A 115343-nucleotide genomic window follows, 5' to 3' on the forward strand; every position below is an offset into this window, starting at 1 on the left:
TTCCATCGTTACCATTTCCAGTTCGTATTGTTGCGGAGTCGGTTCTTGAAGCATATCGGAGTATCCATATTTCGATACCCCTATTAGATCAAAGGTCTAGCTCGAAAGCTAGACCTTTGTCAGCAGTCTGAGCAGCCATAGGCTGCTTTTTTTATGCTCTAAATTCGTCACATTGATATTGGTGATGAGTTTTTGTTGTCTCTTAATTGATACTAATTTATCCACCTATACCAAATTTTGTGAACTAAGTTTATGAAATAATTTGCTGTATTTTCAACTGTCTCCTACGTTTTTTAGAGTGAAGTAGTACAGGGACACGTAAATGCTAAGGCTAGGGGTACGCGCAAATAAAAAACAATTCTATGCGCGAAAATTTATAACAGCGTTCTTTGTCTGTTTGTTGGTCGTTGGGCTAAATCTAACTTCAACAGCTCGAGCGAGTGAGTTCAACGTTATTCCATCATCGTTACGCGGTGAACTTTCCCAAGAACAAATTCAAAATATTGCAGTTGAGTTGAAATATCTCGACGAAGTCCTGACATCCTCAATTTTAAGTTATGCCTTTTCTGGCGATTCAAAATGGCTTGATAGATACCTTGATACTGAACCGCGCTTAACAGAACTTATTAATGGGTTACTGGCCAGTCAAATCCCTAGTGATAGAGCGGTAGTCAAACAATTAGAAGCGGCACACTTTGAGTTAGTAGCGCTAGAGATGCGAGCGATTGATGCAGTGAAAGCCAATCGCCTAACTGAAGCAATGCTACAAATCAACGACGCGGAATATCATCAATATAAAGACCAATATATGGCGGCGTTACTGAGTCTGACAAAACGGATTGAGCAGCGAATCGATCAAAGAGCATCAGATAATCCGTTAAAGCTCAACTCAGCTGAGCAAGAGTGGTTAGATAGCAATGTGGTGCGAGTAGGTAACGAGCATTGGCCACCAATGCTGTATCGAGATGAGAAAGGCGATTTAACTGGGTTAGCAGGTGATATTGTAACGCAAATCGCCTTGCGGTCTGGCTTGAAAATTGAGTTGGTGGATGCCCCTTGGAACGAGTTACTTCGTCAGTTTAAACAAGGTGAGATAGATCTATTACCTCATGCTTACAAAACCGATATTCGTAAACAGTATGGTCAGTTTTCAGATCCCTATTTCTTAATCAGAGAGCTCTACTTTGTCTCTGAGCATAAACCAGAGTTTCAACGGGTATCGGATTTAGGAAATGCCACCATCGCGATATCTGCAGGTTATAGCACTATTGATAAAGTTAAGTCTCTTTATCCAAATATTCAGATTTTGGAGACCTCTGGAATAGAGCAGGCAATTGATGCTGTACTTGACGGACGAGCAGACGCGTTGCTCGATGCCGAAATTGTGGTTTCGAATTGGTTAGCTGAAAACAAAGTCACTGGATTAAGAGCGATTGATGAAGATGTGGTTTCACCATCAGCGCTTCATTTATGGTCAAACGCTCAATCACCACTGCTTCATTCAATTTTGCAAAAAGGTCTCGACATTCTCGACTTACGAGAAGTCATTCTTAGTAAAAGTGACTGGTCACAGCTAGCCACGCCAATTGTAGCGCAAAGCAGCAATCTCAATTTAATTGAGTCATTGAAATATGTGATTGCAGCTTCCGTATTACTGACGCTTGTCTTGTTACTATTGATTTCACGCGTGTTTAAAATCAACGATAAAACCTTGGCTGAAAAGCTAGGGAACAAAAGTTTTAAGCGTACGATGATTTCCGTTCAAGTTATTCTCTGTTGTGTTTTAATCGCAGCAGCACTGATTGTCACTCGTTACGCCGAGCGTAAGAGCATAGAATCAGTTAACCATAGCTTATCTTCCGTTTTGGCATCGGCTCACAAGCGCATTGGTGGTTGGGTGGAGATGGAGCTTAATAGCCTATCGCAGTTGGGCAAAGATCCTCTCTTGGTGGGTATGGTGGAGAACCTACTTGATGTAGATCGTAAGCCTAGCGCATTAATCAATGCTCCGGTGCAACAGCAACTGAGGGAGCTTATCGAATCAAGATCTGGGTTAGCGGGCTCGTTTGGTTTCTTTATTATTTCACCGGATCACATCAGTTTATCTTCTCGTCGTGATACCAACATCGGCAGTATTAATCTTATTCAATTACAGCGCCCCGATTTAATGAAACTCGCGTTAAGTGGTGAAGGTGTGTTTGTTCCACCGATTAAATCGGATGTCAGTCTACAGAGTGACTCTGATGACAATCCTCCGACGATGTTTTTTGCTGTCCCTGTGGTTAACGCGTTTGGTGAAACTATCGCGGTATTGACAAAACGGGTTGATTTTGACGGTGTGTTTTCAACCATATTGTCGGCTGGCTTTATTGGCAAAAGTGGTGAAACATACGCGATAGATCGCACGGGGTTACTGTTGTCAAATGTACGCTTTGAACAACAACTTAAGCAACTTGGCTTACTAGAACAGACTCAGCGTTCTTCTCTGAATGTCAGGATTGCTGATCCTGGTAAAGACCTTTCAACAGACCCACAAGTAGCGGATTCAGAATGGCCATTGACAGTGATGGCGTTAAGTATCAGTGAGCGCATATCTTCGCGAAACCTTAGTGGTTACAACGACTACCGAGGTGTACCTGTTGTCGGCCGGTGGATATGGGATGATGCCCTTAATATGGGCATTGCAGCAGAAATGGATGTTGATGAAGCTTATTCTTTGCTAAGTACTTTTAAAGCAACAGTGTGGTCAATGTTAACCATTACTTTAGTACTAATGCTTGGCACTAGCGTGTTTACTATGCGACTTGGCAATCGTGCAATATCGGCCTTGGCGAGAACGCAAGTTGAACTTGAACGACAAGTAAAACAGAGGACGGTCGAGTTGGAAATTCACTCAGAGCGAACTCGCAACATCATTGATAATGCTTCGGACGGTATTGTGGTTGTTAATTGCCAGGGAGTGATTGTTGAATTTAGCCCAGCCGCTGAAATCATATTCGATTATCGTGCTGATGAAATATTAACGCAGCAAGTGTCGATTGAATCGCTAATATCACCGCCATTTCATACTTCTTACCAACAGTCGGCCGTTTCTTCTACTGAGCGCAGCTCGACGAGTAAAGAGTTTACTGGCCATAAGCGAAGCGGTGGAGAGGTTGATCTAGAGATATCGGTCAGTGAATCAAAATTGGCAGGACAAGTTTTTTACACAGGGATCGTTCGTGATGCCACAAAGCGCAAAGAAGCAGAACGCGAGCTTAAGCGAGCCAAACAGAACGCAGAAGAGGCGACTCAGGCGAAAAGTGATTTTTTAGCTAATATGAGCCATGAGATTCGCACGCCAATGAACGCGATTATCGGCATGAGCTATTTGGCGATGCGAACTGATTTAACGAAGAAACAGAGAGATTACGTCAGTAAAATCCAGATTTCTGCGGAAAACCTGCTTGGCATCATTAATGATATTCTCGACTTTTCAAAGATTGAAGCTGGCAAGCTCGACCTCGAGAAAATTGATTTTAATTTGCAGGAGACAATCGACAATTTAGTTCAAGTTATCTCACATAAATGCCAAGAGAAAGGTTTAGAGCTATTGGTTGATTTAGATCCTCGTTTACCGGTCAGCTTGATTGGGGATCCATTAAGGCTAGGACAAATCCTACTTAACCTTACCAATAATGGAGTTAAGTTTACCGATAACGGTGAAATTGTCATCAAAATAGAGGCGCTTGAGTCAAATAACGAGTCAATCAAAACTAAGTTTTCCATCACAGATACTGGCATAGGTATGACTCCAGAGCAGATTGCACGTCTGTTCCAGTCTTTCAGCCAAGCTGATGCTTCGACAACGCGTAAATATGGTGGTACCGGATTAGGTCTCACCATTAGTAAAACGCTGGTTGAATTGATGGACGGTGAAATCTGGGTGGAAAGTGAGTTTGGGCAAGGCAGTACTTTCTGTTTTACTGCTGAGTTTGGTTTATCCCAGTCTAACCAAACACCAATCTTTCACGGTACAGAACGGCTGGATGACTTGGCGGTTTTAGTTGTCGATGATAGCGAAGCGGCTCGTGAAATTTTGGCCACGATTTGCCAAAGTTTAAACTTCCAAGTTGATGTCGCTAGTTCTGGTCAAGAGGCGTTGGAGAAGTTGCAGAACTCTCAAACAGGTGAGTGTCCTTTCGATGTGGTGTTGGCTGATTGGAAAATGCCAGAAATGGATGGCTTAGAACTTGGGCGTCAACTTGCCCGAGTATCAAATTTAAACAAAACTCCGCGTTTTGTGGTTGTGACTGCTTATGACAAAGATGAAATCACCGCTCATTTAAACGGACTGCGACCGGACGCATGCTTAACCAAGCCTGTAACGGCATCGACGTTACTTGATACTCTACTTGGGGTAATGACGGCCAATCACACTCATATCCAAACCGTAGCAAATAATCATATCGACCCGTCAATTGCACAAGGCATTGCTGGCGCAAGAGTATTGTTGGTTGAGGACAATGCGATTAACCAGCAAATTGCACTTGAGCTACTGAATATGGTCGGCGTTGACGTGACGACCGCTAGTGATGGGCAAGAGGCGGTCGACAAAGTGCTCTCAGAGTCATTCGGTATTGTGCTAATGGATATTCAGATGCCCGTTATGGATGGCTATCAGGCGACCGAAATGATCCGCCAAACCGGACAATATGATCAATTGCCAATTATAGCCATGACCGCCAACGCTATGTCCGGGGATAGAGAGAAGTGCTTAGCCGTAGGCATGAATGACCATTTAGCTAAGCCAATCAATCCAAATCAAGTATTCAAAACGTTAGCTGACTGGGTCGAACCAACTGGACGATCTTTTAACGATCTAAATCGTGCCGAGACTTCGAAAGGGCAGGAGCAGGGGCTTGTTATTGATGGACTTGATACTGCAACTGCAATTGCGCGTATGGGGGGCAATGTACAGGCATATAGAAAGACACTGGCTAATGTTGTTCGCTCAGAGGCGGATGTTGCGGAAAGGGTTAGTGATTCAATTGCGCAAGGAGACATTGGCACAGCAGTAATCGCAGCCCACTCACTCAAAGGCATCGCAGGCAATATTGGTGCGGATTACCTGATTGAGCCAACCCAGCGGCTAGAACATGCCTTAGCTGAGCAGAGAGATGAGGGCCGCTGTGAGTTTGGGGAACAAGAGCAAAAGATGCTTAGGGAAGTGGGCGGATTAGTCGAGAAGATGGTAGCTGCCATTAACGCGGCTCTCAAAGATGGAGAGACTGCAAATCACTCACAAGAGTTTGATGCAGAGAAATTCCAGCTACTCGCTGAGCAGCTTTATGCGCAACTGGATGATTTTGATAGTGCGGCGGTCGATACATTTGATGAGATGCTGCTTAGTGCCGGAGCAAGTTTAGATGTCGCTTTAGTTGAGCAAGTTTCCCAAGCAATAGCTAACTACGATTTTGAATCCGCCATACCTTTATTAGAGCAGGTGACCTTAAGCATTGACTCTTCAGATAAAGAACCGGTTTAAAATGGGGGAAAGGGTATGACATTAGAATATCGAACCACAATACTCGCAATCGACGATACGCCAGCCATTCTAGACAGTGTCAAATCGGTATTGTCTGACGAATATCGAGTTCAAGCTGCACCTAATGCGGCCGTCGCTTATAAAATTTTGGCCAAAGGGAAACCGGATCTAATTTTGCTCGATGTGATGATGCCGGATGTCAATGGTTATCAAATATGTGAGCAACTAAAAGGGGATCCTGATACCCGCGATATTCCGGTGATTTTTCTCACCGCGAAATCGAGTGAGGTCAATGAAACTACCGGCCTTGCTTTGGGCGCGGTTGATTATATTGCTAAGCCCATTTGTCCGACGATTTTAAAACAACGGATTAAAAATCATCTATTGCTTAAAGCATCACTTGATCAATTAGCGGAGCATAATCATTGCCTGGAAAAAAAGGTTCAGGAACGAACTCGGCAGCTCAATGATTTGCAAGATGTTGCGCTGGTGGCAATGGGGGCATTGGCAGAGTCTCGCGATCCAGAGACTGGTAATCATATACGCCGTACGCAAGGATACGTTGAATCAATGGCGAAGCAACTCGCTAAACTTGAGCAATTTCGTGACTATTTAAAGCCTGAAGTGATAACCGCAATGGCAAAATCAGCCCCTTTGCATGACATTGGTAAAGTAGGGGTGGTTGATAGCATTCTGCTCAAACCTGGTCCGCTGACGGCGGCGGAGTTTGAGGAGATGAAAAAGCACACCGAATATGGCTATCAAGCGATTTGCGCAGCAGAAGGCTCACTTGGGTATGCGGATAATTTCTTGTTGTTTGCTAAGGAAATTGCCTATTGCCACCACGAAAAGTGGGATGGTTCCGGTTACCCGCAAGGCTTATCTGGCGAAGATATTCCTCTTTCAGCACGCATTATGGCAATTGCTGATGTCTACGACGCACTCATTTCTCAGCGAGTATATAAACCTGCCTTTAGCCATGAAAAAGCATTAAGGATTATCAGTGAAGGGCGAGGCAGCCACTTTCAACCCATGTTAGTCGATGTGTTTCTCGCCAATGCAGATGAGTTTCGAGATATTGCCGCAGCATACCGAGACAACGATACCGAAGATCAACAATCCATGCCTGCCGCAGTAGAATAGGAGAAGAATAAATGGATAGTAGCTTTAAACGGATTAATTACGACTCTCCTTATAAAGGTATGGCCGTATTGATTGTCGATGACTTCGAGGCCATCACGCGCGCTTTAAGCAGTGCGTGCGAGCAGTTAGGGTTTAAAACCATTCATCAAGCCCGCGATGGTCTGGAGGCGACGCAATATTTGCAGCATAACCAAGTGGACATCATTATATCTGATTGGAAAATGCCTAAAATGGATGGCTTGGAGCTGCTAAAACATGTCCGTCAGTCCAAATTGCATACCAATGTGCCATTTGTCATGCTGACAGGCAATTTGCATCAGAGCGATGTGGTGCAGGCTATCGAAGCGGGTGTTTCTGAGTATTTAATTAAGCCATTTTCACGCGTGACTTTAGCCGAGAGGGTACACAAAGCATTTGTTTCTCCGATAAAAAGTCATTCAGTTCAGAGAGCCGAAAAGGAAACAGATTCCCAGCAACCAAGTAAACGTACCATCCTTGTTGTAGATGATGAGCCTTCAAATCTGCAGGTTTTGGGGGAGGTACTGAAAGAGACATACAAAATCAAAGCGTGTCGCAGTGGGCAGCAGGCATTAGATATTTGTGCGAAAGCAGAAAAACCGGATTTGGTACTGCTTGACATTATGATGCCGGAAATGGACGGTTTAGCGGTATGTAAAGCGTTGAAGCAAAACCCCGAAACTGAGTTCATTCCGATTATCTTTGTATCGGCTCTTTCACAGACCGATGATGTGGTTAAGGGACTTAAGCTGGGAGCGGTTGACTACATTCAAAAACCGGTGATACCAGAAATCGTATTGGCCCGCGTAGAAACGCATATTAACTCAGTGATCCAACGAGAGAAGCTCTCTGAGCAAATCGATAGTTTGATCGATGCTTCGCGACATCATGATGAAGCCTTGCAAATTTTCTTTCATGACTTCCGGAACCCACTCACCGCTCTGCACGGTACTTTGATGGCACAAGTGAGTGATAGTGACGAGACGAGATTACTTAAAGATAGCTCGAGCAAGTTGATAGAGATGGTTGATAACTACAGTATTTTGCTTGAACTTGAACGAGGGGAGTATAAACCAAACCTCAATACAGTAGGTCTAGACGGTGCGTTGCGGCAAGTGATAGCGAGCTACCAGGCAAGCGCGAAAGATAAACAGATAGAATTTCAGGTAGATATCGACCCTGCCCATAAATATCAAGGTGATGAACTACTTAGCTACACCATGTTAAGTAATTTGCTTATTAATGCAATCGAAGCTGCGCCTGTTCAATCGACCATCGTGGTGAGTTCATGTCTTGAGGATAAGCAATTAGTCGTTAAACTGACTAATCAAGGGACGGTGCCGGAAACGATTCGAGATCACTTCTTTGATAAGTTCAGTACCGCTGGAAAAAGCTCAGGAAAAGGGTTGGGTTGTTATTCTGCCAAGTTGTGTGTAGAGGCCCAGCTTGGTCAGATATCAATCACTGCCGAGCCCCAATTTACGACAGTGGTCATTACCTTAAATGCAGCGGATTAGCGGTTAAAAAATCAAACGCAGCTTTTATGGCTGCGTTTCCTATCATGCTCTTAATGCCTTGCAAACTAAATCGTTACTTGATTACGCCCATTTTCTTTAGACGCATAAAGTGCCTTATCGGCAATACGGTAGGCTTGAGCAAAGGTGCCTTTTTCCAAGTGTACGCCACCAATTGAGATAGTGACGTTAAGGTCAGCGATTTTTTGTTCAACCACACAGCGACGAATGGCTTCAGCCTTTTCTTTTAATACCGTTTCATCCATATGCTTGAATAAGATAATAAATTCTTCACCGCCCCAGCGAATCGCAACATCGCTGGCACGAATCTGTTTTGCAATACGGCGAGTGACTTCGGTAATTACATCATCGCCCATTTTGTGACCGAAGGTATCATTGATTGATTTAAAGAAATCGATATCAATAATTAGCATAGAGAATTTTTGTAGTTTCTTTAGTCTTGGTTCATAAAAGTCACGACGATAGAAGCCCGTCATTCTGTCAGTATATAAACGCTGTTTATTGTGTAGATAGATGACCCTTAACATGTGCCCCAACAACGCAATAAGGATTGATGGGAAGAAGATCCTCTCAAAGATCTCTTGCGCACCAAAGCCAACGTAAACAGTGTTAGCATCAGTACAAGAAATTTCAACTGGAATACGGAATGAAAACCAGTGTTCCATGGTGTCTGCCGTGGTAAAAAATTCTCGGTTGAACTGAGCAATCTTGTAATCAATAAAGCTATTTTTAATATCGACAGCGAGCAGTGCGTCCAATTTACGTTCATTGTAAACAGGATAATAAACAGTGCGAACTAGCTCATCAGTACCTGGCTCGGGATAGGGCTCAGATAGTTTTATATTACAGCCATAAAATTGGTCAAAGGTGTTTTCTAAACGCTCAGTATCAACGATCCGTGTCATTACATCGTTGGCTTTATACTGGCTATATCTTTCAGCATAAGGTTGGCGTAACGGATCGAAGTGTCCATAAGTGGCTGGATGCTCAAAAATCGCCACAGTCCAAACGTGATCAGGTGCGATGGTTTCAAGCTGTGCGCGCAGTTTATTGATCCCCGTCGAGAGTACTTTCACGTCAGTATCTTTGGAGACCATAATACTTACGCCGTTGCGGACATGAGTACCTTTGGTCAGAAAGGTCGTATCGGTGTTGTTGTAATATTGTGCGAAGCGGCGGCTAATGGAGTAAATCTGATTAAAGTCACTCACAATACCTTTAGACAATTGCTTTAATAAAAAAGCATTATAAAGCGCATACGAAAAAGCCACGATAATCATGGTTACCGTTAGCAGCTTAATTAATGGCAAAAAATGCAGTGTATAGGTACGCTTTAAGCTATTGCTCATATGTATTCATATTGTTTTAGTGAAACACAAGTTTAGAGCTTGATCACAATTTATCAATTGAATAAATCAATCGTTTCGATAGTGGTTTTTTATTGCTGGTTTGACCAGTGGCTAAAACAGCGTATTTCAAAGGTGCTTGTAATACGAATAATTCTTGCGTCATCATCGAAATCTAAAAATAAAGGATATTTCCTTACTTTATCAATGACAGAATTTGTTTGAACTCGGGCGCGCGACAATCTTTTACCAGTTCATACAAACACATCTCGAGACCTGTTACTTTAACATTCTCTTTGGAGAATTTAGTTAAAGCGAGTTCTTTGTTAAGAACATCTCTAGATGAGACACAATCACCCACCACATGGATATCGAAGTGTAGGTTGGCAAGATGGGTCGCGGTTTGGTAAACGCAGATATGTGTTTCAATGCCACAAATAAGCCACGAATGTTTTTGTGCTTCGTTCAACGCGTGTTTGAATTCAACCTCGCTGCAGCCATCAAAGGTGAATTTGCTGATTGGTGTCAGTTCACCCATCAGTTCAGCGAGACTATCAACGGTTGGTCCAAGCTTATCTGGGTTTTGCTCCAGCCAGATAATGGGCAGTCCCAAGGCCTGTGCACCTTGAATGAGTTTACCGCAGTTTTCAATAAGTACCTCGCTGTCATCGACCAAGCTTGCCAATTTACCTTGAATGTCGACGACGATTAAACCCGTGTCTTCCTTATTAAGCATAGTGATTCCTTTTTGCTTTAATGCATAGGGTTAACCTATGGTCATTGCCATTGGTACATCAACCATTCCTTTGTGATTACGCACTCCGTCAATGCGTTTAAAACCGAAACGAGCCTGAATTGCCGTTTGTTAATGCTATCGACATCAGTTGTCGCCATAGCTGGCTCGATAAACCTTGCCCTTGATGATCCTCTTTAACAAACAAGTGATAGAGATGGGCAAAATCACGAATGCCACCAACACCTATGACTTGCTGATTTTGATCTTCGGCCACTAAATAATAGTAGTTGCTAGCAATATACTCGGCGATTTTCTCTGCAGACATAGAGTTCAGCACGATATGATGAACGCTTTCATCCCATGTAGGACAAACAAATTTTTGGGTTAAAGGGACAATTAATTGGCTAATCTGTTCTGCGTCATTACGAGTTGCTTCTCGAATGGTGATGTTCATTATTTTTCCTTGTTTATCAGTTGAGCGTAACTGTTTGATGATTTTACGCATATCCATTTGCGCATTTTGATAGCCTAAAAAATCGTCATTATCTCTACTAAGGTATCAAGATGATCGACTGAGTCAATATATCAGTAATTAAAAAAGCCAGCTTGAATAAGCTGGCTTGAAACGGGAATTTAGAGTGTGCTTACGCGTTTTCTAGCTGCGCCATGATATCGCGAGCAACGGCTTCCGCGACTTTAATACCATCAATACCAGCAGATAGGATACCACCTGCGTAACCCGCACCTTCACCTGCTGGGAAGAAGCCTTTTAAGTTTACGCTTTGGAAATCTTTACCACGTTTGATGCACACTGGTGAAGAGGTACGCGTCTCTACGCCAGTCAATAGACCATCTTCACTTGCAAAACCTTTGATCTTGCGATCAAACGCAGGAATCGCTTCACGGATTGCTTCAATAGCAAATGGTGGTAGTGCTTTTGATAGATCCGTTAGCTTGATTCCTGGAGTAAATGAAGGCTCAACGTCACCAATTGCACTAGGATCGCGACCTTTTAGGAAGTCACCGATTTTCTGTGCTGGTGCGTCATAGTTTTCGCCGCCCAGTAGGTAAGCATTTGATTCAAGTTCACGTTGGAAACGAATACCAGCTAGTGGATCGCCAGGGTAATCCACTTCTGGAGAAATACCCACCACGATAGCGCTGTTTGCGTTACGTTCAGCACGAGAGTATTGGCTCATACCGTTTGTTACTACACGACCTTCTTCTGACGTCGCTGCAACCACAGTACCACCCGGACACATACAGAAGCTGTATACCGTGCGACCATTTTTACAGTGGTGCACAAGTTTGTAGTCTGCCGCGCCTAGAAGAGGGTGACCAGCATTAGGACCGAAGCGAGCTTCATCGATCATAGATTGTTTGTGTTCAATACGGAAACCAACCGAGAAAGGTTTCGCTTCCATATAAACGCCACGGTCGTTCAGCATTTCAAAGGTGTCACGTGCGCTGTGACCAACTGCGAGCACAACATGACGAGATTTGATTTCTTCGCCGTTCGATAGTGTCACGCCAGTAATTTGCTCGCCATCCATATGGATGTCGTCAACGCGCGTGCTAAAACGAATTTCGCCGCCAAGTTCTAGGATTTTCGCGCGCATTTTTTCAATCATGGTTACCAGTTTAAAGGTACCGATGTGCGGCTTACTTACGTAAAGGATCTCTTCTGGTGCGCCAGCGGCAACAAACTCAGTGATTACCTTACGACCGTAGAAGTTTGGATCTTTAACTTGGCTGTAGAGCTTACCGTCAGAGAAAGTACCAGCGCCACCTTCACCAAATTGTACGTTTGATTCAGGGTTAAGCGTGCGTTTACGCCAGAAGCCGAAGGTATCTTTAGTACGCTCACGTACTTCTTTACCACGTTCAACGATAATTGGGTTAAAGCCCATTTGTGCAAGTACAAGACCCGCGAATAGACCACAAGGACCAAAACCAATCACAACAGGGCGTTCAGTTAGATTCTCAGGTGCTTTCGCGACAAACTTGTATTCCATATCTGGAGTTTGGCGTACATGTGGGTCTTTGGTGAATTTCTCTAGTAGGGCATTTTCATCGCCCTCAACAATCACATCAAGCGTATAGATAAGGTGAATGTTAGTTTTCTTACGAGCATCGTAGCCACGTTTAAATACATTGAAAGAGATAACTTGTTCAGCAGGAATGCTCAGCTTGGCAGAAATAGCGTCAAGTAACGCATCTTCCTCATGATCAAGAGGAAGCTTGATTTCATTTAAACGTATCATGTTGATGTCTCGTTGTTTATGGTGTCTTAGCGCAAAAGACGAGGTGCCTTGCGCTCACAATGGCGCGCATTTTACGAGAAATTCTTTTGTCTGTCATACTAAAAAATCCCCGTCCTACTTGAATCCACAGCGTTGTTGGCTGGCACTCTCAAACCTCATCACATAGTTGGTCTATGCTCAGAGGCTTTCTATGTTTAGGGGGAGGCTTGCTTAGTCACATAATTCGATGGTTTGGGTGTAAACTAAAAAGGACTCAAGCGATTAGGTTTGATTGCTAGTCTCTTGAAGTCACGGGGGTATATAAGTATTATTCCCGCCTTATTTTTTGACGAATTAAGAGTTGATTGTCATGGCGTTTGTCGTAACGGATAACTGTATCCAATGTAAATACACTGACTGTGTCGCGGTATGCCCAGCAGATGCCTTCCATGAGGGCCCAAACTTTATGGTAATCAACCCAATTGAATGTATCGACTGCGGTTTGTGTGTTGATGAATGTGCAGCGCAGGCGATCTTTCAAGAAGATGAATTACCTGAAGGTCAAGAAATCTACAAAGAGCTAAATGCTGAACTTGCTGAGATTTGGCCTGTGCAAACAGAAGTAAAACCAGCAATGGATGAAGCTGAAAAGTGGAATGGTGTAGCCGATAAGTTGGATATGCTAGAGCGATAAGCGTTTACTTGTCGATAGAAAAAAGCGTAACGGCTGTATTTCAGCGTTACGCTTTTTTTGCTTTTGCGCGTCCTATTTGCATCTACAGCGTTGTTGACGTGTGCTCGCAAACCTCATCACATAGTAGCCTATGCTCAGAGGCTTTTCTCACTTGTCGCCTAGCTGTAGTCGCAAATAGTTAGCGCAAAGGAAGCTAGGTGATTCGAACTGTGATAACAAGATGAACCTAGTCGAGCGCCTTTGCAATTGCAGCGTTGTTGACGTGTGCTCGTACAACAACCGATGATGGCGTTAGCTGTGTTGACGACGAATATTGTCGAGGATAATGCCTGTTGCCATCGCTACATTGAGCGACTCTGCGCCACCAAATGCCGGAATAGTGATTTTGTCTGTGACAAATTTCGCCGCTTCCGCGCGAATACCGTGAGATTCACTGCCCATTAGTAGAATGCCTTCTGCGGCAAATTCAGTTTGATGTACGCTAACACCTTCTAAGAATGCACCATAAACAGGTAGGTTTGCCTCAGCCAAGTAGTTTGGTAAATCAACTTGGTGTACTTGCACGCGACCAAAACTGCCCATGGTGGAACTGATGGTTTTTGGATTGTATGGGTCGGCGCAATCGCTACTTGCGATGATGTGTTTGATGCCATACCAATCTGCAACACGAATAATGGTTCCCAAGTTACCTGGGTCTTGCACGCCATCTAGCGCAATCATTAAGCCTTGTGCTTGCGGCTGAGCGTAACGAGGGATCTCTACCACTGCGATTGCTGCGTTATTGCTGACCAAAGTACTCGCTTTGGTTAAATCATCCAGCGATGCTTCAATACATTCAAAACGGCTCAGTGTTGATTGGTTTTCAGCTAAAAATTCTGCTGTGCCGAAAACGTGTTTAACCACGAGATCACTTGTTGCAAGTTCAAGTACGTTTTTCTCACCTTGAACAAGGAATAAGCCGTGCGCCTTGCGCTGCTTCTTTTGCCCTAAAGCACGTAGCAATTTGAGTTGGTTCTTTGAAATCATTTTATTGTCCCAGATGAAAACGCGGGGATTATATACCCAAGTTACCTTTAGATTCTATGATTGCACCGAAATGCTAGTGAGTTTAGCTCGTTTAGTGACCCAGTTGGCGTAAAAATTATCCGAGTCTCACTGGTTGAGAATATGTCCTGAGCGGTTAATTGTTGAGTGATGTGAATGAGCGCATATTGTCAATGGGGATAGCTCAAGCTTTATTGCTTTAGTTTAATGATAAATTCCCAAAACGTGATGGAGTCACGTGTTTATAGACATGGAAGAATTGCCGGGGTAAGTAGATTGAACAGAGAAAACATCATTCCATTGACGCATGCTACGCTCAAGCATGCCAAAGCGCTGGATAGCGAGCTGTTTTCATTAGTAAACGGAATCGAGATATTAAGTGCGGTTAGCCCAACTAACTACAATCAACAAAAAGCGGACTTTTTTAAGCGCCACTTTTCAACCGAGCCGCAATTTACTTATAAACCTAGTGGCATTAATGCATTTCAGCTTAAGCGGCAGCTATTCAACCTAGCGATTGAAAAAGTAGAAGATGCAGATCTACAGCGCATCTATGAAGATGTGATCATCTCTTACGTTGATAAGATCGATCAAATTGAGACGTTAGGTAGCCAAGACTTTCTATACAACTCGCTGCGTTATTTTGGCGAACCCACAGAGAAAGATATTCGCAACGCCAGCTTTATTCTCCATTTACCAGATTCAGACGACGATGAACAATTGGTGGACGCGAGTGGCATTCAAGCGATTATGGAGCAGTTCGCTCAACAGCAAGGCTACCAATATGACTTGCTGGTGGATGATAATATGATCGCCAATGCTCTAGTAAATAAAACCACGGTCAAGATTAACAGTGCAGCGAAAGTGCCGCGGATTGAAGCGCATGCGCTGGCTCACCATGAACTCGGTGTCCACCTCGTCACCACGCTGAATGCGCAAAATCAGCCATTTAAAGTGCTGCAACTGGGCTGCCCGGTGAATACGATGACCCAAGAAGGTATGGCTATTTTAAGTGAGTATTTGGCTGGGCATTTAACCATTAAGCGACTGAAAATTCTTGCGCTGCGCGTGCTGGCAGTCGAATCCATGATTAAAGACAAATCGTTCCGCACCACATTTATGATGCTTAAAGAGCAATTGGGGGTAGAGAAGAACTTAGCCTTTACCATCACTTCTCGCGTTTATCGAGGTGGTGGCTTTACCAAAGACTATCTCTATTTACGCGGATTTCATGAGGTATTGCACGCCTATGAGGAGCAAGAAGGTTTTCTTAATTTGCTGTGTGGTAAGACGGCATTGATGCACTTACCGCAAATTAACCGTTTGGTTGAGAAGGGCATCTTTAATCCACCACAAAACATCACTCCGTCGTTTGTTAAGCCAACGGATAACGATGAGGTGAGACGTTTTATTACGCATGCGATTAAGTAGTCTTTATTTATCGGAAAAGCAGCCAGTGGCTGCTTTTTTTGTGTATTTATTAAAAGCTTAGACGCAGAAATAGATAGCTTTTTGTCATGCTCTCATGATATCTAACAGATAATTATTACCATTAACCTTAAAAAGAACGATAGTTAATCTTATGCCATTCAAAACGGTTAGAACTTCATGACGCTCAAAGACATTCTCCAAGTTCGTAATGTGCGCTACTTCCTTATGTTTAGGAGTAGTTACTTTGCGCGTTTTTATTACCCTATATTTACCTTACTTTATTTAGACTACGGTTTGACGCTATCTCAGTTCGCGATGCTTAACGTGGTTTGGGCGGCGACAATTGTATTGGCTGAAGTACCATCGGGAGCTTTTGCAGATACATTAGGTCGTAAAAAACTGGTCGTACTCTCATCACTGGTTATGTTTGTTGAGATTGCGATGATCGCGTTTGTACCTACTGGCAATCCAACGTTGGTATTTTGGGTCTTTTTGGTCAACCGTATTTTAAGTGGTTTAGCCATGGCGTTGGCGAGTGGTGCAGATGAAGCATTAGCGTACGATACGCTTAAAGATCAAGGCAAGGAAGAGGCGTGGCCAAGAGTATTGCAAGTCCAACTTCGCATATCGTCGAGTGTTGGTATCTTTGTCACGCTCGTTGGTGCCGCGATGTACGACGTGAATTTTATGGCTGCTCTCTACGCATTAATAGGCTTAGATACACCGCAAACCACTCAGGACATCATGCGAATTCCGGTATTCGCCACTTTATTCGTTGCGATGATTGCGATCTATGCTGCGCTTAGCATGCGAGAAGCAAAAAAGGTTCTTCCTTGTGATAGCACAAAATGGTCGACTACTGTGGCGAGTTTGAAATTAACCCTTAACACTGGTAAATGGGTACTGGCGACGCCATATGTGTTTTTTATTTTGCTTTACTACAGTTTGTTTGAACACACATCGCGTATGTTTTTGACCATGAGTAGCCAATACTACCGTGCCATCGATATTCCTATTATCTATTTTGGTTTTATCGGTGCAGGGGTGAGTGTGCTCAAAATTATTTTTGCGGGGCAAAGCCGCCGACTAGCAGAGAGTATTGAACCGAAAACTTTCCTAATGGTAATGGGCATCGCAACAGTGGCCACCTATTACTGGATCAGTTTAGGCTGGTCAATTTATGGCGTGATACCAGCGCTCATCTTAGTGTTCATTATTATGACAATGAATATATTCATCAGCTATCACTTGAATAAAAAGACCGAATCGCATAATAGAGCGACAGTCTTAAGCTTTAAAGGGCTGATGTTTAATCTAGGCTATGGACTTATTGGGGTGCTATACGCTTACCATTATAAATTGGTATCGCAAAACTACTCCGAAGCGGAGATTGCGCAGCACGTTGATTTTATCGCTTCGCTTTCGTCATTCTTTTATTATTTTGCCTTACTGTTTACTTTGATTAGTGCGGCATTCTATTTCTCTAATAAGAAGGTGAAAATATTCTAGTTATCCCCGTCCTACTTGAAGTTGCAGCGCTTTATTGGTTTAAAAAGATACTGGCACTCACAAACCTCATCACATAGACCATCTATGCTCAGAGGCTTTGTTCCTTTGTCGCCTACCTGTATCTCCAAGTTGTTTGGGTATATTGAAATGTCAAAGCAGCCGATGGCTGCTTTGATACAAGTTGTGAATGTCATACTCACGAATTTTTTAGCCAGACATCACCATGCGTAGCTTGTTTCTTTTTGCGCTTTTTCTTACCCGTACCCGCCGGCTTCGCCATTGGTTTAGTCGCTGCAAGCATCGCTTCTGTGACGGTTTCATCTACTTCGAAACCCGGAACCTGCTCTCGTTCAAGACGGATTTTGTTCTTTTTCTCGATGACTTTGAAGTGATGGTAATCTTCGAAATCAATCAAAGAAAGTGCCAGACCGACTTCACCAGCACGACCACTGCGGCCGATGCGATGCATATAGTCGGAAGGGCTGCGTGGTAAATCATAGTTAATGACTACTGGCAGCTTTTCAACATCTAGGCCACGAGCCGCAATGTCTGTTGCGATCAAAACATCAAGTTGGCCAGCCTTAAAGTCTTCCAGCACTCGCGTGCGTGCCGCTTGGCTTTGATCACCATGGAATACTTCTACCGAAATGCCGCGTTTATATAGCTTGTCTGCTAGGTGCTCGCAGCCATTTTTTGAATTGACAAAAATTAATGCTTGGCGCCAATCATTTTCTTTGACTAAATGCGCTAGCAGCGCAGTTTTTTTACCTTTATCTACGGTAAACACACGTTGCACCAAAGTGCTTGCTTCACTGCTTTGTAGTTGTACTTCTAAAGGGTTGCTGAGCAGTTCCTGAGTCAAAGCTTGGACTTCTTCAGGGAAGGTCGCAGAAAACAGTAAAGTCTGCTTTTGCTTTGGCATTAGTGCGAGCAGTTGAGAAAGCTCTTCTGTAAAGCCAAGGCTCATCATGCGGTCGGCTTCATCAAGCACTAAGGTTTTTACTCTGTCGAGTTTAACAGCATTACTTGAAATGAGATCCAGTAAACGACCTGGCGTCGCTACAAGGATATCTGTGCCACCACGTAGCGCGAGCATTTGGCTGTTTACGGACACGCCACCAAAGACACAAACCGTTTTCAATGCGCCATTAAAGTGCGCAGAGTAAGACTTAATGTTGTCAGCGACTTGTTGAGCAAGTTCGCGAGTAGGTACCAAGATTAAACCCGTTACCGAGTTATTTTTACGATAGATAGTCGGGTGTTGGTGAATGAAAATGTTCTGCAACATTGGCAGGGCAAATGCAGCCGTTTTGCCTGAACCGGTATTTGCCCCTGCAATTAAGTCACGACCTGCTAACACACTTGGAATCACTTGCGCTTGAATTGGCGTCGGTTGTTGATATTCAAGCTCCGTTAGTCGCGCTTGCAAGGGTTGAATAAGGTTCAGTTCAGCAAAGTTGGTTGGTGTTGTTGCAGTAGTCATTTATAGAAAAGGCTCAAAGCTAAGTTAGTGGCGGGCATTCTAGCCTATTTAGTGCGCTTTGCATAAGGACTCTGCCATCTTGACGTTAAAGCATCATGCTTTACCCTAAGTTTTAATCCACTTTCCGCTTAAAATTGTACTGACTAATGTCCACATCAACCAATTGCTCCGAAGTTAAATATCTTTGTCCATATTTTAGATAGACGCCACTTTCAATAAACAGTTGGAACACCTCTTTGTCCAAATGTTCATCCAGCACCATGTAATACATGATGTCGAGTGCCTGCTTTAGGTTTTTGGCCGGTTTATACGGTCTGTCCGCTGCAGTGAGAGCTTCAAAAACATCGGACACCGCCAGAATACGTTCGGGTATGGATAAATCATCTGCTTTTAGTTTACGTGGGTATCCGGTTCCTTTCAGCGTCTCATGGTGAGTGGAAGCGTATTGGGGGACTCGTTTAAGCTCTTCGGGAAATGGAATATTGTCGAGCATTTTAATTCCGCTAATCATGTGCTCATTGATTTTAAAGCGTTCTTCGAAGGTGAGTGTACCGCGTCGAATCGACAGGTTGTAAAGTTCACCGTAGTTATAGAGATAATCAGGGACATCCATGTTGATTCCGAATTTGGGATCAAGACGATAAGGGATATCACGATGGATAATGTGTTGCGGCTTATTACTTAATAAAGGCTCTTCAGAAGGTAATGTCTGCTTTGTATTGTTGTAACGTTGGCGCTCAAAGGGCGATAGGCCTTTGGTCTCGTCGAAATGTCGTAGCCAAGTTTGTTTGCCAATTTCGGTAATCTTAGCAATGTCCTCATCTGCCATAAATTCGCTACCAATATTCGAGGAAGCGACAAAATCGAACTGTTGCAGTAATTCACTTTGTCTAGCACTTAGTTTTGCGTCGATTTGTTGTTGCTCATGAGGATTTTTATTGATGGCTTTTAATGCGTCAATTTCAGCGTCGCGCCACAGAACTTCAAAGCGGGTACGAATTTCGTGAATACGATTGTAGTTAGTTTCGAGTTTGGTTCCTTTATCAACCACATACTCTGGCGTAGTGATTTTTCCACAATCATGGAGCCAAGCTGAGATGCGAAACTCACGCCACTCATCTTCGTTCTTGAAATGGAAATTCGCAAAATGCCCTACGCCAATTTTATGCGCTTCTTCTGCCAACATCAGTCCTATTTCCGGCACTCTCAAACAGTGCGCACCGGTATAATGTGATTTGTCATCAATGGCGTCGGCAACCAATTTTATAAAGGAGTCGATGAAATTACGTTGCTCTTGTTCATAGCGTTGTAATGATTTTGACATGGTGATGAATGCCTTTGAGAGTTGGGCAACCTCATCAATATTACTGTGGACTTTTTTCACCTCATGATAGTGGCGCTTTGAGATGAGATTAGCTTGCTGCTCGAGTGCTTTTATGGGTTTAACTATAGGACGGGCGATAAGCCAGGCGACGAGGACTAGAATCGAGAGTATTGCGAGTGAAGAGACCAAGATATAAATGCTTCTTTGCGTAATAGCAGCCATGACCTCGTCTTTAGGCATCAAAACCGTCATGGTTTGAATGGGTTGGGTATTGAGTTTATCGATGTATAGGTAGTAATCCGTGTCACCTTTGACAAACTCATGCAGCTGTCCATGAAGCTGGCTTTGACTAGCCAAGTTGAGTAACTCACTATGAGGGACATGAGTATAAAGTATTTTTTCACCCCCCCATTTTGCTTTCAGGTAATCTCGCGCATTTTGACCGATATGATTTAACGCTAATTGAAGAACCTGCTGTAAAGGTTGATTGTTGGGATCGGTTAAGAGGTAGTACTGGTCATCTATGAGTGTGGGTGAAATAGAATTGATTTCCATACCTTGTATATTTGCAGTTTGGATCTTTCTTTTTAAAACAACCTCGCTGTTTAAAATGCCATCAATTTGTCCATTTTCAAGCTGGTCAAGCAGACGATTGAGGTCGGGTTCTAATATAAGTTCGCTGTGGTCGAGTGCTTTTTGAAACACTTCGTAATTAGTCCAACCTTGATTGACCCCAATCTTCAGTGGCGCTAACTGTATGCTATCAATAATATAAGGTGATTTGTGTAATTGTGCGATTGCGTATGGAGAACGATAAAATTCTAAACCGTAACTATCAGGGATAGTTTGATGATATTGTGCGGCTACTGAATGGAGTATATCTAAATCACCTAATTTGAACTGCTCAATCAACTCCTCCCATGATTGCCCGTTGACATAATCAAATTCCAATCCGGTTAAGTCTGCTATGAGTTCAAGCAAATCGATCGCATAGCCGTGCGGTTGGCCAGAAATGGCAAAGTCAAAGGGCTCCCAATCAATGGAACTAGAAACTTTAAGTTTTGGTGCGGTGGTTACCCATGTTTTTAGCTCATTAGGAAGTGCCAATGGTGGCAAAACGGGTAAATCGTTGATGATTTTCGCCTGCTGGTTGGTCGCAACCAAGCGTCCATCGGATAAAAATAGGTACGCTTCATAAGAGGAGCGAAGAGCCTGGTTACCATAGTCATTGTGCAGCAGAGATTGTACCGTAATGAGGCTTAAATCAGCCCCAAGTACTAACTCACTATTATCGATTTTTGTGGCATAACTGATGCCGTTTATTTTTACATGGTGAAATAGATACGGGTCGGTACGATGAACGCTATTGTAGTGCGCATTCTTAAACCATTTACGCTGAGATGGCTTGAAGTTGCTAGGTTCAACGACGGTTCTTACTGGGGTTAGTTGTTTGTCGAGATAAGTGGATTCGGAGATGCGCTCACTACCAAGGCCGCTATGTTCGACGGTTAACCAGCGCTCATGTTTTGACGCAGCAAGTTTCTCGCGTATCGACGGGGAGTTGAGGTTAACCATTTGAAACGCGTGATCGTCAGCCGAGACAAGGTACAAGCTATAAAGGTTCGGTTCGTGTTTAAGAATGGTCGAGAAAAGGCTAGTTAGTGCGACAGTGTCACTTTGTAACTTGGCAAGATTAATTGCTTCACTAGTCTTAAGTACGACCCCACGAGCTGTGTTGTCCAAGTAGAGTAGTTCCTGCTTTATTTGCTGCGAGATGTTTTGATATTGGTTGAGGGTGTTATTTAACTCTGCTTGTTTGGAAAATTGATACTGCAGACCTACTGAGATCAGAATGGTGATGGTAGTTATTGTTACTAACAGTAAGCCTAAAGCTGCACGAATTGAAATATTGTAACCTGACGTCGTCATCTCATGCTCCATTATTATGGGCTACCGCAGCCGAGATTTATGTGGAGTGGAGGAAAAAGTAACCCAATAGGGCACCTTGTTATAATTAACTATAGCAGCGAAGTATGCAGTGGATATTCTTTTAGGCAGTTATCTAAAGGCTGTACGAGGTTACACACCTTCATTTTGATAAAATATCGGTCACTCGCTAGTTACAATTTACTCAAATTTACATATCGCATCATAGTTCTTTACATTGCGTTGGTGGATAATTGCACTATAACCATGACAAAAACAAGGAATTATAATGCTCAACAAACACTCTCTTTCTATACCGACGATTGCGCTGCACTGGATAACGGGACTCGCTTTTATTGGCGTGTTTGCCCTTGGCTTGTATATGGGCGAACTGACACCTGAAACTGGCAAGTTTCAAATAATGGGCATCCATAAATCTTTAGGCGCACTGATTTTGATCGTCGCCTTGATTCGAATTGTTTGGCGCTTAAAAGAAGGTTCAATCCCACCAGCTTCTCCAGTGGCAGTTTGGCAAGATAAACTCGCGAAAGCCATCCACGGAATTTTGATGCTTGCAACAATTGCTATGCCGATTTCTGGCTTAGCGATGAGTGTCGGTGGTGGGCGTGGTGCTGATATTTTTGGTTGGCAGTTTATTGCGGAAGGCGACAAAATTGTCTGGCTACAAGAGCTTGGTGGCTCTATTCATGGACTATCAGTAAACATCATCATTGCTGCATTGGTGCTTCATATAGCCGGTGCAATTAAGCATCAGTTGGTCGAGAAAGATGGCACGATTTCGCGTATGCTAGGCCGTGCTAGCTGACAAAATAGTGATAGAATATTCTTAAAGCGGAGTCTATGTATTCCGTTTTTTGTTATTGGATGAGCGAGCGACTATACGCGTATTCAACAAAATGAGATTAGAAGATGGATGAGGTTTATTTCGCTGGTGGCTGCCTTTGGGGTGTCCAAGAATTTATGCGCCACCTTCCGGGTGTTATTAAGACTGAAGCCGGACGTGCGAATGGCACCAGTGATAGCATCGATACACCTTACGATGGTTATGTGGAATGTGTTCGAACAGAGTTTGATCCCGATGTGGTAACCATTGAGAAGTTAGTGACTTATCTGTTTGAAATAATTGACCCTTACAGCCTTAACCAGCAAGGGGAAGACGTAGGGCCCAAATATCGCTCGGGTGTATATAGTCGTAACCCGCGACATTTAGAAGAAGCAAAACGCTACATTGCTTATCGTGAAGACTATGCGCGAATTGTTGTTGAGGTAATGCCTTTAACTAACTATGTAAAGAGTGCACTTGAACATCAAGACCGCTTAACTTTACACCCGAACGATTACTGCCATATACCTTTAGATCTCCTACATAAATATCGTCAATAGAACAATGTATTGCATACGAACTTAACGGAAAGTTAAGCCGTGAATGAGGCGAAACTGCTATTCACTGTGTAGGTACAGCTTCGCCTTTCGTATGCTGGTCATTGGGGAAGGTTAGTACTGAACGTACTCGATATCTTTGTATTCGACGCGGACCTCATTGTAGAGTCGCCAAGTTGTCGGTTTGTAAATACCGAATTTTAAGTAAGGTTGATACCAGTCATTAAAAGTATTCGGCCCACACTCATATGCGATTTCGGCATCATCAAGGCGCACGGTAAGGCAAACATCGCTGTCATCTTCCCAAGCGAGTTCTCCTTCAATTTCAAATTTGTACCAACGGTTAGCTTCGTATGGTATATCACGAAACATAACGCGGCTCTGGATTGAGTTACCAGCATTCGCACAGGTGCCATTGACGGTGGTCGAAATTTGTTGTGAGTCCCAACGATTAAACATGCGTAACGTGCCATTATAAGATTCAAGCGCAAGAATAGGGCACCGCCAAGCTTCATTTTTATTAGGTTTGTTATGGAACTGCATTAGTGCAAACCATTTGGGATCAACAAGCTCTGAATACCGATTATCGTTTACTTTAAAATGATAACTTAACTTGAATTCTTTGTTGCGTCTAAGTGCGCCATGTACGACTATCTCACAACGCTTTTTTTGATAACCACTTTCTGCATAAGGTAGCATCAACTCGACAGAATCTCCGTAGTAATTGGTTTTTAGAGCCAGGTTGTGTTTGCTACATTCATCAACTTTCAAAATTGGAATTTGAGGATGTTTTTTGTGATTGGTTTCTAAGTTTCCCGTTATTTTGACTTGCTGTCCTAGCAGTAACTCAGACAAATCGACAGCATCTTCTTCGACATTAGCGAACGCCATATTGGCAATGAACGCTGTTCCTAATCCCATATACGACATGGCTTTGAAATATCTTTTCATAATATTCACCACTCTAACTCTCTGGATGGTTAACTCATACGAAAGTTTATTCATATAAATCAACCTAAATGTAGTACTGGTGGGGGGTTGTGGCAATGAAGGTTTTTTGTTTTAAATGATTTTATAAAATAAATTTCAACTAAATTATTAGTTTAAGTCGTTAAAAAACTCGAAGTTCGTCACGTTAAAATGCAACTAACTGCGAGTTTTTGATTTATTTGTGTGCGATTGATTGTATCAGAGCTACGCAATGACAGCTCTGATAGGTAACATTAGGAAAGCTTAAAGGGCTTAGTATTGAATGTATTCGATATTTTTGTATTCCACTCGGATCTCTTTGTCCAAGCGCCACGTAGTCGGTTTGTACACACCGAATTTTAAGAAGGGTTGGTACCAGTCATTAAACGTATTGGGGCCACACTCTTCAGCCACAACCGCATCGTCAATCGAAACGGTTAAGCAGGCTTCGGTGTCATCTTGCCATGATAGTTGACCCGCAATCTCGATTTTGTACCAACGATCAGATTCATAGGGAATATCCCGAAACATGGTTCGGCTCTGAATGGAGTTTCCATCGTCCGCACAAGTGCCATTAACGGTTGTAGAGACTTGCTGAGAATCCCAGCGATTGAACATTCTTAACGTTCCGTCATGAGATTCCAGCGCAAGTATTGGGCAACGCCATGCTTCATTTTTGTTTGGTTTAGAATGGAATTGCATTAACGCAAACCAAGTCGGATCGACTTCATCTGAGTAGCGGTTGTCATTAATCTTAAAGTTGTAGCTGAGCTTAAATTCTTTCTCACGTCTTAACGCCCCATGCACAACGAGTTCGCAGCGCTTCTTTTGGTATCCAGACTTAGCGCGAGCCAAAACTACTTCTATAGATTCACCATAGTGGTTGGTTTTAACGGAAAGGTTGTTTTTACTACACTCATCGGCTTTTATAATCGGAATTTGCGGGTGTTTTCGATCCTTTGTGTCTAAGTTTCCTGAAATACTAATTTTCTGATCAAGCAATAAATCGGACATATTAATTGTTTGATTGTCAGTATTTGCAAACGCATTGCTTCCGTTGGTGATAGTTGCGATGAGCGCGGTTTTCGATAATGTCTTTATAGTTTCGTTCATGCTAAGAATCTCCTTTTCGATGCGATATAAAAACAATACTAAAGTGCATTATCGGTATTCAACCAAAAGTTTATTTAATATTGATTTCGAATAATTCTTTTGAAGTATGATCATATAAATATGATCGACGACAGGCGACAATTTACATAAACACAAGATGGAATTTGCACTGGATCGCAATTAATAATTGTTGTTATAAGTTGGATTGCTAGTCTAATGGAGTTTTTATGGAGGAGATAAATGCATCAAAAAATAAAACCTGCCACTTGAATAGTTAATCATAATGGCAGGGAGTGTATGTATTACAATTTTCTATTAATACTGAACATACTCAATGTCTTTATATTCAACACGAATGTCATTCTGTAATCGCCAAGAGGTTGGCTTATATACGCCTAATTTTAAATAAGGCTGCTTAGAGTCATAGAAAGTATTTGGCCCACAGGATTTTCCAATAATCGCATCATCAATAGACGCGGTTAGACAAATGTTTTTATTATTTGTGTAGGAAAGTGTTCCTTCGAGTTCAAATTTATACCATTGATTGGAGTCGTACGGTATATAACGAAAAATGGTACGACTTCGAATAGAATTCTCGTGGCTAGCACAGGTACCGTTTGGTGTTTTTGATTTTTTCTTTTGATCCCAGCGATTAAACATTCTTAGCGTGCCATTATTCGATTCTAACGCTAAGATCGGGCAACGCCATACCTCGCCGCTATCAGGGAAGGAATGAAATTGCATCAGAGAAAACCAGGTCGGGTCGACTAAGGACGAATATCGATTGTCGTTGACCTTAAAACGATAACTAAGCTTAAATTCTTTATCTCTTTGTAGAACATCGTGAATGACAACTTCACATCGCACATTTTGTTTACCTGAACTTGAGTACGGCACTTCTACTTCAATAGAGTTTCCATAGTGATTAGTTTTAATTGATAGGTTATTTTTGCTACATTCATCAATTCTTACTTTTGCATATTGAGGATGTCTTGGACTCTCATTATCGAGAACGTCATTTATTTTGATGTGATTTTCTAGCAACAAAGTGGACATGTCTATAGTATTTTTTTCGTTTGCTATCGCCAATGGGCTTACAGCTAACAATATTACAGCGCTAATACACTTCATAGATTTGTTACTTCTCTCCATAGTACCTAACCAATTTCCTTTTTATTTATTAAGTTAATGCTCTAACAGGGTATATTGATTTATTGACAAATAAATCAATAATCGAAAGAAAAGATGGTTTTGTTACTATATATGCGGTAATACTTGGATTTCGTATGAAAGTGATATGTAACTAAAGTAACTGTATAGGTGATTCTGGTTCACGAGTTTCATTGATGTGTATCTGCACTAAGCGACGTATTTTGATTTTGGTTAAGGTGAGGTTAATTGAGTTTGTGTTGAGTTAATAAAAAGGGATTACATAAACATTAACAATTATGCCGTAAAGTTATGTAATCCACTTGAAATATAGTTTGTTTGGTTGGTTTTTTGTGTCAAAAAGAGTTTGTTATCGTGCGTGCCACTGCTTACTGGTGACCAGTGAGTCCATCACTTTATTGATGGCAAGATGGGCTTTATCCACCATTAAGTCGATGTCATCGCGAGTTGCCACTAACGGGGGGGCAAAGCCGAGAATATCACCATGAGGCATCGCTCGGGCGATTAACCCACTCTCTAAGCAGGCGGCGGCAATTTGTGGACCGACTTTTAGGTTTGGATCAAACAAGCTGCGATGTTGTTTATCGGCTGAAAACTCTAATGCGTGCAACATACCAACCCCACGAGTATCCCCGACAATGGGATGATCAGCGAACGTTTCTCGCATTTTATCTTGAAGGTATTGCCCCATATCAGCTGCGTACTGCACTAAGTTTTCTCGTTCGATAATATCCAGATTGCAATTGGCTGCGGCTGCACCAAGAGGGTGACCTGAATAGGTGTAGCCGTGACCAAATGGTCCCCACGCGTCGGTGCCGTTTTCCAGTGCTTGCCATACTTTTTCGCCAACAATGACGCCAGATAATGGTTGATACGCTGAGGTTAGCCCTTTGGCGACGGTTATTAAGTCTGGGCGCATATCGTAGTAGATTGAACCGAAAGGTGCACCAATACGACCAAATCCACACACTACTTCGTCGGCAATAAGCAGCACATCATACTTATCTAAGACATGGCGAATCGCACGCCAATAGCCTTCTGGCGGCGGCACAATACCACCGGTACCAAGCACAGGTTCTGCGATCATAGCGGCTACGGTTTCTGGACCTTCTGCAAGGATCATTGCTTCAAGTTGCTCGGCGCAATAGCGACTAAATTCTAACTCGCTCATCTCACTGTCTTGGCGATGATAATAATAGGGAGCGATAGTATGTTTGATTCTTTCAAGTGGTAGATCAAAATGAGCATGAAACAGGGGTAAGCCCGTCATGGAACCGGACGCAATGCTCGAACCATGATAGCCACGATCCCGTGAGATGATTTTTTTCTTCTCTGGGCGGTTAAGCAGATTGTTGTAGTACCACACTAATTTGAGTTGGGTTTCGTTGGCGTCACTGCCCGACATGCCATAATAGACCTTGCTCATTCCTTGTGGAGCCATCTTGATGATCCGATCCGAGAGCTCAATCAGCGCTTCATTAGTATGGCCAACGTAGGTGTGATAGTAAGCCAGTTTTTTCGCTTGTTCATAAATGGCTTCTGCCATCTCCTCTCGTCCATAACCAATATTGACGCAATACAGACCAGCAAAGCCATCAAGGAGTTCATTGCCAAGTGAGTCTTGAATACGTACCCCCTTGGCTTGGGTAATGATCCGTCCTGCGACTTCACCATGTGCATACTGTTTTAAATGAGTCGAGGCGTGGAATACGCGTTGACGGTCGATTTCTAAGAGTTGTTGGGTGTGTTTATCCATAAATCCTCCAAATTGCTCGAACCCTAGCTGCCGCTTACAGTTGGTAAAGCGCCTAAGCAGCAGTACTTAATTTCACTGAACTCATCAAAACCATGTCTGCTGCCTTCTCGCCCAAGGCCAGATTGTTTCATGCCCCCAAATGGGATTGGGTGCCCAGTCATCTTGACTGAGTTGACACTTACCATGCCAAATTCCAAGCCGCGCAAGCATTGCCATATTTGATGAATATCATGCCCGTAAACGTAGGCGGCCAGTCCATATTCAGTATCGTTACTCATTTCAATGACTTGTTCGAGAGAGGAATAGGGCAGAATGGCGGCGAGCGGGCAAAAGTTTTCTTCACGATAGACCGCCATGTCAGGTGTGATATTGGTTAACAGTGTTGGCGTGAAGTAGCTACCGTTAGCTTGTGCCGCTGCCGGCAAATCGGCTTGCGCGGCGATGACCGCCCCTTTGATGAGCGCATCATTGAGTAGCTGTTGTGCTTTCTCCACCGCTTTGTGATTGATAAGTGGGCCAACATTGGTGCTGGAGTGCATGCCATTACCGACCTTGAGCTTGCTAATCAGCGTGGCGAAGTGGTCAATAAACTGGGAGAAATGCTGCTGCGGGACAAAAATACGATTCGCTGCGAGGCAATCTTGCCCTGAGGTTTGAAACTTGGCATCAAGGGCGGCTTGCGCCGCCTGGGCCAAATCCATATCGGGCAGAACAATAAACGGCGCGTTACCACCTAGTTCCATACTGCATTTTTTTACCGTGTTAGCCGCATCAGCTAATAGCATTTTGCCGACCGGTGTTGAACCGGTAAAAGAAAGTGCTTTGACCTTGTCTGATTGGCAAAGTACATGTGACACGGTATCAGCTTGACCGGTAACAATATTGAACACTCCGTCGGGGATACCGGCGCGATCGGCCAGCTCAGCCAGCGCCAACGCAGAAAATGGGGTTTCACTGGCGGGTTTTATCACTACTGTGCAGCCAATCGCCATGGCGGCCGCTGCTTTACGGGTGATCATGGCACTAGGAAAGTTCCAAGGTGTGATAAGTCCGGCAACGCCAATGGGTTCTCGAATAGTCGATAGCTGGGCATTCGCGATATGACTGGGGATGGTTTCGCCGTAACTGCGCCTTGCTTCTTCCGCAAACCAACGAATAAACGAAGCACCATATTCAATTTCCCCAATCGCTTCGGCTAGGGTTTTACCTTGCTCGATTACCATTAAGCGGCCAAGGTCTTGCTTAGCATCGAGGATCAGTTGATACCATGTCAGCAGAAACTCCGCTCTTTGATCGGCTTGTAATTTGCGCCATGCCTCAAAGGCACTCTCTGCTGCTTCAACCGCATAGGTGATCTGATTTTGAGAAAGCAGTGTGAAATAACCAATGATTTCATCATTGGCGGGGTTGAGTACCGGTTTAAACTGTTCACCACAGACCCACTTGCCGTTGACGTAAGCGAGGTTACGCAGCAATTTGACATCATCTAATGCTGACATTATTTCGTGGTTGGCTTTTGAATCATCAATATCGAATTGTCGTTCGCTATTCATCGTTTCCCTCCCAAGCTGACTGGTTTACGCCGATATAGGCAAAGATAGGTCAACTTTGGTCAGGATTTTTTCTTATATCCAATCACTCACAGACGCTTTTTTCTGGAGTTTCCATTAGAGACAGAAACTTTTTCGATTCAATTGTTCGCTGCTGTCAGGTTGATGCTGCTTGACGATTTTTGTCACTATGTAGGTGTAGTAACGCTCGATGCCCACATCTGCATCCAACCATTGGTCGATACAGCGTTGGTATTGGTCGATGTCTTCGCATTGAAACTTGATTAAGTAGTCAACGCCGCCGCCTGTCGCATAACACTCACTTACCAAAGGTGTTGCGGTGACTAACTTTTCAAAGCGTCGAAACGCTTCTGCGTTATGCTGTTTCAGTGATACTTCGACCATTACTAGGGTGGGGTTAAAGTGCTGGGTTAGGTTAAGTTTGGCACCGTAGCCTTCGATGATCCCAGCTTGTTCGAGTTTTTTCACGCGCTCCCAACAAGGGCTAACGGAAAGGTTGATTTGCTCTGCAAGTTGCGATTTAGTAATTCGCCCATGCTGCTGGAGGATTTGTAGAATCTTTATATCGTAACGATCGAGCTTCATTGGCGTTTTCCTATCGGTGCTGCACTAATGTTTGATAAACAGACGGCGAGGAAAATCGCACAGGGTTTTCCCTCCATGACGAGTGATGATGATACTTTCTGTGGTTTCTAGCCCCCAATCCTCAAACCACAAGCCGGGCATAAGATGAAACGTCATCCCTTCTTTTAATATCGTGTGGTCGCTATCTCGCAGGCTCATGGTTCTCTCGCCCCAATCTGGTGGATAACTGAGCCCAATGGGGTAGCCACATCGCGCACCTTGGCGTGAAAAGCCGGCTCGGTCGAGAATTCCGTTGATGATGTTAGCGACTTCAGCGCAAGTATTACCTGGTCGCGCGGCATTGAGCCCAGCATCGAGCGCCTTAGTTAGAGCTTCATCCGCGCGTTTAAATTTGTCATTTGGTTCACCAAGGAAAATGGTACGTGATAGCGGACAGTGGTAGCGTCGGTGCGCGCCTGCTATCTCAAAGAAGGTGCCTTCGCCTTTTTTAAATGGTCGGTCGTCCCAAGTAAGGTGAGGCGCAGAGGCATCCGCACCTGAGGGTAACATAGGCACGATGGCAGCATAATCGCCAAAGTGGTCTTCATGACCAAGAATAGCTTGGCGGTTTAACTCCGCGACTAAATAGTGCTTAGGTAGACCCGGCTCTATCATGTCGTAGGCTAAGCGGTGCATGTTTTCAACGATTCTGGCTGCACGGCACATATAAGCGAGCTCTTGAGCGGATTTTACTGCTCGGCACCAATTGACAAGGCCTGTGGCATCAACCAGTGATGCGCAAGGCAGGTTGGTTTGCAGTGCTTCATAAGCGGTTGCACTGAAGTAGTAATTGTCTTTCTCTACCCCGATTTTTCCACGATCCCAAAGTTTAGGTTCAAGCACGCTTTCTACTAGAAACTCCATCGGGTGGAGAGGAGGATTCATCACATAGTGGTCGGGGTAAAAGGATATGTTTTCCGCACTCATGTAGGTTGTGCGATACGCGCCGTTGGCATCTTGTATCCGCCCAAACCAAATAGGTTCGCCGCTGTGCCCGACCACAACGCACTGCGGCACATAAAACGACCAACCATCGTACCCCGTGAGCCATGACATGTTCGATGGGTCATGGATAATTAACAGGTCAATTTCCTGTTCCTGCATTGATTGACGAACCTTGTGCAAGCGCAGTTGGTATTCGTCGAGATCAAATTGCAACGCAGCGCTTGCCATGTGCAATCTCCTCTAAAGTAGTAAGCCGGAAACTGACGATCCCAAAGTTGTGGTGACCAAATGATCGTTACGTAATTTAGTACCTAAAGTGACAAAGCAATAATTTCAGCTTGTGCCAAAAATAGACATTTCACAAGCTAGCAGGGCAAATTCATTGCAAAGGTTGATTGAAACAAAAAGGCCGTGAGAATTTCTCACGGCCTTGGTAATACTAAATAATGCTGACTAGAGCGTTTGATTGAGTTGGTAGTAACGACCTTGTTGCTCGATAAGTTCATGGTGAGAACCGTGCTCAACAATTTGACCGTTCTCAATCAAGCATACTGCGTCCATCTTATCGAGGTTTACCAAACGGTGGGTGATGAATAACACCGTTTTACCTTCAAAATGCTTCTCAAACAGGGTCATTATTTGCTGTTCTGTCTGCTTATCTAAACCTTCAGTTGGTTCGTCTAGCAATAGAATCGGTGCATTATGGAGTAAGGCTCGCGCAATACCGATACGGCGCTTTTCACCACCAGACAGCTGGCGACCACCGTCACCAAGCCAAGCATCTAAGCCGCTCTTGTCTGCCGTTTCGCCCTCAAGTAATTTACTTAAGCCAACTTTGTGCAGTGCGAGGCTGATTTCGTCATCGTCAGCATCAGGTTTGGCTAAGATTAGGTTATCGCGAAGCGTGCCATTCAACACGTCAACTCGCTGGCTCACTACGGTGATCGCTTGGCGAAGCTGTGTCTCACTCCACTCTTGGATAGGCTTGCCAGCAATCAGCAGTTCACCTTGGTTGACATCCCAGTAGCGAGTCAGCAGCTGCAGCAAGGTGGATTTACCTGAACCAGTTTGACCTACAATTGCAACGCGTTGCTGTCCAGCAATCGATAGATTGATTTGTTCAAGCGCAGGGTTGTTTCCATCAGGGTAGGTAAAGCCAACATTGCGATATTCAACGCTGAACTCACCAGAATGGTCAACATTTTGCTCTGGGAATTGCACGTCAGGCTCTGCAAGGATTACTTCGTTCAATCGACGCGCAGAAGTCAACGTTTTTCCAAGGTGCTGGAATGCTCCAGCTATTGGCATCAAGAGTTCGACACTTGCCATCGTCGCAAAAGCAAATAGAGCGATCATAGGGTCAGGCTTAGCGCCTGCAACGCCATCAGCGGCTAGCCAAAGCATCAGCACTAATGTCCAACCATTTGCTAGCATAAGTAGAGCTTGAGCAAGCCCTGAAAAATGCGCATCGAAGAACTGATTCTTTAGCAGCTTTTCTTGCGCAGAATAAATCGCATTGCGGTAACGCTCTTCTGCGCCAAACAAAGTGAGTTCGCTGTAACCTTGCAGCCAATCTAGCGTTGTAATACGTAATTCAGCTTTGTTTTGTGTTAGCTCACTACCATTTCGCTTGCCCAATTTGTAGAACAGAATTGGCCATAGGATCAGCAGTGTCAGTAAGATGCCACCAAGCGTTAAGCCCAGAGCTTGGTCAAACCAACACAGAACAGCGGTTAATGCCGCAATCCCGAGTAGGCCAACCACCATAGGGCTAATAAGACGCAGATAAACATGATCCATTGCGTCGATATCAGCAATTAGACGGTTGAGTAGGTCCGCATCGCGCAGGTTAGCGACTTTACCCGGAACCAGTGGTGCCAGCTTCTTAAAGAAGAAAATACGCAAATCAGTCAGTAGCTTAAAGGTGGCGTTGTGGCTAACCACGCGCTCACCCCAACGACCCGCGGTTCGACCCATGGCGAAGCCTCGAACAAATGCACCGGGTAGCATGTAGTTAAAGGTTTCACGAGCGATAGTTAAACCTGCCACTGCCGCTGCAGAGAGGAACCATCCTGAAAGAGTTAACAGGCCGATAGAAGCGAATAGAGTTAGGAACGCGAGCAACATGCCAAGCGATAGACCAAACCAGTGTTTCTTATACAGTTTTAGATAAGGGATTAAATCACGCATCTAGGCTACCCTCATTTTGTTGCTGTAGTGCTTGGTTGGCGCTGAGCATTTGTTTAAATAAACCTTCACTATTGGCCAGTAAGTCAAACTCACCAGCTTGTACGATTTGACCATCTTGCATAACCAAAATTTGATTAACGCTTTGCAGCGGCGCAAGTTGGTGGGTAACGATGAGCGCACTCTTATCTTGAATCTGATGATTTAGACCTTGTGTCACCAAACGCTCGCTACGCGCATCCAAACTTGCAGTTGGCTCATCAAGGAGCCAGAACTGACCGTTTTGCAGCATTGCTCGCGCCAGTGCTAGGCGCTGCGCTTGCCCAACCGAGAGACCGCCAGAACGATCGGAGATTGGGTAATCTAAGCCGTGTTGATTAACAAATTCAGCGGCAAAAGAGTCTTCAAGCACCGCGGCAATCGCTTGTTCAGAGACATCGTGTTTACCAAGGGTGATGTTTTCACGGATGGTGCCATGCAAAAGCAATGGGTTTTGCCCAACCCAACTGATGTTTTTACGCCAGTCAGCTAAGTCCAAATTAGAACGTTCAATACCGTTAATGGTGAGTGAACCCTGATAAGGTAAGAAGCCGAGTAGCGCATTGACGAGGCTAGTTTTACCCGCGCCACTAGGACCGACCAATGCGGTGGTTTGATGGGCGTTAATCTCAAAGCTAACTGGACCAAGCAGCTTTTTGCCTTCAAGGCTGAAAACTTCTAAATCGCTGGCTTTGATGGTAATTGTGCTGTTATCTGCCAGAGGGGTCGTGCCAGATTTCACTGCCGTCACGTCAGTTTCGAGAAATTCGACGATGCTTTCTGCCGCACCGACTGCTTGCTGTTTGGCGTGATAGAAAGTACCAAGATCGCGCAGCGGTTGGTAAAACTCTGGCGCGAGGATCAAAACAAACATACCCGCAAATAAAGTGACGCCTACGCCGTAGTCACCAAAGTTGAGTTCACCGATAAAGGCAAAACCAAAGTAGACGGCGGTGAGTGCAATCGATATTGAAGTGAAAAATTCGAGCACTGCTGATGAAAGAAAGGCGATGCGCAGTACTTCCATTGTGCGAGAGCGGAATACCTCTGATGCGCCTTGCATCAATTCAGTTTCTGCTTTAGTTCGGTCAAACAGACGAATGGTGGTCATCGACTGTAAGCGGTCATAAAAGTGACCCGATAGTCTTTGCAGGGCCTTGAAGTTTTTCTGACCTGCGTCAGCCGCTTTAATGCCGACAAGTGCCATGAATAGTGGCACGAGCGGAGCGGTGATCAGGAAGATTAAACCTGCCGCCCAGTTCACAGGGAATACCACTACGAGAATAATGAACGGCACCAACACTGCCAGTGACATTTGCGGTAAATAACGCGCAAAGAAGTCATGCATCTCTTCCACTTGCTCAAGCAGCAGCGTTGCCCAAGTACCAGCTGGCTTGCCTTTAATATAGGCAGGGCCAAGTTCGCGCAGCTTATCGAGGATAAGTTGGCGAATATAGAGTCGGATTTGTTCACCGCAGCGGTAACCCGCAATTTCACGTCCCCATGAGCATAGAGCGCGAATTGCAACAATGGCCGCGAGACCCAAGAAGTGTCCAACCAGAGTAGATTTGTCGACTTGTTCAATAATTAATTGATGCAGGATCGAAGCGAGCAAAGCTGCCTGCCCCAAAAGCAAAACGCTTGAAAACACACCAAGGCCTACCGCAACAAGCAACCAGCGTTTCGCCAGTTTACTTTGTTCACGTAGCCACTTGTTCAAGCTGCGTTGTTTCTTTTTATCCATTATGAAGGCTTACTGCTGTTTTTTTATTTTTGAACTGGTGATTATACAAAAGAAAGCCCCGCGGTAATACCGCAGGGCTTTAGGGATTTAGTGAAAAAATGTGAGTGGACCCGATAGAGCGCTAGATTAAGCCTTATCAGCTAAGCTATCTAGGTAGCGCTCAGCATCCAGTGCCGCCATACAACCGGTACCCGCAGAAGTGATTGCTTGGCGGTAGTTATGGTCCATCACATCACCAGCGGCAAAAATGCCTTCGACGCTGGTTTGCGTTGCATTGCCATCTAAACCTGATTTAACAATGATATAGCCATCTTTCATTTCAAGCTGACCATCAAAAATAGCGGTATTCGGTTGGTGACCGATGGCGATGAATGCACCCATCACTTCCAATTCTTCAATCGCGTCAGATTGCGTGTGTTTCAAACGAACGCCGGTTACACCCATGTCGTCGCCCACGACTTCTTCTAATGTGCGGTCGGTATGCAAAATAATATTACCGTTTTCGACTTTATCCATTAGGCGTTTTACTAGGATCTTTTCAGCACGGAAACTATCACGGCGGTGAATTAGATGCACTTCAGAGGCAATGTTCGATAGATACAAGGCTTCTTCAACCGCAGTATTACCACCACCAACAACCGCGACTTTTTGATTACGATAGAAGAAACCGTCACAAGTTGCACAAGCAGAAACACCGCGACCTTTAAACGCTTCTTCAGACTCTAAGCCTAAGTATTTCGCCGACGCACCGGTAGAGATAATCAACGCATCACAAGTGTATTCACCACTATCACCAAATAAGCGGAAAGGACGCTGACTAAAATCAACTTGGTTGATGTGGTCAAACAGCATTTCAGTTTCAAAACGCTCTGCGTGCTCTTTCATGCGATCCATGAGTGCAGGACCGGTTAGACCTTCAGGGTCACCTGGCCAGTTTTCAACTTCAGTCGTGGTGGTGAGTTGTCCACCTTGCTGCATGCCAGTTACGAGTACTGGTTTGAGGTTGGCACGTGCTGCATAAACAGCCGCAGTATAGCCAGCTGGGCCAGAACCAAGGATTAGTAGGTTGCAGTGTTTTACGTTGCTCATTAGCGCTCCATTAAGCATTTACCCGAGCCACGCCGTTGGCGATGTGGGAATCACTCTAAAAAATATTACTTTCGATTGTATTAGAAATAATGGGGTTAGGAAAAGGACATTCAAGCCAATAAATTTAAATATATCGCAATAAGTTATACCAATATGGTGTTACAGATTTGGCGTTGTTTAGTTTGCACACGCTGTGACGATATAAAATAGTGCTAATTCTTGGCACAGATGCCTTGAAATTAGTAGAAAATCATCAGCAGTTATATAGTTAAGTGTTTGTAATAGAAGAAAATAAATTCATGGGGCAGTGAACTGTGCTACTTTTTCTCAGTAGCAAAAGTCAAAATCAACATCTTTCACTAATAAATTTTTTACTGATGAAATTATGTTTCAAATTTGTGAAAATGATGGTGTTAAATACTATTAACTATTGATCTGGCGGGATGATTGCGCAAAAGTGTATGTAAATGGAATGTTAATTCAACTAGAGCGTTTGTATAGTCATTAAGGAGTCGATGATGTTACATAGTCACGAGAACACGTTACAGATTACCAGTCTCAGCGGTGATGCGATCAATCAATTATCGCCATCGTTTGAATCGTTACCGAAAACGGATCATGCAGATGGTCAGTATCGATTGAGACGTTATTCGGTGATTAAGTTTGTCGATAATCAAGTTGTCGTGACAGGCAAGAATGATTTTGTTCAGTCTGATCAAATCAATCGCTTCCAAGGTAACATCGTTCGTCAGTTTGAACCTTTGCTTGAATCTACTTTGCTTGGCGAGGGAATGCGCGAATTGTGCCAACTGTTCGTCAATAAGAACGCTTTACCTAATGGACAAGAAATCGAAATTCATCAGATTCGTATCGCCACCGTTTACGATGAAACTCAAGTAGCGCCAGAAGGCGTGCATCAAGATGGTTTTGATCATATCGCTTTGATTGGTATTGGTCGTCGCAATATTGTCGGTGGTGAGATCATGCTCTATAGCGACAGTAATGAAGCGCCTTTCTTTCGCAAAGTGTTGCAAAATGGCGAAGTTGCCATGCTCGCTGACAGAGAATTATGGCACAACGCGTGCCCGATACGCGCAGTGGAAAATGGCAAAGAAGGTTATATGGACCTATTCGTACTCACTGCTAAGGAAGGCGTTAATGAACTTCACTCCTGAGTTTTCAGTTGATAAGGTGCGGGCTCAATTCAACGCTTTGCATCAGACTCACAATGACTTACCGGTTACTTTTTTCGACGGTCCGGGTGGTTCACAAGTACCGGAGTCGGTGTTAGAGGCGATGGTGAGTTACCTAAATCATTTTAATTCTAATCTTGGCGCACCATATTTTTCTAGCCAAGTGACGACGGAACTAATGCTGCAAGCACGTCAGTCTTGTCAGGCACTGCTTAATGCTCAAAGCAGTGATTCCATCATTTTTGGTGCCAACATGACATCGTTAACCTTCTCGCTAAGCCGAGCGATTAGTCGCAATTGGCAAGTTGGTGATGAGGTGATTGTGACGGGGTTGGATCACTATGCCAACGTCAGTAGTTGGCAGCAGGCGGCGGAAGATAAGCAGGTGACCGTTAAAGTTGCGCAAGTGAATCCGCATGATGGTAGTTTGGATGTCTCCCATTTGCTTTCAATGATCACGCCTAAGACACGCCTTATTGCGCTGACCTTAGCGTCGAATACGACTGGGTCGATCGTGGATGTTGCTCCTGTGGTCAAGGCAGCTAAACAAGTGGGCGCTCAAGTGTATGTTGATGCGGTGCATTATGCGCCACATCACCTTATTGACGTACAAGCGCTTGGCTGTGACTTTTTAGTTTGTTCGGCCTATAAGTTTTTTGGTCCTCATGTCGGCATCGCCTATATGGCGCCTAAATGGCTTCAGTCGCTACAACCGTACAAAGTTGAACCTGCACCCGATTTAGGACCTGCTCGGTTTGAGACGGGGACTCAGAGTTTTGAGGCGCTCGCTGGGTTAGTTGCAACCATCGAGTATCTTGCTCAGTGGGGTGATGGTGGTGAGAGCTTACGTACTCGACTGGACCAAAGTTACGCGATTTATAATCGATATGAGACTGAATTAAGCGGTTACTTTTTACAAAGGTTGAGCGCAATGCCTGGAGTCACTTTACTCGGGCGAGGGAGTGTCGATAGCCAAACAAGAACGCCTACTTTTGCTTTAACGTTTGATAATTACTCACCAAGCCAAATTGCGTCAGCGATGGGCGAGCTAAATATTTGCTTAGGTGCGGGGCATTTTTATGCGCTAGGACTGGTCAGGCAGTTGCAACTTGAAGAGGGCATAGTGCGCATAGGCATGATGCACTACAACACCAAGCAAGAGATTGACCGATTGTTTGATGCACTAGATGTGTTACAGAGTATCTAGTTAGGTAGTGACCATCTACACATCGTCAAGCATCAAACAAATAGAGCCACCTAATTGTGGCTCTGTTGTATTTAGAGCGGTGAATTACTCGTCACTCACCGTCACTTCGTAAGAGGTGAATTTACGAATATTGATCACGCCTGTGTCGAAAATTAGGTATTGCCCTTTGATGCCTTGCAATAGACCCGTTACCACCGGATTTTTATCAAAGTTGTGCGAGGTGATCTTTTTCGGGTGCTCCAGTACAGGGTAGGCGATAGGAGTAATTGATTCGCTCAGTATCTCGATCGCATCGTCCCCATATTGCTGCTTGATCTCAGCAATTTTTTCCGTCACTAATGGCAACAGTTCAGCGAACTTTTCTTCAAGCGCGATAGGTTGGCCATCTTCTTTAAGCAGAGTACGCCAATTGGTCTTATCAGCAATATGCTTCGCCAATTCAATTTCGATTAGCCCGGAAATATGACGAGTCTTGACTTTAAAAATAGGTAAACCTTGTGTCGCACCTTGATCAATCCAACGTGTAGGAATCTGCGTGTGACGAGTGATGCCCACTTTTAGGCTTGAGGTGTTTGATAGGTAAACAAAGTGGTCAACCATGCAGTTTTCTTCGCCCCATTGTGGCTCACGACAGGTGCCTTGTTCGTAGTGGCAAGTCTCAGGTTTCATGATGCACATGTCACAGCTCGCAAGCTTCTTCATACACACAAAACAGTGGCCTTGTGAATAGCTCTTCTTGGTTTTCTTACCGCATGATTGGCAGAAGATATTACCTGTATGGGTTAGCGTGATTGATTGCCCGATATAAGGTTTTAAATCAACCAGTTCCTCACCAACAGGTAATCGGTAATGGACTTGGTCATCGAGGGTTGAGCGCATTTTGCTCAATGTGCCTGTGATGTTTAATGACATGACTTTGCTCTTATGGTTTTGCTTTGTATTGTATTTATTTTTTTGTTCGCACGCTGTATTTACAGCCAATTTACCGACGATTTCGGCTGGGGTGATAGAACCGCTTACCGGCGTAAAATGCGAAGGACTCGGACTTTAATATACCTGTCCTACTTGAAGTTGCAGCGGTGTTGACTGGCACTCAGAAACTTGCCTACCTACACCTTCAAGTTGTTTGGGTATAGAAGTCTATAATGACTAGCTTATCAAAATTTTTGTCGACTTGCGCTTTGAGTACATTTTCTTTACAGCGCTAATCGCATCTTTTTTTGTTGTGATTATGAAGTCGCTCAGAAATATTACCTGATGCTAATGTGAAAACTGTAAAATAAGTGCAAATGGGCGTACATTCGGTATCTGAAGAAATTCGACGAGGTTTGCGTGTGTCAATGAGTGCCCAAGCCATATTCGCCGGAGTTTTATCAGTCTAATAATTACAAAATATCAATAGTCGGTTGTATTAAGTGAGTGCATTGTGAATACGATTCATAAGCTAATTTTTATCTTATTTTTTATCACAGTGGTGTTGATTACACTACATTGGCAGTTTGGCGAAAAGAAAACATATCGAATTAGTCCAGAAGAATTTGTGTTTTTACCGACTAATGATCAGGTACAAAAAGGGGCTTCGACAAGTAGTCTTTTTCCTTTAAAAGACGGCGGAGTTCAACTCAATTGTACCTTGAGCAATAGTCCAGACTATAAATGGCCATACTGCGGTGTTTCGATTCAAATCGACTCTCAAGACCCAACTCATGGTATAGATTTTTCCGACTTTCACACGGTTCGCTTAGATGTGGATTTTGTTCGTCTGGATACTAACACTAGCCCAACTCTACGTTTTTACTTACGTAACTATAACCCTGCTTACTCCCTTCCCGATGACGAATACACGCATAAGTACAACGGCTTGGATTATCGTCAGGCGGACTATAGTCAACCGTTACAAATACCGTTGAAAAATCTACAAGTGCTTACTTGGTGGCTGGTGGATAATCAGATACCCATTGAGCACTCAGGACCTGAATTTAATAATATTAATCGAATTGAGTTAGCAACAGGCTCCGGTGCAGAAGAGGGGCTCTATCAACTGCGGATTAAGAAAATAGAGTTTGTCGGATACTATATCCATACTGAAACCTTGATGTTTGCTCTGTTAATTATGTGGGTTAGTTTTGCGATTGCATTTAGCTTTCTAGAAATTCGTAATAGCCGTAATAGAGCGATGGAAGCGGAAAAGCGTCGAGCGCACTTAAGCTCGCTTAATCGCAGGTTGCGCCAGCAGAATATCCAGTTTGCGGAACAAGCCAATCGTGATGCGCTGACCGGGGCGATGAATCGGCATGCCGTTAGAGGATGGCTGGAAGAGCAATTCAGTCGCTATGTTAAACCGACGGAACAGCTTTCAATAATTTACATTGATATCGATAATTTTAAACGCGTCAATGATGACTTTAGTCACCAAATGGGCGATGACATTTTACGCGAGTTTACCATGGTTCTTATGGAAGAGTTGCGAGTCACCGACCGTTTGGTTCGATGGGGAGGAGAGGAGTTCGTTGTATTCTGTTCTTCAACGACACTGAAACAAGCTTACATGCTTGCTGAGCGACTACGTCAGAAGTGCGAGCAATATCGATGGATGCACGGACAAGTCTTAACTGCAAGTTTTGGTGTGGTGCAAATGGGGGATGAAACCCCTCAGGAAATGATTGCTAGAGCAGACGAGCTGCTCTATCAAGCTAAGCGTTGCGGTAGAAACCGAGTCGAAGTGGCTGGCGCTGAGATAAGAATACTCACTTAGGAGAGTGGTTCTCTAGAGCTTTGTTTTTCGGGCTCTACAATTGGCTCTTTTGGTCCGAGGAATTTAGGTTTTGCTTGGGTAATATATAAGTCTAGAACGGCTTTAGCGCGGGCAAAGACTTCTCTTAGTCTCACCTTGTAACCAGAGTGCTTAGTTGGGCCAGCGACCGCTAAGCACTTGGCTTGTATATCGTGAAAGTTTGCAATAAACAGTGCTCGTTCGCAGTGGAACTGCTGCGAAATAATCAAAAAGTTATCAGTATCAAAAATTTCTTTGGCTCGAATCACTGAATCTAGAGTTCGAAAGCCCGCATAATCGAGGAAAATGCGCTCTTCTGGTACTTCAGCGCGCAGCAAGTCCCGCTTCATTGTCCACGGTTCGTTGTAGGAGCGGTGGGCATTGTCGCCACTGAGCAAAAAGTTGGCGATTTTATCTTGTTTATAAAGATCGATCGCCGCGTCAATTCGATGTAAGTAATATTCATTGAGCACTTTGCCTAAATACTTACTGGTACCAAGCACGACAGCGACATTATGTGGCTGTACTTCATCGATAGAAAAGTAAAGTTGATCTTGAGTTTGGATGCTCACCCAACGATCTATCGCAATCAAAGTTACGACCGCTAGAAGAACGACGGCTAGGGCGTACTTGAATGCCTTAGTCGCAAACTTGAAGTATTGATTTGATGAATGGTGTTGAAAAATATTACGCACTAAATCTGTCTATTCCTTTGAGCCCACAAACCAATGGCTATAAAACAGCTGGTCACAATCACAAACATCATGCCATAGGGCAATTGGTTAAGTGTCCGAGTGAGGTAAGGGGTTGCTTTCACTATGATTAAGCCGTATCCAAACGCATTAATCAATATGAATACGAAAGTTCTAACAACAAAGTTTTGTGATTTTAGTAATCTTCTAAGGCTAGCATTGATCTCACCACCTAACATGACTAAAGAACAAGCAACTAATGCGGTAGATATCTCGTTTAGATAACTGGCAATGTAACGTCCGGCAGGTTCAAAAAATTCCCACATAACTCCTCCAATGAAAAAGCCCCAAATTACTCGGGGCTTAGTGAAGTGTTTTTTAGTTTAGAACGCAGTGCGTTTGTAGCGGCGGTATACTGGTTGCCAGAAGTATGCTTCGATTGCCTCTTCTAAAGCTTCATCAGTAATTTCTTGCGCTACACCTTGCTCAATGGCTTTTTTGCTCACTGCAAAGGCGATTTTTTTAGAAACAGTATGGATGGCTTCTAAAGGTGGCAGTAGCGCACCTTGTCCGTTAATGGCCAATGGAGAGCAAGTCGCTAAAGCGCGGCTTGACTCTTGTAGCATTTCATCCGTTACGCGACGGGCAGATACCGCCAACACACCTAAACCAATACCCGGGAAGATGTAGCTGTTGTTACATTGCGCGATTGGGTAAGTTTTACCATCGTGTACTACCGGATCAAATGGGCTGCCAGTGGCCACTAATGCTTCACCGTTAGTCCAACGAATGATGTCGTTTGGTGTCGCTTCAACACGGCTGGTAGGGTTAGAAAGTGGGAAGATGATCGGACGCGGGCAGTGCTTGTGCATCTCCTTAATCACTTCCTTACTAAACAGGCCTGGTGCGCCAGATACACCAATAAGTACGGTTGGTTTAGCATTCGCCATTACGTCAAGCAGTGAGAAACCATTACCTTCGTTTGGCCATTCCGCAGTGTGATCCGCTTTTTGTACCAGCTTTTGCTGGAAGTCTAATAGGTTCGGCATACCTTCTTGCAGCAGACCCCAGCGGTCAACCATGTAAACCTGCGAGCGCGCTTGCTCATCAGAGATACCTTCAGAGACCATTTGTGCGATGATCGCTTCAGCGATACCACAACCGGCAGAACCTGCACCTAGGAATGTCACCCGTTGCTCTGAAAGCTTGCTTCCCGCCGCTTGACAAGCGGCTAGCAGCGAACCTACGGTTACTGCGGCAGTGCCTTGAATATCGTCGTTAAAGCAGCAGATGCGATCTTTGTAGCGCTCCAGCAGTGGCATTGCGTTTTTCTGCGCAAAGTCTTCGAACTGAATCAGTGCATCAGGCCAGCGACGTTGTACTGATTGAATGAACTCTTCCACAAACGCATCATAGTCTTGACCTGTGATACGTGGATGACGCCAGCCCATGTACATTGGATCAGCAAGACGTTGTGGGTTGTTGGTGCCCACATCTAAGACGATTGGCAATGTGTATGCAGGGCTAATACCACCACAAGCGGTGTATAGCGCCAGTTTACCAATTGGAATACCCATGCCACCGATACCTTGGTCACCCAGACCCAAAATACGCTCACCATCCGTTACTACGATAACTTTTACGTTATGGTTTGAAGCATTGTTTAAGATGTCATCCATGCGTTCGCGATTGGCGTACGACACAAACAGACCGCGTCCACGACGGTAGATGTTTGAGAAGTTTTCACATGCAGCACCGACAGTCGGGGTGTAGATGATTGGCATCATTTCAGAAATATGATTCTGAACTAAACGATAAAACAGTGTCTCGTTGGTATCTTGGATATTACGCAGATAGATATGCTTATCCATATCATTTTCGAAGCTACGATATTGTTGATAAGCACGCTCAACTTGCTCTTGAATCGTTTCAGTTGTTTCTGGTAGCAAGCCTTCAAGGTTAAATGAAATACGCTCTTCAGCAGAGAAGGCACTGCCTTTGTTCAGTAGCGGTGTACTTAAAAGAGCAGGACCTGCGAAAGGGATATAGAGTGGACGTTTATCGTTGTACATTGAGAACCTATAGTCGAGAACGAAACATGGTGACCGTTAGTTTCTAGCTTTATCGGCTTTTTGCCAAATTGAGCTAGATATATAACTGCATATTGTAAACTGGGAATCGATGAGTAACAAGGAACGTAACTCAGAGTGAGAAGTTAACAGGGTTACTGTTATAATCTCCATTAAATTCATAAAAACCACATAATAATGACAGTGTTACCGATCGATTCACTTAAACCAACTTTTGTTGAAAAGCTAAAACATAGCCACTTAGTTGTCGAGGCTGAAACTGGCTCGGGGAAATCAACCCGATTGCCACTTTGGGCGAGTGAACAAGGACGCGTTTTGGTGGTTGAGCCGCGCAGAATTGCCTGTACTTCTTTGGCGGAGTATTTAGCCGAGTTGAGAGGTGAGATGGTCGGTGAATCGATAGGTTACGCAATCAAGCTTGAGACCAGATTTAGTGACGACAGCCAAGTGGTGTTTGTTACGCCGGGTGTGGCACTGCGTTGGTATGCCGAAGACCGCCTCAGTGCGTTTGATATCGTTATTGTTGACGAATTTCATGAACGCCGCTGGGATAGTGATTTACTGGTGGCGTTATTCAAGCGACATCAACAACATCGTATTGTGTTAACGTCTGCGACCATCGAAGGCGAAAAGTTGGCTCGCTATCTAGGCGCAGAGCGACTGCAAGCCGAGGGGCGAACCTACCAAGTGTCTATCTCACATCAGGCTATGGATTCGCGTCAGTTGCCCGATATTCGTCACCTTGAGCAGCGCATCAAAGTTGAAGTGTTGCGTGAGCTAGAATCGGCAAGTGGCGATATTCTAGTCTTCTTGCCTGGGCGCAAAGAGATAAGCCAATGCGCGCAAATGTTAGCGGGTATTGAGGGGGTTGTGATTGCGCCGCTTCATGCGTCAGTGAATGATAAACAGCGTGAAATTGCCCTTAATCCTCAACCACAAGTCAAAGTGGTGTTAGCAACTAATGTTGCAGAAACTTCTTTGACTATTCCAAATATTGCGGTGGTGGTTGATTCTGGTTTGGAGCGCCGTACAGAGCAGCGTAACGGAAGAACGACGCTCAGTCTTAAACACATCTCACAAGCGAGCGCTAAACAGCGTGCTGGTCGTGCTGGCCGTGTGATGGATGGCCACTGTATTCGCCTGTATGGTGAGCATGCTGCCTTGATAAGCGTGACGCCGCCAGAGATGTTTCGTGAGTCTTTGACGGAGGCGATGCTTGCTTCTGCTAGTTGCCACGAGCCGTTACAACAGTTGGACTTTCTTGAACCATTACCTGAGAAGTCCTTGGTTCAAGCCCAGCAGTTGCTGTTGGGAATGCAAGCGATAGATAGCGATGGTCGAGCAACGGAACATGGTCGTGTTATTTCCCCTTTACCGATAGATGCATTACTCGCGGACTTGGTTACTCGAATGCCGAATCGTGCTTTGCAAGAAGCGATGATTGATTATACCGCTGTGCTAGCCACGCCAGCTAAGTTATACCGACTTAGTGGTGACGAAGAACAATTAGAGTTACTGGCTAAAGAGGAAAGTAGAGGGTGTGATGGGCAGTTATCAGTGGCAATTTTGCGCGGTAAAGTGTTTCCAGCTGTCTCAGTCGATCAAGACGCATTAGAGGAAGCTAGAGGGCTATCGGAACAAATGCGTGAGATCTTCGAATTACCTATGCTGGAAGTGGCTTCGCGTTATGAGCATCGTCAATGGGTGGCGGCGATTGCGCGTTTACATCCAGAGCTGGTTTTTGTTCGCCGTAATAAGCGTAAAGAGGCAATGGGTAACGGCGAGATGGAAGTGATGATAGGCCGAGATAGTCGCTTATCCACCTCTATTGAGGCCGCGTTGGTGCTCGGTACGCACAGCCTTCCGGGACGGGGTGTTAAGCAGACGTTGACGCTGGCAACAGAGATAATGCCACTTGATTTTCAATTGCTCCAATCGTTATCAATTGGTGATTGGCAACAAGGCGAGACGATTATCGAACAAGAAGGTACCTTTGTTGAAATGCAGCTTGTTTATGCTGGGCGTATCATTGCAACGGTTAAGCAGATCGCGCAGGGGGAATTGGCACTACAACCTATACTTGAGGCGGTCAAAGCTGAGACGAAATTAGTCGGTTTGTATCCGCAGCGCAAAGCTGAGATTGACCACTGGCGTATTTATGTAGAGATGGGTTTAGCAGATTGCAATGATCATCATGATATTACGTTTGATAAATGGTTTCGTGATCAATTGGAACTATTAGAGCTACAAGACCTTGATGAACTAGAACTGTTCAGTGCTGATGACTTTGTGTTTAAAGGCATTCCGTATTGGCAATATGCCGACTTTGCCGAGCAACATCCATTTCAGTTGCAACTGGGCGACCTTAATTTAGACGTCGAATATTACCCAAAGAGAAAGCTTATTTATGTCGTGTATCGAGATGGTTTACGTAAAGGAGACCCGAAACGTTGGGAGTTACCGAGGTGGCAAGGTTGGAAGATTCAATACAAAAAAGCCAGTCGAGTTATCGATATAAAGTGATTTCTATTGAGATCATTAATAATATTAATGATTTATTTTGGTGATACAAATATTACGCAACTGGTTTTCTATATCGATAAATTGTATTTTGATTGTTACTTTCTTGGTTTTTATATGCCTTTTTGAATGATAAAAAAGGCATAAAAGACCGATGTTCTATATCCTATTGATCTATTACGCATCTTGACAGATATTTAACGTACTTGTTGCCTGATCTACGGGAGATGATATGGAACATCAAGGCAAGGCAAGTGTGGTTTTTGACTATACCTCATTTTTAGGTGAGGCTTACAGCAAGAAATGGACGTTTCTTGAAGCGATAAGCACGATTTCACCTGTTTTCAGTATTGCTTGGAAAGACACGGTTCAACAGTCGTGGACACCAGAAGAGCGGTTAAAAAATCAAGCGATGAAATCTCTTTCTGCAAGTCGCAGCGATGAGTCAAATATCCACACACTTCTCGAGCTCGCAAAGTCAGAAGGTATCCATGAATTGCGTTTGGTTATGCCCTATGAGCTAGATCAAGAGCAATTAGAACGAATCCAACAACGATTAGAAGTGGATATCCAGAGTTTGGAGCAGGATGAATTAATGGTGACGCTATAGTGGTTTAAGTTTGTTTATACCAACCTTAAAGTATTGTGGTTTCATTGATTCTTTATCCAAAAGAAAAGCCAGCTGAAAAGCTGGCTTTTTCTTATCTATAGACTGCAATATTACAGTACAGCTGCAATACCTTGGCAAAGCGGTAACATGTTTGCTTTAGTCATGCCTGCAACACTGATACGACCCGAGCCAACAATGTAAATACCAAACTCATCTTTTAGACGAGTTACTTGCTCTTTGCTTAGACCTGAGAATGAGAACATACCGTTTTGGCGCTCGATAAAGCTAAAGTCTGCATCAACACCTTGCTCTTTCAGCGTTGCAACAAACAGTTCACGCATTTCTTGAATACGGTCGCGCATCTCTTTTACTTCTGCTTCCCATTCTGCACGTAGGTCCGCATCGTTAAGAATATAGTTAACGACTGCAGCGCCGTGTGCTGGTGGATTTGAGTAGATAGAGCGAATGATTGCTTTTACTTGTGAAAATGCTGTCGCAGCTACATCTGCAGACTCACCTACGAGTGTAAACGCACCCACACGCTCATTGTACAGACCGAAGTTCTTCGAAAATGAACTCGCAACTAAAATTTCTTTATTGTACTTAGCAAAAGTACGCAGACCTGCAGCATCTTCTTCTACACCAGAACCGAAACCTTGGTATGCAAAGTCGAATAACGGAAGTAATTTTTTCTCTGCGACAAGTTTCGCCAGCACTTCCCATTCTTCAGCTGTTGGATCAATACCTGTTGGGTTATGGCAGCAGCCGTGCAGTAGTACGATATCGCCAGCGTCCGCTTTTTCTAAGTCAGCAACCATCGCTGCGAAATCTTTATCCTTAGTTTCCGCGTTGTAGTAGCTGTATTGCGCAGTTTCAAGACCTGCAGCAGTAAATACACCGATGTGGTTCGCCCAAGTAGGGTTACTGATCCAGATTTTAACGTCGCCTAATTGGCGTTTAATGAATTCGCCTGCTACGCGAAGGGCACCAGTACCACCCGGAGCTTGCGCTGTTTTTGCTCGCTTTTCCGCAACGATTTCAGCATCGTTACCAAATAGTAGTTTTTGTACAGCCAGACCGTATTCTGCCGTACCTTCGATTGTTAGGTAAGACTTGGTCTTCTCAGTTTCGACAAGAGCGGCTTCAGCTTTCTTAACTGTCGCTAGAACTGGCGTTTCGCCTTGTTCATTTTTATAAATACCGACGCCAAGGTTAATTTTTTCAGCGCGCGGGTCCTTTTTAAACTCTTCCGTAAGACCGAGGATAGGGTCAGCTGGTGCAGCAACTACTTTTTCAAACATAATCGTCATCCATGTTAATCGAAGGGGGATAATGTGTAACTTGAATATTTATACCTGTATGCTGCACAAGAGACAACACTAAATGGGTAGAAACTAGAAATTTTATTCACTATTAGTCAAAGTGAAGTCAATTCAATAGGTTTCATTAAGCAATCGTTTGGTTAATTTGCCGCTTTAGCACAAGATAAACAGAAAGTAGTGCTCTATGTTTGTCTTGAAATAAAAATTCAGAAGTAAGCGAAAACCCTTATATACAAAAGCAACGATGTTAAGCAAGTAATGGAAGAAAGTAACAGCGTGCCGGATAAGTGCTGTTTTTAGAGAGGTTTTATAAAAATTTAAACTGGAGGGGAGTTTGATTAAGTAAAACGACCGAAACCAAGCGGGTTTCGATCGTTACAACATTACTTTTTCAGGTCTATTTGGGATTCATGTGCTTGGGTTTCAAAGTCAGGATTATTTGACATCGCTTTGGTGGCCCAGTTGTTTAGATCCGCCAGAATGGCATTCAGTGCATGCTTCTTGGTCACGGTTTCGTTGTGGGGTACTTCGATCTCTGCTTTTGGATGGTGACCAGTCGCCTCTTGTGCGATATGAAGCCAGTCAGGATGCCAGTAGTAAGGTTGTCCTGAAGGGGTTGTCCATGTGTGGACGCCGTTTGATTCACCTTTGTATTGAATATCGTCTTCGTTGTATTTTTTCATTATTTTGTCGCTTATTACATTATTAGATAAAGTTCACTCTTGCAGTGTAAATTTAGCATATACCGACAAAAATAATGTGATGCCAACCGTTTGGGTGGCATCGAATTGAGAATTAGTTACCGTTCATTGAGATGGTCGACAATGGCTTGCTTAGCATGCTCTTCGGTTGCAGTTTCGCCATCAGGAACGTTGAGTTGTTTTTTAGGATGGAGCCCCATGGCATCTTCAGCGATATGCAGCCATTCAGGATGCCAATAGTAGGGATTGCTTCCATCTGGGTGGTTCCAGCTATGTACCCCTTGATGTGCGCCATTATATGACAAGTCATCCATAGTAAATTGTTTCATCATAGCCTCCGGAATAATGTGCGAGAATCTCTTAACCAAGTATGGAATATAAATTGCAACTTTGCGCTTCATGTCTGCAAACCTAGGTATTCTTGTTGAACCTAGCACCTTGAGGTTACTTGGATATATAACCAATTGCGGCAATTTACTTTTCATTATTGTTCGCAAGGTGAACAGGATTGAAAAGAATTCATGGATAATCGTGAAAAATGGGCAAGATAATTGTTGATAGATAGGCTTTATTCGCAATTTAGTGGCGAAAGAGATGAAAAAGAGTGTTTATCAGCTATTTTTTGCTTAAAAAAAGACCTCCACTTGGGAGGTCTTAATATATGTTCTGACTTGCTAATCAGTGATTAGAAGTTTGCAGAGCGTGGTGTACGTGGGAATGGGATTACGTCACGAACGTTGCCCATACCTGTTACGTAAGATACTAGGCGCTCGAAACCTAAGCCAAAACCAGCGTGTGGTACTGTGCCGTATTTACGAAGATCGCGGTACCAGCTCATGTGTTCTGGGTCGATGCCTACTTCACGCATACGTGCATCTAGGATCTCTAGACGTTCTTCACGTTGAGAACCACCGATGATTTCGCCGATGCCTGGTGCTAGAACGTCCATTGCCGCTACAGTCTTACCGTCATCGTTCGCACGCATGTAGAATGCTTTGATGTCTTTCGGGTAGTTCTTAACGATTACTGGTGCTTTGAAGTGTTCTTCTGCTAGGTAACGCTCGTGCTCAGAAGACATATCGATACCCCATTCAACAGGGAACTCGAACTCACGACCTGAATCAAGAAGGATCTGGATTGCGTCAGTGTAGTCAACTTGTGCAAAGTCAGAAGATACAAACTGCTCTAGACGAGTGATTGCTTCTTTATCGATACGTTGAGCAAAGAACTCAAGGTCATCGCGGCATTCTGCTAGTACAGCATTGAATACAAATTTCAGCATGTCTTCAGCAAGTTTTGCTACGTCGTCAAGTTCTGCGAACGCAACTTCAGGCTCAACCATCCAGAATTCCGCTAGGTGGCGGCTGGTGTTTGAGTTTTCAGCACGGAAAGTCGGACCGAACGTGTAAACTTTGCTTAGTGCACAAGCGTAAGCTTCTGCGTTTAGCTGACCAGATACTGTTAGGAAAGTCTCTTTGCCGAAGAAATCTTCGTTGTAGTCTACTTTACCTTCATCTGTGCGAGGTAGGTTTTCCATGTCTAGCGTTGAAACGCGGAACATTTCACCAGCACCTTCTGCATCAGAAGCAGTAATTAGCGGAGCAGAAACCCAGAAGTAGCCTTGCTCGTGGTAGAAACGGTGAATCGCTTGCGATAGACAGTTACGAACACGCGCAACTGCACCCATTACGTTAGTACGCGGACGTAGGTGAGCTACTTCACGTAGATACTCGATAGAGTGACGAGTTTTCGCCATTGGGTATGTATCAGCATCTTCAACCCAACCTACAACTTTCACTTCAGTTGCTGCAAGCTCGAATGCTTGACCAGCAGCAGGTGAATCCACAACCTTACCAGTTACTTCAACAGAGCAGCCAGTGGTTAACTTTAGCACTTCGTCGTTGTAATTATTAAGATTATTAGGGACCACGGCCTGAATCGGGTCGAAACAAGAGCCGTCATAGATGGCAAGGAAAGAAATTCCAGCTTTGGAATCACGACGTGAACGGATCCAGCCGCGAACAGTTACTTCACTGTCTACTGCTAGCTTACCACTCAGTACGTCTTTTACAGGCGCGTAAGTCATGTTAACAATAATCTCCATTAAGGATTAGGGCAAAAATAGAACCCAATGTTTGAGCGATGAAGTGTGCAGTCTGTTTGACTGAAATTCCACCAAAACATTGGGTTGTCATTACTTTTTCATCGAATGAACATATTACCTGTCAATTCGATTGCTTCAACCTTTATTATCGTTTTAAGGCCGATAAATTCGCTATTTTTCTATATGATTGCGGTGACCTAACGAAAATTGGTTGATAAGTTGCTCAAGGCGCTCAGACAACTGCTCTAAGTCTAGGCTAATGTCGCGAGTTTGTGAGGCAAATTGCGAGGTATCGTCAGCATGGGCGGTAATGGTATCTACTTTGCCTTGGATGTGATGGCTAACTGAAGAGGTCGCTTGAGTTTTTTGTTGTATTTCACGCGTATGTTCAAGTACTTGATGCATTTCAGCGACAACGTTATGCATAGTGCTTGAAAGGTTTTCAATGTCTTCCGAGCGTTGATGTGCTTGGGTGCTTACCTGATCGACCGATGAGAGAGACTCTTGGCTACCTTGCTGGAATTGTTCGATGATATTTTCGATGCTTCCCGTGGCTTCTGCTGTTCTTGCCGCGAGATTTCTCACTTCTTCAGCAACTACGGCAAAGCCTCGCCCTTGTTCACCTGCACGCGCTGCCTCGATTGCTGCATTTAGCGCGAGTAGGTTGGTTTGTTCCGCAATACTACTGATGACTTCAAGAATCGATGACACTTCAGTGGTTTGATCGTTTAATGAAGATATTTTCTCTTTTACATTGTCGATTGAGCCGACGAGTTTCTTTATATCATCGCTCACATTGTGTGCACTTGTTGCGCTTTGAGTGACGACTTCAACTGTATGATTGACGAGGGTAGTAGCATCTAGTGTCGCTTGCTCAGTATGGTCTTGCTGTTCAAGCATATTGTTGATGTTGCTTTGCACATCATTGGTTTCCACTTGTTGATTATTGGCTGCTCTATCAGTGGATTGCGCAACATCAGTCAGGCGATTGGCGGAGTTCGATAAGGAGTGACTGGTTTGCTGGACGTTGTGTAGGCTATCACTCACCGTATCCATAAACGAATTGATTGAATTAGTTAACAATCCGATTTCATCGCTCTGTTTGGATTGCAATCGGCCTGATAAGTCTTTTGATTCAGATAGTTGAGACATGAACTGAGACGCAGCTTGCAGTGGAGTAACCACTATTTTTCGCGTTAGCATCATAGTCAGGGCGAAGCCAACAAACATAATTGATGACATGATCGCTACAGCAAACATGGCTTGTTTGCTTACCATCGAATTAACGTGGTTCATATTGTATTCGAGACGAATAGCTCCTAGAACTTCGCCTTCTGGAGCGGCGTGACAGCCAACACAGTTAGTACCACGATAATCTAGGCTCGACTTCATTGGTAGCGCTACCACTAATCCTTTACCCCAATCCGCACTGATCGGCTCGATGACTAGCTCACCGGCGAGCGCTCTTCTGTCAATATCATCAGCAGCTGCTTGGTTCGTGCCGCCTGAGCCATAAATTTTATTGACCGCTTCGGCTCTCAGTACTTTAACGTCTTCAATTCCATCTTGAGCTAATGCTTTTTCGCGTAAGGTTTCTTTTTGCGACATAGTGCCTGTCAGCATCATCATATTTAGGCTATCAAAATAGTTGCTCGCCTTATCATGTAGCTGCTCACTCAATACGTCATGGATAAGTTCTTTCTGTTGTTGGTATTGATAGGTTGTGGATACAGCGAGAACACAACCAAAAACCAGAACTAATGCGATAAGAAGCTTGAAAGTAATTGAAGAGCGCATATTGATTTACTTTTTATTGGAATGAATGCGGCAATTTTATTGAAATGTGAGCTAAGTTGTTACAATTACGTAGTTTAATTGTGACCTTACACGGAGTGGGGGTTTAGTAATTGTGATGCATATTCAATGTGGTCAAAATGTTGTCATCGTGACGTATATACGACGCATGTTTGGTTTTTTGGGGAAATAATGCTTTGCGTTTATTGCTTAGATGATAGGTAAACTGGAGCTTGGACGCCAACTTGGTTAGTATGGGCGGCTCAATGCTAGTATAGGTAAATTGGATGAAAACCGAGTTGTATAAAGAGTTTATGTTTGAAGCTGCCCATCACTTACCAAATGTGCCAGAAGGGCATAAATGTGGTCGCTTGCATGGACACTCCTTTTTAGTTCGCCTTTACGTGGAAGGTGATGTTGATCCACATACTGGCTGGGTTGTCGATTTCGCTGAAATAAAGGCCGCATTTAAGCCGATCTATGACCAACTAGATCATTATTACCTTAATGATATAGAGGGCCTAGAAAACCCAACCAGTGAAGTGTTGGCAAAGTGGATTTGGCAACAACTAAAGCCATCGTTGCCACTATTAAGTAAAGTTGAAATAAAAGAGACTTGCACTGCGGGTTGTATTTATCGCGGAGAATAGTTTCGCTTCATGCAAAACAACAGGTAGTCATTCGCGATGTCGATTGGCTACCTAAAGCTTATGGCGCATGATGCGCTCTTTGCCATTTTTACCAAAAAATAACTTCGCTTCTTCATCAAACCCGAGTGCTTTAAAAAACTGTTGTGACTCGTTATCGTCAGCGGGTAAGGTGACACATATTGAGTCACTGTTGGAGTCAATCGCATTTGCGTAAACAAGCAGTTTGTTTATCGCTCGACGACCGTGTCCTTTCTTCTGATAGCTTTTATCCAAAACAATGTATTTGAGCCCAAGCTCGTGTCGGCGTGCAAATGTAGCGTAATGAGAAAATGCTTTATCTATTACAACGTAACCAACAGGGTGCTGTTCAATATAGAGTGTGAGGATAACGTCATACTTTGAACGCTTATGGTAGGCCTGTTCGAAGGGTAGGTGACAGGCTTTTTGCTCCGGTAATACTTCTAGCTGCATTAAACTGGCAAAGTCTTTTAACTTAGCTGGTTTGAGTGCAATCATATTCTCTCATCTCTATTTTTTGATTCTGAACCAATATTCTAGTTGTAGATCGTGGATCTACTCATACAAAAATGGCGACTGTTACGTCGCCATTATATTGTCAAAATAATCAATACGGTTTGAGCCACTTGATATTTTGACTAAAGATCACTTTAAAGTTAGCAAATAACTTTAATCGCTAGACCACCTTGAGATGTCTCACGGTATTTAGCGTTCATGTCTTTACCCGTTTCTAGCATCGTTTCGATAACTTTATCTAGAGATACTGTTGGTGCAGATGAACGGCGTAGTGCCATGCGAGTTGAGTTGATTGCTTTAACTGCAGCAATACCGTTACGCTCGATACATGGAACCTGAACCTGTCCAGCTACAGGGTCACAAGTTAGACCTAGGTTGTGCTCCATCGCGATTTCTGCAGCCATACATACTTGCTCTGGGCTACCGCCCATAAGCTCAGCAAGACCAGCTGCGGCCATAGAACATGCCACGCCAACTTCGCCCTGACAGCCTACTTCAGCACCTGAGATAGATGCGTTACGCTTGTAAAGACCGCCGATCGCGCCAGAAGCTGCGAAGTAACGGATGTAATCTTTTTCAGTTACGGTTTGGATGAACTTGTCGTAGTACGCTAGAACAGCAGGGATGATGCCACATGCGCCGTTAGTTGGAGCCGTTACAACACGACCACCCGCTGCGTTTTCTTCGTTAACAGCGAAAGCAAACATGTTTACCCAGTCTACAACTGCCATTGGATCGTTAGAGGTTTTCTCTGACGTTAGTAGCTGTTGACGAAGTGCTGCTGCACGACGAGGTACACGTAGTGGACCAGGCAGAATACCTTCAGTATTCATACCGCGATCCATACCTTCGCGCATTGTTTTCCAAATGTTCGCAAAGTATGTACGTGACTCTTCATCAGAGTGAAGAGCCGCTTGGTTCTTCATTACCAAAGTACTGATAGAAAGACCGTGCTCTTTACACTGGTTCACTAGCTCTTCAGCGGTAGTGAAGGTGTAAGGAACCTTGATTGGGTTCTCTTCTTCTTTACCGAAGTTCTCTTCATCGACGATGAAACCACCACCGATTGAGTAATACGTTTTAGAGTATGCTACTTCGTCATCAATCCACGCGTGGATTTGCATGCCGTTTTCGTGTAGCGATAAGTTAGTAGTATGGAAGTTCATACCGCCTTCTTTAGGGAACGATACTGTGTGACAGTGCATGCCAACAGGAAGGCGCTCAGTTTCTTCTACGCGAGCAATAAAGCCCGGGATAGAGTCGATATCTACTTTCTCAGGGGTATTGCCAGCAAGACCCATGATGATTGCGATATCTGTGTGGTGACCTTTCCCTGTCAGTGATAGTGATCCATAAACGTCAACGGTGATTTTAGTGATGTCGCGCAATTTTCCCATTGAACGAAGATCATCAATAAATTCTTTACCCGCTTTCATTGGACCAACAGTGTGTGAGCTAGAAGGACCAACGCCGATTTTATAGATGTCAAAAACACTAATCATATCGATTACCTCATAAGTAAGCCTCCCATCAAAAGGGAGGCTTAATTTCGTTATACTTTTTTTGCTTTAGCTACCAGTTGTTAGGGCTGGTAATTAAAGAGCGCCGTAGATTACAGAAGTAATCGCTGCAAGACCACAGATAACTGTGAAAAGCTGTACAGGTGCTGAAGTTTTGTACTTAGCCATTGCTGGTACTTTGTGCATCGCGAATACAGGTAGGATGAACAGGATAGCCGCAATCATTGGCGCGCCCATTGTTTCAATCATACCTAGGATGCTTGGGTTAACAATTGCAACGATCCAAGTAGTGATAACGATGAATAGTAGTGAACCTTTCTCGATTTTGCTTACAGGCGTTTTTGAACGAGATTTGATTAGACCTACTAGACCTTCGTGTGCACCTAGGAAGTGGCCGAAGTAGCTAGAAGTAATCGCAGCGAAAGCAACAACAGGACCCATGTAAGAGATGATTGGGTTGTCGTGTACGTTAGCTAGGTAAGATAGTACAGAGATGTTTTGCTCTTGTGCCATTGCTAGTTGCTCTGGAGATAGAGATAGAACAACAGAGAACACGAAGAACATAACGAAGCCCATTAGCATCATTGCAGCGCCACCAGTGATAGCGTCAGTTTTCTTAACTGCGTCGTCACCGAAGTTCATGCGTTGTTCTTTAGAGAACTGAGAGATAACAGGGCTGTGGTTGAATGAGAACACGATGATTGGAATTGCTAGCCAAACAACAGTAGGCATAGTGCTGAAGTCTGGTGCTACTGACATCATTGAAGTGTTCCAATCAGGGATTAGGAATACAGATAGTGCTAGTAGGATAAATACTAGAGGGTAAACCATTGCTGAAGTTGCTTTCAGCATTAGTTCTTTACCGAAAATTACACCCGCTGTCATCGCTAGGATAAGTGCACCAGAAAGCAACGGACGTGGAAGTGATTCCATACCCATTTGGTTAACTAGGAAAGAGTCAACCGTGTTTGTGATACCAACACCGTAGATAAGAACGATAGGGTAAATAGCGAAGAAGTAAGCGAAAGTGATTAGGTTCGCGCCAGTTTTACCGAAGTGTTCTTCAACAGTATCAGTGATGTCTGCTTCTGGGTTCTTTGCAGAAAGAACGAAACGAGCTAGAGATTTGTGTGCAAACCAAGTCATTGGTGCTGCAATTAGAGCAAGAGCAACTAGAGGCCAGAAACCGCCAGCGCCAGCTTTGATAGGTAGGAATAGTACGCCTGCGCCTACCGCAGTACCGAATAGTGATAGACACCAAGTAAAGTCTTTGTAAGTAAACTTACTAGACGATTGCTCAGCCGCAGCTGAAGTAGTAGTAGAGTTCATATTTGGGATACTCATTTTTTGGGAACAGGAAATAAGTCGGGTGCAATTCTGCAAGAAAGAATTACATAAAAACTAGATCTAAATCATAAAATGATGGGGATGCGCTAATGATATTCCAAAAAGGAGTTTTTTGTCACGAAAATGACGTGCTACACGTGATTTATCTTAATGCCTCGCATTAGAAAAACTAATTAATTCGATAACCTGTATTTATTTTGTCCATAGCAAACGTTTGCCGATAAGCGGCATTTTAACCGTATAAAATTCTAAAAACAGAGTAAATTCGCGAAGTGAATTAATTTTGTACTAGTTGGGCTTGTAGGGCTTGAATGATTTGTGCTGTCATCCCCCAAATAAAGTGACGACCGTAGCTAATACCGAATACGCGGTGTGTCTGCTGGTTGATAATAAATGTACTACTTTTCAGTTGTTGAGGGTCTAAAATTATGTCAAGTGGCACCTCAAAAACCTCATCAACTTCGTTTCTGTCAATCATTGCCTGATAGTCAGGATCAATGAAGGCGAGGTAAGGGGTAACCGCAAATCGGCTAATGGTGGGTAATTCGACCATTTGACCAAAAACCTCGATATGTTGCTTAGAAATACCAATTTCCTCTTCGGTTTCCCTTATGGCAGTGTGGATCAGAGAAGTATCACTATTCTCATATTTGCCCCCCGGAAAGCTTACTTGACCGGGATGATGCTTTAGGTGAGTCGCACGTTTGGTAAATAACACGTTCAAACCGCTATTTCTTTCAATAAATCCAATTAGCACTGCGGCTTTACGTAGCGGTGTGGTTTGCAGAAATCCCAAGCGTTTGAGAGATTCGGCGTGATAAGGAACTGGTTGCTTAATTTGGAAGCGCTGGATAAGTGCTTCTCGACTTGTTGGCAACAACACAAATACTCCTCTATCTATTTGAAAAAGCCAATTTTATGACTCATGCTTTGGTTAGTTAATATAGCTTGGTAAGCCGTAATGGGTGTTTACTGAATTTGGCTGTTAACGTTGATGCATATCTATTAATACATATATCATAAAAAGGGCTGAGTGATGAAGGGAATCATTTTTACCGAGTTTATGGACCTCGTCGAAGACAAGTTTGGTCTGGAGGTACTAGATCAAGTGCTGGAACAAGCCGGTGATGAAGGTGTTTATACGTCAGTCGGTAGTTATGATCATCGCGATCTCGTTAAGCTAATCATTAAGCTCAGCCAAATCACCGAATTGCCTGCTGAGACGCTACAAGAGGTCTTTGGTCAATCAGTATTTAATAACCTTTATGCGACTTTACCGAAGTCTGCAAGTTTGGGTGAGTGTAAAAACAGCTTCCAGTTTGTCAGACTAGTAGAAGATTATATTCATATAGAAGTGAAGAAGCTCTACCCCGATGCGAACCCGCCTAAGTTTGAGTTTATTTCTGAAAGTGAAACCGAATTAGTATTTGATTATAAAAGCGCGCGCTGCATGTCCCATGTTTGCTTAGGCTTGGTTAAAGGGTGTGCAGAGCATTTCGATGAAGAGCTTGATGTTACGATGGACGAGAAGTCAAACGATAACAGTCATGTGAGATTTCAACTTACTCTTATTAGTTAGCTGTTTAAGGATCACTGAGCATCAATATGACTGGAGCATTAGAGCGAAAGATTGCCAGAGAGAAGGCAGCCCGCAGGCAAGCGGAAACATTATTAGAGCAAAAGAGTTATGAGCTTTACGAAGCGAATCAGCAGCTCAAGGTCGCGCTATCGCAATTAGAAAGCCAAAACTTAAAGGGGCTGCAAAAGCTTGAACTTGAAGGTTACATTAGTCAGTCGCTTATCTATTTTGGTCGTTCCTTTCTAAGTCGGACTTTGGATGATGGCTTACTATCGAGTTTTATTGAGCGCATTAATGCCTGTTCGCTTGTCGCCTCTGCCAGTCTCTCTCTCAATGCTAATTTAATGCCTTCGATTTTATCTTGTTACTTTGGCAAAGAGTACGTCAAAGATAGCACCAAGATAAAAAAGGTGGCTCGTTGGTATGATACGACTTTGCATATCCCAGTAAAAATAGAACAGGGTGTTGTGGGGGAATTCATTATCGAGGTTGAGCAAAATGAAATCGATAATGAATTTATTCAAAATCAGATGTCTTTAGTGGTAGAACTTATTTGCAGTGCGATTAGCCGTCAGCTAATGATCACCAAAACTCAAGCCGCAAGAAAACGAGCTGAAGAGTCAGAAAAAGCGACCAAAGAGTTTGTCGCGATGATTAACCATGAGCTTCGCACGCCTCTAAATGGCCTGCTGGGTAGTGCAGAATTGCTGTCTGATACTCCTTTAAACTCTGAACAACGCTCAATGTTGAGTAATCTAACTCATTCAGGTGATTTACTCCGTCATATCATTAATGATCTGCTCGATTTTAGTAAAATAAGCGCTGGGATGATGGAGCTTTTCCCCAGTAAGTTTGCTTGGGAAGACATGAAAACTATGCTCAATGGTATATTTTCTCCGCAAGCTCAGGAAAAACGCATAGCTTTTATCATTGAAGAGCATTCTTCGATGCCAGAAGCTTTCGTTGGCGACTTTGAACGAATTAGCCAGATTTTAGCGAACTTAATTGGCAACGCGGTTAAGTTCACCGCGAGTGGGAAAGTTGAGGTGCTCGCCAATTGGGATGGTCACAGCCTCAGTGTCAGAGTGAGAGATACGGGCTGTGGCATCAGTAAGGAAGCTCAGCAACGTTTATTTGACCCTTTTGTTCAAGCTGACCGAACCGCCAAGCGAAACTACGAAGGAACAGGACTTGGATTGGCGATTTGTAAGAACCTCGTAGAGTTGATGAAAGGAACAATCAGACTGGAGAGTGACTTAGGTTTCGGTAGTGAGTTTTCGATTAGCTTACCTTTGGAAGCCGCGCTGAAAGATAACCTACATTACGCTGATGTTAAGCATGAGGTAAGGGCGTTAGAGTCCTTATCTATCCTAGTGGTCGATGATATTCGTATGAATCAAATCATCATTAACCAGATGCTAAAGAAGCTCTCAATTGTTCCTGATACGGCAGTCAACGGTAAAGAAGCGATTTCAGCGGTGGAAAACGCAGACTATGATCTGATTTTTATGGATTGCCGCATGCCTGAGATGGATGGATTCGAAGCCGCTAGTTATTTAAGAGCGCAGAATTACATTCGACCAATCGTTGCACTGACCGCTGGTACTACGTTAGAAGAGCGTGAAAAATGCATTGCTAGCGGCATGGATGATATTTTAACTAAGCCTTATACCGCAGCCGATCTTAAAGCGATGATAGAGAAGTGGGTGTGATCTACATGGGCACAAATTTTTCTGAATAATCACTTCGCCATTTTCACGTCGTCGGGAATCTTGCTTTTAACTTCCATTGTTTTTGAGTTTTAGTGTTTTAGTGTTTTAGTGTTTTAGTGTTTTAGTGTTTTAGTGTTTTAGTGTTTTAGTGTTGTGCTATGTCCCGCTTAGTCGTTGGTCACCAATCTTACCTTTTAAGAAAGCGGTCCAATTACTCTTTGCTGCGCCAAAGAGTAATCAGAAAGGCGCTTTTGTATCGCTGGTGTTGTCCGGCCGGTTTTAGGTGTTCCCGACACCGAAAACCTAAAAATACATCCTGTATTTTTGCCTTGTTAATCGTTTTTTTTAAAACATCTTAAGGCGTCTGTCCTTTTAAATTTAAATGACCTTCCTGTGGGGACAGACACGTTCCTATTGATCTCTTAGATAGCTTATAGGGACAGACGCAATAAACTCTTTCAGAAATGCAATGTAAGCTTACCCGCTTTAGCTTGGGTGTGGCGTTGACGATCTCGGTTGAGAAGCGCATTCTTTTATGCCCGAGCAGAACAAAGTGTGTTTGTTTAATGGTTTGTTCTGTGTCACGCATCTATCCAAATGGGCGAACACATGAACAAAATTGTTATGTTAGTTATGGGGCTACTTTTTACCAGTCGATTATTTGCCAGTATTGGTCCGCATGTCACTCAGCTTGAACATGATGCGCCGATTCTTCTTCGCTCTGTACTCATTGTTGGCGCACTGAGTTATCTTGTTTGGATGGTTGTGAAATTCTTCCAAAAGAATAAAGCTTCTCAGGAGAGTGAAAGCTGAGGTTGTCTTCAACTCTTTTTTTGGTTAGCTAGTGGTGGTATGTCCCGCTTAGTCGTTGGTCACCAATCTTACCTTTTGAGAAAGCGGTCCAATTACTCTTTGCTGCGCCAAAGAGTAATCAGAAAGGCGCTTTTGTATCGTTGGTGTTGTCCGGCCGGTTTTAGGTGTTCCCGACACCGAAAACCTAAAAATACTTCCTGTATTTTTGCCTCATGTGAGTTTTATCTTCAGTTGGCTCTGAAAGCTTTCTTCAATATCCAATTTGCTGTGATTACAATTTTCTTATAGGGAGAGACACTATTAGTGTTTAAGGCGTCTGTCCTTTTAAGCTTCGTCCTTTTAAGCTGGACACGATAGCGGACAGTTTCAAATTTCCTTCTTGGTTAGTTAGTGGTGGTATGTCCCGCTTAGTCGTTAGTCACCAATCTTACCTTTTAAGAAAGCGGTCCAATTACTCTTTGCTGCGCCAAAGAGTAATCAGAAAGGCGCTTTTGTATCGCTGATGTTGTCCGGCCGGTTTTAGGTGTTCCCGACACCGAAAACCTAAAAATACTTCCTGTATTTTTGCCTCATGTGAGTCTTATCTTCAGTTGGCTCTGAATGCCTTCTTTAATATCAAATTTGCTGTGATTACCGAATTGGCTCTAACTTGATTTTGCCCCGAAATTACTTAGATTAAATACTCTACATAATTCAAGGGGTGTGCGTTTACCCTACCAAAAGTTATCCGATAAGTTGATTAATCGACATTCCAATTATTAGACTACATCTTGCAGCCCCATTTACTTCCACTGGCGTTAACCAATTGATTATCTATTAAACTGATATGCACGAAGCTGCAATGTAGAAATAAAAGCAACAATTTTTCGGCAAACATGCATTGTGTTTTAAATTCTAAATCTGACTATTTCGTCATTATATTTCTTATGATTCAATGTCCTGCATTAACAATGGTTAAAGGGGAAGACGATGTATACTCACAACGAAATTGAATGTAAAACGTGCAATTCACTTGTGGTTGGGTGGACTAAAGACCTTATAAAACTAGATAGGTGCTACCAATTGGTTTGTCCGATTTGTAGTTCAAAGAATGAGTTCTATCCCAAGTGTGGTTTTTTCAGCGTTGGCATACAAAACGGCTCGGCTGAAATGGCGCTAAATTGACCTCCAAGCTCAACAAATAAATTTAGCAGATTCGCAATGCTTGGCATTTTTGGTTTGAATCTGATTTAGTGTGTACGGCACAATGCATTCGGTAGATGGCAGCGTTGTTCATCAACTTAATTTGGCTATGTAACAAATCAGTATTTCACATATCTTAGAGGTTTTATGGATTACTCAGTTTTGCCCATTGTAGATTTATATCCAATCGAAGAGCCAGATTTTGGTAGTTCTGTCATATCACCTGAAATACTTAACTCTGCTGATGAGTATGCCGATTTAATCGCTTACCGACGTTCTCACGGAGCAGTTCAAAGTGAAGTTTCTGAAAAAATTCGTAATCTGAAAGCTTACAAAGAATGTAAACGTAAAATGCTACGTTTAAAGGATGTCCCTAACATAAATAAATACAGGAACATGCCAGAGAGTTACTGCCCCGAAAGTGTGCAGAAAGAGCTTGTGAAAAATGGGTGTTATTTGTCCCCTAGGCAGCAGTTGTTTCATGGTGGCATTTTCCCATTGCTGAATGATAGTGGCGAACCAATATTAAACCGTGAGTTTACGTTGACGAAGCCTTTATCAACAACTTTTTGCGCCATGATTGCAGGGGCACATTCTGATACACACCTAACACGTCACCTTTGGGTTGTTTCTGTTTCTGAGCACTGCAAAGTTCCAGTTTACGTATTTAGTAATGCTCAAAATCAGGTACAAGGTCGAGAACTTGAGGTGCTATTTGGGGTTGGGGCAAGAATTAGGTGTGTGAATATTCGTCATAATATTTACTATGACATATTGGAGGTGGTTGTTACATAATAATCGTTTACCACTACAACATTTGGGAGGCTAAGTGGAAACTGTCGAAACATCAGAAGATTATGAAAAGCTCGCTTGCAGAATCTATGAAGATATCTTAGCTCTTGAGGGCGTTGATAATATAGATGTTCAACACAACGTAAAGATCAAAGGAAAATCAGGCGTAGAGCACCAAATTGATGTTTATTGGGAATACAGGTATGCGGGTATTTTCCACAAAGTTTTAATCGAGTGTAAATATTACGGGCACAATGTTAGCCTTCTTCACGTTCGTAATCTTCACGGATTACTTACTGATATTTCAAACAGTAGCGGTATCTTGGTAACTACGAAAGGTTATCAATCTGGTGCTGAACAATACGCCCAATACTATGATATTGGGTTAAAGCGTATTAGACCACCAGAAGACTCTGACTGGAATGGGGGCATTCAAATTATTAATGTCGATATGCAATTAGTCAGAAATCACTACCTTGGGCTTAAGATGGAATTCGATGGTCATTGTTTACATACAAAGAACAAAATCGAAGAATCTCCAGATTTGCTGAAGATTAATACTTTACAAGCTATGATCGAAGATATTGATGGAAAGCTCTCTGATCTTACTGAATTCTTGGACACTCGTTTACCAAGTAAACTCGATGCACCAGAAATAGAGCATGAGTTTATTTTAAATACACAGGGGTGTCATTTAGTTGCTCCAAGCGGTGACAAATTAAGCTTAGCTCGCCTCATAGTGAAGTATGCCACTACTGTGATAAATCAACCTATTCATATCGACGCTAAAAATGCAGTTGAAGCTATCTTAGAAGACTTTACGTCAGGTGAGGTAGAGCATATGCATAGAAAAAAAGTATAACAAGTTTAGGGTCTCAAGATACTTTTTCTAATCTAGTGTAAGTCGTTTAGAGTATGAAACCTAAACGACTTTTGTCCAAAAAACACTCAGCCAATATAATCGCAATAATAGGTAAAAATACAGGACGTATTTTTAGGTTTTCGGCGTCGGGAACGCCTAAAACCGGCCGGACAAAGCCAAAGATACAAAAGCGAGTTTCTGGTTACTCTTTGGCAAGACAAAGAGTAACTGGCCCGCTGGTATTGAGCGTTAAGTGATCCTCAACACTTTAAGCGGGACAAACCATACTACCGGCGCTATTTAGAGAAAGCTTTTCACTTCCTTGAAAATGCTAGGTTGGAAGGTGAGACAAACCACAATACCGAAGCTATTAAAACAACAAACCTTTTAAGAAAGAACCGGTAAAATCCGACTCAACTTATCAAACGTTTCTTGGTACTCTGATGCAGCTTGGCTGTCCACGACTAAGCCACCGCCAGCCCACACGTGTAATTGACCGTTTTCTGCGACTAGGGTGCGGATAGTGATGCTGGTGTCCATTCTGCCGTGGCGGCTGATGTATCCAATGCTGCCACAGTAAGCGTTGCGTCGGTGTGGCTCTAGCTCTTCAATGATTTCCATTGCGCGTACTTTTGGTGCGCCGGTGATAGAACCGCCAGGGAAACTCGCTCTAAGTAGATCGATCGCGTGGTAGCCGCTATCCAGTTCGGCTTTAATGGTGCTCACGAGATGGTGCACGGCAGGAAAGCTTTCAATATCAAATAGCTTAGGCACGTGGACTGTGCCTGGTTTGGCGACGCGACCCACATCGTTACGCAATAGGTCAACGATCATTAAGTTTTCTGCTTGATCCTTTTCCGCGTTTGCCAGTTCATTGGCGGAAGCCAGATCCAGCTCGGGCTGCTCATAACGAGGTCGAGTGCCTTTGATTGGTTTGGTTTCAATTGCGCCATTGTTCACTTGTAAAAAGCGCTCTGGTGAAACACTTAAAATCGCCCCTTGTTCGGTACGAATAAAGGCAGAAAATGGCGCTTGGTTGACTTGTTCAAGTTGGCAATAGGCTTGCCATTCTGAACCTTGGTAAGCTGCGGTAAAGCGTTGAGCGAGGTTGATTTGATAGCAATCACCTGAGAGTAAGTACTCTTGTACTTGCGCAAATTTGTCTCGGTATTGCGCTTCACTCATGTTCGACTGCCACTCCGAGGTGAGTGAGAATGGCGTCAAAGCACTCGCTTGCTGCTGTTGCAACCACTGCCAATGCTGATCCACGTTTTGTCCAACTGCCCACGCTTGCTGCTGCTGGTGGTCAATTACAATCGCCCATTCATACAGACCAACCGCCATATCGGGTGTTGTTAGATCTTGCTCCGCGAGTGTTGGCATAGTTTCAACTCGACGACCTAAGTCATAAGCAAAATAGCCCAAAGCGCCGCCAATGAAGGGTAACTCACCATCGTAATCAATGTCGGCAAGATATTGCTTTTGTAACTGCTCAATTAAAGCAAACGGGTCTTGCGCGGATTGATAGCTATCAGAAGGTTCGCAAACAAGTGTCTGTTCACCATGAGTCACCAATGTCACAACTGGATTCGCAACTAAAATATCAAATCGGCTATCGACATGCTGCGTTGATGCAGAGCGGAGTAGTATCGCCCAGTTTAGTCCCGAAATCGGGGCAAAAAGAGTCTGAGCAAGGTCAGATGCATATTTAATCTGGTTGATTTGTAAGCTATTTGGTTGCGTGTTATTCATTTGTTTAAATTGTGACAAAGAGATCGTTCACTTCGTAGCGTGTTGGGAAAAGCAAGAGTATCATAACCAAAATAGAACCCGCTACTTAGAATAAAAACTGATGACAGAGTTTTGTTATGCTGTCAGCAGCAAATGTTTAACAAAGCGGGAGTAACGGAAGCAATAAAGAGGCAAGCAATGACAGTAATCCGCAGAGAGGATGTGATCAGCAGCGTGGCTGATGCACTTCAGTACATCTCTTACTACCACCCACTCGATTTCGTTCAAGCCCTAGAACAAGCTTACCATCGAGAGCAAAGCCAAGCGGCAAAGGATGCCATCGCACAAATTTTGATTAACTCACGTATGTCGGCAGAAGGGCACCGTCCAATTTGCCAAGATACGGGTATCGTCACTTGTTTCGTCAATATTGGTATGGGTGTCCGTTGGGATGATACCGATATGACGGTACAGCAAATGGTTGATGAGGGCGTACGTCGCGCTTACACCAATCCAGACAACCCACTGCGTGCATCGGTTTTAATGGATCCAGCTGGTAAGCGTATTAACACCAAAGATAACACGCCAGCGGTGGTACACATCAACATGGTGCCGGGCAATGAAGTGGAAGTTCAAATTGCGGCAAAAGGCGGCGGCAGTGAGAATAAGACTAAGATGGTGATGTTAAACCCATCGGATGATATCGCTGAGTGGGTTGAAAAAACGTTACCTACAATGGGAGCAGGTTGGTGTCCACCGGGTATGCTCGGTATTGGTATCGGTGGTACGGCAGAGAAAGCGGCGGTGCTAGCCAAAGAATCGTTGATGGAACACATTGACATTCAAGATCTTATTGAGCGCGGTCCGCAAAATGCGGAAGAAGAACTACGTCTTGATATCTTTAATCGCGTAAACCGACTCGGTATCGGTGCACAAGGTCTTGGTGGTTTGACGACAGTGGTTGACGTGAAAATTAAAACTGCGCCAACTCACGCCGCTTCTAAGCCTGTGTGTTTGATCCCGAACTGTGCAGCGACACGTCACGTGCACTTCACGCTTGATGGCAGTGGCCCTGCGGAGCTAACACCACCGAAATTGGAAGATTGGCCAGATATTACTTGGGAAGCGGGTGAAAACACTCGCCGAGTCAATCTAGACACCATCACAAAAGAAGAAGTGATGGAGTGGAAAACCGGTGAAACGGTACTGTTATCAGGCAAGATTCTAACTGGTCGCGATGCTGCACATAAACGCATTCAAACCATGCTTGAAAGCGGTGAAGGGTTGCCAGAAGGCGTCGATCTTAAAGGTAAGTTTATCTACTACGTAGGCCCTGTAGATGCAGTGGGCGACGAAGTCGTTGGACCTGCGGGACCAACGACATCAACTCGTATGGATAAGTTTACTGATCTCATGCTCGAGCAAACGGGCATCATGGGTATGATCGGTAAAGCTGAGCGTGGTCCTGCAACGGTGGAATCAATCAAGCAGCACAAATCGGTGTACTTGATGGCTGTTGGCGGCGCCGCTTACCTAGTGGCTAAAGCGATCAAGAAAGCGCGCGTGGTTGCCTTTGAAGATCTTGGTATGGAAGCCATCTACGAGTTTGAAGTCGAAGATATGCCAGTAACCGTTGCGGTGGATTCTAATGGCGCAAATGCTCACCAAATCGGTCCAGATACTTGGAAAGTAAAAATCCAAGAAATGGAAGCTTAGTGAGACAGATGAGTGAAAAATAGAAAAGTGCAGCGAAAGCTGCACTTTTTTCTCTATACTGACAAAGGTAAGATAATCATAAGTTACTAATCTACTAACCTTTCTTACTTGGTGTGGTTGTGGTGTCTACGGCATGATTCGATTCACTTAAGAGTTCATTACATAGCTCGGCTATGTTTGGCGCTTTGTATCGTTTGCTAAATTGCAGCACTAGAGTATTTTAGGTAGAGATCAAAACAATAAGAACTAGGAGAACGCATGCCACGTTTTATTCAGATACTTCAAATCATTATTGCGGCTGTTGTTGGCTTTTTTGTCGGCTATGACTTAATCCTTCACGGGATCAGTATCTTTGATGAAAAGTACGTCACCATTACTTGTGTCTTGGTTGTCTTGTTAGAGATTGCCTTGTTTGTAATCTACAAGCTGATTGAAGACGACTAGAACGATGAATTTTCATTAAACTAATACATAAACCTCTGATATTTGTCAGAGGTTTTTTGTTCATCCCGCATTAATATTGTTCTTGGTACTGTAGCGGTAGTTAATAGAAAAAGAGAGATTCAATGAAGAGTATTAAACAAGAAGTGAATGATTTTTTGCACCGTAGCATGGACTCTCATGTGCGTGTGGCCGTAACTGGCTTATCTCGAGCGGGTAAGACGGCATTTATCACCTCACTGGTTAATCAACTACTTCATACCTCGACTCACAATCAGTTGCCCCTGTTGCACGCGACCCGTGATAAGCGCGTTATTGGTGCTAAGCGTGAGCCGCAAACCAATATGATGGTGCCGCGCTTTGCTTATGATGAGGCGATGACTCAACTGCATGGTACAGAGCCAAACTGGCCAGAGCCGACTCGCGATGTGAGTGAAATTCGTTTGGCGATTAAGTACAAACCGACCAAGAAAACCAAGAAATTATTGGGTGGTACTTCGACGCTTCACCTCGATATTATCGATTATCCGGGGGAGTGGCTGCTTGACTTACCTCTGCTTGATATGGACTTCGCTGAGTGGTCACAAAGCCAGTTTTCCGCACTATCAGGCAAGCGACTGGAACTGGCTCAGCCATGGCTTGAAGCGTTAGAAAAGGTCGATTTAAGCGCCGACATCGATGAGGTGATGCTTCAGTCGGTGGCAAAAACCTACACTGATTACCTGCACGCTTGTAAAGAGCAAGGATTACACTGGGTGCAACCTGGGCGGTTTGTTTTACCGGGCGAGCTTGAAGGTGCACCAGTATTGCAGTTTTTCCCGGTTCGTTTTGATAACGAGCAGAAAACTACGCGAGATAGCAATTTAGCGATGTTGAAAGCACGCTATCAGGAATACCAGAACAAGGTAGTTAAAGCGTTTTATAAGCACCATTTCTCGACGTTTGATCGTCAGATTGTACTGGTGGACTGTTTACAGCCATTAAACGCCGGTTATGAATCGTTTATGGATATGCGCAATGCATTAGAGCAGTTGATGCACAGCTTCCGCTATGGTCGCAGCAATATCGTTAAGCGTCTATTTGCGCCGCGTATTGATAAAATTCTATTCGCTGCTACTAAGGCAGACCATATTACACCAGACCAACACACGAATTTGGTCTCGTTACTACAACAAATGGTGCATCCTGCATGGCAAACCGCGTCATTTGAAAATATTGAAATGAGCTGTATGTCGATGGCATCCATTCAAGCCACCCAAACAGGCTTTATCGCGAGCGGCGATCAATCGATTCCTGCCTTGCAAGGCATCGCTATGGATGGGGCTCCGTTAACGGTTTATCCGGGTGAGGTGCCGAAGAAATTGCCTGCTGCTGATTATTGGCACAATAAAGGTTTTGAGTTCACCGCATTTAAGCCGATGCTAAGTCATCAAGATGAGCCATTACCGCACATTCGTATCGACAAAGCGCTGCAATATCTTCTGGGAGATAAACTGAAATGAGTGAATTTAAGTCAAAGCAAGTATTCAGTGAACCGTTGCAAGCAGAGCGAGATCCTGAGGTTGAGTTGAATGCTCACTTGCAGTTCGCCACTACTGATAATTTTGTGCCTACAAAAGTTGACGCTCAAGCGGAAAGTGAACAAGAGCAGCAGTTGGATAAGATTATTCGTCCAAACAAAGGTCGTAAATGGCTAGCAAGTGGACTTTTGGCGAGCTTTTCGCTGTTGGTCGGTTGGCAGGCTGTCGATACTGTGGTTCAGGCAGTACAGACCGCAGACTGGTTGGCGCTCGGCTGGGCTGGCTTTATCTCAACGATTGCGGCATTAGGTCTTGGCTCGATTGGCAAAGAGTTGTGGAAACTGCGTCGTTTACGTAATCACTTTTCGATTCAAGAGCAGAGTGAAGCGCTGCTCAGCAGTGATAGCGTCGGAGCAGGTAAAGCATTTTGTCAAAAACTGGCAGCCGATGGCGGCGTAAAACCAGAGTCACCGAGTTATGACCGCTGGCTAAATGGTCTTAATGCTTCACATAGCGATGCTGAAGTCTTGGATATGTATGATGCCATTGTGGTGTCTGAACAAGACAAATTGGCGACTCAAATCGTAACTCGCCACGCAACAGAATCCGCGGCATTAGTTGCGATAAGCCCGCTTGCCATTGCTGATATGTTGCTGGTGGCTTGGCGCAATTTTAAGATGATTAACAACCTCGCTGATGTCTATGGCATTGAACTGGGTTACTGGTCTCGCTTGCAGCTGTTTAAATCGACCTTGATTAATATGGCGGCAGCTGGCGCAAGTGAACTTGCCGTGGATGCGAGTATGGATTTGATGTCGATGGATCTAGCAGGCAAAGTGTCAGCGCGAGCAGGACAGGGCATTGGTGTGGGTATTTTAACCGCACGCCTTGGTATTAAAGCGATGTCTTTGCTGCGTCCGATGCCTTGGCATCCAGAAAGAGCGGTGAAATTGTCAGCAATTCGTAAGCAAATTGGGTTAAAAGTAGCCGAGCTGACAGTAAAATAGCGTGAATGTGACGCCCGTATTGTTGCACTGCTTGACGAAAAAATGGGGTTAGAGGAAACTACTGTCAACTTTTCCTGACACCCTATTAGGACTATTCTGTGCGTCTAGAAGTTTTATGTGAAGATCGACTCGGCTTAACTCGAGAGTTGCTTAATATTTTAGCTTCGAGAAATCTCGATTTACGCGGTATTGAAATTGATATCTCGGGCATTATTTATTTAAACTGCCCAGATATTGATTTCGAGACTTTCAGTGAACTAATGGCAGAGATTCGTCGAATTTCAGGCGTAAAGGATGTACGCAAAATTCAGTTCATGCCAATGGAAAGGCACAACACGGAACTGATCTCGCTACTGAATAACTTACCAGAACCAGTTTTGGCGATCGATTTGCGCGGCAATGTGGATATGGCCAACCAAGCAGCTCTGAGTTTACTTAATCTAGATGAAGAGCAGGTTATTACCCAGCCAATTAGCCATCTGTTGCCAAGTTTTAACTTCTCCAAATGGGCCGAAGGCAATATTACACGCCAACGCGAGAACATCGTGATCAATGGCTTAGACTACGTAATGGAAATTATGCCCGTCTACATTGAGACCGAGACACAAGAGTCTATCTTGGCAAGTACGGTGATGATTATTCGTGCAACTCAAGATAAGTCGCTGCTTAAACAAATGCTGCCAATGCAAAATAACCTTGGCTTCGAGCATTTTGTTGGTATTTCTAATCGTCATAAAGCCCTGATCAACCAAGCTAAAAAACTTGCTAATATGGACCAGCCACTGCTTATCCAAGGTGAGACGGGAACTGGCAAAGAGATGTTAGCACGCGCGTGTCATAATCGTTCTGATCGTGCAGAGCAACCATTTTTGGTATTAAGTTGTGCCTCTATGCCTGACGATGTGGCGGAAACAGAGCTGTTTGGTCACGGACCGGGCATGTTTAATCACAAAGAAGCGCACAAAGGCATTTTCGAACAAGCCAATGGTGGCACCGTATTCCTTGATGAAATCGGTGAAATGAGCCCGCATCTTCAGATTAAATTATTGCGCTTATTGCAAGATGGTCGTTTCCGTCGCGTGGGTGAAGAGCATGAAGTACAAGTTGATGTACGTGTGATTGCTTCGACCCGTCATCGCCTCGCGGATCTTGCTGAATCAGGATCATTCCGTGAAGACTTGTTTTATCGCTTAAACGTATTAACCGTACAGATCCCACCATTGCGTGAACGTACGACCGATATTGAGCCATTGCTTGAAATGTTCGTTGCCAAGTACGTGACTCAGTTAGGTATTCCCCGCCCGAATATGTCTGAAGACTTGATTGATCAGCTTAATTCATACAACTGGCCAGGCAATATGCGTCAGCTTGAGAATATGGTGTTACGAGCACTTACTGAGCTTGAGAGTGATACACTGACGGTTGAGCTGTTCCACTTACCGCAAATTGAAGCGGCTGTGGCGGCTGGCGCGAACTTGAGTCTTGATGGTTCGTTAGATGAAATTATGAAGGAGTACGAGTCGAAAGTTCTAGAGCGCTTGTATCAGTCATTCCCATCGAGCCGTAAGTTAGCCAAACGCCTTGATGTGTCTCACACCTCGGTGGCCAACAAGCTACGTGAATATGGAATTCGTAAGATTTGATGACGCGTGTGAGTACACCTCAACAAGTTTACGAGGTAGATGATGATATTGTACTCCGTACAGCGGAGCCTACCGATGGGTATTTAATCAGCGAATACTTTATAGCCAATCGCGCTCATCTAAAGGCGTGGGAACCGAAGAGAGAAGAGGCGTTCTTTTCTCTTTCAGGTTGGACACAAAAACTGATCAAGCTTAACGAGTTGCACAAGCTCGGTCTTGGTTATTACTTGCTTATTATCGATAAACCAAGCGGTGAAATGTTGGGAACGATTTCGTTTAGTAACATTACTCGTTTTCCATTTCACGCGTGTAATGTGGGTTATTCGTTAGGAAAATCGGCTCAAGGCAAAGGCGTGATGACTAAGGCGCTGACGTTGGCGGTAGACTACATGTTCGAGCATCAGCAAATGCACCGAATAATGGCCAGCTATATGCCACATAATCAGCGCAGTGAAGCGGTATTGAATCGTATCGGCTTTGAGAGGGAAGGCTATGCCAAAGATTACCTCTTAATCGATGGAGTATGGCGAGATCACGTATTGACCGCGTTAACCAACCAGAGTTGGAAAGAGAATAAGCAATGAAAAGTCGATTAGAGCAGCAACTCGCACTATTAATGGAAGTGGATAAACTGAAAGCGGTTTTGAGACGCACCCGAGTCAAGAGCGCTGATGGTCGGCTAGAGAACAGTGCGGAACATAGTTGGCATGTTGCTCTTATGGCTATCTTGTTGCAAGAATATGCAAATGAACCGGTTGATCTCAGTAAAGTGCTTAAAATGTTGCTGCTGCATGATATTGTTGAGATTGATGCGGGCGACACCTTTGTCTATGATACCGCTGCTTATCAGCAACAAACTGAAAAAGAGTTGGCAGCAGCTAAGCGCTTGTTTGCTCTTTTACCAAGCGATCAAGCTGAGGAACTCCAAGCAATTTGGCTTGAATTTGAATCTGCTCAGAGTGCAGAAGCTAAATATGCTAAAGCGCTTGATCGTATGATCCCAATGTTACTGAACTTTCACAATAACGGTCAAAGCTGGATAGAAAATGACGTTTCTACTCAGCAAGTGTTGACGATCAACCAACGTATTGAAGATGGTTCGAAAGTATTATGGGATGAAGCTAAACAAATGATTGAAGAAGCTAGCCAAAGAGGCTGGTTGAAGTCTTAATTGAGGAACACAATGTCTTATTTACCTTTGGACCAGTACCAAAGAAAATGGATTTTTACCCATCAGTCAATGCCAGTAGCAGAACAAGATCTAGAGTCGATCAAACCGATGGATCAAGCTCGTTCTGCTCAGCTATGGAAAGATAACATTAGCGCGCAGAGTCCTGATGCAGAACGACTGAGTTCTGGTGATTGGCCTATGAAACAAGATAATTGGTCAGAGAGTGTAGACTGGATGGCCGCTTGGGAATCAGATGACCAAGAACTGCCACAAGAAGTGTTAGCGCATATTGATTGGCAAGATGATGTAACTGTATATTTTTGTTATGAAAAATATAACATTATCGAAACTAAATGGTCTACATTTAAGAAGTGTTGGAAGAACTTTTTGTTTTACGATGACGGTCCGATTCTGATTGGCCGACGTCGTAGCGAAGTGCTGTGGTTTGGCGACAATGGTAAAGTCAAACTGGGTAAGCGCGATTAAGCAGTTAGGCTTAGCATAAAAGATCTTTACGAATTAACTAGAGCGAGTGATTTTGATCATTTCGCTCTTTTTTATGCCAGTAAGATCATTTTTGGATCCTTGAAACCATAATAAATCAATATGATGTATTGTGATATCAGTCCCAGTATTGTTTATTAATTGTGCGCAGATCGGCGATTTTGTTATCATTAATCTCATATTATTGATTGATGCAATCATAAACTATCGGATTAATTTAGATTTTACAGGAAGTGCTGCTGTGGAAACATTGCTTATACAACTTAAAAAGGACTTCTATCGAAACATCAGCGCCTTACAGGCGAATACCTTGCCGCATAGCGAGCCAACGTTGAATGTTCTGACTGATGAAGAACTCAAAGAATTAGAGCACGTTTGGGTAGAATTATCTGTCTGGCAGCGTAATCAAGTTTCCTGTTAAACGCAGTTAATAAATTGATATTTGAGCCCTAGCTTACTGGTGAAGCTGGGGCTTTTTATTTTTCGATGAATAGGATTTGTGTGGCAGGATTGAATGCTAATGATCGGATGCAAAAGATGCGATAAATTTTAACTAACACATCACAAGCTTGTTTTGTTATATTATAACAAATGTGATCTAAACATTGAATTCTTGGGTAAGAGTCCTCATAGTTAGCGATAGAGGCGTTTGAAATGAATGCGATCACACAAATAGAAAACACAGAATTTCAAGTGAGTATTAATATGGCGGAAGTACGTGCCAGAGTAGACTTTAAAGTCGGAATCGGAAGTAAAATTAACGCGGAAATCCTTTCATTTAACGGGTTGAAGACTGATAAAGAACATGTCGCAGTTGTTTTTAAGCAAGCAGACCAATCTCAGCAGGTGCCACTAGTCAGAATGCACTCGGAATGCTTAACTGGTGATGTTTTCCATTCCTCACGCTGTGACTGTGGTGAGCAGTTAGATGAAACTATTGAGCGTATGGGCGAAGCTGGCGGTATCATTCTTTATCTACGCCAAGAAGGGCGTGGGATTGGTTTATATAACAAGATTGATGCTTACCGATTGCAAAGCCAAGGTATGAATACCTACGAAGCGAATAATCATTTGGGTTTTGGTGATGATTTGCGTGATTTCACTGAGGCGGCGCAAATGTTGCTGGCGCTAGGTGTAAGCAAGATTCGTTTGGTGACTAATAATCCTAAGAAAGTGCGCGAGCTTCAAGAACACGGAATAGAAATTGAAGAAGTAGTGAATACTTTAGCGCACATCAAAGACGGCAATGAGAGCTATCTAAAGGCCAAAGTTTCTCATGGCAAGCATTTGCTGAAACTGTAAAAGATAGACTTGTAAAACGATTTGATTAAAACCTCACTTTTGTGAGGTTTTTTTGTTTTTGCCTTGAAAAATAAATGTAACCAAGTATTATTCCCATCTCGCAAAGTAAATGATAATAATTTGTAGTTACATTACGTGACGTTCTTCAAGCTCAACAAGGACATTATAATGAAGGCAAAAACACTTTTGGCGCGCTCAGTTGCGGCCACTTTCTTAGTTGTAGGTACTTCAGCTTTCGCTGTAGACGTAACTAAGCAACAGGTTGTTGAACATTATGCCGATTTAGCCCACGCAGTTTTTTCTGACTCCCTTTCTACCGCTAAATCACTTGATCAATCGATTGAATTATTCCTGGCTGCACCTACTGCGGCTAAGTTTGAACAAGTTAAGCAAACATGGCTTGAATCACGAGTTCCATACCAGCAATCAGAAGTATTTCGTTTTGGTAACGCAATTGTTGACGATTGGGAAGGGCAGTTGAATGCATGGCCACTCGATGAAGGGCTGATTGATTACGTTTCTTCTGACTACCAATACGAGCTTGGCAATGAAGGCGCCGTTGCTAACATAGTTGCAAATAAACAATTGACGATCGGTGCAACTAAACTAGATGTCGCTAAAATTACGCCGGAGTTGATTGCTGAACTGAATGAAGTCGGCGGCTCTGAGGCGAACGTAGCTTCAGGTTACCATGCGATTGAGTTTCTACTTTGGGGACAAGATCTAAATGGTACCAATGCTGGTGCAGGTGAGCGTGCTTACACTGATTTTGTGGTTGGCAAAGAGTGTACGAACGGTAACTGTGATCGTCGCGGTGAGTATTTACGCGCTGCTGCAGATCTTCTAGTTCAAGATCTAGAGTGGATGGAAAAGCAGTGGTCAGCGAGCGAGAAAAGTAATTATCGCGAAGAGCTACTGAAAGATTCTGCCGACAACGGCTTACGTAAGATGCTGTTTGGGATGGGCTCACTATCACTAGGCGAACTTGCGGGTGAGCGAATGAAAGTAGCTCTAGAGGCGAACTCAACTGAAGATGAGCATGATTGTTTCTCGGACAACACGCATAATTCGCATTACTACAATGAGCAAGGTATCTACAACGTTTATACCGGTACATACAATAAAGTCGATGGTAGCAAGCTGGAAGGCCCTGGTATTTACGCTCTCGTTGCAAACAATGATCAGAAAGCGGCTGACGAGATCCAAAAGCAGTTTGATACGACACGTGCTCAAGTTGGACAGTTGGTAACTGCAGCCGAGAAAAATAATCAGCATTTTGATCAGCTTATCGCCGCAGGCAATACTCAGGGTAATGCACTCGTTAACGAAACTATTATGTCTCTAGTGGCGCAAACCGCGTCAATTGAGCGTGCAGCTAACTTGATTGGTATCGATAGCTTGAATCCAGATACGGCTGATCACGAGTTCTAAAATTATTTTTGATTGATAACCAAGATAATTTGAGGGCTCGTTTGAGCCCTTTTTTGTCTTACTTCAGAACCAGTTCAGCGGGCAGCAAACAAAAATAATTCGCTGGATTCTAGACACTAAAGAGAGCACTGGAATGATGCGGTATTTAAATTCTTCTCTAGCAGCAATATTGATCCTATCTAATTCTTTTTCTACCTTCGCTAATGAAGTCAAAACAGGTGGTAACACTGCGGTTAAAAAAGAGGGCGCTAACGCGTTTTCTCTACCAGCGGGTAACTTACCAATGAGTAAGCGTCTTGATTTTAGCGTTGGCAATAGTTTCTTCCGTAATCCTTGGGTTCAAGCGCCAGCCTCAACCGACGCTCGTGATGGCTTAGGACCTCTTTTTAACACCAATGGATGCCAAAACTGTCATATTAAAGATGGTCGTGGACACCCGCCGGAGCCAAATGATATTCATGCGGTTTCTATGTTGGTACGTTTAAGCATTCCGGCTATGACGGCAGAGCAAAAGCGAGCGTTTATTAAAGATGGCGTGATCCCTGAACCAACCTATGGTGGCCAGTTGCAAGATTTTGCTTTGCAGGATCAAAAGCCAGAAGGAAAAATCAAGATTACTTACAGTGAAGTTCCGGTTGCTTTTGCCGATGGGACACAAGTTTCCCTGCGTAAGCCACATTTGACGATTACTGATCTTGGGTATGGAGAGATGCATCCAGATACGATGATGTCGGCGCGAGTGGCACCGCCGATGATTGGTTTAGGGCTCTTAGAGCTTATTCCTGATGAAACGCTTATCGGGTGGAGTGATGAAAATGACGCAAATAAGGACGGCATTTCTGGCAAAGCAAATCGTGTATGGGATGTACAAAAACAAGATTTTGCATTAGGTCGCTTTGGTTGGAAAGCAGGGCAACCCACTTTGATGCAACAAAATGCGGCTGCATTTAATGGTGATGTGGGTTTAACCAGTAACTTGTTCCCAAATGAAAACTGCACTAGCAACCAGACAATTTGCAGTGATTTACCTAATGGTGGTCAACCAGAAGTCAGTGACAACATCCTAGATTTTGTCGAGTTTTACACTCAACACCTTGCTGTGCCGATTCGTCGCAATGTTAATGATCCGCAGGTCAAGCAAGGACAGGCGCTATTTAAACAAGTGGGTTGTCAAAGTTGTCATAAAACCGATATTAAGACTGCCAAAAGTACCGAATTACCAGCTCTATCGGAGCAGCTGATCCACCCTTACACCGATATGTTGTTGCATGACATGGGAGAAGGGTTAACAGATAACCGTCCTGAATATTTGGCCAATGGGCAAGAATGGCGCACGCCACCTCTTTGGGGGCTTGGCTATACCGAAGAAGTCAATGGCCATACTTACTTTCTTCATGATGGCCGCGCACGCTCATTAATGGAAGCGGTATTGTGGCATGGTGGTGAAGCTGAGAACGCTAAGCAACAGGTCTTAAAGTTCAATCAAAAAGAGCGTGATGCCCTCATCGCGTTTCTAAACTCGCTTTAGAGGTTGGCATGAAAAATTATTTGTATCCGAGTTTAGCGACGTTCGCGGTATTAACACTGCCGATTAGTGGCGTAGCACAGGCCACGACTTTGCCTAGTCAACATATGAGCCAAGGGGTTTATTTGGTCGAACTATCGGCAGCGAAGACATTTAGCCAGCAAGCTTCAGAACTTGATAAAGTGCTGAATGAGTTCTGTCGCTCAGGTGAGGGGATTCATACTCTGCAGTCTCAGTGGCAACAGACGATGCACGCTTGGATGGCGCTTCAAGGTCAAGAACGTGGCCCTCAGGGGGCTTTAGAGCAGAGCTGGAATATACAGTTTTGGCCCGATAAAAAAAATACCACAGGGCGTAAAATGTCTGCATTGGTAAAACAAGATAAACGCGATTGGAGTGCCGAAGATATTTCCCAGCAAAGCGTGACCGTGCAGGGACTAGGTTCGATGGAGTGGTTGTTATACGATAAGGCATCCAACTTTAAAACCAGTAAAAATACCTGTGCGCTCGGTGCCGCGATAAGTCGAAATCTATCGAATAATGCAGCAACCGTAGCTGAAGCGTGGGAGGAGAATCCCTGGACTGAGTTGCCGCAAAAAAACTGGGAATCCGAATACATCGCCTTACTGTCTAATCAACTCGATTATACGATGAAAAAGCTTAGTCGTCCGTTAGCCAAAGTGGGTAAACCTCGTCCTTACTTTGCTGAATCATGGCGCTCTGAAACATCACTAAAGAATCTTGAACATAATGTTGTCGCGCTCAAACGACTCTATCTGGCAAACGGTCAAGGTTTAGATGCTTACCTGCGTCTAATAGGAAAACCACAGCTTGCCGATCGAATTTTGGCACAGTTTAACCAGACGTTAGAGACATGGCCAACCGAGACTAGTCTATTTGCACTTCTACAAACAAAATCGGGTTATCAGTCGGTTCTAAATCAATACAACAAATTGGAAAGATTGAATTATCTGATTCACGAAGAGGTCGCAATTGAGCTTGGTGTAGTAATAGGGTTTAACGCAACTGATGGTGACTGATACAACGCGTAGAACGCTGCTTAAAGCAGCGTTGTTTGGCGTAGCGACGCCGATGACAGTTTTTGCGAGTGAAGGTAAGACACGTTCACAACCTAGCCTGATTGGATGTGCATTAGAAGGTCGAGATCGATACAGTGTGGTGGTTGCTGACCATCAAGGTATGCCGTTATCTCGTTTGCCATTACCAGAGCGTGGGCATGGTATCGCTATCAATACGTTACGTCAGCACGCTGTAGCGTTCGCACGTAGACCTGGCAGTTATTTGATGGTGTTTGATTATGTTAGTGGGGAGATGATTCGCATAAATAACGCGGCATCTAACCGTCACTTTTATGGACACGGCGTTTATTCTAATGATGGCAAACATCTCTTCGCAACGGAAGGTGAACGCTCAAGTAGCCGCGGTATTATTGGCGTTTACGATGTAGAGAGTGATTATCAAAAAGTAGATGAACTTAGCGGCTTCGGATTGGGGCCGCACGAAGTGATCATTATGCCAGATGGCACCTTAGTCATCGGTGTTGGCGGCGTGCATACAGATGGGCGCACGCCTAAGAACCTTGATACGATGCAACCCAGTTTGAGTTATTTGTCCCAAACTGGAATATTGCTCGAGCAACATGAATTGCCGGATCGTCATTTGAGTATTCGTCACTTGGCTCATGACGGTGACAAAACCGTGTTATGTGGACAGCAATATCGAGGTGAGCCTGATGAGTATCCGGCTTTGCTTGCTATGCATACTGCTGGTGGCGAGATTGAGCCACTCCAAGCAGAACCCGAGCAATGGGCAAGGTTTAGGCACTACATTGCGAGTATTGCAGCATCCGAGGAGTGGATCATAGCGACCTCACCACGAGGCAATTGTTATGGAATATGGTCTAAAAAGTCTAGACAGTTAGTTGAGTTAGCTCCTTTGCCTGATGCTTCTGGTGTAGTGGCCAAGGATGGGAAGTTCCTAATTAGTTCAGGTTCGGGGGCTGTTATTGCTCAATCTCAACCTCGAGACAAGTCTTCAGTTTTTACATCTATTCAATGGGATAACCATTGGAGTATCATTAGCTAATCATTGGCTAGATTATTAAATCTCTGATTAATAAAGGATTAAACAAAGCCTGTTAAATAGTGATTCTCTGCCATACTTACTTCAATGGTATGAAAAAGCGTATGGAATAATGTATAGATTTAAGCTTATTTTGGTAGTTTTCTTTTCAATGCCATTGACGGCATTTGCACAAAGCTATTTTGAGCAGATAGGCTGGGTATCCCCCGGCAGTGCTACCCAGTATCAATATCAACAACAACTCGAAGAGATCTATCGCAATAATAGTGAGCAGATCATTTGGTTTGATCTTCAACAAAGTAGTCAATTAGAGTTTCAGTTGGAACTTATCGACCAGTCTGGTGTTAGTCCATTGATTTCTAAGCAACTTGACCAATTGCGATTTTACCGTAAAAGTAATCAGTGGTATCAATATGATCTCCTCGCAACCGATGCGTTGCTCGCGTATATGAGCTATGCCGAGTTGGCTAAGCAACATGGTAAAGAGTGGTTTTTCAATAAAAAAATTGTTCAGCCACTTCCTCTACCAAGCGAAAATGCTTTGGCCGACTTAAATGCTTCAATTCAGTCGCAGCAAATTGGAGCATTGATTGATTCATACACCCCTGATACAGACAGTTATCAAGCTTTAATCGAGACTTATTTGCGCCTATCTAACCGTCGAGATGAGGTAGTCTCTTTATATGTACAAAACGCTAAGCTCAAACGGGTTGGTGATTTATTGGAGAATCGTGCCGAGTTAATTGGGCGTTTGCAACAGGTTGATATTGACTTGAGTGAAGTGGCTCTTGAATTGAGTTATTTTGATGAACCTTTAGAGAGGGCAGTCAAGCAGTTCCAACAAATACACGGTTTAAAAGTCGATGGTGTGATTGGCCCAAATACCGTTCGTTGGTTGAACAAGAGCAGCAAAGCACGCTTGAAAATAATTGCGATTAACGCCGAGCGCAGCCGTATCTGGCCTGATCAGAGAAACACTATTATCTTGGTTAATGTTCCCGGCTATGAGATGGAATACTGGTTTGGTGGCGAATCCATTTTTCAGTCAGAAGTGATTGTTGGACGGGAGAAAAGACCAACGCCTGTTATGACAACGAATCTTGATTCCGTCATCCTTAATCCTACATGGAATGTGCCGTGGAAGATTATGGTTGAGGATATTATTCCTGCGGTAAAAGAAGACCCGCGTTATTTGTCTAAGCAGAATATTAAGATCATCCAAAGTTGGACATCGAGTAATGTCATTGACCCAATGATGATTGATTGGACTGGCACTCATCCTAAAGCGTTCCCGTATCGAATGAGACAGATGTCGGGAAAAAACAATGCGTTGGGTCTTTATAAGTTCAACACTCCAAATGATCGAGCCATATTTTTACACGATACACCGAGCAAGCATTTATTTAACAAACCGATGCGGGCTTTTAGCTCAGGGTGTGTACGAGTAAAAGATGCCGACCAATTTGCCGCACTCTTGCTGGAAAATCAGGGGTTGAACCTAGAAACGATTCAACAGAGTAACACTCGTTCTAATAAGTCAATACCACTGCGCCAGCGAATTCCCGTGCATATTATTTATCAAACCGCTTGGGGCGAAGGTGGTGTAGTGCACTATCGCGATGATATCTATAGCTTGGACTAGTGGCTACTTTGGTTTCTTCCCTATCTACATTAGTGGGCGTAAATTTGTTCACTCTGTAATCAATTTTGGCAAATCACGTCACTGTGGCGTGGTTTGTGTCACATTGACCGAAAATTTACAAAATCTTGCAATTGATGATTTATAAAACTTTTCTTAATTAGTTCAGTAATTAATCATTAAGTTTTGGTGTTTTACTCATTTCAGACATATTTTATACGATTGCACTTCATAACAGAGTTCGGTACTGTCCGTTCCAGCACAAAATCCACAAGTTGTTATGAAGGTATAAAACAGTGCAGGTTACACGTAGAAATTTTATTAAGTTGGCAGGAAGTGGTCTAGTGGTAGCGAGTTGCGCGCCGAGTATTGCACTTGCGTCATACCCAGATCTTTCACGTTCTTTGGCACTGAACAATGTGCATACAGGGGAAAACTTAGAAACATGCTACTTTGATGGAAAGAGTTATGTATCTAAAGAAATGGTCCGTATCGATAAGATTTGCCGTGATTTCAGACGCAATGAAATCCATAAAATGGATAAGAAACTGTTTGACCAGATTTCTCTTATTCAATCTGAACTAGGCGTTGAAGCGGAAGTTCAGATCATTTCAGGCTATCGTTCACCTGCAACCAACAAAGCGTTGCGTGCTCACTCTAGTGGTGTGGCGAAGAAGAGCTACCATATGACGGGTCAAGCGATCGATTTCCGTTTGGATGGCGTTAATTTGCGCCGTGTTCGGGATGTTGCACGCGAAATCAAAGCGGGTGGCGTTGGATATTATCCAAATAGTAACTTTGTCCATATTGATACCGGTCCGGTACGTTACTGGTCATAGTGTTACATTGAGTTAATTGACGAAGGGGAACAACTGATGAAGTTGTTCCTTTTTCTTTATTGGCAGTGTGATAAACACGACGAATGAACTTTCTTGAGGTTGCTTGACGATCGTGTCATAGTTCTGCCAGATTCGTAATTTTAAGGTAATTCTATGTCTTTGAAGTATCAGGTTGTTCCTGTCACCTCATTCTCTCAGAACTGTTCAATTGTATGGTGTGATGAAACCATGAAAGGCATCGTGATCGATCCGGGTGGTGATGAGAAGCAACTAGCAGTATTGATCAAAGAGCTTGGTGTTGAAGTAGAGAACTTGGTTCTTACTCATGGCCACTTGGACCATGTTGGTGGTACAGAGCCGCTATCTGATTTATTGGGTGGCAAACCAATTATTGGTCCACATAAAGAAGACAATTTCTGGCTGCAAGGTCTGGAAGGGCAAAGTCAAATGTTTGGTTTCCCTCTCACTGAACCTTTTGAACCGGATCAATGGCTAAACGATGGTGATCAAATTACGTTTGGCAATCAAACTATGCAGGTGCTTCATACTCCAGGTCACACACCGGGTCACGTAGTACTGTTTAGTGAGGAAGCGCAGTTGGCGTTTGTCGGTGATGTGTTGTTTAACGGCAGCATTGGTCGTACGGATTTCCCTAAAGGCGACTTTAACACCTTGATCACGTCGATCAAGACTAAGTTGTGGCCACTGGGTAATGAGGTGCGTTTTGTTCCGGGACATGGTCCAGAGTCGACATTTGGTCGTGAGCGCGCTTCTAACCCGTTTGTCGCTGATGAAATGCCTCTTTACTAATCGCGGTTACTAAAAATCTTGTCAAAGGTCGCTATTGCGGCCTTTCTCGTTTTTTTCGGGTGGTTTTGCGGCAGCAAGGTAACGTCGCATTAAACCAACGAATTCCTCACCTGATCGATCTAAATCATTGGTCGAGATAAAGATGTCATAGCCATAAAAAGTGCGTTGGTAATGCATACGGTTGGCAAGCATCGCTTGCAAGCCTTGATAATGAACACCTTTTTCACTTAGAAATGCCCGAGAATCGAGCACGATATCTTCAAACTGAGTTAATTTACCACTCTGTTTTAACCCTAAATAAAGCAACGCTCGTTGTCCTAACATCAGTTCGGTCGATATCCGTGGGCAAATACTGTCTAAATAAGGTTCATAGTCTTTGAGTTTAATCCCGATCCAGGGAAGAGGTTGATACCAACCGTCATGATGATGATGGCAAATTCCAATCTTGCTAATGTTTGCCCAATTCACCACCCAGCCACCCTTGGCGAAGTGTTGCTGGAAATGTGTTGCGGTGATGGTGTATCCGACAGTAGATTGCTTAATGAGCATCTTAAGTGTGTAGTACGCGGCGATGAGCAATAGTATACCGACTATAAATTGCTGCCAGTTGTTGGCAAACCAGATCAGACTAAAAACGAGTAACGCAACAGGTGTACCCACCCAAATGTTACGTAATGAGAGGTTTCTGAGAGGGTGATTGTACAACTGCAGTGTTTCCATCCATTTCCTTTGGTTAAATCAAAATCAGTAACCATTCATTCGCTACGTTGATGAAAAAGGATCAGTTTAAATATCGACTATTTTATAGACTTCTACCAACTGGCCACACGTTTTTGTCGTAGAAAAATGTCGATTTCCTGTCATTAAGCGCATTTTTTTGGTATAAAACGCGCTTCAAATTTTCACCACTGCTCGGTATGCAGTGAAATGGAGAAACACTCGATGAGACTTGCTCATAAGCGCAAAGTGCAGCTGAAACTGCAAAAGCACATTAAAGCGGTAGTTGCTAACGTTCAAGCAACTAAAAAAGCTAAGCCTGTAGTTGAGAAGAAAGTCGCTGTAGCACCAGCAGCGGAGAAAGTCGTTGCTGTTAAGCAATCTGACGTTGCTCTAACTCCTAAGCAGCAACAAGTGCTAGATATTGTTGTTAGCAATACTGATGGCATCAACCCTAAAGGTATCGGCCTAGCTGCTGGTCAAGAAGAAGCGAAAGCAGCTTCTTGGGCAACTGGCGCACTTAAAAAGCTTCTAGAAGAAAATCTAGTCGTTAAGGAACAACTAGCAGGCAACAAAGTTATCTACAAAGCTCTTTAATAGAACTGCTAACTGTGACTGAAGAAGACCCCACATTGCTGGGGTCTTTTTTTGTATCTAGCTCGTCGCTGTACAAAATAGAAACGTCTGCATCACATAATTTAAAATAACTGTAATATGCTGGTGCGACTTATACGTACGTATATCACGCCAGTCGATATGCTTTATTAGTGGTGAAAATAGTCTTACATAACAGTATGTTATGAGTTTTGTATTAATTCTCCTACGTATAAATACGTATTGATTGGTTTTGACTTGCTTATTGTCTGTTAAATTCTTCAGTGTTCTTGCCGATTTTTTATTGTTCTTTGATCAGTCATGCTAAATCTGAATAGGAAGTGTCGTAAAGGCGCTCATGAAACAAAGGACCTGATAATGAGAGCATTAAATTCATTTTTAGATGGAAAACTGAAAGTAGGTATTGCCACACTAGCGGCATCTATTGCACTAGTCGGCTGTGGTGAAGAGTCCAAACAAGAGACTGCACAGCAGGAAGCAAAACCTGAGAAAGTTTATAAGCTAAAACTTGCAGAAACATGGGGGCCAAACTTCCCAATTTTTGGCGATGCGACGAAAAACATGGCTAAAATGGCTGAAGAGATGTCTGATGGTCGCTTGGTGATTACCATTGACTCATCGAATAAGCACAAAGCCCCACTTGGTGTATTTGACATGGTGAAATCAGGTCAGTACGACCTAGGTCACTCGGCGTCTTACTACTGGAAAGGTAAAGTGCCAAACACGCTTTATTTTACTTCGATGCCATTTGGCATGCTACCAACAGAGCAGTACGCTTGGTTCTACCACGGTGGTGGCATGGAGTTGATGGAAGAAGTTTACGCACCGCATAACTTATTATCTTTCCCTGGCGGTAATACTGATACTCAGATGGGTGGTTGGTTCCAAAAAGAGATTAATTCTGTCGATGACCTACAAGGTCTGAAAATGCGTATCCCTGGTTTTGCGGGTGAGATCCTTGCTGAGTTAGGCGCGAAACCAACCAATATCGCACCAGGTGAGCTATATACGTCGCTTGAGCGTCGTACTATCGATGCACTAGAGTGGGTTGGTCCATCGCTAGATTTGCGTATGGGTTTCCACAAAATTGCCCCTTACTACTACACAGGTTGGCATGAGCCTGGCACAGAGCTTCAATTCCTTGTGAACAAGCGTACTTGGGATGGTCTACCAGCAGATCTCCAGTCAATCCTAGAAGTTGCAATGAAGACCGCTGCTTACGACATGTACACTCAATCTAAGCACGAAAGTGGTAAAAACTGGGCGTCAATTCAGTCAGAGTACCCGAACGTCGAAGTTAAAGACTTCCCAGCTGAAGTTATCTCGGCTTTGGAAGAAGCAAACGAGCGTTTACTTGCAGAGCACGCAGCCAAAGATGAGCTAGCGAAGAAGATTCAAGAGTCTCAAGCAGCATACCTCGAGCAGGTTCGTCCTTGGTCTGATATTTCACACCGTGCATACCTAAATAGCCAAGCTGCAGAATAAGTAGCTGTTCACTAAGAAAAAATGATGTGACTTAGTCACACGAAGCCCAAGAAAACCCTTTCATTATTATTAAAATAATAGCTCCACCAGTTACGGCTGAGTGGAGCACTTTTTAAATTCCATGGAGTTAGGGATGAGAAGTCTTATTTATATAGAGCGGTTGTTCAATCGTTTCGGGGATATATTAGGTTGGCTGTCCAGCATCCTATTTATCCTGTTACTGTGTAACGTTGTTTATGATGTCGTTATGCGTTATGCCTTTAATGATGTGTCTATCGCCTTCCAAGAGATGGAATGGCACCTATTTTCCGCAGTATTTCTAATTGGTGTTCCTTATGCGATTAAAGCAGGCGGTCATGTGCGTGTTGACCTGTTTTACGAGCGTCTGTCTAACCGAGCGCAAGCTATTATCGATTTGATCGGTACCATCGTTTTCCTTTTCCCATTTTGTCTTTTGGTGGCTTGGTACGGCATTGACTTTGCCAAAGAGAGCTATGCCTTAAATGAGATGTCTGGTGACCCAGGCGGCTTGCCTTATCGTTGGATTATCAAAGGCATGATTCCTTTATCTTTCCTATTTATGGCAATTAGTGGTATTGGCTTGATGTTACATTCGCTTAACCGCATCTTTAATCCACACCTAATGCACCAAGCAGCAGAGAAGTAGGAGGCAGCACATGGTCGGTATTGTAATGTTTTTTGTTGCCCTATTTGCGTTGCTACTAGGGTTTCCTGTCGCGTTTACCTTTGGTGGTATAGCGCTAATTTTTGGTGTTTGGGCGGAAGGCTTCGATATGTTTGCTTTCATGCCATATCGAATTCAGTCGATAATGGAAAACACCGTGTTGATGGCGGTTCCGCTGTTTGTATTTATGGGCTTAGTTTTGCAAAAAACTCGCCTTGCAGAACAGCTATTAGAGTCAATGGGTAAGTTATTTGGTGGTGTACGTGGTGGTATTGCCATCTCTACGGTATTAGTAGGAGCGTTATTGGCAGCTTCTACGGGCGTAGTGGGAGCATCAGTGGTCGCAATGGGGCTTATCTCGCTGCCAGTTATGCTTAAGTACAACTACGATAAAGGCTTGGCGTGTGGCACCATCTGTGCATCTGGTACGCTAGGTCAAATCATTCCGCCTTCAATTGTTCTCATTCTTTTAGGGGATGTGTTGGGTGTGCCAGTCGGTGATTTATTCCAAGCGGCGATTTGGCCAGGCTTGGTACTGGTTGGTGCTTATGTGGTTTACATTCTCATCTACGCGAAGATGAATCCTGAGGCTGCTCAACCAATCGAACGTGATGAGAACATTAGCCGTCAGCAAGAAGTGATTGCCGCGCTAAAAGCGGTAATTCCGCCGCTTGCGCTGATTGTTGTGGTGCTCGGCTCTATTTTTGCTGGTGTTGCAACACCGACGGAGTCTGCAGCGTTAGGTGGCGCAGGTGCTATCGTTTTAGCACTACTGTATCGTCAATTTAGCTGGGGCATGGTTTATGACGCTGCGAAAGAGACGGTGAAAGTTACGGCGATGGTATTTGCGATTTTGTTGGGTGCAACGGCATTTTCAATGGCGTTCACTTACACAGGTGGCGACCATTTGGTTGAGCAGTGGATGTTGCAAATTCCTGGTGAGAAGTGGGGCTTCTTGATCATCACTATGCTTGTCATTTTGATCCTTGGCTTCTTTATTGATTTCGTTGAGATCTGTTTCATCATCGTACCAATCTTAGCTCCAGTTGCTGAGCTAATGGGTATCAACATGACTTGGTTTGCGATTCTTGTTGCGATGAACTTACAAACCTCCTTCCTAACCCCGCCATTTGGCTTTAGCCTCTTCTATCTGAAAGGTGTGGCGCCTTCAGGGGTAACAACTCGTGATATTTATCGCGGAGTGATGCCGTTTATCGCGATACAGATAGCGGTATTAGCCAGTATCTTGGTCTTCCCCGGATTTTACGGAATGTGATCATGTGATTTTTGTTAACTTGGTGTAAATGATACATTTGAACGGCTTACTTTAGTAAGCCGTTCTTTTTTATGTAGTATAGGGGAAAGGGAATGCCTCTAAAGGTTAAGCTTATTCTACTGAGTTTGTTGCCGCTATTGTTGGTGACGCTCAGTACTAGTTGGATATCGGTTTATCAGGCACAAACACTTCGTGATAAAGAAGTGGAGATCTTTCGTTCGAGTCTGATCAAATCAAAAGAAACCGCGCTGCGTGACAGTGTTGATTTAGCTCTCGATTCAATTCGGCACGTTTATAACGATCCTGATTTGCCAGATAGTATTGCCAAACAGCAGGTGAAAGCGATTATTGAGAAGCTGCGCTATGGGAAAGACGGTTATTTTTTCGTTTATGATCAGGATGGTACCAACCTTGTTCATCCCATTCTACCTGAGTTACAAGGGCGGAATTTAATCGATATTCAAGATAAAAACGGCGATTTTTTAATTGTGGCGTTGTTGAATCAAGCTCAAAAAGGCGGTGGTTTTCATCAGTATCTTTGGCAAAAACCCTCTACCGGTGAAACTGTGACTAAGTTGAGCTATGCCGCTTGGCTTGATAAATGGAACTGGATGGTTGGTACTGGGCTGTATATTGAAGATATCAGTGAAGAGGTGGCGAATCTAAAAAGTGAAGTAGACCAGAATATCGAGACTACTTTTTTTTCGATGATTGTGATTGTGGTGGTGACGGTCGGCGTGATAGTGGTGGTAACACTGGCAATTAATCTCCATGAACACCGAATTGCTGACCGCAGCCTGAAAGAACTCGCTCACAAAACGGTCATGTTTCAGGAAGATGAGAAGAAACATTTGGCGAGGGAGTTGCATGATGGGATCAATCAGTTATTAGTTTCAAGCAAATGCCATTTAGAGTTACTCGGTAATAAGCTGGTGGACGAAACACAAAAGCAGCATCTGGCACATTCGCAGCAGTCGCTGATGATGGCGATTAATGAAGTGAGGCATATCTCGCACAAATTACGCCCAAGTGCACTTGATGATATCGGTTTAGAGGCGGCATTAAATACACTACTGCAAGACTTCCGTGCTCACTCAGGGTTGAATATAGACACTGTGTTTGACACCAAACGAGGTAAGCTAAAATCAGAAGTAGCGACTACGTTATATAGAGTTGCGCAAGAATCATTGACCAATATTGAAAAACATTCTCAAGCGACGGAAGTTAATGTCATTCTTCAGCAACTCGGTAGTCGCCTACAGTTAATTATTCGTGATAACGGCGTTGGATTTGACGTTGGCTCAACTCTGCGCAAGAGTGGCACAGGTATAGGGCTACGTAATATGCGTGAACGAGTAGAGTTCATTGGCGGAGATTTTGAGCTAGAGAGTGAGCCGGGGTTTGGCACGGAAATTACCGTTTTACTTGAATTGGATGAATTAGTTTATGGATAAACCGATCAAAGTGGTTATTGTTGATGATCACCAAGTGGTACTTGATGGTTTTATTGCAAGACTAAGCCTAGAAACCTCGTTTCAGGTGATAGGTACTGCCAGCAATGGTCTTGAAGCGATTGATGTTGTTAAGTCTCTCAATCCTGATGTGGTGTTGATGGACGTGAGCATGCCATTGATGAATGGCATTGATGCGACACGTTTGATCAAAGAAGAGTGCCCGCAGGTGAAAGTTTTGATGCTGACGATGCATGATAATCGAGAGTACATCATGAAGGTCATGCAGTCGGGTGCAGTCGGGTATATGTTGAAGGAAATCTCAGCGGAAAAAATGGTTCAAGCGATCAAAACGGTCTATCAAGGGTCGACCTATTTTTGCGAGTCGGTTACTCAGACGTTATTTTCTCAAGGAGAAACGGCGCTTGCGGATAAACCGAATCCGTTGAGTCGCAGGGAAGAATCGGTTTTAAAATTGGTTGCGCAGGGGTATAGCAGCAAGAAGATAGCGTCACAGCTTGAAATAAGCTATCGCACCGTAGAGACGCATCGACAGAACATCAAGCATAAATTGGAACTGAGCAGTACCGCAGAACTTGCCAAGTATGCGGTCGAGCGGGGCATGATTTAGGCGGCCTGTGATCTGAATTATCTATTCAACGATTAACTAAAAAGGCCCCAAGCTAGGCGAGGGGCAAATCCTATTTAAGGAGGACTAGGTAATCAGAATTGAAAGATATTTCCAATCCAATAAAGTGACTAACGGCGGTTCGCCATGCGTTTGTATTGGTGGCGACGACCTCGTAGAGTGAGACCTAGACGCATAATATTCTCAGGTGGAGCAATGCCGCTATAACCACCATCTCCAATGTGTACAATATCCGCTCCTGCCGCTTTGGCGGTATTGGCGACTTGTTCAATGTAGCTTTCTGTTGCTCCTTCTTGAGAGGTTCCTATGGCAAGCATCCCCAGCATATTGGTTTTATGTACAGCGGCCATCATTTGTTGAGACATTTCTGGACTCACACCCGGTGTCGTATAGGCGGCAGGGAACATCATGATATCGGCGCCTGCTTCGGCAAATGCAGAAACAATGTCGAGGTTATAGTCATTGCCGACACCACCTGCATGCATTTTCCCAGCAACAATCAGCATTTCTGGTGCAACGCTTCTGACTAAAGTAATCGCTTTGAGAATGGTCTCTTGAGAGACGCAGTTTCCTGGATTGCCTGTTAGCATCACATAATCCAGCCCAATTTCCACTGCGCGTCGCACAGTTTGCTCTGTTACGGTTCGCCCGATGGCAAGATGAGTGATCCCTTCCGGTACAGGCTCTAAATTGCAGCCTACCAAACGCCCTGTGACTCTTTTTACTTCGTCGATAGTGAGATGCTCATTGGGATCTTCTGACAGCACGCGTATTTTTGGCTCAAATACATCTAGGCAGTTAAGCGTGATCATATCCGCACCAAAAGCAGCAGCGATTTCAGGCCCTGTCACCATATCAATTGGAGGTGTTAGTGAAACCACGTTTTCAACCATGATTGTGCGGCCTTCAGAGTGGCGTATCGCATCAACGAGTTGTTCGCGATTGGCTAAGCGAAAGTCCTCTGCGTTGTAATCAAATATGCGTTTTTTCACGATCTCAATTCCTTCAATTCTTTATGGATAGCAATCACTTCTTCGGTCACTTCGCGACAGAGCATCGTTGTCATGATGTGATCTTGAATATGGGTCAATATTAGAGTCATCTGCACTTTACCTGAGCCTTCGTCATAACCAATCAACTTGGTTTGCGATTTATGGACATCTTTAAGTGCTTGATCACCTTCTTCGATACAGCTTTGTGCTTGTTCAAAGTCACCACTTCGTGCCGCTCGCATCGCTGCGATGAATGATGAGCGAGCAGCGCCTACGTAACAAAGCAATGTCATTAAAAACTCTTCGGTGATTTGTAATTCTTCACTAGTTGCGCACTGCATTTAATTGCTCCTCTTTTTCTCGACTTGGTTTGACCGCTTCATCTTGAGCACGCTCTTCTGCTAAGAGCTGTTTCTCATGCACTTTCATAAATGGGTAAAACACAACCACACTAACGGTTAGGCAAAGCAGTACCACAATGGCAGCGGTCGCGGAATTAGTCGCGATAACAGCACCGATAGGAGCGGGCATAGTCCAAGGTGGTAGGGCTATAATTTTGGCAACTAGGTCCATCTTGAAGGCCATCCAGACAATCGACGTGTTAATAAATGGCGCCACAATCCAAGGAATAAAGTAGATTGGATTCATTACAATTGGCGTACCAAAGATGACTGGCTCATTGATATTGAACATCCCAGGTACCACAGACATTTTGCCGATGGTTTTCAATTGAGTCGCTTTTGAGCGCATCATTAGAAGTACAAGACCAAACGTGCCGCCAGCGCCACCAACAAAGACAAAGAAGTCGACTAACGGGTTGACGAAAATTTTGGGTAGAGGTTCGCCAGCAGCAAGTGCTTCTTGGTTTAACCCCAAGTTAACAAGCAGCATTGGCGCGATGATTCCGCCGACTACAGACCCGCCATGGATACCACTAAACCACAGTAGTTGAATCAGCATCACTGCCAAAAGTGCCGCAAGATAGGAGTCTGAAGCCATAACCAGAGGTTTAAATAGCTCCATGATTGCTGAAGGGATTTTCAGGTCATGGGATGCGAGTAGGGTATTGATGGTAACGATGATGATTGAAATAAAAACAATCGGGATCAATAGATCGAAAGACGCTGAGATTTTTGGCGGTACTGCTTCAGGCATCTTAATGCGGATATTGTATTTGATCAGCAGGCGCTGCATTTCTGGGACCAGCAAACCACATAAGATTGCGGTAAACGCACCAGCGCCACCTAGAAAGGCCCCAGGTAGTACGCCCCCGATATCAACACTGACCATTGGTGCGGCGGCGAGGATAAAGGCAAACATCGAGAGCATACCAGTATTCATTGGTCTGAGTTTGTAGGATTCAGCCAAGCTAAAACCGATCCCGAATGCTGCATAAACGGCAAAGATGCCCATACTTACTTGAAAAGGCGCCATGATATTGTCTGAGCCAATAGCATTGATAAGAGCGTGCCAACCTTCAAAAAAGAAACCTGAATCAGATGGTGGGAAGGCAAGCACCAATAGTAATGAACCGACAATGAGAAACGGCATTGTGGCGACGAAACCATCTTTGACCGCGATGACGTGTTTTTGCGCGGAAACTTTTCCAGCGTATGGTGCGACGACATTTTCGACGAAGCCCATTGTTTTATCGAAAAAAGACATGTTAACCCCCAGTCATATATTTTAGCGAGATCGATAGAGCTCGATGGCTTGTTCGAGAACGGCATCGCCTTTGAGCATCCCGTAATTCATCATATCGATGAGTCCGCAACCTTTACCTAATGCTTCGGCTTCCCGCTTGAAATCATCAAATTTGAATTTTACTTGTGGAGCAACTAGACAAACGTCACAAACCGTAATGCAGTCATCAAATTCCGCCACAGAATGGGCTGAAATCTCACATTCTAAGTTTTGCTCCTGTGCCGCTTTCTCCATTTTTGTGACTAGCATGCTGGTCGACATACCCGCTGCACAACAAAGGAAAATCTTCATTTTGTGCTCCTCATTGATTTATATGTGATTAATTAACAGTCAATATAGCCACTAAAGAAACCGGTTTCTGTAACCGGTTACATCTGTGCGTAAGACTTCACATAAAATGGGAGTGAGTAATGAAATAGTGTTTGCCTGATCAAATTTTGCACAACCAATAATGTGGGGACAGTCGCTTATGCACGCCTACTTGAGGGGGATCTTCTAAAAAGGACAGACACTTTAAGAATATGTACTTCTTAATTGGACAGACACTCTAAGGAAACAAAAGTATGGTTTGTTGATATGCTAATGGTGAAATTCAGCTTGCGATCTTGCGCTCCATTTGGTGTCTTTTTAATCTATCTCAATTGATTATAAGACCGAGCATGGATATGACGATAGCAAGAAAACAGCAAGTTTCAGTGGATGCAACACCTTACTATCACTGCATTTCTCGCTGTGTACGACGCAGTTTCTTGTGCGGTTTTGACCCTCTTACAAACCGAAACTATGAGCATCGTCGTGAATGGGTGGAGCGTAAGCTTTACTCGCTTGCTCAAATCTATTGTATTGATATATGCGCTTACGCAATTATGAGTAATCATTATCATTTGGTGGTTCATATCAATCGGGATAAAGCTTTGGCATTGTCCGACCATGAGGTTGTTGCAAGGTGGCAACATGATCATCAGTTACCCGTATTAATTGTCCGGTGGCTAGCAAGAGAACTAAGAACCGAAGCAGAAATTGATGCTTGTAAGTCAATTATTGATATGTGGCGCGATCGATTGTGGAGTCTTAGTTGGTTTATGAAAGAAATCAACTTTGCGATCTCTTGTCAAGCAAACAAAGAAGACGATTGTAAAGGCCACTTTTGGGAAGGACGTTTTCGAAGTCAGGCTTTGCTTGATGACCAAGCGCTGATTGCTGCCATGGCTTATGTAGACTTAAACCCTTTACGAGCAGGTGTAGCAGAAACGCCAGAATCCTCGGATTTTACGTCAATCCAAGCGCGTTTACAGGCTTTAGGGCGTCAGCAAGAAATAGCCCCTTGTCTTCATCCATTCATTAGAAATCCAACCAACTTGGACTTAGATGGTATACCAATGAGGTTGATGGATTATATTGAGTTGGTTGACTGGACGGCACGGCAATATCGAGAGGATAAAGCCTCATTATGTTCAACGATGCCATCAATACTACAGCGACTTAATATAAATAGAGAAAATTGGCTAGAGGCTTGTGCGCAACTTGAGCGTAAACGATGCACTGTTATTGGGTGCTTGCGTAACTCAGCAGCTCTCAAACATGCGTTAAACCGGCAACGCATTAATCTTTTTAGACTTGATAGTTAACTTATCTAAAATATCTTCATCGCTTATAACTCTTCAGTAGACGAAAACTTCTTTTGCCTGAGCGATATGCACCTCTGTATTCGTTATATCGAACAAATGTACTCATATTTTATTTTTTAAACCAGTGACCTTTGGACTCTTAACCGGGGCGGGGATTAGATGTCAATTCTGTCCTTAAATACGTCAGTTCTTAATGATGTCTGTCCTAAGAAAGTGCAATTACAGAATTAAGGTGCCTGTCCTAAGTAAATGGTCTTTATAACTAGAATTGAAATGTCTGTCCCTGTTGTAGGGGGAATAAGCAAAGAGAACTGGCGAGTAAGGAGAGGTGACTTACTCGCTTAGTTTATTTGGCGATTGCGGAATCGCGGATGATTAGTTCGCCAGTATAGATTTCAGGCTCTGGTGGCTGTCCGGTTTCTATGAGTTGTTTGGCAACTGTCATCGCTCTCTCGGTAATATGTTTTATTGGAATATTAACCGTGGTTAGGGGAGGGGAAATGAAAGAAGAGCAAGCGTCATTATCGATACTGACAATTGAGATATCTTCTGGGACGCGAATGCCGTGCTCTTTTAGTGCTTTGATACAACCAATCGCGATGTCGTCAGCGGCGGCGACAATGGCGGTGCCGAAATCCTGGCCATTGGAAAGATGTTGTTTGGTGGCGAGATAACCTTCCTCAAAGCCAAATGACGATGGGTAAATATCGCCATTCACTCCCTGTTGAGCATGGTCCTCGACTAATTTTAAGAAGCCTTCGAGTCTGAGTTTGGACGTCGGAGTCGAGGGTTCTGGGCCCATATAGCTCAGATGTGTGTGTCCTAGTTGAATTAGATGCGTTCCAGCTTTTTTTATTGCGTCAGACTGATCAAATGCGATGGAATAGCCGGCATCTTTTGGTAGGACACGGCCTACATTAACGATAGGAATCGGCACCGAATGGTTTAAAGCGATAACTTGTTCACAAGTCAGCTTTCGACTGTAAAGAACGATGATGTCGCATTTTTTCTCGACAAGGGAGTGAACGGCTTTCAGTTCGTCTTCCGCGTTATTGTGCCCATCAGCAAATAGCAATTGCTTACCCATTGATTCGGCACTCACAGAGGCTTGTTTCAGCAGACTACCGAAGTAACCACCAGTAAAGTCAGAGATCACCAAACCGATGCTGTTACCGCTTTGATTAGCAAGAGCTTGAGCCACAGCGCTAGGGCGGTAATCAAGCTGTTTCATTACCGCTTCAACTTTTTCTCGGGTGCTTTGACGTACCTGACCTGTTCCGTTAATAACCCGCGAGACAGTGGCTTTGGATACGCCAGCAGCGCGGCATACGTCGTTTATTGTTGCCATTTATACCTCTCAAATGACTTTTTTCTTGGGTATATCATGAAATCATGACGCAAGCGTAAAAATATACCGATTAAGCGAGTGTCTCGAAACGGATCGTAGAGTTAGGTCACACAAATGTAAGGAATGTAAGCACAACTGATCCGCTCTTTCTTTGCTGTTAACATTGCGAATAAATAAAGATTAGAAGAAAGTTTCGTTATGCCATATCCCGTAAATCGTCATCAAGACTACCATGCTCATTTCTATTTCGATCAACTAAGTAGCAACTATGCCGCTGAAATTCGAGAGCATATTTCTCAGCAGTTCGGCCTATTTGTGGGTCGATTCAATCAAAGGCTGGTGGGGCCGCACACTAAATGGAGTTTTGAAATAGACTTTAACCATCAGCAGTTTGACACCCTAATCGAGTGGCTAGAAGCGAATCGCAGTGGTCATTCAGTGTTAGTTCATGCCGTGACTGGCGACGACTACCTCGACCACACTGCGTATGTATACTGGCTTGGTGAACCAGTAGAACTTGATATTACAGGCTTTGAGAAATCAAACTAATCTAGATCAAATGTAATTTGGATTGAGAACGGTTCGTTTACACCCTTATATCACTCAATAGTGCAGTCAGAATTAAACCAAAGCAGAAAGTTAATAGTCATGGTACGGCGACGGTTACCTGGCATCGTACATACCCAGCACTTTCGAGTGTCTGGGTATAATCGTTTTTACCAATCACTAGTATAGTTTTAAGCATTTTTACCCCTAACATCAAAAGGGATATTCTAGCTCCATAGAAACAGAACGGCAGAACATAATCACTGCCAAGTCGAGTTAGGAGAATCAGAATGTCTAATCAAACTACTTTAATTGGTCTAAACAGTGAAAAAACAGCTCAATTGTCTGAGCAACTTAACCAACTGCTAGCGCATTACCAAGTGCTTTACATGAATACTCGTGGCTATCATTGGAATATCAAAGGTCAGCAATTCTTTGAACTGCATGTAAAATTCGAAGAGATCTACACTGACTTACAAACCAAAATCGATGAACTTGCAGAGCGTATTTTGACTTTAGGTCATACGCCAGACCATAGCTTTACCCGTTACCTAGAAATTAGCGAGTTAAAAGAGCATGTAAACGTTAGTCAAGGTCAAGAATGTGTGCAAGGTCTGGTCAATGGCTTTAGCCTGTTAATTCTGAAACAGCGTGCAATCTTAGAGCAAGCTGGTGAAGCTGAAGATGAAGGTACTGCGGCTCTAATGGGTGATTACATCCGTGAACAAGAAAAATTGATGTGGATGCTAAACGCTTATCTACAATAATTACTGAAGGGAGCTGAGGCTCCCTTTTTTGATCGGCTAATTTTGTAGTGTTCATGCTGATACTCAGTGTTTTAGATACGCCAACACCATGTGAACTTTGCATACTAATCTTTGAGTAATAATGCTTTTCTGAGGTAACACTGAACCGAGCCGTAACATTTTGCGTAACCAATAGGGAGAAAACTAACGTAAGACGGTGAGTGTATGCGCAATGAGAAGATTGGAGTATATTGGTTTACCAACGATTTACGATTAAACGACAATGTCTTGCTCGACAAAGCTGCGCGTGAAGTTGACAAGTTAGTTTGTTTGTTTTGCTTACCTTCTTTCTCCGAATATCTAAAACATTTCACGAGTGAATCAAGGTTTGGTTATTCAAGGGAACGTTTTCTCCTGCAAACGTTAAATGGTCTTGATGAGAGCTTAAGAGAGTACGGTCAGCATCTCGACATTGTTGATATTCATCCATTTACCGCGTTATCCCACCTATGTTCTGCTGATTCAGTCACCCACATCTACTGCGATGATTTTATATCTAGTGATGAGCAATTGGTCATCGAACATTTACGGGTTTACTTCCCACGCATCAAAATTTCTCAGCATCATCAACGGTCGTTGTTTCAGCAATTGGATTTACCTTTTTCTGTCGAAGAGTTGCCGACGTCATTTACTAAGTTTCGCAAACAGGTGGAAGAGCTCCCTGTGAGCAAAACCAATTCTGAAATTTTCCAGTTGCCACATCCGGCTAAACACGGTCTTGAAACGGTTATGCTGCCAAGTCTAGTTGTAAGTAGCCAAGATCAATTCATCGGGGGAGAATCATTCGCGTTGGCACATGCCATGTGTTATTTCTCCACGCCTTTTGCCAGTAGTTATAAGCAAACTCGCAATGAGCTTGATGGAAAAGAGTGCTCGACTAAATTCTCTCCTTGGCTTGCCAATGGATCGATATCTGTGCGTCAAGTGATGGAAATGCTGGCCAACTACGAGAAAAGAAACGGCAGCAACGACTCTACTTACTGGATCTATTTTGAGTTGCTGTGGAGAGAGTATTTTCACTGGAATGCACTTAAGAGTGGTAAAAAGCTGTTTCATTTTTCCGGCGTTACAGGCAAGCCTCCTTTGACGACTTTCTATCCCCAACGCTTTAAACAATGGAAAATTGGCGCAACGGCGTTTCCTTTGGTGAATGCCTGCATGAAGCAACTTAATCAAACCGGCTACATGTCGAATCGAGGTCGGCAATTGGCGGCTAGTTGTCTGATACATGAGTTAGGTATTGATTGGCGTTACGGAGCGGCTTACTTTGAAAGTCAATTACTCGACTATGACGTTGCCTCAAACTGGGGAAACTGGCAGTACATTGCGGGAGTGGGCGCAAGCAGCATGTCAAGACGTTTTGACCAAGCAAAGCAAGCAATGATGTACGACCCGGAAGGGAAGTTTGTGAGTTGTTGGAATGGCGACAGTGATCTTGGTTCAGACAGCGTTGATATGGTCGATTGGCCGATACGAGCGTAAATGATGAAAATTACAACGATTAGACTGGTACTGGGCGACCAACTTAACCATCAACATTCTTGGTTTAAGGAGCTCGATCCAAGCATTCTTTATGTTATTGCTGAATTAAAGCAAGAGACTGATTACGTTATACATCATGGACAAAAGGTCGCAGCATTTTTTGCTGCAATGGAAGCTTTTGCGACTTTGTTGCGTCAATCCGGTCACCATGTGGACTATTTAGATCTCGATAATACCGCTGAGTTTGACACACTACCTACGCTTATTGAGCACCTGATTAGCCATTATCAAGCTGAGCGATTTGAGTATCAACGGCCAGACGAATACCGCTTGTCACAACAATTAACTCACCACCAGTGGCCATGTAAATCATCTTGTGTCGACAGTGAGCATTTTTTGCTGCCATTTGAGGAAATACATCAGCGATTTCCGCAGGGTAAGCATGTATTGATGGAACATTTTTATCGTGGGATGCGTAAGCGACATGACATATTGATGGATGAGGGAAAGCCTCAAGGTGGTAAGTGGAATTTTGATGCGCGCAATCGAAAATCGCTGAAAAAAAAGGACCTTGAGCAATTGCCTGCACCATTGATGTTTGGCAACGATATCAGTCATATCAAGCAACGTATGGAGCGTCATCATGTAACGACCATCGGTGAGTTGAATCAACAGCTGCTTTGGCCAGTGACTCGCAGTCAAAGTTTGAATTTATTGGCGTTTTTTTGCCAAAGCTGTTTGCCTAATTTTGGTTCATTTCAAGATGCGATGACAGATCAGCATGATAGCGCTTGGAGTCTTTATCACAGTCGTCTCTCATTTGCACTTAACAGTAAACTGATTAGCCCTATTGAGGTCATCACGACAGCCATCAATACTTATCAGCAACGCGATGATATCGATATTGCACAAATTGAAGGATTTGTTCGCCAGATTATTGGCTGGCGTGAGTATGTGCGTGGTGTCTATTGGGCGAATATGCCTCACTACAAGACCATCAATGCGCTCAACGCAAAACGGAAGTTGCCAAGTTATTTCTGGACAGGGGACACACAGCTTAATTGCGTTCGCCAAGCAGTCAAACAATCGCTCAAGTACGCTTATGCTCATCATATTCAGCGCTTGATGATTACCGGTAACTTCTGTCTGATCACTGAGATTGATCCCGACCAAGTTGATGCGTGGTATTTAGGTATATACATTGATGCTATTGAGTGGGTTGAGATGCCCAACACGAGGGGGATGGCGCTATTTGCTGATGGCGGTGTCGTTGGAACTAAACCTTATGCAGCCAGTGGCGCTTATGTTAATCGTATGAGCGACTACTGCAAGTCGTGCCAATACAACGTCAAAGAGAAGCTTGGCGAAAGTGCCTGTCCTTTGAATAGTCTATATTGGCGATTCATGCACAAAAACAGACATACGATAGGTAATAACCCTCGAATTGGTATGATATATCGCTCTTGGGACGCGCTAGACGATGCTACACAGCATGAGATACTAGATAGAGCGGAGTGGGTTTTGGATTCTATTGACAAGCTTTAAGTTGGCTCGCCCATTCGCTAGGTATCGCTTTGACAAATGAAGCCTCAAAAACGTCAGCGGGCAATGGCTGAGAAAATAGATAGCCTTGATAGTCATCACACCCTTCGTTTTGCAGTAAAGCGCGTTGAGCTTCATGCTCGACACCTTCCGCAATCACCCGTTTCCCCATATTGTGACCAAGCTGAACAATGGTTCTGACCAACATATGGTCATGGTGTGCGTTTACGCAATCATCAACAAATGATTTATCGATTTTGAGCACGTCGATTGGAAGTTTTTTCAGATAGTTGAGTGAAGAGTAGGCCACGCCGAAGTCGTCCACAGCAATAGTAATCCCTTCTTCTTGGAGTATTTTACAGATTCTCGTGACACGTTCTGTATCTTTCATCAAAGTGGTTTCTGTAATCTCAATCTGAAGTAGGTGCGGTGGCAATTCTGTTCTTCGCAGAATATGTCTGATATAGGTGAGTAGATCATCGTGAGCAAATTGCACGGTCGAAACATTAACCGAAATTTGAATTGATGCCCCTTCATCATGCCAACGCTTAGCTTGCTCACACGCCTCCTTAATAACCCAGCGGCCAATCATGATGATTTGTTTGGTCTTTTCCGCAATGGGGATAAATTCAATTGGGCTAATCATACCCAAGTTAGGATGATCCCAACGAACTAGCGCTTCAGCGCCTTTGACTCGTTGATCTTTAATTGACACTTTGGGCTGATAGTGGAGTACAAACTGGTTGAGCCTTATGGCTTGTTCGAGTTCTACTTCGACTTGGTGTGCGCGAATAGTTTCATCTAACAATGATTCATCGTACCAACGTACGCGGTTTTTACCGGTTGTTTTTGCTTTAAGGGTCGCGATGTCGACATTTTTTAGCCAAATGTCTCGGTTGTTAGTGGCTTTCTTGAGCGAAGATATCCCGATAGAAAAGGTGACTTGGTAGAAACCACGGTCTAACTCGAAATGGAATCTCTCTGGTCGAGACAATTCACGGACAATTCCTTCAACTTGCTGTTCAATGCTCGCCTTCTCAGTAACGATAATGACGAATTCATCGCCTTCTAGACGGAATAACTCTGCTTTGTTAACGGTTACCTGCTTTAAGCGTGTTGCAATAAATCTCAGTAAAACGTCTGCCTGTTGTGGTCCGAATGAATCATTTGCATCTTTAAAGTTATCGATATCGATTTTAAGTAACACAAAATCATGATTATCGATGGTGCAGTCTGCGTAGCGTGCGATGTATTGATAGAAGGCTCGACGATTGGGTAATTGGGTTAATACATCACTCAGGCTATCGTCACGGTATTTTTTCAATTGCTTGTCTGATTTGATCTTGTAATAAGTCATACTCGTGGCGAAAACAGTGATTAACATCAATTTGACTGAGTCGTCCGCCATTTCATAGAGGTCATCGGTTGGCACGGATAGAAAGTAATGGGAAACCAATAGTGTCGCAATAACAATAGGCCAGACGGTATTGGGGAAGAGGATCAAATAGCAGAGTGGAAGCAGTAGAAATGATTTTTCTATCGCGTCTATTTCAAGTGGTTCTATCATTCCGCCAATCAAAATATGAGCGAAAGATAGAAGCCCAAACAGCCTCTTGCGGCTTGCTGACTTAGAGAACAGCGCAATTAGCATACCTATAGGAAACAGAGCATAAGAAAAACCCACTAACTCGTGTTGAGTGATCAAAGTGTGCGTGATCAGCCCAATCGCGGCGATAAAAGCCATATTAATAAAAATACGAGATTTTATTGCATCGTAGAGAAGGTTATCGCTCCTAATCATAGTTTTTCCCTGGCATCTATCTTGCTCCTTGCGATACCTATTACGCCAAATATTCGTTGTTACCTGTTTCTTAGTAAGTACTCTGTTGATAAATGACACTACCATGAGGATAGAAAGAAACTATCTTGTAGAAAAAGTTATTCGATCAAATTCACAGTCATTGGCTATAAATGAGAGGTGCTACTTTTTATTTCATTAACTCACTCATAGTGATTAGTTTTGAATCAATGAATTTGGGTTAAATGGTTGTTAAGTAATTTAATGCAAACCTTTTATCCTGTATTGAAGCAAGATCACGGACATAACCGCGTATTTTGTATGGTTAGCCTAGTAATAGCATAGAGATGTAATTTGCTGATAGGCGCGAACTAAACCAAACGGACGATTTACTCATGATTACTGGTTTTTTACCCAGTATTTTATTGACATTTATCGTCGAACGCATGTGCTGTATGTATAAACAGTGTATGGAGGTGAGGTATGTTGTGGGACACACTAGATCGCGTAAATCGTGCTCGCCAACAAGCGATGGCGAATTCAAAGTATCTTGAATCAGCAAAGGCACATCAAAAAGCATTGCAAGAGCAATCCTCGACGATTGATCTAAAAGCTAAGCGAAAAAGTGCCAATAAGGTACCAAAAAAATTAGCGGATATTTACCAACAAGTCGAATTTGGCTCTAACCCCTCTGGGCGAGAGCATTAAAGCCGACTTCGACCTGCTGGTGCTCAGACAGAGCTGATAAGCCCTGACTTGTGATACAGGGCTTCTTTCGTAAGGAATGCGATCAAGGTTTAGCAAGTGGTCGTCGTTTTATCATGCTTTCAATGATGGTAAAGAGTAAGCCTGCCCAAATAAGACTGAAGCTGACTAGCTTTACTTCATCAAATAATTCACCGAATAAGAATACCGCCAGTAGGAACTGCAAGCTAGGTTCTATGTACTGCATTAGTGCCACGTTAGACATCGTTGTTAAACGAATCGCCATTGAATAGAAGATCAATGGGGCCAGAGTTACCGGGCCAGAGCCAATATAGAGTGCGAGCGTTTGCCAACCAGATTCAAGCGACTCGGCACCGATTGTTGATTGCTTAAATAGGAGATACGCCATTGCGAAAGGCGTTAAAACGAGTACTTCAACAAAGAGACAGGTTGCCCAGTCGTAGCTGATTTTCTTTTTGAAGTAGCCATAAAGCGTAAAGAAGACTGCCATACATAAGGCGATATAGGGTACTTGTCCGTACTGCATTACTTGATAAAGTAAGCCCGTACCAGCTAACAGCAGGGCGATTTTCTTACCTAAGCTTAGGCGCTCACCCAGCAGAAATACCCCTAAAGCTGCCATTGTCAGAGGGCTAATAAAGAAACCTAAACTAGCATCCATGACTCGGTCGTTGGTCATTGCCCAAGTAAACGCCGTCCAAGAGACACACATTAAGCAACTGGCAATGAACGCCATTTTAAATGACCGTTTGTCTGCAAGGATGGCCTTGAGGTTAATGGTTTTCTTTTGTAGAAATATCACCATTAAAGCCGCAAAAGGAACCGAAGCCATAATGCGAAATGCGAGAAGTTCGTCCATTGCTGCATTAGGTAAGAACTGGTAGTAAAGTGGCAGCATGCCCCAAAGAGCAAAAGATAAGGCCGCCATAGCATTGCCAAAACGAATATCGTTCATTATTGTTAGATTGAAAGATAGGGAACAGGCGGCAATTTTAAGATTAACTTAATTTATGTACAGCAATAGATTTTTGCGTCGAGAGAAGATTTCTTTTGTCATCAAGTTTTATTCGTCTGAGTCTAATTAACCCGTTGCTAAAGTTTGGTTTTTAATAGCCGATGGTTATAATGACGCCCAAGAATAGTATGTAATTGAAACAAGGAAACAAGACATGGATGACTTCGTGCAGAAACGCAGGTATTACCGACTGAAGTACCCTCGTCGGGCGATGCCGGTCGTCAGCATCGATAATCAGTTATTTCATGTAAGCGAAATCTCTGAAAAGGGAATACGTATTGTTATGAACAGTTTTGCCAGTTTATATCGCGGATTGACTTTGACGGGAACCTTAAGCTTAGGACTCGATAATAAGATTAAGGTCAAGGGTCGAGTTTTGCGCTTTGATGACAGTGAAGTGATCTTGCAATTGGACCAAGGCCCTTCATTTAAAGATATGGTTGAGCAACAACGTCACATTCGCAATAACTATCCAGCGCATTTCGCTCGTTTGCGTAGCCAAACCGTTACCTCGTAGTTCTTTATAAGTCATACACAATAGGCGACCTATTATCAAAGTGAAGCAAAATTAGAATCACTTGTTTCCTGTTATTATATTAGCTTGGTGCGATAAGTCGCATTTGGCCAATTAAAGCTTGAACGGTATGAAGAATAGGGAAGGAATTCGATAAGAATTTAGATACCTAAAACGGTGAAACCCCAGAGGTGGTAAGTCTCTGGGGTTTCGAATTTTTTAGATGTCTCGGTTGGTAAGTCCGATAATCTTTATGCAAAAGGTCTGGATTTTCTCCGATTAATTCCTTGGTAAAGGAATTAGATGCGGATGAAGTCCATGTGCTCAACTTTTGGCTTGAAAGCGTGACGTTGAACGTCTTGTGGCTTAACTTTAACTTCAGCGCCGTCGATCACTAGAACGATACCTTCGTAGAACTCAGGCTTGTCCATTTGGTTAACGATGTCGTTGTGGTTAAGAACGATTGATACTGGAGCTTCAGAACCACCGTAAACGATAGCAGGGAATTTACCAGCGTGACGTAGGCGGCGGCTCGCACCTTTACCTAGTTCAGTACGTACTACTGCTTCAAATTTCATAGTATTACTCTCGTAAAATAAGTATTGATTCCACAATATGATGCGACCTCATATTGTGCTAAACGCTGATGAGTAATTGGTAGTTACTCCAACAGCGAGCGCGGATACTATCACTCTATACCATCAAGAGCAATACCTTTCCCTAGTTACAGCCTAGTTTGTAAGCGATAAAAGGCACTTATTTCACAAGTGGTTATATTATCTTCATTCCTACCGTTTTGCTGGTGAAAAACACATCATTTTCTTCTACACGACTCTGTAATTTGATTAAGCAATACAAAGTACTGCAAACATGAACCGTATCTGAACGAATAACTCACGATGGGTTAAGTTAGGTATCGATATGCTAGTCCCATAATCAGCCATCACTAAGAGGAAAAATAAGATGGGACCAGTAAGTATTGTAGTGATTACCCTAAATGAAGAAAAGCGTATTGGCCGTTTGTTAAACGACTTAAGCAATCAGACTCATCAAGAGTTTGAAGTGATCCTTGTGGATTCAAATAGTGAAGACAACACACGCCAAGTTGCCGCAGCGTTTGAAGCTTCATTACCAAAACTGACGATCCATAGAATGGATACACGCGGCGTGAGTTTAGGTCGTAATACAGGGGCTGCGATGGCGCAATATGAACGTATTTTATTTCTAGATGCCGATGTGCGCCTTGATGGTAACTTTCTCGCCAATGCGATTAGTCAGCTAGAAGATCAGCAACTAGAAGTCGCTGGTGTATATATGGGGGCGAAAAACCTACCTTTAGTACATAAGTTGGGTTACGGCTTGTTTAACTTAGGTTTATTTGTCACTCAATACACTTTTCCAACGGCGGTAGGGGCGTGCATCTTTTCAACTAAGCGTGTCCATAACGAAATTGGCGGTTTCGATTTGGCGATTACGCTGTGTGAAGATTGTGATTACGTGAAACGTGCGAGTAAGACTTGGCGTTTCCGCTTTTTAAAACTGACTTTCGGATTTGATCCTCGTCGTTTAGACCAAGATGGTATTTTTAAGATGGGGGCAACCTATTTAAAAGCGAATGTACGTCGCTTCTTCTTTGGTGAGATGCGCAATAACGAAATGGAGTACAAATTCGGCCATTACAAAGAGCAATAATCGTTGTAGGGGCAGCAAATGTTTGATGGGATGAGTTTGTTTATAGGGGCATTGCTTGATGCCCTTATTGGTCCGAATTTATTTGTACCAGGTGAGCCATTTTTGCTCGCTGCGGGTTATCAACTTCATCAAGGGATATGGATTGGTGTTATCGCGGTGCTGTTCGGTGGCTTTATTGGCGATCATGTTAGCTATTGGATAGGGCGTTATGTCGGTTTACCGGCTCAGAAAAAGTTGGTTAAGTGGCAGCCGAAAACCCGACGCCCGATCGCCCGTTGTCGTCATTTGATGGGCAAGAAAGGTAACTATGTGTTGGCGTTTGCGCGTTTACTGGGTCCGGTGGCTTGGGTGGTGCCATTTATTGCGGGTACAAATAAGATTTCTTGGTCGCGCTTTACTCTTTTTAGCACTATTGGCTTGATACTTGGTGTTGGCCAATTTGTTATGTGGGGGTATTTATTGGCTTATGGTATCGATCAATTTCCGTTGCTGAATCAAGTGAAGCTCGTATTGGTTGAGCATCAGTACACTCTATTAGCGATCACAGTAAGCGCGATATTTCTCTATTTAGGGCACAAGCTGCGCTGGCGTTTATTGTTTACTAAGTTCAGCGGGGTGTTCTTCGCCTTAATGTTGTGGGCGAACTATAGTCACTTTTTCCTTTTTGCAGATGACTTCGCAAAGAAAGCGCCGGAAAGTGATAACGCAACGGTGGTTGAATTGACAGATCTTGCTTACAAAGTGTATCCGGGAATCTCTAACATTTATGACGCACAGGCGATGAACGTGATGTTTATTGGCGAAAACCCTAGAGACTTGATGTTGCAATTAGGCTGGATTGAAAACCAAACGTTTTCACGTAACGAGATAGAGCTCAAAGATTACATTCGTCTGTTGCAAGACAAAACACCACCAGTCTCCGATCTGTTTTGGAATAATCAGCCGCAAGAGATGGCATTTCAGTTACCGGGCGATTTAATGCGTCGCAGTCACATTCGCTGGTGGCAAGCGGGATTGGATTCAAGTTCTCAGCAAACCGTTTGGCTTGGGGCATTAAGTTACGATGATGGTCTACAACTGACACCATATTCAGGAATTGTCACCGTATTACATAGTGTTGACCCGAATGTAGACCAAGAACGCGATAATCTGGCGCAACAAGTGAGTGAGCAATTCGTTAATCATCAAATAGAATTTGCGGCATTAAGTGAACCAGTTGCATTAGATGATGATCATGAATATTACACCGATGGTCGCATCTTGGTGATTCGAGATAGCTTAGCCCTTTAGCAAGGATTTATTGATGTCTGTCCTCACAAGCTTGTTTTTGTTTGTAATGGTGTCTGTCCTTACAAGCTTGGTCTAATTGTGTCTGTCCCTCTAAGCTTGTCAAAATAAGCTTAGAGCGGTTTTTGTATACCAGATAATGGGGTGATCACACTCAGTCGAATTGAGAACGAAAATCTGAAGGGGTCATTCCCTTTAACGACTTAAATTGGCGATTAAAATTTGAGATGTTATTAAAGCCCGCTTGCTCGGCAATACTAGCGACAGATAGCGGGGTATTAACTAGCATCTCGCAGGCTTTGCCAATGCGAAAACGTTTGAGGTGTTCTGAAAAGCTTTCGACAAAATGGCGCTCAAATAATCGATAAGCGGAGCTTTCGCTGATATGAAGCGTTTGGCAAAGATCATCAATTTTAATTGGCCGAGCGTAGTTTTGCTCGATAAATTGACGAGCCATTTCCACACGCCGAGTTGATTCATCATCCAGATTAGCATTATGTAATCCGTAGGCATGCAGTGATAATTTACTTGAAGATTCGTCATCCGCTAATGCACAGAGAGCTTGTAGGACTCTAAGCAATTGGTGATGCGGTTCATAGTGTTCGATATTTCTTAGCTGCTGATGGATGTACTCAGCAGTTTCATGGCTAAATTGTAATCCGTAAGAGGCGCGTTTAAGTAATCGACTTAGGTTTTTCAATTCAGGAAAGTTTTCTATCAGTGATTCAACCCATTGATGACGGAACCAAAAGATCAATGAATGGTGACCGCGCTCAGCATCACCATCTATATTACCTATCAACATATGGGGTAAACCAGGCCCATAAAGGAGTAAACTGTTGTGGTTTATTTCACCTATCCCATCACCAGCGAAGTAGCGACCTTTAAATACGCCGTTTTGATCTCGGTAGAGTACTAATTCATACTCGGAATGGTAGTGCCATGAGCAGGTGAACTCTTCTTTCTTAACCCGGCAATGATACTCTTTGACCATCCAGTTAAAGTTATTTTCATTGAGTACATTTTCAATGGTTGGTTTCATCCCTGCCTCCTTAATATGAACAAAAATCACCCTATCTAGTTTGTTCTATTCAGTCAATATATTGAGTTGATATGAGTGAAAAGTATCACTTGTTGGCGGATAGTCATTACTAGGTTATTGAAAATTATTATTAAACTGCTTGCGTTGTGTAGCACTGAACTCCGAAGTGGATTGGGTGCAGATTGTATGCGCGGTGAAGGGAAACTGAGCAGCAAAATACGGGTTAGGAGAGTTTTATGTTCAAGACAAAAGAGGCACTGATCTTCCTATTGATGGCTTTTGCCACAGGAATTAGTGGTTCGTTTTTTTACCCACTTTCAAGTTTATTTATTATTGAAGCTTTGGGTGCCAGTCCGGCTATGTTGAGCGTCTATATGATCTTGTCGATTGTATCGTCGGTTGCGGTTTCGCAACTCATTGCTGCAAAGTCAGATAATGGTTGGAATCGCAAAAACATTTTGTTGTTTGCGCTGAGTTGTTACCTCATCACGGTAGTTGGTTTTAGCTTCATTCGGGACTATTACTGGGCAGTAGCATTTTCAATGATATTTGGCGCACTAAGTGGTGCTGGGTTTGGTCAACTATTCGCATTAGGCCGTGAATATGCTGATGAGCACATTGAGGACAGTACGACCTTTTTATCGGTGATGCGTGCCGGTATCGCTATTGCTTGGGTTATTGGGCCGCCAATTGCCTTTATCTTGAAAGGTTCGTTTGGGTTTAGCGCATCGTTTTTAGCCGCTGGTGGTGCAACCTTAATTTCAGTGCTGCTTGGACTGCGTTATTTGCCTAATAGCGTGATCAAAAATGAGGAAAAAGAGCAAGATAAAAAGCAAGGACCAGTTGGCTTTATCGTTGCTCTATTCTGTGTCGCTCTAGTTTTTATGTTCAGCGCCAATAACCTCTATGTGATCACTATGCCGCTTTATCTTTCGCAAGAGCTTAAAGTTGCTGCCAGTTGGGTCGGCTATATGTTTGGTATGGCAGCTTTGTGTGAAATTCCATTTATGCTTAAAGCGGGTCGTCTAGCGGCGCGTTTCGGTACGATGAAGTTACTCGCTTTATCTCTGGTTTGTGGCTGTCTGTTCTTTGTCGCAATGTTGAACGTGACCGCGTTTTGGCAATTGCTCGGTATTCAGATTCTTAATGGTGTCTTTATTGGTTTGACCGCAACGCTGGGCATGGTTGCCTTACAAGATATGATGCGCGATAGGCTAGGTACCGCTTCAACGTTATTTTCAAGCTTGCTACAAATATCAATGTTGATATCAAGCCTGAGCATTGGCTTTGTCGGTGAGATGTACAGTTACTACGCGGCATTTTATGTTTCATTGACTCTAGCTGTTAGTTCTCTGGTTTTGATTACCTACTTTGTGGTGAAAGAGAACCGAGAAAACCAAGCAGATTTGGTTGAGCAGGCAAGTTAACTAACGGACTCAGCTCAGTTAGGGAATGCTAGAAAGATAAGATTGACTCGTAAATAGGCAAGCAATGGGTAATAAGGGGCAAGTGAGTGGCCGCCCCTTATTACCCTTTTACTATACTCCGCATGGGTTCTTTCACTCAAAACGGGTCAGAAATGAGCCACTATATTCATAATTCTTTGCTTAACCCCCATAGTTAATTGACCTAATTAAGTGGTCATTTTTAGCAACCATTATAAGAACTCCCACAAACAAACAAAGCCAATGCATATCCTTACGCAGCTGGGTTTGCGAGCCGAGAGAATCCTATCGAATTTGTTCTTTAACCCTATGTGTGATGTGGAATTATCGCGATATATCATGCTTAATTTTTCTCAAACTATACGTTGCATGATATGCAAGTTTGCGTGTTAAAACGTGCTTCAATTCACGCTTATGGGGTTCGGTTTTGTTCAAGATCATCAAATATAGTCCGTTGCATTACAAAATGTTGCATATTAATGTTAGTTTTGTGGTGGGGAATGTTACGTTCCTAGTGGCGGTTTTATCTCTTGGCGTAAACACGGTAACGAGGAAGGCATAACTTCAACAGCATAACGAAAGAGTGTATTTTTATGACTAACTCTATCTATGATCCTCTGCCTGATGGCGTGATAAATATTAATGATGACGGTGTAATTCGCGATATAAATCACGCAGCATGTTCGGCTCCTATCTGGAGAGAACCACCTGCTGTTGGAGCAAAGTTTACAGATTGTTTACCGCTTGCTGAAATTGAGTCTTGGTTATGCGAGAAACACAGTGAACCTCACCTTTGGCAAGACATTTCGGGTGAATTTTGGCAATTAAAATGCATTGCTCAAGGTTCTCGAAAACTGCTTTTGTTAACCAATCAAACTGAATTAGTTAATCTACAGTCGCGGGTTGAACGGTTAGAACATGATATCGAGCGCTTAGATTTTGCTGCTCAAGGCGCCAATTTAGGTATTTGGGACTTTAATCCTTCGGAAGGGAAGATTATTGGCAACCGAACCTGGGCGACGCAAAAGAAGCTCGATACCGCTGAAGTGTTCGTCGATAGCCACCTGTTTTCGGAAATAGTCAACGGTATTGAAAAATGGGCGACATTGGTTCATCCCGATGATATCGATGCAACAACCCAGAAAATTTCAGACCATCTAGAAGGTAAAACAGATTTATACCATGCTGAGTTTCGAGTGAAATGTGGCGATGGCAGTTGGAAATGGATTCTTGATCAGGGAAAGGTATTTGAGCGTGATGAACTGGGCGCCCCTATACGTATGAATGGTATCCATGTTGATGTCGATAAGCTGAAAGCTCTTCAACATAAACTATCTAAGACGAAAGAGAAAGCAGAGGTCGCCAATCGCGCTAAATCCATATTCTTAGCCAATATGAGCCATGAACTTCGCACTCCTCTGAATGCCATATTAGGCTATTCGCAGTTGATGAAAACGGAACCTAATTTACCGATTAAGCACAAAGAATATTTAGATATTATTAATCGCTCAGGTGAACACCTTTTAGCGCTCATTAATAATGTGCTCGATATGTCTAAAATTGATGCGGGTTATAATGTCGTTGAACTGAAGTGGTTCAATTTGCGTGAGATGGTCGAAGAAGTGATCGATTTGATGCAAATGAAAGCGAGTCAAAAGCAACTTAACTTTCAGTCAGCCATTGATGAAAGTGTCCCTAGTTATGTAAAAGGCGATGCGGTAAAAACTCGACAAATATTAATTAACCTGCTTGGTAATGCGATTAAGTTCACCACGATTGGTAGCGTACAGTTAACCGTTAACTCAATACCATCTAGCGAAGGGAATAGTCAGGTTAACTTTGAGATAATCGATAGTGGTATCGGAATTGCTAACGAAGATCTTGAGCGTATTTTTACCCCGTTTGAGCAGGTAGCGTCGCTGTCCACACAAAATGGTACAGGACTTGGCCTAAGTATTAGTAAACAGTTTGTGGATCTCATGGGGGGAAAGCTTGAAGTGTCGAGCACACTTAATCAAGGCACAACCTTTAGTTTCTACCTTGAGCTATTGTCATCAGACTGGATAGAACAACCTATTTCGCCTATCAGTCAGCAAATTAAAGGACTGAGTGAAAAAAGTTGGGTACCTAAGATCCTGATCGCCGAGGACCAAACAGATAATCAGGCATTATTGAGTACACTTTTAACCGAGGCGGGCTTTAAAGTTAAAATTGCCCAAGATGGTGAAGAGGCCGTCGCGCTATTTCAGCATTGGCAGCCAGATTTCATCTGGATGGATCGCCGTATGCCAAAAATGGATGGTCTAGCTGCAACTCAAGCGATACGCCGCTTACCTAATGGTGGCGATGTCATAATAGTCGCACTGACAGCCAGCGTGTTTAATGATGAAATTGAACAGATGCTCAAAGCAGGAATGAATGACTTTGCGCGTAAGCCTTATCAAGCTCAAGCACTGTTTATTTTGATGCAAAAGCATTTAGATATCGAATACGATTATTTGCAGGAGATTAAGTCACCGGAGAATCTGGGAGTATTGTTATCGAGTGAGATTGAGCAAGTTTGTGACTTAACATCCGCCAAGGAAATTTTAGACGCGGTGGCACTCGGTGACCAGCAGCGACTGATAGAACTGTTTAGGACATATACGATATTCGATAATGTACGTTCAGAATTGTTGGGGTTAGCAGAGTCGTATCAGTTTGATGAGCTTTATGAGTTGTTTAGCTTTGCTGAAGAATCAAATAGTGCCTAGAAAATAAGGAGAGATTACTTATGCCTTATGAAGACGCAAAAATTGAAATCTTGGTCGTCGATGATACGATTGAAAATATAAAACTTTTAGACAATTTACTAAGTTCAGAAGGTTATCAGGTTACTGGCGCGCCAAGTGGAAGTGCTGCTTTACGTATCTGTCAGCATAAAAATATCGATCTAATTTTGCTCGATATTATGATGCCAAAAATGGACGGCTACGAAGTCTGTTCACAACTGAAATCCAGTCGTAGAACCCAAGATATCCCCATTATTTTCCTAAGTGCTCTAGATAGTACGCAAGATAAAGTGAGAGCTTTTCAGGTCGGTGGCGTTGATTACATTCAAAAGCCATTTGAGGCACTAGAGGTTTTAGCAAGAGTTAAGAACCATACGGATATATTACTCTTGCAACGTAAACTGATTAAGCGAAACAAAGAGCTGAAGAAACTTGCAGATACCGATGGGCTCACTGGATTACTTAATCGTCGTCGCATGACGGAGCTTTTAGAGCAGCAATCAAACTATTGCGTCATTCTATTTGATCTCGATAACTTCAAATATATCAATGATAAATATGGTCATCAGCGCGGTGACGAAGAGTTGATCGAATTCGCTACTTTGACAGAAGAAATTGTTGCCAACAAAGGGCATATATCTCGTTGGGGTGGGGAAGAATTTTTGGTGTTGTTACCCGAATGTGACTTGGATGAGGCAAAAACGGTTGCTCAGTCACTGCAAAAGACCTTTTCTGGTTCAGATCAAGTTTGCTCTACGGCAAGCTTTGGTGTGGTTGATAATCAATGTGCGAACAGTTTTTCCTCAGTTGTTCGAGCCGCTGATACCGCGATGTATCAAGGCAAAAATAACGGGAAAAATCAGGTTGTTATTTGGCAACCTAAACACCAGCAAGTTTGCGATTAAGCTAGGCTCAACCAGGAACAAATACGGTTGAGCCCAATGTCATACATTAATGGCTCGTTTTCATAGCCAACATCGCTTTTAGGCCGCCCATCGAACTTTTGCCCAGCTCGAGTGTTCCGCGATAGCTGTGCGCCATCTCATTAACTATGTTTAGGCCAAGTCCTGTACCAGGTGTTGTTTCGTCTAATCGAACTCCACGCTTGATTACATTGTCAAACTGCTCATCGGGAATGCCAGGGCCATCATCTTCAATAATGATATTGACGGTATTGGCATCAACAGACTCAGCGTAAACACGAATGATGCTATTTGCCCATTTATAACCATTTTCGAGTAGATTACCCACCATTTCATCAAGATCGGTCTGTTCGACAGAAACCTCGAGTTCTGAATCTATTTCATTGATTAGCGTCACGTCACGCTCAGCGTAAACCTTATCAAATGCCATTGAGATCGCATCAATACGTTCGGCAGGTGAGGCTTTCACTGACAGTATGTTCATTGAACCTGCCATACGCGCACGGCCTAAGTGATAATCAATTTGCCCCTGAATTTGATCAACGGGTTCGCGTAGCGGCGCTTGTTTATCTTGCGGCAGATGCTGAATCTCGTTTTTTAGCACTGAAAGTGGCGTTTTTAATGCGTGCGATAGATTACCGGCATGGTGGCGAGCGCGCTCCAACAACTCCTGATAGTGGAACAGTAGGGCATTTAAGTCGGAAACCACGGGCGCGATATCACGAGGGTAGTCATCGCCTAATGCCGTGCGTTGACCTTGGCGTAGTTGGCTTAACTCACGGTGCATTTTTGTAAGCGGGCTTAAAGACCAGGCGATTTGCAAAAAGATCACCGCTAACACGCCAAAATAGAGCAAGGCAAGAATGATCCACAATTCACCCATTAGGGCTGCGACTGTATCTTCAATAGGCTGCTCATCGATACCGATCAAAATTGAAATCGGCTTGTTGTACTCAGGGAAGTAGAGCGAGTTTTCGATATAGATCAGTGGCTCTTCTCTGGCGCCAAAAGCCTGCGCTTTCTTCTTGTTGAAATCGATGGTGCGATCCCACAAAGAACGCGAGCGAATTTGGTTATCGTCAGTAGAGGCCGACCAATATAAACCGCTGTAAGGCTGGTTAAATCGAGGGTCAGAAAGTTGAGTCGAAAGTGTTAGTTGACCGTTTTTGTCTACCTCAAGGTTCGCCGTTATTTCATCCATGTAGATGGAGAGTTGTGATTTAGTGTCCGCGACCATGTAGTTATAGACTTGGCTTGG

At 43.6% G+C, this 115343-nt stretch carries 96 protein-coding genes (1 of these 96 running past the window's edge); 54 read left to right on the top strand and 42 right to left on the bottom strand.

The features are described 5' to 3' along the window. The first annotated feature begins 322 nt into the window (after window positions 1-322). From IRQ95_RS02685 to IRQ95_RS02695, 3 genes are read left to right on the top strand one after another with little or no spacing between them, the layout of a single operon-like run. The gene (locus IRQ95_RS02685; protein ID WP_194435469.1) at window positions 323-5527 is read left to right on the top strand and encodes a response regulator; all 5205 of its coding nucleotides are present in this window, start codon (window positions 323-325) and stop codon (window positions 5525-5527) included. 15 nt (window positions 5528-5542) lie between these two features. After that, window positions 5543-6670: a response regulator gene (locus IRQ95_RS02690; protein WP_194435470.1), complete on the top strand. Its 1128-nt coding sequence runs from the start codon at window positions 5543-5545 to the stop codon at window positions 6668-6670. Between the two features lie 11 nt (window positions 6671-6681). Beyond that, on the top strand, window positions 6682-8205 hold the full coding sequence (locus IRQ95_RS02695) for an ATP-binding response regulator (protein WP_194435471.1): 1524 nt from the start codon (window positions 6682-6684) through the stop codon (window positions 8203-8205). 65 nt (window positions 8206-8270) lie between these two features. Here IRQ95_RS02695 and IRQ95_RS02700 read toward each other — a convergent pair whose 3' ends face one another. The 4 genes from IRQ95_RS02700 to IRQ95_RS02715 form a co-directional block, all read right to left on the bottom strand. Continuing rightward, window positions 8271-9572, bottom strand: a complete 1302-nt coding sequence (locus IRQ95_RS02700) for a GGDEF domain-containing protein (RefSeq protein ID WP_194435472.1) — start codon at window positions 9570-9572, stop codon at window positions 8271-8273. Window positions 9573-9765: 193 nt separating this feature from the next. Next, complete coding sequence (locus IRQ95_RS02705; protein WP_194435473.1) at window positions 9766-10305, bottom strand: isochorismatase family protein; 540 nt, start codon at window positions 10303-10305, stop codon at window positions 9766-9768. 97 nt (window positions 10306-10402) lie between these two features. Continuing rightward, window positions 10403-10759, bottom strand: coding sequence for a GNAT family N-acetyltransferase (locus tag IRQ95_RS02710; protein WP_228481170.1), 357 nt, complete (start codon window positions 10757-10759; stop codon window positions 10403-10405). Between the two features lie 190 nt (window positions 10760-10949). Continuing rightward, complete coding sequence (locus IRQ95_RS02715; RefSeq protein WP_194435474.1) at window positions 10950-12569, bottom strand: NAD(P)/FAD-dependent oxidoreductase; 1620 nt, start codon at window positions 12567-12569, stop codon at window positions 10950-10952. 349 nt (window positions 12570-12918) lie between these two features. Here IRQ95_RS02715 and fdxA point away from each other — a divergent pair, with 349 nt between their 5' ends. Beyond that, complete coding sequence (gene fdxA, locus IRQ95_RS02720) at window positions 12919-13242, top strand: ferredoxin FdxA (protein ID WP_075649025.1); 324 nt, start codon at window positions 12919-12921, stop codon at window positions 13240-13242. Window positions 13243-13533: 291 nt separating this feature from the next. Here the strand turns inward: fdxA and IRQ95_RS02725 are convergent, their stop codons facing one another. Then, window positions 13534-14268: an RNA methyltransferase gene (locus IRQ95_RS02725; protein WP_194435475.1), complete on the bottom strand. Its 735-nt coding sequence runs from the start codon at window positions 14266-14268 to the stop codon at window positions 13534-13536. A 246-nt stretch (window positions 14269-14514) separates the two neighbouring features. Between IRQ95_RS02725 and IRQ95_RS02730 the strand changes: the two genes are divergently transcribed. Then, window positions 14515-15717: a flavohemoglobin expression-modulating QEGLA motif protein gene (locus tag IRQ95_RS02730; protein ID WP_194435662.1), complete on the top strand. Its 1203-nt coding sequence runs from the start codon at window positions 14515-14517 to the stop codon at window positions 15715-15717. Between the two features lie 177 nt (window positions 15718-15894). After that, on the top strand, window positions 15895-17226 hold the full coding sequence (locus IRQ95_RS02735; protein ID WP_194435476.1) for an MFS transporter: 1332 nt from the start codon (window positions 15895-15897) through the stop codon (window positions 17224-17226). Between the two features lie 196 nt (window positions 17227-17422). On the opposite strand, the gene IRQ95_RS02740 is transcribed toward IRQ95_RS02735, so the two are convergent. After that, window positions 17423-18709 carry a DEAD/DEAH box helicase gene (locus IRQ95_RS02740; RefSeq protein WP_194435477.1) on the bottom strand — a complete coding sequence of 429 codons (1287 nt, stop codon included), beginning with the start codon at window positions 18707-18709 and terminating at the stop codon, window positions 17423-17425. 112 nt (window positions 18710-18821) lie between these two features. Beyond that, a complete protein-coding gene (locus IRQ95_RS02745; RefSeq protein ID WP_194435478.1) occupies window positions 18822-21776 on the bottom strand; it encodes an HD domain-containing phosphohydrolase in 2955 nt (984 codons plus the stop codon). A 472-nt stretch (window positions 21777-22248) separates the two neighbouring features. Between IRQ95_RS02745 and IRQ95_RS02750 the strand changes: the two genes are divergently transcribed. Further along, the gene (locus IRQ95_RS02750) at window positions 22249-22785 is read left to right on the top strand and encodes a cytochrome b (RefSeq protein WP_194435479.1); all 537 of its coding nucleotides are present in this window, start codon (window positions 22249-22251) and stop codon (window positions 22783-22785) included. A gap of 104 nt (window positions 22786-22889) precedes the next feature. Beyond that, window positions 22890-23363 carry a peptide-methionine (S)-S-oxide reductase gene (locus IRQ95_RS02755; RefSeq protein WP_194435480.1) on the top strand — a complete coding sequence of 158 codons (474 nt, stop codon included), beginning with the start codon at window positions 22890-22892 and terminating at the stop codon, window positions 23361-23363. Window positions 23364-23474: 111 nt separating this feature from the next. On the opposite strand, the gene IRQ95_RS02760 is transcribed toward IRQ95_RS02755, so the two are convergent. The 10 genes from IRQ95_RS02760 to trxB all read right to left on the bottom strand — a co-directional run bounded on the left by IRQ95_RS02760 (window position 23475) and on the right by trxB (window position 36567). Further along, a complete protein-coding gene (locus tag IRQ95_RS02760) occupies window positions 23475-24311 on the bottom strand; it encodes a heparin lyase I family protein (protein ID WP_194435481.1) in 837 nt (278 codons plus the stop codon). A gap of 291 nt (window positions 24312-24602) precedes the next feature. Continuing rightward, window positions 24603-25442: a heparin lyase I family protein gene (locus IRQ95_RS02765; RefSeq protein ID WP_194435482.1), complete on the bottom strand. Its 840-nt coding sequence runs from the start codon at window positions 25440-25442 to the stop codon at window positions 24603-24605. 315 nt (window positions 25443-25757) lie between these two features. Continuing rightward, window positions 25758-26573 (bottom strand): heparin lyase I family protein, encoded by an 816-nt coding sequence (locus tag IRQ95_RS02770; RefSeq protein WP_194435483.1) that lies wholly within the window; start codon window positions 26571-26573, stop codon window positions 25758-25760. Between the two features lie 388 nt (window positions 26574-26961). Next, window positions 26962-28368, bottom strand: coding sequence for an aspartate aminotransferase family protein (locus IRQ95_RS02775; protein WP_194435484.1), 1407 nt, complete (start codon window positions 28366-28368; stop codon window positions 26962-26964). A 23-nt stretch (window positions 28369-28391) separates the two neighbouring features. Next, entirely contained in the window at window positions 28392-29921 is a 1530-nt protein-coding gene (locus IRQ95_RS02780) for an NAD-dependent succinate-semialdehyde dehydrogenase (RefSeq protein ID WP_194435485.1), read from the bottom strand. A 114-nt stretch (window positions 29922-30035) separates the two neighbouring features. Beyond that, window positions 30036-30524 (bottom strand): Lrp/AsnC family transcriptional regulator, encoded by a 489-nt coding sequence (locus IRQ95_RS02785; RefSeq protein ID WP_194435486.1) that lies wholly within the window; start codon window positions 30522-30524, stop codon window positions 30036-30038. A gap of 24 nt (window positions 30525-30548) precedes the next feature. Further along, window positions 30549-31736 (bottom strand): M24 family metallopeptidase, encoded by a 1188-nt coding sequence (locus IRQ95_RS02790; RefSeq protein WP_194435487.1) that lies wholly within the window; start codon window positions 31734-31736, stop codon window positions 30549-30551. A gap of 225 nt (window positions 31737-31961) precedes the next feature. Continuing rightward, window positions 31962-33698, bottom strand: a complete 1737-nt coding sequence (gene cydC / locus IRQ95_RS02795; protein WP_194435488.1) for a heme ABC transporter ATP-binding protein/permease CydC — start codon at window positions 33696-33698, stop codon at window positions 31962-31964. Beyond that, a complete protein-coding gene (gene cydD, locus IRQ95_RS02800) occupies window positions 33691-35478 on the bottom strand; it encodes a heme ABC transporter permease/ATP-binding protein CydD (protein WP_194435489.1) in 1788 nt (595 codons plus the stop codon). Before cydD ends, cydC begins: the two co-directional genes overlap by 8 nt. 126 nt (window positions 35479-35604) lie before the next feature. Next, on the bottom strand, window positions 35605-36567 hold the full coding sequence (trxB, locus tag IRQ95_RS02805) for a thioredoxin-disulfide reductase (protein WP_194435490.1): 963 nt from the start codon (window positions 36565-36567) through the stop codon (window positions 35605-35607). A gap of 518 nt (window positions 36568-37085) precedes the next feature. On the opposite strand from trxB, the gene IRQ95_RS02810 reads away from it, so the two are divergent. After that, window positions 37086-37742: a 2OG-Fe dioxygenase family protein gene (locus IRQ95_RS02810; protein ID WP_194435491.1), complete on the top strand. Its 657-nt coding sequence runs from the start codon at window positions 37086-37088 to the stop codon at window positions 37740-37742. Continuing rightward, a complete protein-coding gene (locus IRQ95_RS02815) occupies window positions 37726-38967 on the top strand; it encodes a cysteine desulfurase-like protein (protein WP_194435492.1) in 1242 nt (413 codons plus the stop codon). The genes IRQ95_RS02810 and IRQ95_RS02815 overlap by 17 nt, the downstream gene beginning before the upstream one ends. Before the next feature lie 84 nt (window positions 38968-39051). On the opposite strand, the gene IRQ95_RS02820 is transcribed toward IRQ95_RS02815, so the two are convergent. Further along, on the bottom strand, window positions 39052-39879 hold the full coding sequence (locus IRQ95_RS02820; RefSeq protein WP_194435493.1) for a DUF2797 domain-containing protein: 828 nt from the start codon (window positions 39877-39879) through the stop codon (window positions 39052-39054). A 514-nt stretch (window positions 39880-40393) separates the two neighbouring features. Here IRQ95_RS02820 and IRQ95_RS02825 point away from each other — a divergent pair. Next, on the top strand, window positions 40394-41722 hold the full coding sequence (locus tag IRQ95_RS02825; RefSeq protein ID WP_194435494.1) for a diguanylate cyclase: 1329 nt from the start codon (window positions 40394-40396) through the stop codon (window positions 41720-41722). Here IRQ95_RS02825 and IRQ95_RS02830 read toward each other — a convergent pair. The 3 genes from IRQ95_RS02830 to IRQ95_RS02840 are packed head-to-tail and all read right to left on the bottom strand — an operon-like array spanning window position 41719 to window position 44504. Then, window positions 41719-42435, bottom strand: a complete 717-nt coding sequence (locus IRQ95_RS02830) for an ElyC/SanA/YdcF family protein (RefSeq protein WP_194435495.1) — start codon at window positions 42433-42435, stop codon at window positions 41719-41721. The genes IRQ95_RS02825 and IRQ95_RS02830 overlap by 4 nt on opposite strands. Next, window positions 42435-42758: a DUF3392 domain-containing protein gene (locus tag IRQ95_RS02835; protein WP_194435496.1), complete on the bottom strand. Its 324-nt coding sequence runs from the start codon at window positions 42756-42758 to the stop codon at window positions 42435-42437. The genes IRQ95_RS02830 and IRQ95_RS02835 overlap by 1 nt, the downstream gene beginning before the upstream one ends. A 57-nt stretch (window positions 42759-42815) precedes the next feature. Beyond that, window positions 42816-44504: an NAD-dependent malic enzyme gene (locus tag IRQ95_RS02840; protein ID WP_194435497.1), complete on the bottom strand. Its 1689-nt coding sequence runs from the start codon at window positions 44502-44504 to the stop codon at window positions 42816-42818. Window positions 44505-44699: 195 nt separating this feature from the next. Between IRQ95_RS02840 and IRQ95_RS02845 the strand changes: the two genes are divergently transcribed. Beyond that, on the top strand, window positions 44700-47045 hold the full coding sequence (locus tag IRQ95_RS02845) for a helicase-related protein (RefSeq protein WP_194435498.1): 2346 nt from the start codon (window positions 44700-44702) through the stop codon (window positions 47043-47045). Window positions 47046-47274: 229 nt separating this feature from the next. Then, entirely contained in the window at window positions 47275-47652 is a 378-nt protein-coding gene (locus tag IRQ95_RS02850; protein WP_194435499.1) for a transporter, read from the top strand. A gap of 110 nt (window positions 47653-47762) precedes the next feature. On the opposite strand, the gene IRQ95_RS02855 is transcribed toward IRQ95_RS02850, so the two are convergent. The 5 genes from IRQ95_RS02855 to IRQ95_RS02875 all read right to left on the bottom strand — a co-directional run bounded on the left by IRQ95_RS02855 (window position 47763) and on the right by IRQ95_RS02875 (window position 53576). Continuing rightward, window positions 47763-48953, bottom strand: coding sequence for an amino acid aminotransferase (locus IRQ95_RS02855; protein WP_194435500.1), 1191 nt, complete (start codon window positions 48951-48953; stop codon window positions 47763-47765). 404 nt (window positions 48954-49357) lie between these two features. After that, a complete protein-coding gene (locus IRQ95_RS02860; protein ID WP_194435501.1) occupies window positions 49358-49657 on the bottom strand; it encodes a hypothetical protein in 300 nt (99 codons plus the stop codon). Window positions 49658-49773: 116 nt separating this feature from the next. Continuing rightward, window positions 49774-50004 carry a hypothetical protein gene (locus IRQ95_RS02865; RefSeq protein ID WP_194435502.1) on the bottom strand — a complete coding sequence of 77 codons (231 nt, stop codon included), beginning with the start codon at window positions 50002-50004 and terminating at the stop codon, window positions 49774-49776. Window positions 50005-50360: 356 nt separating this feature from the next. Continuing rightward, window positions 50361-51761 carry an asparagine--tRNA ligase gene (gene asnS, locus IRQ95_RS02870; protein ID WP_194435503.1) on the bottom strand — a complete coding sequence of 467 codons (1401 nt, stop codon included), beginning with the start codon at window positions 51759-51761 and terminating at the stop codon, window positions 50361-50363. A 189-nt stretch (window positions 51762-51950) separates the two neighbouring features. Beyond that, the gene (locus IRQ95_RS02875; protein ID WP_194435504.1) at window positions 51951-53576 is read right to left on the bottom strand and encodes a methyl-accepting chemotaxis protein; all 1626 of its coding nucleotides are present in this window, start codon (window positions 53574-53576) and stop codon (window positions 51951-51953) included. A 284-nt stretch (window positions 53577-53860) separates the two neighbouring features. Here IRQ95_RS02875 and queD point away from each other — a divergent pair, with 284 nt between their 5' ends. Continuing rightward, the gene (queD, locus tag IRQ95_RS02880) at window positions 53861-54223 is read left to right on the top strand and encodes a 6-carboxytetrahydropterin synthase QueD (protein ID WP_194435505.1); all 363 of its coding nucleotides are present in this window, start codon (window positions 53861-53863) and stop codon (window positions 54221-54223) included. A 51-nt stretch (window positions 54224-54274) separates the two neighbouring features. Here queD and IRQ95_RS02885 read toward each other — a convergent pair whose 3' ends face one another. The 4 genes from IRQ95_RS02885 to IRQ95_RS02900 all read right to left on the bottom strand — a co-directional run bounded on the left by IRQ95_RS02885 (window position 54275) and on the right by IRQ95_RS02900 (window position 58507). Further along, entirely contained in the window at window positions 54275-54739 is a 465-nt protein-coding gene (locus tag IRQ95_RS02885) for a GNAT family N-acetyltransferase (protein ID WP_194435506.1), read from the bottom strand. A gap of 158 nt (window positions 54740-54897) precedes the next feature. After that, complete coding sequence (locus IRQ95_RS02890; protein WP_194435507.1) at window positions 54898-56259, bottom strand: L-serine ammonia-lyase; 1362 nt, start codon at window positions 56257-56259, stop codon at window positions 54898-54900. 93 nt (window positions 56260-56352) lie between these two features. Beyond that, the gene (locus tag IRQ95_RS02895) at window positions 56353-57606 is read right to left on the bottom strand and encodes an aromatic amino acid transport family protein (RefSeq protein WP_194435508.1); all 1254 of its coding nucleotides are present in this window, start codon (window positions 57604-57606) and stop codon (window positions 56353-56355) included. A gap of 295 nt (window positions 57607-57901) precedes the next feature. Further along, window positions 57902-58507 carry a CoA pyrophosphatase gene (locus tag IRQ95_RS02900; RefSeq protein ID WP_194435509.1) on the bottom strand — a complete coding sequence of 202 codons (606 nt, stop codon included), beginning with the start codon at window positions 58505-58507 and terminating at the stop codon, window positions 57902-57904. A gap of 153 nt (window positions 58508-58660) precedes the next feature. On the opposite strand from IRQ95_RS02900, the gene IRQ95_RS02905 reads away from it, so the two are divergent. The 5 genes from IRQ95_RS02905 to IRQ95_RS02925 all read left to right on the top strand — a co-directional run bounded on the left by IRQ95_RS02905 (window position 58661) and on the right by IRQ95_RS02925 (window position 64564). Further along, window positions 58661-59203, top strand: coding sequence for a heme NO-binding domain-containing protein (locus IRQ95_RS02905; RefSeq protein WP_194435510.1), 543 nt, complete (start codon window positions 58661-58663; stop codon window positions 59201-59203). Window positions 59204-59229: 26 nt separating this feature from the next. After that, entirely contained in the window at window positions 59230-60915 is a 1686-nt protein-coding gene (locus IRQ95_RS02910; RefSeq protein ID WP_228481177.1) for an ATP-binding protein, read from the top strand. Between the two features lie 609 nt (window positions 60916-61524). Continuing rightward, window positions 61525-61728, top strand: a complete 204-nt coding sequence (locus IRQ95_RS02915; RefSeq protein WP_194435511.1) for a hypothetical protein — start codon at window positions 61525-61527, stop codon at window positions 61726-61728. 1329 nt (window positions 61729-63057) lie between these two features. Continuing rightward, window positions 63058-63705 carry a hypothetical protein gene (locus tag IRQ95_RS02920; protein WP_194435512.1) on the top strand — a complete coding sequence of 216 codons (648 nt, stop codon included), beginning with the start codon at window positions 63058-63060 and terminating at the stop codon, window positions 63703-63705. A 34-nt stretch (window positions 63706-63739) separates the two neighbouring features. Further along, complete coding sequence (locus IRQ95_RS02925; protein ID WP_194435513.1) at window positions 63740-64564, top strand: restriction endonuclease; 825 nt, start codon at window positions 63740-63742, stop codon at window positions 64562-64564. Between the two features lie 387 nt (window positions 64565-64951). Here IRQ95_RS02925 and pabB read toward each other — a convergent pair whose 3' ends face one another. After that, window positions 64952-66316 carry an aminodeoxychorismate synthase component 1 gene (gene pabB / locus IRQ95_RS02930; protein ID WP_194435514.1) on the bottom strand — a complete coding sequence of 455 codons (1365 nt, stop codon included), beginning with the start codon at window positions 66314-66316 and terminating at the stop codon, window positions 64952-64954. Between the two features lie 177 nt (window positions 66317-66493). Here pabB and IRQ95_RS02935 point away from each other — a divergent pair, with 177 nt between their 5' ends. The 17 genes from IRQ95_RS02935 (at window position 66494) to IRQ95_RS03015 (ending at window position 83946) form a co-directional block, all read left to right on the top strand. Then, window positions 66494-68011 (top strand): fumarate hydratase, encoded by a 1518-nt coding sequence (locus tag IRQ95_RS02935; protein WP_194435515.1) that lies wholly within the window; start codon window positions 66494-66496, stop codon window positions 68009-68011. Between the two features lie 258 nt (window positions 68012-68269). Then, a complete protein-coding gene (locus tag IRQ95_RS02940; protein WP_075649063.1) occupies window positions 68270-68455 on the top strand; it encodes a hypothetical protein in 186 nt (61 codons plus the stop codon). Window positions 68456-68577: 122 nt separating this feature from the next. After that, complete coding sequence (locus IRQ95_RS02945; RefSeq protein WP_194435516.1) at window positions 68578-69954, top strand: YcjX family GTP-binding protein; 1377 nt, start codon at window positions 68578-68580, stop codon at window positions 69952-69954. Next, the gene (locus IRQ95_RS02950; RefSeq protein WP_194435517.1) at window positions 69951-70979 is read left to right on the top strand and encodes a YcjF family protein; all 1029 of its coding nucleotides are present in this window, start codon (window positions 69951-69953) and stop codon (window positions 70977-70979) included. Before IRQ95_RS02945 ends, IRQ95_RS02950 begins: the two co-directional genes overlap by 4 nt. A gap of 98 nt (window positions 70980-71077) precedes the next feature. Next, window positions 71078-72622 (top strand): transcriptional regulator TyrR, encoded by a 1545-nt coding sequence (gene tyrR, locus IRQ95_RS02955; RefSeq protein ID WP_194435518.1) that lies wholly within the window; start codon window positions 71078-71080, stop codon window positions 72620-72622. Then, window positions 72622-73206: a ribosomal protein S5-alanine N-acetyltransferase gene (gene rimJ, locus IRQ95_RS02960; protein WP_194435519.1), complete on the top strand. Its 585-nt coding sequence runs from the start codon at window positions 72622-72624 to the stop codon at window positions 73204-73206. Before tyrR ends, rimJ begins: the two co-directional genes overlap by 1 nt. Further along, window positions 73203-73793: an HD domain-containing protein gene (locus IRQ95_RS02965; RefSeq protein ID WP_194435520.1), complete on the top strand. Its 591-nt coding sequence runs from the start codon at window positions 73203-73205 to the stop codon at window positions 73791-73793. Before rimJ ends, IRQ95_RS02965 begins: the two co-directional genes overlap by 4 nt. Before the next feature lie 12 nt (window positions 73794-73805). Then, entirely contained in the window at window positions 73806-74279 is a 474-nt protein-coding gene (locus IRQ95_RS02970; protein ID WP_194435521.1) for a DUF2947 domain-containing protein, read from the top strand. A 259-nt stretch (window positions 74280-74538) separates the two neighbouring features. Then, window positions 74539-74718 (top strand): hypothetical protein, encoded by a 180-nt coding sequence (locus IRQ95_RS22375; protein WP_194435664.1) that lies wholly within the window; start codon window positions 74539-74541, stop codon window positions 74716-74718. 233 nt (window positions 74719-74951) lie between these two features. Beyond that, window positions 74952-75599 (top strand): GTP cyclohydrolase II, encoded by a 648-nt coding sequence (locus tag IRQ95_RS02980; protein ID WP_194435522.1) that lies wholly within the window; start codon window positions 74952-74954, stop codon window positions 75597-75599. 168 nt (window positions 75600-75767) lie between these two features. Beyond that, on the top strand, window positions 75768-77030 hold the full coding sequence (locus IRQ95_RS02985) for an imelysin family protein (RefSeq protein WP_194435523.1): 1263 nt from the start codon (window positions 75768-75770) through the stop codon (window positions 77028-77030). A gap of 133 nt (window positions 77031-77163) precedes the next feature. Further along, window positions 77164-78558 carry a di-heme oxidoreductase family protein gene (locus IRQ95_RS02990; RefSeq protein ID WP_194435524.1) on the top strand — a complete coding sequence of 465 codons (1395 nt, stop codon included), beginning with the start codon at window positions 77164-77166 and terminating at the stop codon, window positions 78556-78558. Between the two features lie 8 nt (window positions 78559-78566). Continuing rightward, window positions 78567-79595 (top strand): imelysin family protein, encoded by a 1029-nt coding sequence (locus IRQ95_RS02995; protein WP_194435525.1) that lies wholly within the window; start codon window positions 78567-78569, stop codon window positions 79593-79595. Continuing rightward, window positions 79585-80661: a DUF1513 domain-containing protein gene (locus IRQ95_RS03000; protein ID WP_194435526.1), complete on the top strand. Its 1077-nt coding sequence runs from the start codon at window positions 79585-79587 to the stop codon at window positions 80659-80661. Before IRQ95_RS02995 ends, IRQ95_RS03000 begins: the two co-directional genes overlap by 11 nt. Window positions 80662-80770: 109 nt before the next feature. After that, window positions 80771-82300 (top strand): L,D-transpeptidase family protein, encoded by a 1530-nt coding sequence (locus IRQ95_RS03005; protein ID WP_194435527.1) that lies wholly within the window; start codon window positions 80771-80773, stop codon window positions 82298-82300. Window positions 82301-82593: 293 nt separating this feature from the next. Next, window positions 82594-83136, top strand: a complete 543-nt coding sequence (gene mepK / locus IRQ95_RS03010; protein ID WP_075649121.1) for a peptidoglycan L,D-endopeptidase MepK — start codon at window positions 82594-82596, stop codon at window positions 83134-83136. 153 nt (window positions 83137-83289) lie between these two features. After that, complete coding sequence (locus IRQ95_RS03015) at window positions 83290-83946, top strand: MBL fold metallo-hydrolase (protein WP_194435528.1); 657 nt, start codon at window positions 83290-83292, stop codon at window positions 83944-83946. Between the two features lie 21 nt (window positions 83947-83967). Here the strand turns inward: IRQ95_RS03015 and IRQ95_RS03020 are convergent, their stop codons facing one another. After that, window positions 83968-84666, bottom strand: a complete 699-nt coding sequence (locus IRQ95_RS03020) for a DUF2982 domain-containing protein (RefSeq protein ID WP_194435529.1) — start codon at window positions 84664-84666, stop codon at window positions 83968-83970. Window positions 84667-84888: 222 nt separating this feature from the next. Here IRQ95_RS03020 and IRQ95_RS03025 point away from each other — a divergent pair, with 222 nt between their 5' ends. The 6 genes from IRQ95_RS03025 (at window position 84889) to IRQ95_RS03050 (ending at window position 90806) form a co-directional block, all read left to right on the top strand. Then, on the top strand, window positions 84889-85260 hold the full coding sequence (locus tag IRQ95_RS03025; RefSeq protein WP_075649118.1) for a MarR family transcriptional regulator: 372 nt from the start codon (window positions 84889-84891) through the stop codon (window positions 85258-85260). A gap of 375 nt (window positions 85261-85635) precedes the next feature. Continuing rightward, complete coding sequence (locus tag IRQ95_RS03030; protein WP_194435530.1) at window positions 85636-86763, top strand: TRAP transporter substrate-binding protein; 1128 nt, start codon at window positions 85636-85638, stop codon at window positions 86761-86763. 133 nt (window positions 86764-86896) lie between these two features. Then, the gene (locus tag IRQ95_RS03035) at window positions 86897-87430 is read left to right on the top strand and encodes a TRAP transporter small permease subunit (protein ID WP_194435531.1); all 534 of its coding nucleotides are present in this window, start codon (window positions 86897-86899) and stop codon (window positions 87428-87430) included. A gap of 10 nt (window positions 87431-87440) precedes the next feature. Next, window positions 87441-88724 (top strand): TRAP transporter large permease, encoded by a 1284-nt coding sequence (locus IRQ95_RS03040; protein ID WP_194435532.1) that lies wholly within the window; start codon window positions 87441-87443, stop codon window positions 88722-88724. A gap of 92 nt (window positions 88725-88816) precedes the next feature. After that, the gene (locus IRQ95_RS03045) at window positions 88817-90178 is read left to right on the top strand and encodes a cache domain-containing protein (protein ID WP_194435533.1); all 1362 of its coding nucleotides are present in this window, start codon (window positions 88817-88819) and stop codon (window positions 90176-90178) included. Beyond that, window positions 90171-90806, top strand: coding sequence for a response regulator (locus IRQ95_RS03050; protein ID WP_194435534.1), 636 nt, complete (start codon window positions 90171-90173; stop codon window positions 90804-90806). Before IRQ95_RS03045 ends, IRQ95_RS03050 begins: the two co-directional genes overlap by 8 nt. A gap of 128 nt (window positions 90807-90934) precedes the next feature. Here the strand turns inward: IRQ95_RS03050 and IRQ95_RS03055 are convergent, their stop codons facing one another. Genes IRQ95_RS03055 through IRQ95_RS03070 form a run of 4 tightly spaced genes read right to left on the bottom strand, consistent with a single transcriptional unit; the run spans window position 90935 to window position 93811 of the window. Then, window positions 90935-91816, bottom strand: a complete 882-nt coding sequence (locus IRQ95_RS03055) for a DUF7916 family protein (RefSeq protein ID WP_194435535.1) — start codon at window positions 91814-91816, stop codon at window positions 90935-90937. Next, window positions 91813-92157, bottom strand: a complete 345-nt coding sequence (locus IRQ95_RS03060) for a PTS lactose/cellobiose transporter subunit IIA (RefSeq protein WP_228481181.1) — start codon at window positions 92155-92157, stop codon at window positions 91813-91815. Before IRQ95_RS03060 ends, IRQ95_RS03055 begins: the two co-directional genes overlap by 4 nt. Continuing rightward, a complete protein-coding gene (locus IRQ95_RS03065; protein ID WP_194435536.1) occupies window positions 92141-93481 on the bottom strand; it encodes a PTS sugar transporter subunit IIC in 1341 nt (446 codons plus the stop codon). Before IRQ95_RS03065 ends, IRQ95_RS03060 begins: the two co-directional genes overlap by 17 nt. A gap of 21 nt (window positions 93482-93502) precedes the next feature. Further along, window positions 93503-93811 (bottom strand): PTS sugar transporter subunit IIB, encoded by a 309-nt coding sequence (locus tag IRQ95_RS03070; protein ID WP_194435537.1) that lies wholly within the window; start codon window positions 93809-93811, stop codon window positions 93503-93505. Window positions 93812-94185: 374 nt separating this feature from the next. On the opposite strand from IRQ95_RS03070, the gene IRQ95_RS03075 reads away from it, so the two are divergent. After that, a complete protein-coding gene (locus IRQ95_RS03075) occupies window positions 94186-95148 on the top strand; it encodes a transposase (protein ID WP_194435666.1) in 963 nt (320 codons plus the stop codon). Between the two features lie 346 nt (window positions 95149-95494). On the opposite strand, the gene IRQ95_RS03080 is transcribed toward IRQ95_RS03075, so the two are convergent. Next, a complete protein-coding gene (locus IRQ95_RS03080; protein WP_194435538.1) occupies window positions 95495-96496 on the bottom strand; it encodes a LacI family DNA-binding transcriptional regulator in 1002 nt (333 codons plus the stop codon). A 198-nt stretch (window positions 96497-96694) separates the two neighbouring features. Between IRQ95_RS03080 and IRQ95_RS03085 the strand changes: the two genes are divergently transcribed. The 4 genes from IRQ95_RS03085 (at window position 96695) to IRQ95_RS03100 (ending at window position 100875) form a co-directional block, all read left to right on the top strand. Further along, entirely contained in the window at window positions 96695-97045 is a 351-nt protein-coding gene (locus tag IRQ95_RS03085) for a DOPA 4,5-dioxygenase family protein (RefSeq protein ID WP_194435539.1), read from the top strand. 287 nt (window positions 97046-97332) lie between these two features. Next, entirely contained in the window at window positions 97333-97809 is a 477-nt protein-coding gene (locus IRQ95_RS03090; protein ID WP_194435540.1) for a Dps family protein, read from the top strand. Between the two features lie 204 nt (window positions 97810-98013). Beyond that, window positions 98014-99330, top strand: coding sequence for a DASH family cryptochrome (locus tag IRQ95_RS03095; protein ID WP_194435541.1), 1317 nt, complete (start codon window positions 98014-98016; stop codon window positions 99328-99330). A 3-nt stretch (window positions 99331-99333) separates the two neighbouring features. After that, window positions 99334-100875: a cryptochrome/photolyase family protein gene (locus IRQ95_RS03100; RefSeq protein ID WP_194435667.1), complete on the top strand. Its 1542-nt coding sequence runs from the start codon at window positions 99334-99336 to the stop codon at window positions 100873-100875. Here IRQ95_RS03100 and IRQ95_RS03105 read toward each other — a convergent pair. Beyond that, entirely contained in the window at window positions 100859-102673 is a 1815-nt protein-coding gene (locus IRQ95_RS03105) for a putative bifunctional diguanylate cyclase/phosphodiesterase (RefSeq protein WP_194435542.1), read from the bottom strand. The genes IRQ95_RS03100 and IRQ95_RS03105 overlap by 17 nt on opposite strands. Before the next feature lie 480 nt (window positions 102674-103153). Here IRQ95_RS03105 and IRQ95_RS03110 point away from each other — a divergent pair, with 480 nt between their 5' ends. After that, a complete protein-coding gene (locus IRQ95_RS03110) occupies window positions 103154-103378 on the top strand; it encodes a hypothetical protein (RefSeq protein WP_194435543.1) in 225 nt (74 codons plus the stop codon). Between the two features lie 82 nt (window positions 103379-103460). Here the strand turns inward: IRQ95_RS03110 and rarD are convergent, their stop codons facing one another. After that, on the bottom strand, window positions 103461-104351 hold the full coding sequence (gene rarD, locus IRQ95_RS03115; RefSeq protein WP_194435544.1) for an EamA family transporter RarD: 891 nt from the start codon (window positions 104349-104351) through the stop codon (window positions 103461-103463). A 214-nt stretch (window positions 104352-104565) separates the two neighbouring features. Here rarD and IRQ95_RS03120 point away from each other — a divergent pair, with 214 nt between their 5' ends. Further along, window positions 104566-104928 carry a PilZ domain-containing protein gene (locus IRQ95_RS03120; RefSeq protein WP_194435545.1) on the top strand — a complete coding sequence of 121 codons (363 nt, stop codon included), beginning with the start codon at window positions 104566-104568 and terminating at the stop codon, window positions 104926-104928. A 296-nt stretch (window positions 104929-105224) separates the two neighbouring features. Here the strand turns inward: IRQ95_RS03120 and rplY are convergent, their stop codons facing one another. After that, a complete protein-coding gene (rplY, locus tag IRQ95_RS03125; protein WP_005598831.1) occupies window positions 105225-105503 on the bottom strand; it encodes a 50S ribosomal protein L25 in 279 nt (92 codons plus the stop codon). Window positions 105504-105888: 385 nt separating this feature from the next. Here rplY and IRQ95_RS03130 point away from each other — a divergent pair, with 385 nt between their 5' ends. Both IRQ95_RS03130 and IRQ95_RS03135 read left to right on the top strand, forming a co-directional pair. Continuing rightward, the gene (locus tag IRQ95_RS03130) at window positions 105889-106617 is read left to right on the top strand and encodes a glycosyltransferase family 2 protein (protein WP_194435546.1); all 729 of its coding nucleotides are present in this window, start codon (window positions 105889-105891) and stop codon (window positions 106615-106617) included. An 18-nt stretch (window positions 106618-106635) separates the two neighbouring features. Then, the gene (locus tag IRQ95_RS03135; RefSeq protein ID WP_194435547.1) at window positions 106636-107907 is read left to right on the top strand and encodes an LssY C-terminal domain-containing protein; all 1272 of its coding nucleotides are present in this window, start codon (window positions 106636-106638) and stop codon (window positions 107905-107907) included. Window positions 107908-108058: 151 nt separating this feature from the next. Here the strand turns inward: IRQ95_RS03135 and IRQ95_RS03140 are convergent, their stop codons facing one another. After that, window positions 108059-108946: a helix-turn-helix transcriptional regulator gene (locus tag IRQ95_RS03140; protein ID WP_194435548.1), complete on the bottom strand. Its 888-nt coding sequence runs from the start codon at window positions 108944-108946 to the stop codon at window positions 108059-108061. Window positions 108947-109182: 236 nt separating this feature from the next. On the opposite strand from IRQ95_RS03140, the gene IRQ95_RS03145 reads away from it, so the two are divergent. From IRQ95_RS03145 to IRQ95_RS03155, 3 genes are all read left to right on the top strand, one after another. Beyond that, window positions 109183-110373 carry a sugar efflux transporter gene (locus tag IRQ95_RS03145; RefSeq protein WP_194435549.1) on the top strand — a complete coding sequence of 397 codons (1191 nt, stop codon included), beginning with the start codon at window positions 109183-109185 and terminating at the stop codon, window positions 110371-110373. A 611-nt stretch (window positions 110374-110984) separates the two neighbouring features. Beyond that, window positions 110985-113144, top strand: coding sequence for a hybrid sensor histidine kinase/response regulator (locus IRQ95_RS03150; protein WP_194435550.1), 2160 nt, complete (start codon window positions 110985-110987; stop codon window positions 113142-113144). Window positions 113145-113164: 20 nt separating this feature from the next. Beyond that, on the top strand, window positions 113165-114067 hold the full coding sequence (locus tag IRQ95_RS03155) for a diguanylate cyclase domain-containing protein (protein WP_194435551.1): 903 nt from the start codon (window positions 113165-113167) through the stop codon (window positions 114065-114067). A gap of 46 nt (window positions 114068-114113) precedes the next feature. Here IRQ95_RS03155 and IRQ95_RS03160 read toward each other — a convergent pair whose 3' ends face one another. Continuing rightward, window positions 114114-115343: the 3' portion of an ATP-binding protein gene (locus IRQ95_RS03160; protein ID WP_194435552.1), read on the bottom strand. 111 nt of this gene lie beyond the right edge of the window; only the last 1230 of its 1341 coding nucleotides appear in the window; its start codon lies off the right edge, out of view; its stop codon occupies window positions 114114-114116.

It is taken from the genome of Vibrio fluminensis, from assembly GCF_015278125.1.
GTDB lineage: Bacteria > Pseudomonadota > Gammaproteobacteria > Enterobacterales > Vibrionaceae > Vibrio > Vibrio fluminensis.

What these genes read in the sequence shown, in the direction of transcription:
- pabB (WP_194435514.1), bottom strand. Translation starts at nt 66,316, where the DNA reads ATGAATAACACGCAACCAAATAGCTTACAAATCAACCAGATTAAATAT.
- IRQ95_RS02865 (WP_194435502.1), bottom strand. Translation starts at nt 50,004, where the DNA reads ATGAAACAATTTACTATGGATGACTTGTCATATAATGGCGCACATCAA.
- IRQ95_RS02905 (WP_194435510.1), top strand. Translation starts at nt 58,661, where the DNA reads ATGAAGGGAATCATTTTTACCGAGTTTATGGACCTCGTCGAAGACAAG.
- IRQ95_RS02780 (WP_194435485.1), bottom strand. Translation starts at nt 29,921, where the DNA reads ATGAATAGCGAACGACAATTCGATATTGATGATTCAAAAGCCAACCAC.
- IRQ95_RS02685 (WP_194435469.1), top strand. Translation starts at nt 323, where the DNA reads ATGCTAAGGCTAGGGGTACGCGCAAATAAAAAACAATTCTATGCGCGA.
- IRQ95_RS02775 (WP_194435484.1), bottom strand. Translation starts at nt 28,368, where the DNA reads ATGGATAAACACACCCAACAACTCTTAGAAATCGACCGTCAACGCGTA.
- IRQ95_RS03130 (WP_194435546.1), top strand. Translation starts at nt 105,889, where the DNA reads ATGGGACCAGTAAGTATTGTAGTGATTACCCTAAATGAAGAAAAGCGT.
- IRQ95_RS02920 (WP_194435512.1), top strand. Translation starts at nt 63,058, where the DNA reads ATGGATTACTCAGTTTTGCCCATTGTAGATTTATATCCAATCGAAGAG.
- IRQ95_RS03120 (WP_194435545.1), top strand. Translation starts at nt 104,566, where the DNA reads ATGGATGACTTCGTGCAGAAACGCAGGTATTACCGACTGAAGTACCCT.
- IRQ95_RS03095 (WP_194435541.1), top strand. Translation starts at nt 98,014, where the DNA reads ATGCGCAATGAGAAGATTGGAGTATATTGGTTTACCAACGATTTACGA.
- trxB (WP_194435490.1), bottom strand. Translation starts at nt 36,567, where the DNA reads ATGAGCAACGTAAAACACTGCAACCTACTAATCCTTGGTTCTGGCCCA.
- asnS (WP_194435503.1), bottom strand. Translation starts at nt 51,761, where the DNA reads ATGACTTACGCGCCTGTAAAAGACGTACTGAGTGGTAAGCTAGCAGTA.
- IRQ95_RS02875 (WP_194435504.1), bottom strand. Translation starts at nt 53,576, where the DNA reads ATGCGCTCTTCAATTACTTTCAAGCTTCTTATCGCATTAGTTCTGGTT.
- IRQ95_RS03075 (WP_194435666.1), top strand. Translation starts at nt 94,186, where the DNA reads ATGACGATAGCAAGAAAACAGCAAGTTTCAGTGGATGCAACACCTTAC.
- cydC (WP_194435488.1), bottom strand. Translation starts at nt 33,698, where the DNA reads ATGCGTGATTTAATCCCTTATCTAAAACTGTATAAGAAACACTGGTTT.
- IRQ95_RS03110 (WP_194435543.1), top strand. Translation starts at nt 103,154, where the DNA reads ATGTTGTGGGACACACTAGATCGCGTAAATCGTGCTCGCCAACAAGCG.
- IRQ95_RS03100 (WP_194435667.1), top strand. Translation starts at nt 99,334, where the DNA reads ATGAAAATTACAACGATTAGACTGGTACTGGGCGACCAACTTAACCAT.
- IRQ95_RS03025 (WP_075649118.1), top strand. Translation starts at nt 84,889, where the DNA reads ATGAGACTTGCTCATAAGCGCAAAGTGCAGCTGAAACTGCAAAAGCAC.
- IRQ95_RS03060 (WP_228481181.1), bottom strand. Translation starts at nt 92,157, where the DNA reads ATGCAGTGCGCAACTAGTGAAGAATTACAAATCACCGAAGAGTTTTTA.
- IRQ95_RS02945 (WP_194435516.1), top strand. Translation starts at nt 68,578, where the DNA reads ATGAAGAGTATTAAACAAGAAGTGAATGATTTTTTGCACCGTAGCATG.
- IRQ95_RS02710 (WP_228481170.1), bottom strand. Translation starts at nt 10,759, where the DNA reads ATGAACATCACCATTCGAGAAGCAACTCGTAATGACGCAGAACAGATT.
- rplY (WP_005598831.1), bottom strand. Translation starts at nt 105,503, where the DNA reads ATGAAATTTGAAGCAGTAGTACGTACTGAACTAGGTAAAGGTGCGAGC.
- IRQ95_RS02715 (WP_194435474.1), bottom strand. Translation starts at nt 12,569, where the DNA reads ATGATACGTTTAAATGAAATCAAGCTTCCTCTTGATCATGAGGAAGAT.
- IRQ95_RS02790 (WP_194435487.1), bottom strand. Translation starts at nt 31,736, where the DNA reads ATGGCAAGCGCTGCGTTGCAATTTGATCTCGACGAATACCAACTGCGC.
- IRQ95_RS03145 (WP_194435549.1), top strand. Translation starts at nt 109,183, where the DNA reads ATGTTCAAGACAAAAGAGGCACTGATCTTCCTATTGATGGCTTTTGCC.
- IRQ95_RS02735 (WP_194435476.1), top strand. Translation starts at nt 15,895, where the DNA reads ATGACGCTCAAAGACATTCTCCAAGTTCGTAATGTGCGCTACTTCCTT.
- IRQ95_RS02965 (WP_194435520.1), top strand. Translation starts at nt 73,203, where the DNA reads ATGAAAAGTCGATTAGAGCAGCAACTCGCACTATTAATGGAAGTGGAT.
- IRQ95_RS02820 (WP_194435493.1), bottom strand. Translation starts at nt 39,879, where the DNA reads ATGTCATTAAACATCACAGGCACATTGAGCAAAATGCGCTCAACCCTC.
- IRQ95_RS02935 (WP_194435515.1), top strand. Translation starts at nt 66,494, where the DNA reads ATGACAGTAATCCGCAGAGAGGATGTGATCAGCAGCGTGGCTGATGCA.
- IRQ95_RS02845 (WP_194435498.1), top strand. Translation starts at nt 44,700, where the DNA reads ATGACAGTGTTACCGATCGATTCACTTAAACCAACTTTTGTTGAAAAG.
- IRQ95_RS02815 (WP_194435492.1), top strand. Translation starts at nt 37,726, where the DNA reads ATGAACTTCACTCCTGAGTTTTCAGTTGATAAGGTGCGGGCTCAATTC.
- IRQ95_RS02835 (WP_194435496.1), bottom strand. Translation starts at nt 42,758, where the DNA reads ATGTGGGAATTTTTTGAACCTGCCGGACGTTACATTGCCAGTTATCTA.
- IRQ95_RS02970 (WP_194435521.1), top strand. Translation starts at nt 73,806, where the DNA reads ATGTCTTATTTACCTTTGGACCAGTACCAAAGAAAATGGATTTTTACC.
- IRQ95_RS02940 (WP_075649063.1), top strand. Translation starts at nt 68,270, where the DNA reads ATGCCACGTTTTATTCAGATACTTCAAATCATTATTGCGGCTGTTGTT.
- IRQ95_RS02760 (WP_194435481.1), bottom strand. Translation starts at nt 24,311, where the DNA reads ATGAAAAGATATTTCAAAGCCATGTCGTATATGGGATTAGGAACAGCG.
- IRQ95_RS03080 (WP_194435538.1), bottom strand. Translation starts at nt 96,496, where the DNA reads ATGGCAACAATAAACGACGTATGCCGCGCTGCTGGCGTATCCAAAGCC.
- IRQ95_RS02885 (WP_194435506.1), bottom strand. Translation starts at nt 54,739, where the DNA reads ATGATTGCACTCAAACCAGCTAAGTTAAAAGACTTTGCCAGTTTAATG.
- IRQ95_RS02730 (WP_194435662.1), top strand. Translation starts at nt 14,515, where the DNA reads ATGGAGTCACGTGTTTATAGACATGGAAGAATTGCCGGGGTAAGTAGA.
- IRQ95_RS02990 (WP_194435524.1), top strand. Translation starts at nt 77,164, where the DNA reads ATGATGCGGTATTTAAATTCTTCTCTAGCAGCAATATTGATCCTATCT.
- IRQ95_RS02860 (WP_194435501.1), bottom strand. Translation starts at nt 49,657, where the DNA reads ATGAAAAAATACAACGAAGACGATATTCAATACAAAGGTGAATCAAAC.
- IRQ95_RS03090 (WP_194435540.1), top strand. Translation starts at nt 97,333, where the DNA reads ATGTCTAATCAAACTACTTTAATTGGTCTAAACAGTGAAAAAACAGCT.
- IRQ95_RS03070 (WP_194435537.1), bottom strand. Translation starts at nt 93,811, where the DNA reads ATGAAGATTTTCCTTTGTTGTGCAGCGGGTATGTCGACCAGCATGCTA.
- IRQ95_RS03040 (WP_194435532.1), top strand. Translation starts at nt 87,441, where the DNA reads ATGGTCGGTATTGTAATGTTTTTTGTTGCCCTATTTGCGTTGCTACTA.
- IRQ95_RS03045 (WP_194435533.1), top strand. Translation starts at nt 88,817, where the DNA reads ATGCCTCTAAAGGTTAAGCTTATTCTACTGAGTTTGTTGCCGCTATTG.
- cydD (WP_194435489.1), bottom strand. Translation starts at nt 35,478, where the DNA reads ATGGATAAAAAGAAACAACGCAGCTTGAACAAGTGGCTACGTGAACAA.
- IRQ95_RS03000 (WP_194435526.1), top strand. Translation starts at nt 79,585, where the DNA reads ATGGTGACTGATACAACGCGTAGAACGCTGCTTAAAGCAGCGTTGTTT.
- IRQ95_RS02725 (WP_194435475.1), bottom strand. Translation starts at nt 14,268, where the DNA reads ATGATTTCAAAGAACCAACTCAAATTGCTACGTGCTTTAGGGCAAAAG.
- IRQ95_RS02995 (WP_194435525.1), top strand. Translation starts at nt 78,567, where the DNA reads ATGAAAAATTATTTGTATCCGAGTTTAGCGACGTTCGCGGTATTAACA.
- IRQ95_RS03005 (WP_194435527.1), top strand. Translation starts at nt 80,771, where the DNA reads ATGTATAGATTTAAGCTTATTTTGGTAGTTTTCTTTTCAATGCCATTG.
- IRQ95_RS02915 (WP_194435511.1), top strand. Translation starts at nt 61,525, where the DNA reads ATGAACAAAATTGTTATGTTAGTTATGGGGCTACTTTTTACCAGTCGA.
- IRQ95_RS02855 (WP_194435500.1), bottom strand. Translation starts at nt 48,953, where the DNA reads ATGTTTGAAAAAGTAGTTGCTGCACCAGCTGACCCTATCCTCGGTCTT.
- IRQ95_RS02785 (WP_194435486.1), bottom strand. Translation starts at nt 30,524, where the DNA reads ATGAAGCTCGATCGTTACGATATAAAGATTCTACAAATCCTCCAGCAG.
- IRQ95_RS03020 (WP_194435529.1), bottom strand. Translation starts at nt 84,666, where the DNA reads ATGGAAACACTGCAGTTGTACAATCACCCTCTCAGAAACCTCTCATTA.
- IRQ95_RS02950 (WP_194435517.1), top strand. Translation starts at nt 69,951, where the DNA reads ATGAGTGAATTTAAGTCAAAGCAAGTATTCAGTGAACCGTTGCAAGCA.
- IRQ95_RS03140 (WP_194435548.1), bottom strand. Translation starts at nt 108,946, where the DNA reads ATGAAACCAACCATTGAAAATGTACTCAATGAAAATAACTTTAACTGG.
- IRQ95_RS02985 (WP_194435523.1), top strand. Translation starts at nt 75,768, where the DNA reads ATGAAGGCAAAAACACTTTTGGCGCGCTCAGTTGCGGCCACTTTCTTA.
- IRQ95_RS03155 (WP_194435551.1), top strand. Translation starts at nt 113,165, where the DNA reads ATGCCTTATGAAGACGCAAAAATTGAAATCTTGGTCGTCGATGATACG.
- IRQ95_RS02770 (WP_194435483.1), bottom strand. Translation starts at nt 26,573, where the DNA reads ATGAAGTGTATTAGCGCTGTAATATTGTTAGCTGTAAGCCCATTGGCG.
- fdxA (WP_075649025.1), top strand. Translation starts at nt 12,919, where the DNA reads ATGGCGTTTGTCGTAACGGATAACTGTATCCAATGTAAATACACTGAC.
- IRQ95_RS03150 (WP_194435550.1), top strand. Translation starts at nt 110,985, where the DNA reads ATGACTAACTCTATCTATGATCCTCTGCCTGATGGCGTGATAAATATT.
- IRQ95_RS02705 (WP_194435473.1), bottom strand. Translation starts at nt 10,305, where the DNA reads ATGCTTAATAAGGAAGACACGGGTTTAATCGTCGTCGACATTCAAGGT.
- rimJ (WP_194435519.1), top strand. Translation starts at nt 72,622, where the DNA reads ATGACGCGTGTGAGTACACCTCAACAAGTTTACGAGGTAGATGATGAT.
- queD (WP_194435505.1), top strand. Translation starts at nt 53,861, where the DNA reads ATGAAAACCGAGTTGTATAAAGAGTTTATGTTTGAAGCTGCCCATCAC.
- IRQ95_RS03050 (WP_194435534.1), top strand. Translation starts at nt 90,171, where the DNA reads ATGGATAAACCGATCAAAGTGGTTATTGTTGATGATCACCAAGTGGTA.
- IRQ95_RS02890 (WP_194435507.1), bottom strand. Translation starts at nt 56,259, where the DNA reads ATGATTAGTGTTTTTGACATCTATAAAATCGGCGTTGGTCCTTCTAGC.
- IRQ95_RS03105 (WP_194435542.1), bottom strand. Translation starts at nt 102,673, where the DNA reads ATGATTAGGAGCGATAACCTTCTCTACGATGCAATAAAATCTCGTATT.
- IRQ95_RS02810 (WP_194435491.1), top strand. Translation starts at nt 37,086, where the DNA reads ATGTTACATAGTCACGAGAACACGTTACAGATTACCAGTCTCAGCGGT.
- IRQ95_RS02840 (WP_194435497.1), bottom strand. Translation starts at nt 44,504, where the DNA reads ATGTACAACGATAAACGTCCACTCTATATCCCTTTCGCAGGTCCTGCT.
- rarD (WP_194435544.1), bottom strand. Translation starts at nt 104,351, where the DNA reads ATGAACGATATTCGTTTTGGCAATGCTATGGCGGCCTTATCTTTTGCT.
- IRQ95_RS03015 (WP_194435528.1), top strand. Translation starts at nt 83,290, where the DNA reads ATGTCTTTGAAGTATCAGGTTGTTCCTGTCACCTCATTCTCTCAGAAC.
- IRQ95_RS02895 (WP_194435508.1), bottom strand. Translation starts at nt 57,606, where the DNA reads ATGAACTCTACTACTACTTCAGCTGCGGCTGAGCAATCGTCTAGTAAG.
- IRQ95_RS02700 (WP_194435472.1), bottom strand. Translation starts at nt 9,572, where the DNA reads ATGAGCAATAGCTTAAAGCGTACCTATACACTGCATTTTTTGCCATTA.
- IRQ95_RS02765 (WP_194435482.1), bottom strand. Translation starts at nt 25,442, where the DNA reads ATGAACGAAACTATAAAGACATTATCGAAAACCGCGCTCATCGCAACT.
- IRQ95_RS02690 (WP_194435470.1), top strand. Translation starts at nt 5,543, where the DNA reads ATGACATTAGAATATCGAACCACAATACTCGCAATCGACGATACGCCA.
- IRQ95_RS02910 (WP_228481177.1), top strand. Translation starts at nt 59,230, where the DNA reads ATGACTGGAGCATTAGAGCGAAAGATTGCCAGAGAGAAGGCAGCCCGC.
- IRQ95_RS02740 (WP_194435477.1), bottom strand. Translation starts at nt 18,709, where the DNA reads ATGACTACTGCAACAACACCAACCAACTTTGCTGAACTGAACCTTATT.
- IRQ95_RS03035 (WP_194435531.1), top strand. Translation starts at nt 86,897, where the DNA reads ATGAGAAGTCTTATTTATATAGAGCGGTTGTTCAATCGTTTCGGGGAT.
- IRQ95_RS03135 (WP_194435547.1), top strand. Translation starts at nt 106,636, where the DNA reads ATGTTTGATGGGATGAGTTTGTTTATAGGGGCATTGCTTGATGCCCTT.
- IRQ95_RS02980 (WP_194435522.1), top strand. Translation starts at nt 74,952, where the DNA reads ATGAATGCGATCACACAAATAGAAAACACAGAATTTCAAGTGAGTATT.
- IRQ95_RS03085 (WP_194435539.1), top strand. Translation starts at nt 96,695, where the DNA reads ATGCCATATCCCGTAAATCGTCATCAAGACTACCATGCTCATTTCTAT.
- IRQ95_RS03065 (WP_194435536.1), bottom strand. Translation starts at nt 93,481, where the DNA reads ATGTCTTTTTTCGATAAAACAATGGGCTTCGTCGAAAATGTCGTCGCA.
- IRQ95_RS02695 (WP_194435471.1), top strand. Translation starts at nt 6,682, where the DNA reads ATGGATAGTAGCTTTAAACGGATTAATTACGACTCTCCTTATAAAGGT.
- IRQ95_RS02755 (WP_194435480.1), top strand. Translation starts at nt 22,890, where the DNA reads ATGGATGAGGTTTATTTCGCTGGTGGCTGCCTTTGGGGTGTCCAAGAA.
- IRQ95_RS02750 (WP_194435479.1), top strand. Translation starts at nt 22,249, where the DNA reads ATGCTCAACAAACACTCTCTTTCTATACCGACGATTGCGCTGCACTGG.
- IRQ95_RS03030 (WP_194435530.1), top strand. Translation starts at nt 85,636, where the DNA reads ATGAGAGCATTAAATTCATTTTTAGATGGAAAACTGAAAGTAGGTATT.
- IRQ95_RS02850 (WP_194435499.1), top strand. Translation starts at nt 47,275, where the DNA reads ATGGAACATCAAGGCAAGGCAAGTGTGGTTTTTGACTATACCTCATTT.